This is a genomic window from Kitasatospora sp. RG8 (assembly GCF_017813315.1).
Taxonomy (GTDB): domain Bacteria; phylum Actinomycetota; class Actinomycetes; order Streptomycetales; family Streptomycetaceae; genus Kitasatospora.
Genome location: NZ_JAGIYX010000018.1, coordinates 55,701 through 166,277, shown reverse-complemented (window position 1 = coordinate 166,277; position 110,577 = coordinate 55,701). Strand labels below are relative to the sequence as shown.

Below are 110,577 nucleotides of genomic sequence, written 5' to 3'. Positions count from 1 at the left end.
TGAATCCGAGTTCGCCCACCTGCTCGGCGCACTGCGGGCAGTCGGCGAGGTGCTCCTCGAAGGCGGCGCGCTCGGCCGGTTCGAGCAGGCCGAGGACGTAGGCGCCGACATCCAGATGCCCGCCATCCGGGCCGTGGTCGTGCTCGGAACCGGTGGGACTGGAGGGGCCGGACGGGACGGAGGGACCGGGCGGACCAAAGGAGCCGGACGGACCAAAGGGGCTGGACGGACCGACGGGGCCGGTGGGCCCGGGAGGACCGGGCTTGGACGATGTCACGATGTCACTCCCCGTTCCTCCAGCGCGAGCTTGAGCGAGCGCAGCGCGTAGAACACCCGCGACCGTACGGTACCGGCCGGGACGCCGAGTTCGGCGGCCGCCTCGTTGACCGTGCGGCCCATGAAGTAGGTCGCGACGATCACCTGGCGGTGCGCCTCCGAGAGGTCGCCGAGCGCCTCCGAGATCGTCATCAGCCGCAGCGCGCGGTCGAGTTCGTCCTCGGCGGGCAGCAACTCCAGTGCCGCCGCGTCCACCTCGCGCGGGCGGGCCCGGCTGCTGCGGTGGCCGTCGATGACGATCCGCCGCGCCACCGTCACCAGCCAGGGCCGCAGCGAGCCAGCCTCCGGGTCGAGCCGGTGGATGTTGCGCCAGGCCCGGACCAGCGTCTCCTGGACGACGTCCTCGGCGCGCTGGCGGTCCCCCGCGACCAGGTGGAGCACGAAGCCGAACAGCGGGCCCGCGTGCTCCTGGTACAGGGCGCGCATGAGGTCCTCGTCCGGCGCGCCGACGACGCGGCCGGACGCACCTCCGCCCGGGTGTTCCTCGGTCACGACGCCATCTTCGCGCACCCGTACCTCCGGGTCGAGGGTTCCACGTCCGGTCCGGACCGTCATCGTCGTTCTACCCAGTGACTCTCAGTAGCCGCCGTAGCCGCTGCCGGGGCTGCTCGGGGCCTTGGGGCTGCTGGGGCTGCTCGGGGTGCTGGGCGTCGTCCCGCCGGAGGGGGCGCCCGCCTTGCCGCCGGTCGGGGTCAGCGCGAACCAGATGCCGCCGACGCCCTGGCCCTTGGTGTCGCCGGGCTTGGTGTCGGGCGCGTAGCGGTAGGCCGGCCAGCCGTTCAGGGTGAGCTGCTTGCTGCCGTCGGCGCGGGTGACGGTGCCGACCAGCTTGCTGTCGATGCCCTTGACGGTGGCCGCGCCGTTCGCCGGGGCGGGCGGCCAGGTCGAGGCGCAGTTTCCGTTGCAGTTGGACATCGGCGGCATGGCCGTGTCCTTGTCGAAGCGGTAGAGGGTGAAGCCGGCGCCGTCGGTGACGATGGTGCCGAGCTTGGGGTCGGTGGCGGTCTGCAGGGTGACGGCGCCGGCGGGTGCGCTCGGGCTGCCCGGACTGGCCGGGCTGCTCGGCGTCGCGGGTGCGGTGGAGGTCGAGGTGGAGGTCGAGCCCGACGACGTCGAGCCGCCGCCGGACGACCCGCAGCCGGCGACCAGGGCGGCCGCGGCGATCCCGGACGCGGCGAGCACGGCGATCCGGCTGGTACGGCTCTTGCTGTGCATGGTGTTCTCCCCCGTGGACACGCGCGGGCGCCTCTTCCGGCACACCGCACTGAAGCGGACACCCACCAGTACGGACGGGAGCGGCCGAGTACTCAACGGGCGGCCGGGATTCTTCGGAATAGCGCGCGGGCGGGCGCGGTTGTCGCGGGCACATGGCCTGAGCCGCCGCCTCCCGAAGGGCAGGAATCGCGACATGAGCAGCACGGTCGAGCTGACCAAGGAGAACTTCGACGAGATCGTCCCCGGTGACGAGGGGAAGGACTTCGTCTTCATCGACTTCTGGGCATCCTGGTGCGGCCCGTGCCGGCAGTTCGCGCCGGTGTACGAGAAGGCGGCCGAGCGCCACTCGGACCTCGTCTTCGCCAAGGTGGACACCGAGGCCCAGCAGGAGCTGGCCGCCGCCTTCGGCATCCAGTCCATCCCGACGCTGGCGATCATCCGCGAGGGCGTGCTGGTCTTCTCGCAGGCGGGTGCGCTGCCGGAGGCCGTGTTCGAGGACCTGATCGGCCAGGCCCGGAAGCTGGACATGGCCGAGGTCAAGCGCAAGGTGGCGGCGGAGCAGGCAGGTGCCGCCGAGGCCTGACGACCCCCGTCCGGTGATCTGACGGACCGACGGCTTCCACTGCGGTAGGCCCGGGGTGACAACGCCCCGGGCCCGTCGGCGTGTGCGGGGCCGGATAGCGCTCGGCCGGATCACACCGGGCCGGATCGCACGGGCCAGATGGCGCTCGGCCGGATCACGCCGGGCCGGGCGGGGCGGCCCCGGTTCGGCGCCTCAGGAGGGGGACGCCAGACGGGCCGCGAGGCCGTCGAGGAGCAGGCGCAGGGCGAGCTCGAAGCCTCGCTCGTCCAGCCCGGCCGCACCCGTACCCGGCCCGCCGCGTTCGGCGGAGGCCTCCAGGGCGTCGGCGAGGGCGGGGTAGCGGGGGCGGTACTCGGCCGGGGGTCGGGTGAAGCCCGCCGTGAAGGTCTCCAGCGCGGAGCCGAGCACCAGGTAGTCGAGTGCGGCCGCGGTCTCGGCGGCGTCGGCCGGCGCGAGGCCGGCCCGGCCGAGGGCGGCCAGCAGGGTGTCGTAGCCGAGCAGCTGACGCTCGGCCCCGACCCTGCGACGGGCGAGCAGCGCGATGGTGTTGGGGTGGCACAGGAAGACGGCGCGGTAGCCGCGCGCGTAGGCGGTGATGCCGGCCCGCCACCCGGCGGCCTCGGTGCCCGCGAGCGGGCCGAGGTCGATCTCGGCGTTGACCAGTTCGGCCAGCCCGTCGATCAACTCGTCCTTGCCGCTCACGTGGTTGTAGAGCGAGGCCGCCTTCACGCCCAGGCGGTCGGCGACGGCGCGCATGGTGAGGCCGTCCGGCCCCTGCTCGTCGACCGTGTCGAGGGCGGCCCTGGCGATGATCTCCCTGCTCAGCAGTGCCCTGCTCGGTCGTCCCACGCTCGTCGCCCCTCAATGCCGGCCGTGTCGCCCACGGTTTCCGGCTCACGTTATTACAGGCAGGTCTCGGCCCTTCCGCTGCCCCGGGGTGGCGGGCTACCGTCCCTGACTAACAAAGTTAGTTTTCTGTGGCGGCCCCTCTCCGGGGCGGGCCACGGACGACGGCAAGGTGGACGCCCATGACCGAGAACCCCGCAAGATCCCGGATCTCCCGGACCCCCGGCACGGACCCAGGTACGGCTGGAGGTACGGCTGGAGGTCCGGGCACGGGTACGGGCACGGCTGCGGCTGGGGGTGCGGGCGCCGGCACAGGTACAGGCACAGGTACGGGCGCAGGCACGGGTGCGGGTGCAGGCAGGGCTGCGGGTACCGACGCCGAGCGGCTCGCCGCGCTCGGCTACCGGCAGGAGCTGAAGCGCAGCCTCGGCGTCCTCGGCAACATCTCGATGGGCTTCGCCGTGGTCTCCCCCGTGGTCGGCCTCTACGCGGTCAGCCAGGTCGGCATCGGCGTGGCCGGCGGCGCCTGGGTCTGGGCGCTCCCGGTCTGCCTGATCGGCCAGATGCTGGTGGTGTCGGTCTACTCCGAGCTCGCCTCCCAGTGGCCGCTGGCCGGCGGCGCCTACCAGTGGAGCCGTCGCCTCGCCGGGCCGACCTTCGCCTGGCTGACCGGCTGGATGTGGCAGTTCGCGGTGATGTTCGCCAACACCACCGTCGCCTACCTGGCCTCGCCGTGGTTCTTCGCCCTGTTCGGACTCACTCCGACACCCGCGCAGCTGGTGTTCGTCTCGCTGGCGTTCATGCTGGCCTGCACGCTGGTCAACGCCTACGGCATCAACCTGCTGCGCCGGTTCGTCTCGCTGGGCATCGCCGCCGAGGCGATCGCCTCCGTGGTCGTGGGCTTCGCGCTGCTGCTCTTCTTCCGGCAGCACGGCTTCGGCCTGCTCACCGACCTGCTGGACGCGCCCGCCACCGCCGGGGTCTCCACCGGCGCGGCCTTCCTCGCCGTGGTCGCCGTCGGCGGCTGGGCGTTCATCGGCTTCGACGCCTGCGTCTCCACCGCCGAGGAGACCAAGGACGCCGGCCGGCAGGTGCCGCGGGCGATGTGGTGGGCCCTGCTGAGCGTCGGCGTGGTGGTCGTCCTGAACGCCGTCGCCGTCGAACTGGCCCACCCGGACCCGGCCGCGGTGGTGCACGGCGAGGACCTCGACCCGGTCACCACCGCCGTCACCTCCGGGTTCGGCGACTGGTCGGCCAAGCCGTTCGTGGTGGTCGTCCTGGTCTCGTTCACCGCCTGTCTGATGGCCTCGCAGGGCGGCGCCGCCCGCGGCCTCTACTCGCTGGCCCGCGACGGCGTCTTCCCGTTCTCGGCTCAGGTCCGCCGGGTCAACCGGCACAGGGCGCCGATCGGCGGCCTCGTCGCGGCCACCCTGGTCAGCTCGGCCGCACTGCCGCTCGGGCTGGAGTCCACGGCGATGGGCAGCCTGATCACCTTCGGCACCGCCGCCACCTTCCTGCCGTTCTTCCTGCTCTGCCTGGCCGCCGTGCTGGCCCGGCTGCGCGACGGCTGGCGGCCGTCCGGCGCGGTCTCGTACGGACGCGCCGGGACGGTGATCAACGTCCTCGCGGTGCTCTGGACCGGCCTGGAGGTGGTCAACATCTGCTGGCCCCGCACCATCCTCGCGCCGCCCGGCGCGCCCTGGTACCAGGTGTGGGCCGCGGTCCTCGGCGTCGGTCTGGTCACCCTCGCGGGCGTCGGCTACCTGCTGGTCCGCCGCCCGCAGCGACTGATGCGCGAACCCGGAACCGGGGCGGCGTCCGGTGAACGGCCGGGCGATGCGGACGAGTTGGCGCCGGCGGTGCACTGACGGGGAGCCCGCCGCCCGACCGGCCCGCCCTGCTGGGCCTGCAACGGGCCGGGGCGCACCGGGAAGGGGTGTCCCCTGGGCAGGGGCGTCCCTTGGGCAGGAGGGTCCCTTGGGCAGGGGCCTCCCGCTCAGGGCCTCCCGCTCAGGGGGCGTCCCCGGTCCACTCCGTGAGCCGGGCGGCGAGGGCGCGCACCTCCGTGCGCAGGGCGTCCGGGCGGCGGACGGTGAACGGCCAGCCGAGGCCGGCCAGCATCACCGCGCACCCGGCGAGGTCCTGGGCGCGGGCCCGCAGCAGGACGCGGCCGTCCGCGGTCTCGGCGAGGCTCCCGGCTGCGGGCGGGATGCGGTGCCGGGCCTCGGCGAGGGTGGTCGTGAGCACCACCTCCACCTCGTGCGTCCACGGCACCGAGCCCAGCGACTCCACCACCCGCTGGACGGCGTCAAAGCCCTCCGGCGGCTCGAAGCCGGCCTCGCCCTGCTCGGCGGACCGGATCCGGTCCAGCCGGAAGGTGCGCAGCTCACCGCTCCGGTGGTCCAGCCCGGTGGTGTACCAGCGGCCCGAGTGGAAGACCAGCCCGTACGGGTCGAACTCGCGGTCGCTCGCCGCCCCCTCGCGGTCCCGGTAGGACAGCCGGACGCGGCGCCGGCGGCGGGCCGCCTCGGCGAGCGTGAAGAGCGCGGCCGCGTCCGGGTTCGGGCCGGACGCGGGCGCCGAGGTCAGCCCGAGCGTCTGCTCCACCGCCGCGACCCGCTCGCGCAGCCGCGGAGGCAGCACCCGCTGGATCTTGGCGAGCGCCGACTCGGCGGCCTCCTCCCCCACCGACAGCCCCGACCGGCGACCGGCGAGCAGCCCGAGCACGACGGAGGCCGCCTCGTCCCCGGTGAGCATCAGCGGCGGCAGCCGGTAGCCCGGCAGCAGGCGGTAGCCGCCGTACCGGCCGCGCTCGGCCTGCACCGGGATGCCGAGGTCCACCAGCCGTGCCGTGTAGCGGCGGACTGTGCGCTCGTCCACGTCCAGCCGTTCGGCCAGCTCGGGGCCGGTGAGTCCGGGCCGGGCCTGGAGCAGTTCCAGCAGGGCGAGGACCCGGCTGACCGGGTGGTCCATGCGCACTCCTCCGATCCGGCCGGTAATCCGGTCGCGTCCTGTCCGGATTCGATCCTAGGGTCGAACCAGCGGCGGGCGCCTGCGGGTGTCATCGGCTCGCCGATCGCCGCGCCCGGCAGGGAAGTCAAGGAACGCAACAACCACGGCTGGACCAGCCTGCACCGCGAGGAATGCAAGCACGGCACGGCCGGCCCGGAGAGGACCTATCCACCATGAGCACCTTCGTACTCGTCCCCGGTTTCTGGCTCGGCGGTTGGGCCTGGGACTCGGTCGCCGACACCCTCCGCGCGGCCGGGCACACCGTCCACGCGGTGACCCTGACCGGCCTCGCCGAGCGGGCCGGCGAGGCCTCGCCCGAGGTCAGCGCCGAGACCCACATCGCCGACCTGACCGACCTGTTGACCCGCGAGGATCTCCAGGACGTGGTCCTGGTCGCCCACAGCGGTGGCACGATCGCCGTCTCCGGCGCGGCCGACCGCGTGCCGGAGCGCATCCGACGGGTCGTCTTCGTCGACTCCGGCCCGCTCGCCGACGGCATCGCCCTGCACGATCTCTGGGACCCGGCCTACCGCGCGGCGCTGGAGGCGTCGCTGGTCGACGGCTGGCGGCTGCCACTGCCCGCCTGGGACGTCCTGGCCTCCGGCGGGGCCAGTGTGGACGGCATCGACGAGGCCGGACTCGCCCGGTTCCGCCAACTGGCCACCGACCAGCCGGCCGGGACGGTCAGTGAACCGGTACGGCTGACCGGCCGGGCGGACAAGCTGCCGAAGGGCCTGATCTCGTGCTCCCTCCCGCTGGAGCAGGTCCGGGCGATGATCGCCGCCGGCCACCCGTACTTCGCGGCGCTCGGCGGCCCGGAGTGGGAGCTGCGCGAGGTGCCGACCGGGCACTGGCCGATGTTCTCCCGGCCGGCCGAGACGGCGGCGGTGCTCGCGGAGCTGGCGGCGGTCCCGACGGCCTGAGGCGGACCGGGTCCCGGGAGACGATCACGGGACCCGGGACCCGGAGCCGTGATCGTCTCCTGGGGTGCCTGCCGAGATGCCTGCCGGACCGGCCCGCCGGGGGCGCGCGCAGGATTGTCTCCCGGACTCTCCCCCGCGCTCTCCCCCGGCTTGTCCCCCGGAGGTCCCGGGCCTGTGCGGAGAGCGCACCGTCCGCGTGTTCGGCTGCGCCGGGCGGGCGAATCGTCGCAGGATGGGCACGGCGCCGGCACCCGGCCCGGCGTCGACCCCACCGACAGCTAGGGCGAGCCCGCGATGAGCCAGACTCCCACCAGTCCCACCAGTCCGACCGTCAGTGCAACCGTGAACGGGAGCGCCGCGCCGGGCTCCACGCAGGACGCCGCGAAGGACGCCGCGCCGGAGTTCCGGCGGGTCACCACCGCCGTGGTGACCGGCAGCTCCGCCGACGTCCCGTTCCACGTCGACGTGAAGGCGGGCACGCACCCACTGACCGCCGACGAGCCGGTGCGGCGCGGCGGTTCGGACAGCGGGCCGGAGCCGTTCGCCCTGCTGCTCGCCTCGCTCGGCTCCTGCACCGCGATCACCCTGCGGATGTACGCGGAGCGCAAGGAGTGGCCGCTGGAAACCGTCCGGGTCAGGCTCGGCTACGAGACGGACGGACGCAACGGCCGGATCGCACGCCGGGTCGCGCTCGCCGGCGCGCTCGACGAGGATCAGCGCGCCCGGCTGCTCGACATCTGCGAGCGCACGCCCGTCACCCTCGCGCTGCGCGCCGGGGTGGCCATCGAGACCACGGAGGACCGCGCATGACGACCACTCCTTCCGCCTCGGCCGCACCCGAGGAGTACGACGTCATCGTGGTGGGCGCCGGCCCCACCGGCGAGAACGTGGCCGACCGGACCGCCGCCGCCGGCCTGCGCACCGTGATCGTGGAGGCCGAACTGGTCGGCGGCGAGTGCTCGTACTGGGCCTGCATGCCGAGCAAGGCGCTGCTGCGCCCGGTGGCTGCGCTGGCCGGCGCCCGCGCGGTGGCCGGCTCCCGTGAGGCCGTCGGCGGCGGTGCGCTGGACCCGGCCGCGGTGCTAGCCCGGCGCGACTCGTTCACCTCGCACTGGCAGGACGACGGCCAGGTGCAGTGGCTGCGTGACACCGGCATCGACCTGGTCCGCGGCCACGGCCGGCTGGCCGGGGTCCGGGCGGTCACCGTCGAGGCCGAGGACGGCACCGAGCGGCTGCTCACCGCCCGGCAGGCCGTGGCCGTCTGCACCGGCAGCCGCCCGGTACTGCCGGAGGGCGTGCCCGGGCTGGCCGAGGCCCGGCCCTGGACCAACCGCGAGGCCACCGGTTCGCCCACCGTTCCCGGGCGGCTGGCGGTGATCGGCGGCGGCGTGGTCGGTGTCGAGATGGCCACCGCCTGGCGGGCGCTCGGCTCCGAGGTGGTGCTGCTCGTGCGCGGCGACGCCCTGCTGCCGCGGATGGAGCCGTTCGCGGGCGAGCTGGTCGCGGAGGGCCTGCGAGCGGCCGGGGTGGACGTACGGTTCGGGGTCTCGGTCGCCTCACTGGAGCGTGCGGGCGCGTCGGACGGATCGGGCGGCTCCGGCGGGTCGGAGGGCTCCCGGGTCACGCTGGTGCTGGCGGACGGTGAGCGCCTCACCGCCGACGAGGTCCTGTACGCCACCGGCCGGGCGCCGCGCACCGCGGACATCGGGCTGGAACAGGTCGGCCTCAAGCCCGGCACCTGGCTGGACGTGGACGACAGCTGCACGGTGCTCGGCGTGGACGGCCCGGGTGACGCGGGTGACGTTGGTGGCGCGGGTGGCGCGGGTGGCGCGGGTGGCGCCTGGCTGTACGCGGCGGGAGACGTCAACCACCGTGCGCTGCTCACCCACCAGGGCAAGTACCAGGCGCGGATCGCGGGCGCGACGATCGTGGCACGCGCCCAGGGGCGGACGCTGGACACCTCCCGCTGGGGCGCACACGCCGCGTCCGCCGACAGCGCCGGTGCGCCGCAGGTCGTCTTCACCGAACCGGAGGTGGCGGCCATCGGCCTCACCCTGGACGCCGCCGAACGGCAGGGCCTGCGGGTCAAGGCGGTCGACCACGACCTCGGCGCCGTCGCCGGTGCCTCGCTGTACGGCGACGACTACCGGGGGAAGGCCCGGGTCGTCTTCGACCTGGACCGGGAGGTGCTGGTGGGTGCCTGCTTCGTCGGCCCCGGGGTCGCGGAGCTGCTGCACTCGGCCACCGTGGCGGTGGTCGGCGAGGTGCCGATCGACCGGCTCTGGCACGCCGTTCCCGCGTACCCCACGATCAGCGAGGTCTGGCTGCGGCTGCTGGAGGGCTGCCGGGGCTGAGCAGGCGGAGCCCGGGGACCCGAGCCGCCGGCCCCGGGCTTCAGCCTCGGGAGCTCGGGGTCGGCGGCTCGGGGCCTCTCGCCGCCTCGGGCGGGGTCGGCGCGGCGAGGAACGTGCAGGCGTGTGCAGGCGTGTGCAGGCGCACAACCGCGCGCACACGCCCGCATCCGCGCGTACCGGCGCGTACCGGCGCGGCGAGATGTGGCCCCGGGTGGACGGCGGGACACTGGCCGGTGGAGGGATGTCCCGGGGGGCCGTTTCACCGACCAGGTGGTGTGTGGCATGACCGAGATGCTGTTGGCCGTCGGAACCGAGAAGGGCCTCCTTCTCGGCCGCAGTCGCGACCGGCTGAACTGGGAGTTCAGCGGGCCGCACTTCCCGATGAACGCGATCTACTCCGTCTCGATCGACCGCCGGGCGGGCCGGGTCCGGTTGCTGGCCGGTGCCGACAGCAGCCACTGGGGCCCGTCGGTCTGGCGCTCGGACGACCTCGGCGCGAGCTGGTTCGAACCGCCCAAGCCCGCCATCCGCTTCCCCGAGCACACCGGCGCCTCGCTCACCCGGGTCTGGCAGCTCCAGCCCGCCGGTGACGAGGCACCCGGAGTCGTCTACGCCGGAACCGAACCGGCCGCGCTGTTCCGCTCCGAGGACGGCGGCGAGACCTTCGCCCTGGTCGAGTCGCTCTGGGCCCATCCGCAGCGCACCGAGTGGGGCGCCGGCTACGGCGGCCAGGGCCTGCACACCGTCCTCACCGACCCGCGCGACGCCGAACGGCTGCTGGTCGCCGTCTCCAGCGGGGGCGTCTACCGCAGCAAGGACGGCGGCGGCACCTGGGAACCGTCCAACACCGGCCTGCGCGCCGAGTTCCTCCCCGAGGAGAACCAGTACCCCGAGTTCGGCCAGTGCGTGCACAAGATCGCCCGGGACGCCGTCAACCCCGACCGCCTCTACCTGCAGAACCACGGCGGCGTCTACCGCAGTGACGACACGGGCCTCAGCTGGCAGTTCGTCACCGACGGCCTGCCCGCCGACTTCGGTTTCGCCGTCGCCGCCCACCCGCGCCGGGCCGACACCGCCTACCTCTTCCCCCTCGGCGGCGCCGGCGACCGCATCCCGCCGGACCGCCGCTGCCGTGTCTTCCGGACCGACGACGGCGGCGACAGCTGGCACCCGCTCAGCAAGGGCCTCCCCGGCGAGGACCACTACGGTGTCGTGCTCCGCGACGCGCTCCGCACCGATGACGCCGACCCGGCCGGCATCTACTTCGGCAACCGCAACGGCGACGTCTACGGCAGCCCCGACGAGGGCGAGAGCTGGTCCCTGTTGATCTCCCACCTGCCGGACGTGCTCTGTGTCCGGGCGGCGGTGGTCGGCTGAGGCCGGGCGCTCCCCGGATCGGCTCTGCCGCCGGACTCGGCCGGCCGTGCCCTGCGCAGCCCTGCTCGACTCTGCTCGGCCCGGCCTGGCCCTGCTCGGTCCGGCTCTGCCTTGCCCCGCCCGGCCCTGCCCTGCCCTGCCCTGCCGTGATCAGCGGAGGGGGCGGAAGAAGGCCCGGATGTCGGTGACGAGGAGGTCGGGGGCCTGGAGGGAGGCGAAGTGGCCGCCGGTGTCGAACTCGGACCAGTGGGTGATGGTGTTGGACAACTCGGCCAGGCCCCGGATCGCCCGGTCACCGAGGAAGCAGGCCACGCCGGTGGGGACGCCGGACGGTGCCGGGCGGCCCCAGCCGTCGGCGGCGATCTCGCGGTAGAGGCGGGCGGCGGAGGCGGCGGTTCCGGTGAGCCAGAAGGCCGTGACGTTGGTCAGCACCGCATCCCGGGAGGGCGGCGACTGGCGGGTCGCGGTCGGGTCGTGGTCGACGAACCATTCGAGGTTCCAGGCGAGTTGGCCCACCGGGGAGTCGTTGAGGGCGTAGCCGACGGTCTGCGGACGGGTCGCCATCTGGGTGGCGTATCCGGAGTGGGCGTACCACCAGCGCCGGTTCTGCGCCGCCCGCTCGCGCTCGGCCGCCGTGAGCAGGTCGAGTTCGGCCGGGTCGACCGGGGACGACGCGTTCGGCGGCGCGTTGAGGTGCACGCCGAGCACCTCGTCCGGGGCGACACGGCCCAGTTCGGGCGAGACGATGGCGCCGAAGTCACCTCCCTGGGCCCCGTAGTGCCGGTAGCCGAGGCGGCTCATCAGCTCGGCCCAGGCCCGGGCGATCCGCCGGGTGCCCCAGCCGGTCTCCCGGGTCGGCCCCGAGTACGCGAAGCCGGGCAGCGAGGGCGCCACGACGTGGAACGCGTCCGCCGGATCGCCCCCGTGGGCCCGGGGGTCGGTGAGCGGACCGATGATCCGGTCGAAGTCGTGCACGGTGCTCGGCCAGCCGTGGGTGAGGATCAGCGGGATCGCGCCCGGCTCCGGGGACCGGACGTGCAGGAAGTGCAGGTGCTGCCCGTCGACGACGGTGGTGAACTGCGGCAGCTCGTTCAGCCGCGCCTCGTGCACACGCCAGTCGTAGCCCTCCGCCCAGTACGCGGCAAGCTCCCGCAGGTACGGCAGAGCGACCCCGTATTCCCAGCCCACACCCGGCAGTTCGTCGGGCCAGCGGGTGCGGGCAAGACGGAGCCGGAGGTCGTCCAGCTCGACCTGCGGGAAGTCGATGCGGAAAGGGGTGATCTTCTCCATGCGGCCGAGGCTAGGGAGCATGTAGGTCAGCGGGTGGCCGACATCGCGCCACACGGTTCGGCGGACGCAGGACGGCAGGACACCGGTCGGCGGGGCACGGTTCGGCGAGGCGCAGCCGGTGGGGTGCAGGGCGGTGGGGCGCAGGGCGGTGGGGCGCAGGGCGGCAACGCGCCGTTTACTGGGGCGCAGGACGGCGAGAAGGCAGGTCGGCGAGGGGGCGGGCCGCGTGCTGAGGGACCGGCATCCACCGCGGCGGCGGCGCCGACGCGCCGGGCGTCCGGTGGGGCGAGAGTCCGCCCGACACGCTGGACGCCGCCCCGGAGGCGACCCGGCGCGCACCAGCCTCACCGTGCTGCTGCCCGAAGCCTTCGCCTCCGAGGTCCGCCGGAAGCCCGGGTGCGCCACCGCGGCTCCCGTTCGCGGCTTCGGCTTCCTCGACCTGCCCGGTGACGGCCCGGGCGGGTCATCCTGTTGATTCCGGTGATTCCGGGACGGCCGCCCGTCGAGCATGGCGGGCGGACCTTGACCCTCGACGATCGGACGGACGGCGTGACGGAGAAGGAATCCGACTGGGAGTTCGGACGGGACATCGACGGCCTTCCTGTGGTGCGGTTCGTACGGGGTGAACGGGAGGGGCGGCCCTGGGCCGACCTGCTGACGGTGCCGACCCCGGGTGAGATCGGGGCCGAGATCCGGGGCTGGGTCGGGGCCGAGATCGGGGGCGGCGTCGTCAGCGCCGCCGATCCGGTGGAGTTCGTGCTGTCGTCCATGTCCGGCTGGGTGGTCTCCGGTTCCGTCGAGTTCGGCGAGCAGTTGCTCCGCCGTGGCGCGACCGTGCTCCGGCACGGCCACACCATGTACCGGGACCTCGCCGGCGATCCCCCTTCCACCGGCTGGGCCGCGTGGGCGCGGACCCCGCTGCGGGACGGGCTCCGCGCGGTACCGTGCGACCGTGACGCCGAGGAGGTGCTGCCCGCCTGCCTCGCCGCCTACGGCCCGGCGCATCCCGACCACCGGCCGGGCCGCGAGCAGGAGCTGCGACTCCTCCTCTCCGGCCGCCTCATCGGGCCGGTGCTGCCGGCCGCGACCCTGGCGGTCGACACCGACGACCGGGTCGTCGCCGGTGTCGTCCTGAACCACTTCGAGGGCGTGCCCTGGGTCGCGAACGTCTTCCGGCACCCCGGGCACAGCTACCCCGGCCTCGGTCGCGACCTGCTGCGCCGCTCGCTGGCCGGCCTCGCCCTGGCCGGATCCGACCGGGTCGGCCTCGCGGTGTCCGAGGGCAACCCCGCCCGTCGCGTGTACGAGGCGCTCGGCTTCCGGCTGGACCACTCCTCGCTGTCGGTGATCGTCCCCTGAGCAGCGTCACCCGGAGAGGTGGCCCGGCGTCACGGGCGGGCGAGCTCCAGGACGACGATCCCGGCGAGGACGGTGGCACTGGCGGTCATCCGCAGCCGGCCGAGGCGCTCGCGGAAGACGACCGTGGCTATCACCGCCGCGATGACGATGCTCGTCTCCCGCAGGGCGGCGATGGTGGCGAGGTTCCCCCGGGACTGCGCCCAGACCACCAGTCCGTACGCGGTCAGCGAGAGCACCCCGCCGACGATCCCGACCGGCACCACCGAGCCGCGGCACCCGGCCAGGAGACTCCGACCGCGCCGCATCCAGGCGATCAGGGCCAGGACCGGCCCCTGCAGAAGGAAGAGCCAGGCGACGTAGCCGCCGACCGTCCCGGCGTGCCGCACACCGCTGCCGTCCGACACCGTGTACGCGGCGATCATCACGCCGGTGCCGGCGGCCGCACCGAGGGCGGGCAGCTGCGCCCGCCCGGGTATCCCCTTGGCGAAGGCGAGCCCGATCAGGCCGCAGGAGATCACCAGGACGCCGAGCAGCTCCCCGCCGCCGAGCCCCTGCCCGAGCACCGTCACCGAGAGCAGCGCCACCAGCAGCGGCGCCGAGCCGCGGGCGATCGGGTACATCTGCCCGAAGTCCCCGAGCTGGTAGGCGCGGAGGAGCAGGACCTGGGACGTCACCTGCATCGTCACCGAGGCCAGGAGGAACGGCCAGGACTCCGCGGCCGGCAACGGGTTGAGCGCGACCAGGACCAGCGCACAGGCCGTGTAGGCGAGGTTGATCAGGGCGAAGCCGACCAGCTTGTCCTGGATCCGGTGGGCCAGCCCGTTCCAGACGGCGTGCAGGACCGCCGCGGCGAGTACGGCGACGGGCACGGACGCCGCCGCCCCGCCGCCCGGCAGCGCGAGCGCGGTTTCAGGCATGGCAAAGCTCCCCTCCAGCAGGTCTGGAACCGAATTCCAAGCTACACTAGATCCATGGAAGACCGTTCCGACTTTTCTCCCCTGGAATCCCAGCTGGCCGCCCACATCCGCGCGCACCTCGGCGAGCTGCGCGGCACCGAGGCCCGTGTCGCCCAGGTCGTCCTCGACCGGGGCGCCGATCTGGTCCACCTGAGCGTGAGCGACGTCGCCGAGCTGGCCGGCACCGCGTCCTCGTCCGTGGTCCGCGCCTGCCAGCGGCTCGGGTTCCGCGGCTACCAGGAGCTGAAGATCGCGGCCGTCCGCCAGGCCCCGGCCCCCGCGCCCTCCCCCGCCGACGAGCGGGACCCGGCCGCCCGGGCACTCGCCGACACCGTCCGGGCCGCCCGCGAGGCGCTCGACGGGATGGCCACCACCCTCACGGCGGACGATCTGCGCGCGGCGGCCGAGGCGCTGGACGAGGCCCGCCACGTCCTGCTCGTCGGCGCCGGCCTCTCCGGCGCGGTCGCCCTGGACGCCGCCTACCGGCTGCGCGCCCTCGGCCTCCCGGTCGACGCCCCCGCCGACCTGCTCACCGCCCAGCTCGCCGCCGCCCAGCTTCCGCCCACCGCGGTCTGCCTGGCCGTCAGCCACACCGGCGCGACGCAGGCGGTGGTCGACATCGCCCGCCGCGCCGGCGACTCCGGCGCGACCGTGATCGCCCTCACCAGCTACGCCCGCTCCCCCCTCACCGAGGTGGCCACCCACACCCTCGTGGCCGGCGGCCAGGACCTCGTCTTCGGACTGGAGACCACTGCCAGCCGCATCACCCATCTGACGGCGGTCGACGCACTGACGCTCACCCTGCTGGCGAGGAGGGGGGAGACGGCGAAGCGGGCGCTCGACCGCTCGGCGGACGTCACGGCGGACCAGCTGTACTGACCGTGGTCGGGACGGCCGCCGGGTGTCGCGGATCTCCGGCCGGACCTGTCACCGGTGGTGTGTAGGCTCGCGGGCATGGCGAGGGTGACGCGGGACGATGTGGCGAGGGCGGCGGGCACGTCTACCGCGGTTGTCAGTTATGTGATCAACGACGGCCCGCGCCCGGTGGCGGCGGCGACCCGGGCGCGCGTCCTGGCGGCGGTCGAGGAGCTCGGCTACCGGCCGAACCGGGTCGCGCAGGCGATGGCCCGCCGGCGGACCAACCTGATCGGCATGGTCGTGCCGGACGCCCGGCAGCCCTTCTTCGCGGGGCTCGCCCACATGGTGGAGCAGGCGGCGGCGGAGCGCGGCCGGCTGCTGCTCATCGGGAACTCGGACTACGCGGACGAGCGCGAGGCCCACTACATCCGGGCGTTCCTCGGGATGCAGGTGGACGGCCTGATCCTGGTGACGCAGGACCCGTCCGTCCCCGGGGCCGCCGGGATCGAGGCCGCCGACGGCACGCCCGTCGTACTGCTGCACCACCGGGCGGAGACCGCGAGCGGGGTCGCCGTCGTCGCGGACGACGAGGGCGGGGCGCAGGAGGCGGTGCGGCACCTGCTGGCGCACGGCCACACCGAGGTGCACTGCTTCGGCGGCACGTTCGCGCTCAGCCCGAACGACCCGGTGACCGCCCGGACCGCCGGATGGGCCGCCGCCCTCGCCGAGGCCGGCCTCACGGCCGAGGGGCGCCTCACCGCCGCACCGTTCGACCGGGTCCGGGCGCACGCCGAAGCCCGCGCGCTGCTGAGCCGCCCCGGCCGCCCGTCCGCCGTCTTCTGCGCGACGGACGACCAGGCGATCGGCCTGCTCAGGGCCGCCGACGACCTGGGCATCCGGGTCCCGGAGGACCTCGCGGTCGCCGCGTTCGACGACATCGCCGAGGCCGTCATCGCCGGACCACCGCTCACCACCGTGGCCGCCGCACAGGACGAGATGGCGCGCGCCGCCGTCGACCTGGTCCTGAAGGCCCAGGCGGACGACCAGCCCGCCCCGGCGGGCGCGCGGACGTTCCCCGCGCGCCTGGTGGTCCGCCGCTCCTGCGGCTGCCGGCCGGAGGGCGACTGACCCGGGGCAGCCTCCCCCGGGCCGGTGACCCGAGGGGGGCACCGCAAAGGCGCTTTCCGCAAGGGCGGTTGCCGCATAGTCAGTTGCCGCAGAGTCAGTTGCCGCAGAGTCAGTTGCCACGATGCCAGGTGGCATGAATGCGGTTGCACCCATGGGCAAGGTCCCCGACGATCCCGTCCATGACCGCCGCCGACCAGCCCCGCACCGCCGACCACCCGCGCGCCGCAGAGCGGAGCCTGCCCGCCGACCCCGCCGACCCCGCTGACCCCACCGACCCCGCTGACCCCACCGACGCCGCGCGCCCGGTGGCGCTGGTGACCGGGGTCGGCCGCACGGTCGGCATCGGCGCGGGCATCGCGACCCGCCTCGCGGCGGCCGGCTGGGACATCGCCTTCACTTACTGGACGCCCTACGACCGGCGGATGGCCTGGGGTGCCGAGCCGGGTGCGGCCGAGGCCGTCGCCGCGTCCGTCGCCCGGCACGGGGGCACCAGCAGCGCCCACGAGGCCGACCTTGCCGACCCGGACGTCCCGGCCCGGCTCTTCGACGAGGTCGAACACCGGCACGGCACGGTCACCGCACTGGTGATGTGCCACTGCGAGTCGGTCGACTCCGGGCTGCTCGACACCACCGTCGAGAGCTTCGACCGGCACTTCGCGGTCAACGCGCGCGCCACCTGGCTCCTGGTCCGCGAGTTCGGCCTGCGCTTCGCCGGCGCGCCCGGGGCCGGCCGGATCGTCGCCCTGACCAGCGACCACACCGTCGGCAACCTCCCGTACGGCGCGAGCAAGGGCGCGCTGGACCGGATCACGCTCGCCGCTGCGCACGAGCTCGCCGCCCTCGGAGTCACCGCCAACGTCGTCAACCCCGGCCCGGTGGACACCGGTTGGATGGACGACGAGGCCCGCGGGAAGGTGCTCCGCCGAACGCCGCTCGGCCGCCTCGGCACCCCGCAGGACACGGCGCACCTGGTCGAGTTCCTCTGTTCCCCGCAGGGCCAGTGGATCAACGGCCAACTGCTGGCCAGCAACGGCGGGCTCACCTGAGCGGCCGCAGCCGCCCATCGGCCCGCCGACCCACCGCAGCCACCGACCCACCGCGACCCGCGACCCGCGACCCGCGACCCGCGACCGGACCGTCACGAGCCCCCCGGGCTCCCGGGCTCGCGCCCCACAGCTCTCCCCTACAGCTCTCCCCTACAGCTCGCCCGACGGCACGGCCGCCACCGCCGCGTACAGGATGTCGCGCAGGCCGGGGAGCGCCTCCTGGTCCTCCCGCCAGACCAGCCGGAGGCTGAGGTCCGGGAGCGGGAGGTCGAGGGCGACGAGGGCGCCGGAGTGGAGGCCGTCGGCGACGGCGAACCGGGGCAGCAGGGTGATGCCGAGACCGTGCTCGGCCCAGGCCCGCATGACCGGGACGCCGCCGGCCCGGACGCGCTTGGGGCCGGGGCCGAGGATCCGGTCACCGGCCATCCAGAAGGAGCACTCGGGGACGTTGACCAGGAGCCGTTCGCCGTGGAGGTCCGCGGAGGTCAGCTCCGTACGGGCGGCGAGGCGGTGGCCGGGCGCGGCGACCAGGGTGAGCGGGACGGGGTCGAGGTCGAGGAAGGCGAGCGGCCCGGCCGGGGCGGGGAAGCCGAGTCCGCCGAGGTCGCTGCCGGAGTCCAGCAGCAGGGCCGCTTCGAGCCGGCCCTCCGTCACGTCGGAGAGCAGGCCGTCGCGGGCGCGGTCTGAGTGCACCTCGACGTCGATGTCGGGCCGGCGTTCGGCGAGCCGGGCGAGGACCTGCGGCACGTGGGAGCCGGCGATGGTCTCCAGCGCGCCGAGCCGCAACAGCCGCCGCTCGCCGCGGACTTCGCGGACCGCCCGCTCGGCCTGGGCCAGCAGCGAACGCGCCCAGGGCCGGAGACGCCGCCCGGCGGCGGTGAGGCCCATCCCCTTGGGCCCGCGGACGAACAGGGCCTCTCCGAGCGCGACTTCGAGGGTCCGGATCTGCTGGGAGACGGACGAGGGGGCGAGGTCGAGTGCGACGGCGGCGTCGGTGACGGTGCGGTGACGGGCGACGGCCTCGAAGGTCCTGAGTTGGCGTAGCTCCACGCCGTAGGGAGACAACGCCGGGCGTTCGGAAATTCCGAACGGAGCGTGCGCCCCGGACGGTGGAGCCCCCGGCCCGCCGGAGCGCAGAGTCACCGGCATGACCCTTCTGACCTCACCGGCCGACCCCGCGTCGGCCACCACCCCGCCCGGGCGGCGGCGCGCGCTGGCGGGCATCGCGCTCGGCTACTTCATGGTGCTGCTGGACATGACCGTGCTCTCGGTGGCCGAGCCCGATCTCGCCGCCTCGCTCGGTACCTCGGTGGCCGGGCTCCAGTGGGCGACCACCGGCTACACCGTGGTGTTCGCCGCGTTGCTGCTGTCGGCGGGCGCGGCGGCGGACCGCTACGGCGCCGAGCGGCTGTTCCGGGGCGGGATCGCCGTGTTCGCGCTCGCCTCCCTGCTCAGCGCGTTCGCGCCCGCGCTCTGGGCGCTCGTCCTGCTGCGCGCCGTGCTGGGGGCCGCCGCGGCCGCGAGCGTGCCGGCCATGATGGTGATGATCGCCCGGCTCTACCCGGAGCCGGCGGCACGGGCGCGCGCGGTCTCGGCCTGGGCGGCGACCAGCGGCGCGGCCGTGGCGACCGGCCCGCTCGCGGGCGGCGCACTGGTCGAGTGGGCCGGCTGGCGGGCGGTCTTCCTGGTCAACGTGCCCGTCGGCACGGCCGTTCTGGCGCTGACCGCCGGCCGCGCGGTGGCCTGCCCGCGCGGCCGGCGCCGGATCGACTGGCCCGCCCAGCTGGCCGCCGCCGCGGCGCTGGCCCTGCTCACGGACGCGCTGATCGCCGCCGGCGCGCAGGCGTGGGCCCACGCGGCCTGCTCGGCGGCCGGGTTCGGGGTGTCGGCGATGGCACTCGGACGGCTGGAAGGGCGCAGCCAGGCACCGGTGCTGAACCGGGCCCTGCTCCGTTCCGCCCGGGTACGGGCGGGGCTGCTGGCCGGCGCGGCGGTGAACTTCGCACTGACCGGCGGCCTGTTCGTGCTGCCGCTGCTGCTCCAGGAGAGGTGGCGCCTCGGCCCGTTGCAGACCGGCCTCGCCTTCCTGCCGCTGACCGTCCCGTTCGCCGTCAACCCGCCGTTCACGGGCCGGATCGTGGCGCGGGTCGGTACCCGGCCGCCGATTCTGGCGGGTCTCGCCCTGCTGACCGGCGGCGCCGCGGTGCTCGCCGGGACGGTCTTCGCCGGGGGCGGCTACGCCTGGCTGGCGGTGGGCCTGTTGATGACCGGCTTCGGGGTCTCGTACGTGCTGCCGGCCCTGGTCGCGGCCGTCATCGGTGTCGCCCCGGAGGGCACGGCCGGCGCGGTGGGCGGGCTGCTGAACGCCGTCCGGCAGGTCGGCGCGACGCTGGGAGTGGTGGTGATGGGCGCCGCCGTGTCCGTGGACACGGGGTGGGCGCTGGCGGCGTCGGCGGTGGTGTGTGCGGTCGCCTGGCGCGCGTTCGCGCAGGCGGGTCGCGGTGGGGGCGCGAGGCCCTGACGGTGCGCCGACGCGCGCGGGCCGCCCGCAGAGGCACCGGCCCGCGGACGGACGGGGGCCGGCCGGGAGGAGTCGGTCCTTCCGGCCGGGTCAGTCCTTCCGGCCGGGTCAGTCCTTCCGGCCCGTCACGGCGACGGTGACGCCGAGGCCGATCATGGTGAGCCCGCCGGCCCCGCCGACCAGGGCCAGCCGCTGCGGTGAACGGGCGAACCAGTCGCGTGTGGTGGCCGCGACCAGGCCCCACACGCTGTCGGAGACGACCGCGATCGCATTGAAGATCAGGCCGAGCAGCAGCATCTGGACCGCGACGTGCCCCCGCTCGCGGTCCACGAACTGCGGCAGGACGGCAGCGAAGAAGATCATGGTCTTGGGGTTGGCCACACCGACCGCGAACCCCTCCCACAGTGTGCGCAGGCCGCCGTGCGCAGGGCCCTCACCGGCGAACACGGCCTGGAACGAACCGCGTTGCCGCACCGCCTTGACGCCGAGGTACACCAGGTACGCGGCGCCGGCGAGCTTCAGTCCCGTGTAGACGAGCACCGAGCGCTCCACGACCGCCCCGACTCCGAAGGCCACGGCCACGACGAGTGCGTACGCTCCGAGCGTGTTCCCCACCACGGTGGTCAGGGCGGCCCGGCGACCCTGCGCGAGGGCCCGCCCGATCACGAACAGCACACTGGGACCGGGGATCACGATCAGCAGGAAGGACATGGCCGCGAATGCCAGAAGTCGGTCGGTCGACACCATGCGGCCCATGTAAGCACGGCGGCCGCCGCCGCCCCCAGTGCTTTACGGAGCGGGGACCAGGTCCCGCACATCACGATCCCCCGGTCGGCGTGCAACTCTTCGATTGCACCACCCTCCCCAACGTGCAACCCTAGAGTTGCACCCGTTGGCAGCAACCAAGGAGCACAACATGAGCGACGACCGGATCGAGCGCGAGATCCTGATCGAGGCACCCGTGGAGCGGGTGTGGCCGCTGGTGGCCCAGCCCGGATTCTGGGTCGCCGAGGAGGCGAGCCTGGCCGGCACCACGGCCGAGGAGGGCGAGTCGACCGTCGTGACCAACCCCGAGTACGGCGAGTTCCCCGTGTGGGTGGAGAAGGTCGAACCGCCGACCTACCTGGCCTACCGCTGGGCCAGCGCCTTCCCCGGCGAGGAGCTGCGCGCGGACAACAGCACCCTCGTCGAGTTCACGCTCTCCCAGGAGGGCGACAACACGCGCCTGCGCGTCGTGGAGAGCGGGTTCGCGGCGCTGGCCGGCTCCGAGGAGCTGCGCAGCCAGGCCCTGAAGGACAACACCGGCGGCTGGCCGCAGGTGCTGGACGCCTTCAAGAAGCGCGTCGAAGAGTCGTCGGTGTGACCGGCACGCACCCGGAGGGTCCAGAACAGGGGCAGCCGGGCGTTCGGGGCGAACCGGGCGTTCCGGGTGAACCGGTGGACAGCGTGCTCGCCGCGCTGGCCGACCCGACCCGGCGCCTGCTGCTCGACCTGCTCGCCGCCCACGGCGAGGCCAGTGCGACCACCCTCGCCGGGCAACTCCCCGTCTCGCGGCAGGCCGTGGTCAAGCACCTCGCCGTCCTGGACGCGGCCGGCCTGGTCACCGGCGGCCGGGTCGGCCGGGAGGTCCGGTACGCGGTACGGCCGGCCGCCCTTGACGCCACGGCGCGCTGGATGGCGGCACTGGCCACCAACTGGGACCGCCGACTGGCCGCCGTCAAACGCCTCGCGGAAGCGGCGGAGCACGGGCCACGGGAGACACGGGAAGTACGGGAAGTACGGGAAGTACGGGAGGCAGGGGAGCCGAACCGGGAGGGAGGCACCGGGACCGGCACCGCTACCTGAGCAGGGTCCGCCGTCAGCGTGCGTGCCTCGCGCGGTGGCGGCGGACCGCGTCACGGTTGGCGCACCGCTGGGAGCAGTAACGCTGCCGCCCGGTGCGCGTGGCGTCGGCGAAGATCGTGGTGCACTCGGCGACCGCGCACCGGCCGAGGCGGTGCATGCCCCGCCCGACCAGGTGCAGTGCGGTGCCGACGGCGATCAGCGAGCAGAGCAGCCGACCGAGCGGCTGCCGGTCGTCCCGGTAGTGCAGGTGCCAGCCGTCGCCGGAGTGGTCGGTCAGCCGCGGATGGTCCGCGGCGGCGGCCAGCATCCGGTTGAGCAGCGCGGCGCGCTCGCGCTCGTCGACGGCGTCGACCACCTTCTCCCAGGCGTCCAGCACGGCCGCCGCGCGCTCCAGGTCCTGCGGCGTGGCCGGGCCGTCCACCACGAGCCCGGCCGCGCGGCAGCGGTCGGCGAGCTCCTCGGCGGTGGTGGGGCGCCGGTTGGCGAGGTCGGCGGCCAGCTTCACGGCGTCCTCGCCGTAAGGGTTGAGGTGCACAAGACCATGACAGCACGCTGGTGGGCATGAGTCACCCCGTCGCACACCGAACCCCTGTAAGGCCGGCCGTCGAGAGCGATGTCGCCGAACTCGTACGCCTGCGGGCGTTGTTGTTCGAACACCTCGGCGGCGAGTACTTCAACCCCGCTTCGGCGGACGACAGTTGGCGGGCGGCACTGGCCGACGTCCTGAAGCGGCAGCTCGCAGCAGGCGCCATGCGGATCCTCGTCGTGGACGGCGAGGACGGTGACGGCCTCGCCGCCTGCGGCATCGGCTCGGTCGAACAGCGGCTCCCCGGTCCGCACCTGCGCAACGGCCGGGTCGGCCTGGTGATCGGCGTCGTCACCGCCCCCGCGTACCGGCGGCGCGGCCACAGCCGCGCGATCATGCACGGCCTGCTCGACTGGTTCCGCGAGCGCGACGTCGCCCGCGTCGACCTGTACGCCTCCCACGAGGGCGAACCGCTTTACCGCGCGCTCGGCTTCACGGACCATCCCGATCCGGCCCTGTACTGGCGCCCGTGACCGGCCGCAACCTGCCGGCGGCCGGCACTCCCGCCACCGCTCCCACTGCTCCCCCCGGTCCGGCCGCCGTTCCAGCCACCGCTCCGGCCCCGGCCCCCGCCGATGCCTCGCCGCCTGCCGGCCGGTACCGGTGGGCCGTCCTCGGCATCGCCACCTTCACCCAGGCCGCGTCCTGCTTCTTCGTCCAGGGCATCGGAGCCATGGGCGTCCCGCTCCAGCGTGACCTGGACCTGAGCACCGCCCAGCTCGGACTCCTGCTCTCGGCGGCCCAGTTCGTCCCGTTGGCCGGCCTTCTGGTGGCCGGGGAGCTGCTGGACCGCTACAACGAGCGCTGGGTCGTCGGGATCGGCGCCTGCGTGGTCGCCGCCGCCCTCGCCGCGGGCAGCCTGGCGCAGGGCTTCGGCTCGCTGCTCCTCCTCCTGCTGGTCGTCGGCGCGGGTTACAGCACCGCGCAGCCCGGCGGGAGCAAGTCGGTGGCGTCCTGGTTCGCCCCGTCCCGGCGGGGCTTCGCGATGGGCGTCCGCCAGGCGGGCCTACCGCTGGGCGGGGCGCTCGCCGCCGCCGTCCTGCCCCGCCTCGCCGACACCTACGGCCTGTGGGCGGCGTTCGCGGCCGGTGGGCTCGTAGCACTGCTGGGAGCCGGGGTCTTCATGGGCTGCTACCGGCAACCGCCCGCCACTGACGCCCCGGGTACTCCCGGCGGTCGGGGCACTCCGGGCACTCCGGGCACTCCGGGCACTCCGGCCGGGAAGGGTCCGCACGTCCCGCTCGCGGAGCAACTCGGCGACCGGGTACGGATGCTGCGGGAACCGGCCATGGTGAACGTCGTGCTCTCCGGCATGAGCCTGATCTCGGTCCAGTGCGGCATCGGCGTTCTGACGGCGCTGTACCTCCACGGCACGACGGCGCTCGGGCCCGGTCCGACAGCCGCCGTCCTCGTCGCGGTGCAGGGCGCGGGAGTGGCCGGGCGCATCTGCCTGGCCACCTGGAGCGACCGCAGTCGCTCCGGTCGCTACACCCCCGTACTGGCGTGCATGGCCGCGGTGGTCGTGGGGCTCGTGGCACTGCTGACGCCCCTCGGCCAGGCGCCGCTCGCGGCCTGCGTGTTGTTCACCTGGCTGGGGTTCTTCGGCATCGGCTGGTACGGCCCGTGGGTCGCCCACGTGGCCGAGTCGGCCCCACCGGGCAGAACGGGCTCCGCGCTCGGCCTGGTCATGGCGGTCACCCAGCTCGCCGTCATCCTCGCTCCGCCCGCCATCGGCCTGCTCAAGGACTCCGCCGACGGGTTCGCACCGGTCTGGGGAGTCCTGGCAGCGGCGACCGCACTGGCTCTGACGGTCGGCGTCCGCGGCGAACGCCGACGGCGGCGGACGGTCACGACGACCTGAGGACGCGCCGACGGCCCGGAGGCGTGAACCTCCGGGCCGTCGGCCGGGCGTGCCCACACCCGCGTCCCCTGCCCCCGTACACCCGCACTCGGGGCACGGGGGTACGGGCGGCCGCGCGCGGCGGTCCCCCTGCCTACCGGGCCGGGATGATCCCGGTCAGCCACTTGAAGGTCGGGACGACCAGCGGCTTCCAGGTCGACGTGAGGTGGGCGCCGGTGGTCTCGACGGGGGTGATGCTGGTGGGGCTCTTGGCGGCCTGCTGGAGGGCGGTCGCGTCCTCCAGGCCGTCGCCGCGCTTGCCCGTCACGTAGAGCGCGACGTTCGGCGGGGTGGGGGCGTGGGTGAGGATGTAGAGCGGGTTGGAGGTCTCGCGCAGCTTCGGGTCCTTGGCGGTCAGCGAGACGGGCTCGCCGGCCGGGTCGTTGTAGCCCGACATGCTGACCGCCGCACGGTAGCGGTTGGGGTGGGACAGGGCGAGGCGGGTGGCGCAGTGGGCGCCGGCCGAGTAGCCGGACAGGGCCCAGCGGTCGGCGGTGGTGTCGGCCCGGAAGTTGTCCATGACCATCTGCGGCACGTCACGCGAGAGCCAGGTGTCGGCGTTGACCTTGCCCGGGACGTCGGCGCAGCCCGTGTCGGTCTTGCCGAGGAGGGTGACGCGTGGCGAGACCAGGATGAAGGGCGTCACCTGCCCTGACTTCATGAGTGGTTCGAGTTGCTTGGTCGCGTCCATGGTCTCGCCGAACCAGGCGCTGGAGGATCCCGGGTAGCCGACGAGCAGCTCGACCACCGGGAAGGTCTTGTCCTTGTACGCGGGGTCGTCGTACTGCGGGGGCGTCCAGACCAGGACCTCGCCGTCGACGCCGGAGAGTTTGCCCTTGAGGTCGGCCTGCTTCACGCTCCTGGGCACGGCGTCGGAGTCGGGCGCGTGGAAGGCCTGCGGGACCTTGGGCGCGGACGTGGCGGAGGCCCCGGCGGAGGCCCCCGCGGACGCGGCGGCCCGGTCCCCGGCGAGGCCCTCGTCCTTCGGGGGCACGGGGACGGCGCGGACGTGGTTCGAGGTGCCCAGCAGGTCGCCCCAGCTGTCGTAGAGCTGGTTCTCGTTGTTGACCACCACGAACACCAGGGTCACGGCGGTGAACTGACAGAGCAGGATGGTCCCGAAGTAGGAGAGCGCCCGCAGCGGGCCGCGCCACGGCCTGGCGGCCGGCACCGGCCGGCCCGCACCCGGTGCGCCCTGCTGCGTGGCGGGCTCCCCCTGGTCCGGGTTCGGCGCGCCCTGCTCCGCCGCCTGCGTGCCCGAATCGGCGGTGGGCGTGCCCGATTCGGCTGTGGGCTGCGGGTGCTGAGTGCCCGGCACCCGCCTGAAGACCCCTCTGCCCCGCCACTGCGCCATGGCCAGCGCGAGGGAACCCACGAACAGCACGATCGTGAGGACGAAGAAGGGAGTGCCAGTCAGGTTCATCGCGTTCCGGTGCCCAGTTCCTGTGCCGCCCGGGCCCGTGTGCCCGGTGACAGGAGAGACAGCAAGGAACGGCCGTTCGGTTGCCCGTTCCTGGGAGCAACCTGGGAGCCCGGGACGCAGCGGCGGGACGCGGGCCACGAGGCCGGATCAGCAGGTGGTCCCCCGGCGTCGGAGTCGGAGCGGCCGGGCTCAGAGCGGCCGGGCGTCCTCCCGCTGCCCCCGCAGCCCGCGCGGCGCGCCCGGACCGCCCGGACCGCGGAACGGCAGTGTCCGGCTGAGGACGAGATTGGTGGTCGTGCTCCCGAACTGGGCCAGTGCGTCCACGACCTCCTCCAGGTGGCCCATCGACGTGGTCGCCACCTTCAGGACGTAACAGTCGTCGCCCGTGGTCCGCAGGCACTCCAGGATCTCCGGGCGTTCATTCACCAGCCGGCGCAGCGGCTCGTGCCGCGTCCCCGGCCCCGGGTACTTCAGGCGGACCACCGCCAGCACCGCGTGCCCGGTCCGTTCCAGGTCCACCTCCGCGCGGTAGCCGGTGATCACCCCGGCCGCCTCCAGCCGCCGCACCCGTTCCGTCGTCGCCGACGCGCTCAGGTTCACCCGCCGTGCCAGCTCCGTGAACGGGAGCCGGCCGTCCTGCTGGAGCTCGGCGAGGATCGCCCAGTCCGTCTCGTCAAGACTCTCGGTCATCCGCCCAGATTACCGGTGAATCCACGGCCGAACCGCGTCCGAACAGGCCGGAATCCCTTCTGGAGACCCGGACCGCCTGACTAGCCTTGGCGTCGTGAAGATCGGAGTCAACGTCCTCAACTTCGGCCCCGGCGCGGACCCGGGAGTCCTGCGCAGCTGGGCTCTCACCGTGGAAGGCCTGGGCTTCGACCTGCTGATGGTCTCGGACCACGTCGCCATCACGTCCGACGTCGCCGAGCGCTACCCGGCCCCCTTCTACGAACCGTTCACCACCCTCTCCTGGCTGGCCGGCATCACCACCCGGATCCGCCTCGGCACGACCGTCCTCATCGCCCCCTACCGGCACCCGCTGCTCACCGCCCGGATGGCCGCCAACCTGAACGAGCTGAGCGACGGCCGGCTGGTCCTCGGGGTGGGGGTGGGCTGGGCCCGGCAGGAGTTCGCCGCCCTCGGCATCCCCTTCGAGCGCCGCGGACGGCTGACCGACGACCACCTCCGGGCCGTCCGGGCCGCCTGGGCGGACACCGCCGCCTACGGAAGCCGTCGGATTCCCGTCTGGGTCGGCGGCAACAGCGAGGCGGGCCTGCGCCGGGCCGTGCGGCTCGGGGACGCCTGGCACCCGTTGCGCTGCACCATGCCGGTGCTGCGCGAGTCCGTGGCCAGGCTCAAGGAGCTCGCGGACGAACAGCAGCTCCCCGTACCCGCCTTCGCGCCCCGGATCGCGCTCAAGCCCACCGCGACGCCCCTCGACGGGCCGCAACGGCTCGCCGGGGAGGGCACGATCGACCAGATCATGGCCGACCTCGACCAGCTGCGGCTGCTGGGCGCCGACACCGTCGTCCTCGACCCCTACGGCGGCGACCCCCGCGAAACCCTCCACCCCGAGACGGCCTGGCGGTCACTCGCCACGGTGGCCGCCCAGTTCCGCCCACCCCGCACCCGTACGGAGCACTCATGACCACCCCCGACGACCACCCCCTCCTCCGGCGAGCCATCGCGCTCGCGGCCGAGGCACGCGCGAGCGGCAACCCGCCGTACGGATCGCTGCTGGCCGGGCCGGACGGCACCGTACTGGCCGAGGAGCGCAACACGACCCTCACCGACCGGGACATCACCGCGCACCCGGAGCTGAAGCTGGCGCGCTGGGCCGCACGTGAGCTGGACGCCGTCACGGCGGCGCGGACCACGATGTACACCAGCTGCCAGCCGTGCGGGATGTGCGAGGCCGTCATCCAGCAGGCGGGCCTGCAGCGGGTGGTGTTCGCGCTGTCCGGCGAACAGCTCCTGGCCATCCGTCCGGGCAGCGGCCGCCGGCCCGTCCCGCAGGACGGCCCGGCACTGCACGACGAGGTGCGGGCGGTGGTGGAGGGGTACTACCGCTGACCCCGCGGCAGGGCGGGGGCGGCGGCAGGACGGACGGGCACGACGGCGGCACGACGGCGGCGCAACGGGCCGTCACGACGGCGGCACGACGGACGGGCACGACGGCGGCACAACGGATCGGCACCGGCCGCAACGACGGACCGGACCGGCCGGTCGCCTCACGGACACGCCGGCCGTTCACCGGGCGCGGGGGGCTCGGTGAACGGCCGGCGCCGCTTGTCCCACGCGGGCGCGCCCGCCTGGTGCACTGGTCCCGGGACGCACTCGGGACCACGGCCTCATGCCCCCCGTCCTGGCGAATTCCTAACGTGAGAGCACGCGTTGGGCAGTCACCCCGGGTAACCGGACGCCACCTCACGCGGACCGGGCCGGACTTCCGGCCCGGGAGTTCCGACAGCGAAGCACTGGAGGATCCCAGATGAGTTGGAACCAATTCACGCTCTCCTCGGCCGGCAGCTCGGACCTGTCGAGCCGGGTGGCCGCGGTCTCCCGGATCGACGGCAGCATGGAGGTCTGGTGGGTCGCGCCGAACGGCTCGGTCCAGGGGGCCTACTGGTACGACGGTTCGCCGTGGAAGCGCTACGAGCTGGCGCCCGCCGGCAGCGCCTCCGTCAACGGCGGCATCGCCGCCGTCTCGCGCATCCCCGGCAGCATGGAGGTCTTCTTCATCGGGGCCAACGGCTCGGTGCAGGACCGCTACTGGTACGAGGGCTCCACCTGGCAGGCCTTCGAACTCGCACCCCCCGGCAGCGCCGCCACCACCGGCGGAATCGCCGCCGTCTCGCGCATCCCCGGCAGCATGGAGGTCTTCTTCATCGGCGGGAACGGCTCGGTGCAGGACCACTACTGGTACGAGGGCTCCACCTGGCAGGCCTTCGAACTCTCCTCCGCCGGCACCGCGTCGACCATCGGCGGAATCGCCGCCGTCTCGCGCATCCCCGGCAGCATGGAGGTCTTCTTCGTCGGCGGGAACGGCTCGGTGCAGGACCGCTACTGGTACGAGGGCGCCACCTGGCAGGCCTTCGAGCTCTCGCCGCCCAACAGTGCGTCCAGCACCAGCGGCGTCGCGGCGGTCTCGCGCATCCCGGGCAGCATGGAGGTGTGGTTCGTCGGGCCCAACGGCTCGGTGCAGGACCGCTACTGGTACGAGGGCTCCACCTGGCAGGCCTTCGAACTCGCGCCCGCCGGCAGCGCCTCCACCCACACCGGAATCGCCGCCGTCTCCCGTATCCCCGGCAGCATGGAGATGTGGTTCGTCGGGCCCAACGGCTCGGTGCAGGACCGCTACTGGTACGAGGGCTCCACCTGGCAGGCCTTCGAACTCGCGCCCGCCGGCAGCGCCTCCATCACCAGCGGAATCGCCGCCGTCTCCCGCATCCCCGGCAGCATGGAGATGTGGTTCGTCGGCGGCGACGCCTCCGTCCAGGACCACTACTGGTACGACACGTCGAGCAAGAACTTCGACCAGGACCTCACGACCGACATCGCCATCGGGGGCTCGGCGCACGTCGTGATGAGGCAGGACGGCTTCTTCTCGTTCAACACGCACGCCCACGACAGCGGTTTCGACAACATCGACTACACGATCTCCGCCGCCGTGCTGACGCCGGACGGAACCGTCTTCACCTTCCAGCACTCCGGTCACACCGAAGGAACCGTGGCCGGCCTGCCCTTCGGCACCCCCGACCGGAACGACGACTTCACGTTCACCGGCAACAACCCGCAGATCACCGCTAAGTGGGACGGCATCCTCAACGGCACCTTCAAGGCCGACATGCAGGCGACCGACACCCTCGCGGCCGGCATCACGGGAGCCCTCGGCGACCTCGTGAAGGCGGTCCTGGCCGCGGCGGGCAAGGCCGCGGCCGACGCGGTCGTCAAGCTCGTCTCCTGACCGGACCCCACCCGACCTGATCCGATCCGGCCCGACTCGACCCGGCCTGATCCGAATCGACCTGACCCGACCTGACCTGAAAGCCCCGACGCACGGGCCCGGTTCCTCCCCAGGAGCCGGGCCCGTGCCCACGTCAGGTCAGTGCGACGCCCCCGGCGCCCGGAGCGGGCCGCGGACGTCGCGCCTGCGGCGTCCGCGGACGTCGCCGCACCGCGGTGGCGGCCCGGCCAGGGCGGCCGGTACCTTGTGCCGCGTGATCGACGAGACGGCGGCCCTCCCACCCACCGTGTACGCGTCCTCCCGGCCCCGGGCGGCCCTGCACCTGGCCGGCGCGGCGGCGTTCGTGGCGGTGGGCGCCGCCATGATGATGTCCCCCTCGGTCCTGTTCATGCTCGTCGGCGCACTCAGCGTGACGTTCTTCGGGGCCTGCGCCGTGGGGCTGACGGGCCGTCTCGTCCGGCGTCGGCCCGAGCTCGTACTGGACGCGGCCGGGCTGGAGCACGTCCAGGTGGGGCGGATCGCCTGGAACGAGATCGCCGAGGTCCGGGTCCGGGCGGTCAACACCGGCTCCGCCTTCACTCCGTACATGGTCGAGCTGGTCCTGCACGACCCCGCCGGGTACCTGGTCCGCGCGCCGTGGATCGCCCGGGCGAACGCCCGCATGGGCTACCGCCCGTCGTTCTCGACCAACACCCTTCCGGTCGATCACCACACGATCGCCGACGCCATGCTCCGTCACCGGCCGGACCTGACCGTCCGCATCTGGGGCAGGCGACCGTAGGAGCGAGGCGGAGGACGCCTGCGCGGCGCAGCCCCGCCCCGTCATCCTCACTTGTCACCCCGTCACTCGTCACCCCGTGCCGACCGGCGCACGGCCATACGGTGGCGGTCGACCACGGGGAGCGGTCCCGAACCGTCAGATCGGGTTGAGGCGCGCCTTGAGCAGGCAGAACTCATTGCCCTCGGGGTCGGCGAGTACGTGCCACTGCTCGTTGCCGGTCTGGCCGATGTCGGCCCGGCGCGCCCCGAGCGCCAGGAGGCGTTCGAGCTCGGCGTCCTGATCGCGGTCGGTGGGGTTGACGTCTATGTGCAGCCGGGACTTGCCCTGCTCCGGCTCGTCCCTGCGGCTGAAGAAGATCGTGGGCTGCGGACCGCCGAACCCTTCCGGCGTCCCGATCTCCACGCAGCCCTCCTCCCGGCCGACCACGACGTAGCCCAGGACCTCGCACCAGAACTGCGCCAACAGTTCGGGGTCGCGGCAACCGAGCACGAGCTCACCGATACGACATGCCATGGACGAAACCTGCTCTCAGCGTGGGAACTTCCGGGGCGGCCGGACGCGGAGCCCGTGGGCTCCCCGCAGTGGGAACGCGGTCGAGACCGTACCGAATGGGGCGAGCAGGCGCGAGGGGTTTTGGGGCGCGGTAGGGCGGTAAAGGCGTTTCCGCCAGTCCGCTAGACGAGTTCGTCGGCGAGCAGGTCCATCAGCAGATTGTCGTGCCAGGTGCCGTCCGGTCCGCGTTCGTACTGGCGCATCGTCCCGACCGGGCGGAATCCGACCTTCTCGTAGCAGCGGATCGCCGCCGTGTTGTCCGCCGCCGGGTCGATGATCAGGCGATGGTAGTGGTGGTCGGCGACGAGGTGGCGGGCGAGGGTGCGGACGGCGTCCGTGCCGAGGCCGTGGCCGTGGTGGGCCGGGTCGAGGTAGATGTCGATGCCGGCGTGCCGGTACTCGTCGTCGTTCTCGGCGTACCACTGGATCGCGCCGGCCACCTGGCCCCCCACCACGACCACCAGGGTCTCGGTGTCCGGCTCCTTGAGGTCGGTGGCGACGGCGTCGGCGAGGTCGTCGCCACCCCGCCAGCGGGCGTACACCTCGGGCGTGGAGCGAATGGCCACGAGGGCCGGGACGTCGTCGTCGGTGGCCGGGCGGAGCGTGACGTGGGTGCCGTGCAGAATCGTCCCCATATGGGGCATGTTTCCACGGAAGAGGGTGTTCGGCGAGCCTATTTCCGCGTTGCGCGCGCGGCCTCCCGGCAGGGAGGATTCGCCGCTGTGGATCTTATTTTCGGCCTGGTCTTGATCACGCTCACCTGCGTCGCGCTGCACGACCAGCCCTTCCGCCGGCTCGCCCAGAGGTGGGCGCGGACCAGCTTCGACCCCACGGCGTACGGCCTGGCTCCGCGCGCTCAGCTGGACCCGGAGCGCGCCGGCCCGCCGATGTCCGCCGAGCTGCGCAGGGAGGCCCAGGCGATCGCCGACGCCGCCTGGGACGGGGACTGGCGGCCCGCCGCCGCGTACGTGGCCGGGGCCGGGCGGTCCTGGGACGAGCGCTGGTCGCGACTCGAACTGCTGACGGAGATCGCGGACTCGGGCGACGCCTGGCTGACGGCCTGGCGGATCGCCGATCCGAACTGCTGCGACGCGGCCACGCTGGAGGCCAAGCTGCTGGTGCGCCGCGCGTGGGCGATCCGCGGTTCCGGGTTCGCCCACGAGGTGCCGCCCGAGAACATGGCGAGGTTCCGGGAACTGCTGCCGGCCGCGATCGAGGCCGCACGGCGGGCCGCGCTGCTCTCCTCGGAGGACCCGGGGCCGTGGGTGGTCATGGTGACGGCGGCACGCGGGGCGCAGTACACGCCCGAGCAGTTCGCGCCGCTCTGGGCCGGGTTGGCCGAGCGGGCGCCGCACCACTACGAGGGGCACTGGCAGGGCATGCAGTACTGGTGCGCCAAGTGGTACGGCTCGGACCGGGAGATGCTGGCGTTCGCCGAGCGGGCCATGGACGCCGCGCCGGCGGGCAGCCCGCTGCCCGGGATCTACCTGCACGCGGTCCACGAACTGGCGAAGCGCAACGCGGCCGGGAAGCTGCTGGCCTCGGCGCAGGCGAAGCGCCGGCTGAGGGCGGTCGCGGCGGCTCTGGCGACCGTGCCGCCGGACGATCCGCACCTGCCCGCACTGCGGCACCTGCTCGCCTCCTTCTTCTACACCTCGGGCCTGTACGCGCCCGCACTGGAACAGTTCCGGCTGCTCGGACCCTGGTGCGGCGCCGCCCCGTGGACCGCGGCCGAGGATCCGGCGGCGGAGTTCGACCTAGCGCGCGGGGTGTCGGTGAAGCGGGCCAGGGCCCGTCCGCTGCCGCGGGAGACGGGCCCGGTCAAGAGCGCAACCCATCGCCACGGCGGGTGATCGTTCCGGTCCCGGGACGCACGCGGGACGCCCCGTCCCCTCCAGGCCCGGCCATCGGCCCGGCTCCCCCAGGAGCCGGGCCGGCCGCCGGTCCGGGGCACGAACTCCGGTGCGGCCCACGCCTGGCGGCCAGGAAGCCCCAAGGCCCGCCACCCCGCCCGGCCGCATCCGTGGCGACGTCCACGACGCGTTCCTGAACTCGGCCGCGCGCCGCCGTGCAGGAGAACGCCTCCTCCGTCGCTTCCACCGCCCGCCCTCCGGAGGCCCGTTCGCCGTCGTTCGCGCCGGTCATGCTTCCGCGTGTTCGAACCTCTCACGCAGCTGGTCGAGCTTGCCCGGCCAGTTCCGACCGTTGGCACGGTGACGGTCCGCCACCTCGTCGGCCGAAAGGCCGAGTCGGGCGAAGCCGCTCTCGACCATCGTGAGCCTGGTGCCTCCCGTGGCCTGGTCCACGGCCAGCGTGAACTCGACGAGCGTGGCGTTGGAGGGGGTCGGCTCCTCACCGGCGGCGCCCTGGGACCAGCGCCAGGAGAAGACGCTCGGCGGCTCGACCGTCTCGACGCGGGCCGGGATCGTGCCGTGAACACCGTGGTCGAAGATCAGTACGCCACCGGGGCGCAGTTCGACCTTGACGGGATCTCCGTTGCCGAACCAGCCTCCCAGGAAGGCGGGTTCGGTCAGCACCGACCAGACCCGCTCCGGGGTGGCATTGATGACGACGGTGCGTTCGATCGTGTCGGGGATCATTGAGACCTCATCTCGTCCGGATGTGCCACCCAACGGTTGCACATCCGAATCCCCATGCGCAACCAGAGAGTTGCGCATGGGGTCGAGCAAGGCGGCCGCCGGACGCCGAATGCCGGGTGCCGCACGCCGCACGCCGCACGCCGCACGCCGCACGCCGGGAGCCGACCTCGATTCAGGCGGACTCGGTGGGAAGGCCGGCGTCGGCCCAATCCTCGATGCCCTCGCGGTACTTGCGGACGTTGGCGTAGCCGAGGGCGGTAAGGCGGTCGGCGACCTGGCCGCTGTTGGGGCAGGCCGGGTTGGAGCAGTAGGTGACGATCGCGGCGTCGCGGTCGGGGAGCAGGGTGGGCGCCAGTTCGTCCACATCGGCTCGGACCAGCGCGACGGCGCCGGGCAGGTGCTGCTTGGCGTAGTACTCGCCGCCGAGGGCGTCGACCACGGTCACGGAGCCCGTCTCGATCGCCGCGGCCAGTTCGTCCCGGGTGATGAGTGCAGTCATTGCCGCTACCTCCTAGAGATTCGGACTATAGTCCGGTTATGGCTCACGACAATAACGGACCGCAGTCCGCTTCTGCAATCCCCGGGACCGGCGGGGAGCCCGTAGCACTGGAGCTGCTGCGCACCCCGCCACCCGCCGAACGGGCCGACGCCGCCCGGAACCGGGCCGCCGTCCTGGAGGCCGCCGCCCGGCTGTTCGCGGAGCACGGGGTCGAGGCGGTCTCGATGGACCAGGTGGCGGCGGCGGCCGGGGTCGGCAAGGGCACGCTGTTCCGGCGCTTCGGCGACAAGGCCGGGCTCGGGGTGGCCCTGCTGGACGCGCGCGAACGGGCACTCCAGGAGGCGGTCCTGCGCGGACCCGCACCACTGGGGCCGGGCGAAGCGGACGAAGCGGGCGGGCCGGGAACGGCACCCGGCACGGCACCCGGCGAGCGACTGGCGGCGTTCGTGGACGCGTACCTGGACTACCTGCTGGAACACCTCGACCTGGTGCGGATGTCCGAGACGGCCTCGCGCGGGGCCCGCTACCGCATCGGGGCGTACCGGTTCTGGCACCGGCACGTGGCGATCCTGCTCACCCGGGCCGGCGCGGCGGATCCGGAGCACGACGCACACGCCCTGCTCGCGGCACTGGCGGCCGAGCATGTGGCCGCGCTGCTACCGGAGTTGGGGGAGGAGCGGATCCGGGCGGGGGCACTCGGCCTGGCCGCCCGGATCGCACCGCAGGCGACAGCGGCAGGCGACAGCAGCAGGTGACAGCAGCAGACGACGCGGGCGTCAGGCGGCGTACGCCCCGAAGCCCCGGCAGACCAGGCCGTCCCGGAAGGTCAGCGCCTCCGAGACGGCGGTCCCGCGCTCGTTGCGGTAGTTGATGACGACCGTGTCCACCGACACCCGGACGTCCTCCAGCGCGAAGTGCAGGTCCGGCAACTGCGCCAACGCCTTGGCCCAGTAGGCGCGCAGGGCCTCCTTGCCGCGCACCTCCCCCGAGGGCTCGCCGATGAACGTGACGATCCTGGGCGAGGCGAAGACGACGTCGTCGGTGTAGTGGGCGAGGACGGCCTCCAGGTCACGGGCGTTCCAGACCGCGACCCACTCCTCGGCGAAACGCTGCGCGAAGGCGTGATCGATACTCATGCGTCCCATCCTCCCCAATCGGTCGCGGCACGGCAGCAGGACCGCCGACTTCCGGCCGGGTTGGCGAGGTGGCCGGACCGGACGGACACCGCTCCCCGCCGGTCGTCCGGCGGGGAGCGGCGGCGTGGTCAGGCGTGGACCGGGGGCGTGCACAACGGGGTTGTGGCGGGCTCGGGCTGGAGGGCGGAGTTGGCGAGGGCGGCGAGGATCTCCAGCCGGTAGTGGCCGAAGGTGCGGCGGAGGGTGGGCGAGCGCTGGGCGACCTGCACGGCGACCAGGGCCAGGGTGACTCCGGAGAGGTCGGTGAGCATGTGGCCGGAGTCGGCGAGCAGGGCGAGGCTGCCGGAGAGCAGGCCGCCGACGACCTGGAGGACGAGGACGGTGCCGGTGACGGCGATGGCCAGCAGCATCCGGCGGCGGTACGCGCCGCCGACCGTGGCCGGGGGCCCGGCGGCGTGGCCGACGGTGTGGCCGGCTCCCATGTCAGTGCTCCTCTCCGAGGGGCAGGACCGCGGCGAGCAGGTCCCGCAGGGCGTGGGCGAGGCGGTCGTCGGCCAGGTGGTAGCGGGTGCGGCGGCCTTCGGGGACGGTCCGCACCAGGCCGCAGTCGCGCAGGCAGGCGAGGTGGTTGGAGACGTTGGCCCTGGTCAGATTCAGCTCCTCGGCGAGGTCGGCCGGGTAGTGCGGGGCGGCGAGCAGGGCGAGCAGGATGCGGCGCCGACTGGTGTCGGCCAGGGCCCTGCCGACACGCTCCATGGCCGCCTCCTGCGCTTCGGCGGGGAGGTGCGGGCTGCGGGTGCTCTCGGCGGTCGGTTCCATGTCCCAACGGTACAGCCTATGCTGAATTCAGCATGAACTGAACCCACAGAGTAGGCAGATGCGAGCCTGTCCACCACTCGGCCCCGGCAGCTGCGAGAGGCCCCCTCAACGCGTGTGACCATGGGTTTTCCGGCCACTAGGGTTGATCACGGCACGATCGGGAACCCCTTGAACCGCGATCGAAAGTACGAGGCACCACCCATGAGCCTGAGCATTCGCAACCAGCTCCCCGGCACCGTCACCGCCGTCACGACCGGCGAGGTCATGGCCACCGTGAAGGTCCGGCTCACCTCCGGGCAGGAGCTCACCGCGGCGGTCACCGTGGACGCCGTGAAGGACCTCGGCCTCGGCGCCGGCAGTGCGGTGCAGGCGCTGGTGAAGTCCACCGAGGTCTCGCTGGCCACCGGCCCGGTCGCCGGACTGAGCATCCGCAACCAGATCCCGGGCACGGTCGCCGAGGTGGCCACCGGCGCCGCGATGGCCGGGGTGAAGGTCGACGTGGCGGACGGCGCGCTGACCGCCGCGATCACCGCCGACGCGGCGGCCGAGCTGGGCCTGGCGGCCGGCTCGCCGGTGGTCGCGCTGATCAAGTCGACGGAGGTCTCGCTCTCGGCCGCGTGATCCTCGGCGGCACCGCCGGCGGCGCGCCACTGACGACACACCACCGACGGCACGCCACTGACAGCACGCCACCGACAGCACAGCGCCGTCGGCAGCCCGCGACGGGAGTCCTCAGGGAGCGGGCTGCTCCAGCGGACCGAGCCAGACGGCCGTGACCGCGCTGACGTAGCGGGCGCCGCAGCGGTCGTCGGGGACGACCAGCTGCGGGCCCGCGGCGTCCAGCGGCGCGCCGTCCATGCTGGTGGCGAGCAGGATGCGCCGGTCCGCGAACTCGGGGTCGATCTCGGCCCAGGAGACGACGGCACGGTGACCGTCGGCGCCGCTGACGGAGAGCAGGAAGCGCAGCCGCTGCTTGCGGCCGGTGAAGTCGATCCGCGGGCCGGCGGCGCGCAGCACGTCCCAGAGGGTCGGGCCCTCGTAGCCGTGGCGCTGCTCGCCCTCGGTCAGGCAGTCGAAGCCGACCTCGACCCGGTGGGCGGGCAGCGCGCGCAGCTGTTCGACGGTCAGCTCGGCCGGCCGGTCCAGGTGACCGTGCAGCCGGACTCTGGCGGACGCTCCCATGTGCCACGCTCCTCCCGGACCGCGCCGGTGCGGTCGCCGCGGTCCGGGAGAAGTGCTACCCGAGCCGGAGCCGGGCCATTCGCACATGCAGGCCTGAAAGGGACAATTCAGCCGCAGTTGCGATGGATGAACGCCCCCTGGGGAGGCACCTGCCGGAGGCGGGAGGCCGGGGGCGGGGCGCGGACCCGGGGACTGAGAGGGCAGGACGCAGACCCGGGGCCGCGAGGGCCGGGCCGCACCCCGAAGGATGCGTGGAGCGGGATACGGGGCGCACCGGAGGAGACACTGCGGTGCGCCCCACACCGATTCAAGCAAGGCGGCAACGGTGCGGACGACTGGTTCCGGACACCATCCGCAGGGGCTCGAACTGGATGATCCACCAAGGGGGATTACAGGTCATCAGCTTGCATTTACGATGCTCGTGCGCCGGTCGGCCTCGCAGGTGCGATGGCCATGGTCCGGCGCGGAGCACAAGGAGCGAGAGAGATGATCGTCGGAGACCTGCTCGACCTGGACGACCTGCACATCCGGCTGGCCTGGGGCACGCCGGAGCTGCTCGCCCGCCCGGCCACCGGCATCAGCTCCACCGACCTCCAGGACCCGGCCCGCTACCTCCGGCCCGGCGAGCTCGTCCTCACCGGCCTGGTCTGGTGGCAGCCGGCCGACGGCTCCGGCGCGCTCCGCTTCGCCACCGCCCTGCGCAGCGCCGGCGTCGCCGCCCTGCTCGCCGGGGAGGGCACCCACGGCAGCATCCCCGAGAGCCTGGTCGACGCCTGCCGCACCCACGGCATCCCGCTGCTCGCCGTGCCCGCCGGCGTCAGCTTCCGGTCCGTCACCGACCGCGTCTACCTGCGCCTCTGGGGCGACCTCCGGGCCGGCGCCCAGGACACCGCCGCGATACCCGGCACCGTCCGACGCGAGCTCGCCGAGCTGATCCACGCGGGCACCGCCCCCGCCGAGGTGCTCGCGCACGCGGTGGGGCGGCTCGGGGTACCGGACTGCTCGCTCGCCACGGCCGGCGGGCGGCTCGTCGCCGGGCCGGCGGCACCGGGCGGGCGTGGCGACCTCGGGCTGCCGGTCGGCCCGCAGGACGGCTCGCCGTTCACCGGGTGGCGGCTGCGGCCGCACGCCCGCGACGCCGCGGCCGAGCCGGTGCTCCAGGGGCTGGCCGAACTGCTCGCCCCGCTCGCCGTCCGCGCCCACGCCGAGGCGGGCGGCCGGCGCCGGACGGCCGCGCACCTGCTGGACGCACTGGCCGGTACGACCGGCGCGGCCGGGGACGGGGGCACCGGCCTCGCCGAAGCGCTGGCCGCCTGCGGGCTACCCACGGGCACGCCGGGTGGCGCACCGCTGGTCGCGGTGGCCGCCCGGATCGACGACGCCCCGCCCGCGTGGGCCGCGCACGCACTCGCCGAGGCACTGCACCCGCTGGACGCCCCGTACGCCGCCGGGACGGACGGCGCCGGACGGGCCGCCGCCCTGGTCGCCGCGCCCGCCGCACAGGTCGCCGACCGGCTGCGCCGCGCCCGGCCCGCCCTCCAGGCCCGCCTCAGCGGGCGGCGGACCCTGCGCCTCGGCGTCGGCCCGGCCGCCCCGGCCGCGGCGGGCCCGCTGCGGGCGGCCCTGGTCCAGGCCCGGTACCTGCTGGACGGCCCGTCGGGAGCGATCGGCACCGCCGCCGAGCTGGACTCGCTGGCCGGGCTGCTGCGCGGCATCCCGCCCGAGGTCACCGCCGCCTTCCACACCCGCCTGCTGGCCCCGCTCGCCGCCCACGACCGCGACAACGGCGTCTCGCTGCTCGGCACCCTCGCGGCCTTCCTCGACCACGACGGCTCGTGGGCCCGCACCGCCGAGACCCTGCACATCCACGTCAACACCGTCCACTACCGGATCCGCCGCATCGAGGACCTCACCGGCCGCAACCTGGCCCGTCTCCAGGACCGCCTCGACCTCCGCGCGGCCCTGCTCTGCGCCCCGGCGGCCTGAGCCGGGCGCCCGACCCGGCACCCCTCGCGGAGAGGAGCGGCTCCGACCCTCTGAGCCACGCGGCCCAGCCCGATACCCCGGGCGGGGAGGAACGGCTCCGGCCCGCTGAGCCACGCGGCGCGGCCCGGTACCCCGGGCGGGCAGGGACGGCTCCGGTGGCCGCGGCGGAAATCCCCCGGAAGAATTTCCGGGCGGCTGTCGATCCGGCCGTTCCCCGTTCGACGCAGGGGTGAGAGACGGGGAACGGCCCCGTCTCCTGACCGAGGAGTCACCATGCCGCGCTTCATGAGCCTCATTCGCATCAACGAGCAGGACGCCCCGAACATGCAGCTCGACACGGACTTCGAGAAGCGGATGGGGGCGCTGTTCGAGGAGATCACCAAGGCCGGGGTGATGCTCGACACCGCCGGGCTGCTGCCGACCGCCGACGGCACCCGGATCACCTGGCAGAGCGGGAAGCTCAGCTTCACCGACGGGCCGTTCACCGAGACCAAGGAGGTCATCGGCGGCTACGCCATCATGCAGTGCAAGGACAAGGCCGAGGCCCTGGAGTGGACCAAGCGCTTCCTGGAGATCCACCCGGTGAGCTGGACCGTCGGCGCCGAGCTGCGCCAGATCGACGGGGACACCACCCCGCCGGAGGCCTGAGCCCCGCCCTGAACGCCCCGACTCTCCGCGGCCGTGTTTGCCCTGGTCCCCGGCTGCTGCTCTGATGGGTGGCCGTGAGCGGGAGCAACGCGGCCGTGGCGGTCGAGACGGTGTTCAGGATCGAGTCCGCGCGGATCATCGCCGGTGTCACCCGCATCGTGCGGGACGTGGGCATCGCCGAGGAGCTGGCGCAGGACGCGCTGGTCGCCGCGCTGGAGCAGTGGCCGGAGCAGGGTGTCCCGGACCGCCCGGGCGCCTGGCTGATGACCACCGCCAAGCACCGCGCGATCGACCTGGTCCGCCGCAGGGAGACGTACGCGCGCAAGCTCGCCGAGGTCGGTCGGTCGCTGGAGGACGTGCCGCCTCCGGAGCCGGCCGGGCCGGACGACATCGACGACGACCTGTTGCGGCTGATCTTCACCGCCTGCCACCCGGTGCTTTCGGCGCAGGCGCGGATCGCGCTGACGCTGCGGCTGCTGGGCGGGCTGACCACCCAGGAGATCGCCCGCGCGTTCCTGGTGCCCGAGCCGACGGTGGCGCAGCGGATCGTCCGGGCCAAGCGGACGCTGGCCACGGCCCGGGTGCCGTTCGAGGTGCCGTACGGGGAGGACCGGGCGGCCCGGCTCTCCTCGGTGCTGGAGGTCGTCTATCTGATCTTCAACGAGGGGTACTCGGCCACCGCCGGCGACGACCTGCTCCGGCCCGCCCTCTGCGAGGACGCGCTGCGGCTGGCCCGGGTACTGGCCGGACTCGCCCCGGACGAGCCCGAGGTGCACGGCCTGGCCGCACTGCTGGAGTTCCAGGCGTCCCGGACGGCGGCCCGCACCGGCCCCGACGGGCAGCCGGTACTGCTGGCCGACCAGAACCGGACCCGCTGGGACCGGCTGCTGATCCGGCGCGGGTTCGCGGCGCTTCAGCGGGCCGGCACCGGCCCGTACTCGGTGCAGGCCGCGATCGCCGCCTGCCACGCGCGGGCGGTGCGTTACGAGGACACCGACTGGGCGACGATCGCCGCGCTGTACGGGCGGCTGATGGCCCTGACGCCGTCACCGGTGGTGGAGCTGAACCGTGCGGTGGCCGTCTCGATGGCCGACGGCCCGGCGGCCGCCCTGGAGCTGGTGGACGCGCTGGCGGCGGAACCGGCCCTGCACGAGTACCACCTGCTGCCGAGCGTCCGCGGCGACCTGCTGGCACGACTCGGGCGGGCGGCGGAGGCGCGGGCGGAGTTCGAGCGGGCGGCGGCGCTGACCCGCAACGCGCGGGAACGCGCGCTGTTGCTGGACCGGGCGGGAGACACGGACGCGGCCGCGGGCGGGCCTGCCGCGGGCACGGGCGCGGGCACCAGCCCTGGCGCCGGCACGGGCACCGACGCCGGCGCCCGTGGGAGGCACGCTACGCCCGGTCCTCCAGCCGTAGACGGGCACTGACCTCGCCGAGGCCCTCGGCGAGGACGGCGAGCTGCTCGCGGCTGAGCACGTCGATCAGCAGCTCGCGCACCAGGGCGACGTGCCCGGGGGCGGCCTGGCGCAGCATCTCCCGCCCCTCGTCGGTGAGTTCGGCGAACACGCCGCGCACGTCACTCGGGCAGGAGCGGCGGCCGACCAGGCCCATCCGCTCCAGCTGGGTCACCTGGTAGGTGAGGCCGCTCTTGGAGGTGATCAGCTTCTCCGCCAGTTCGGTCATCCGCAGTGAGCCGGCCGGGGCGGCGGAGAGGTGCACCAGGATCTCGTACTGGGTGTGGGAGAGGCCGGAGTCCTCCTTGAGCTGGCGCTCCAGCCGGCGGTTGAGCAGGTTGCTCGCGGCGACGAAGCCCCGCCAGGCGGCCATCTCCTCCTGGTCGAGCCAGCGCGGGTCGCTCGCGGAACGGGGTTCGCCCACGGAACGGGGACCGCTCGCAGGAGGCGTGCCGTCCGCGGAACGGGGGCCGTTCGCGGGGGGTGTGGAAGGCATGGAGGGCATGGGGGAAGCGTACTCCTGTTGTTCAAATTCGAACCAAGGTGTACCTTCGAGGCGTCGAGGTTTAAATTTGAACTAGTAACCGAGGAGCCGCCATGAGCACCGCCGCCCCCGAGCGCATGCCCGCCCTCTACCTCTCGCACGGCGCGCCGCCGCTCGCCGACGACCCGGTCTGGCCCGGCCAGCTGGCCGCCTGGTCGGCCGACCTGCCGCGCCCGAAGGCGGTCCTGATGGTCTCCGCGCACTGGGAGGAGGCGCCGCTCGCCCTCGGTGCCGTCACCACCGTGCCGCTGGTCTACGACTTCTGGGGCTTCCCCGAGCACTACTACCGGGTCCAGTACGCCGCGCCCGGCGCACCGGAGCTCGCCGAACGCGTGCGCAAGCTGCTGCGCGCCCCCGGTACGCCGGTCCAGGACATCCCCGACCGCGGGCTCGACCACGGCGCGTACGTCCCCCTGGTGGAGATGTTCCCGGAGGCGGACGTCCCCGTCCTCCAGGTCTCCATGCCCACCCTCGACCCGCAGCGGCTGCTGGAGATCGGCCGCCGGCTCGCCCCGCTGCGCGACGAGGGGGTGCTGATCGTCGGCAGCGGGTTCTTCACCCACAACCTGCGGGCGCTCAGCGCCGACGGCCGGATCAGCTCGGTGATGGCCGAGTTCGACGACTGGGGCCGGCGCGCCCTGGAGGCCGAGGACCTCGACGCGTTGCTCGACTTCGAGCGGAAGGCCCCCGCCGGGCGGCTCGCCCACCCGCGCACCGAGCACTTCGCCCCGCTGTTCGTCACGCTCGGCGCCGGCGAGGCCGACCTCGGCAGCCAGCGCAGCGTGATCGACGGGTTCTGGATGGGGCTCGCGAAGCGCTCGATCCAGCTCGGCTGACGCCCCGCCCGGCCGGCCACCGCGCCGCGCGGACGAGCCCGGAGGGGCGCCCCCCGGCACGCCCCGTGCGGCCCCGACGAGCCCGGACGGCCGGGCCGTCACACGGCGCCGCAGGTGAACCGCTCGCCGATGTGCTCCGGCTGCTCGACCTCGTCGACCAGGGCGACGGCGTAGTCCGGCACCGAGATCCAGCTCCGGCCCGACGCGTCGGTGAGCGCCTGGTCCAGTCCGGTGCGGTAGCGGCCGGTGCGCTCGCCCGGCACGAGCTCGGCGGCCGGGCTGAGCGCGGTCCAGCGGACGTCCTCGACGGTGCGCAGGTACTCCAGGGCCGCGCCGTGGGCGTGCATCACCCGGAGCAGCCGCTCGGGCACGCCGGGCGCGTCCCAGACCCGGACGCCCGGCGCCGTCTCCAGGCTGCCCGCGCCGCTGACCACGAGCAGCCGGGGCGCCGCGCCGCCGAGCGTCCGCAGGCCCTCGACCAGCGAGCGGGCGGCCGGCTCGATCAGCCCCTGGCGGCCCGGCCCGTCGCCGCCGACGGCGCTCACCAGCACGTCCTGCCCGGCCGCGACACGGGCCACGTCCGCGGGGACGAGCACGTCACCAGGTGCGACCGCGACCTCCCCGGCCCGGTAGCGCGCCGGGTCGCGGACGACGGCCGTGACGTGGTGGCCGCGCGCGACGGCCTCCGCGACGACGGCGGCGCCGACGGTGCCGTTGGCACCGATCACGGCGATTCTGGCCATGGGGGACCTGCCTCTCGGGGCGGGGGGACGTGCGTCCACCAGTAGCACCCGTCGCCCGGGCCCGCCGTGCGGACACGCGGCACGGCCACGCGGACGGCGGCCGCGCGAACGGCGTGCGGCGGGCCGCTGTAACAAACGGGCGGGGGTGGCGCATCCATTTCAAGCCAAGACTTGTCGCCCGGCCCGTCCGGCGGTTGCGGCGGAGCCGCACGTTCCGCCCGGCCGGCGGCACGGGCGGGCGTTCGGTAAAGACCAGGGATGGCCGCAGGCCGTGGGCACCGGGGGTCCCGCCAAAAGCCGACCGAACGACCGGACGGGGATCCGCGCACGACCGGCGGGTGCGGGCACAAAAGCCGTATGTCGCACAACAGTTCGATTCAAGCCAACCGTTCCCGACCCCTTCCCGGACCGCACCGATCGGCGCAGGATTCCGTGCGGCAGGAGAGGCACGGGGCTCCTCCTGCGATCTGTGTGACTGAGGAGTGCTCAACCATGAAGCAGAAGTGGGCCCTCAGGGCCGTCACCCTCACCCTCGGTGCGGGCGCCGTCCTCGGCCTGAGCGTCGGTTCCGCCAATGCCGCGTCCACCCTCCGGGTGGGCAGCAGTGGTTCGGCGGTCACCTGCCTCCAGCAGGGACTCAACTACGTCGACGGGGCCAACCTGGACGCCGACGGCCAGTTCGGCCAGCTCACCAAGGGCGCCGTCGTCAACTACCAGTACGGCCACAGCCTCGACCCGGACGGCGTCGTCGGCCCGGCCACCGGCGGCTCGCTCAAGACCAGCGTCCGCCAGGCGTACGACAACGCGCACCACGCCGGCGACTGGGCCACCCAGAGCGCCCTGGGCGCCTGGATGAACAACTGCAACTGGCAGCTCCCGGGCTGATCACCGACCAGGTGACCCGAGGGGCGGGTTCGCGTCGTGCGCACGACGCGAACCCGCCCCTCGGGCGTTCACGGATGGAAGGCTGGACGCCATGAACGGAGACGACGTCCGGGCCGCGCTCGGCGAACTGCTGCACGCCCTCGGCCCGCTCACCGACGCCCCCCACGACTGGGCGGCGCCCGCCGGACCGCTGGACTGGAGCTGCCGGGAGACCGCCGCCCACATCGCGCACGACCTGCTCGGTTACGCCGGCCAGCTCGCCGCCCGCCCCACCGGCCGGTACCTGCCGTTCGACCTCACCGTGCACCCGGAGGCCGGGCCCGCCGAGGTGCTGACGGTGGTGACGGCCGCCGGGCAGCTGCTGGCCACCGCCCTGGACGCCGCACCGCCCGGACTCCGCGCCTGGCACCACGGGCCGTGCGACCCGCCCGGCTTCGCCGCGATGGGCGTGGCCGAGACCCTGCTGCACACCCACGACATCGCCCTGGGCCTCGGTCTGCCCTGGCAGCCGCCCGCCGGACTCTGCGCGGGGGTGCTCGGACGGCTCTTCCCCGAGGCGCCGGACGACGGGGACCCGGCCGGGGCACTGCTCTGGTGCACCGGGCGCGGAGAGCTGAACGGCCGCCCGCGCAGGGCCTCGTGGACCTGGCGGGCGGCCGTCGGCGACCGGTGACGACGGGTCAGGAGGTGGCCGCCCGCTCGGCGGCGCCGCGCTCGACGCAGAACTCGTTGCCCTCGATGTCGAGCATGGTCACCCAGCCCTTGCCTTCCGGGGTGCGCCGGTCGTCGTGGACGGTGGCGCCTAGCGCCAGCAGGCGCTCCACCTCCTCGTCGCGGGTGCGGTCCTGCGGCTGGAGGTCGAGGTGGACGCGGTTCTTCACCGTCTTGCCCTCGGGCACCTGGATGAACAGCAACGCGGCACCCGGCGACTCCACCAGCGCCTCCGGGTCCCCCGGGTTGTCGTCCTCACTGACCTTGCTGTCCAGGACCTCCGCCCAGAACCCGGCGAGGCGGAAGGCGTCGGAACAGTCGATCGTCACATGTCGTACGAGAGAAGCCATGAGGGCCACTCTGACCCCGCCCCCTCACCCCCGTCCAGCGGTTAACCCGGCCGGCCCGGCGGCGTCGCCCCGGTGACGGGTGTGGAGGTGGCCGTCCAGCGGGAACTCCGGCGGCAGGGCCGGCAGGACCGCGTCGAAGCCGTACCCGGCCTTCTCGGCCACCCGGCAGGAGGCCTGGTTGTCCACCTGGTGCAGCAGGTCGAGGCGGAGCAGGCCCTCCCCCGCGAAGGCCGCGAACGCCCAGCCGGTGACCGCCTCCAGCGCGCGGGGCGCCACGCCCCGGCCCCGTGCGGCGGCCGCCGTCCAGTACCCGACCTCGGCGGACGGCCCTCCGGGATCGGCGCGCTTGAGCACCACGTTGGCGACCAGCTCGGCGGGGCCGTCCTGCCCGCCCCGCGGTTCGAGGACGGCGAAGCTGTACCGGTCGCCGTCCGCCCAGCCGCGGTACTGCACGTCGAGCCAGCGGGCCGCCTCCTCCGCGTCGGTCACCGAGATCCGGGTGAAGCGGCGCAGCGTCTCGTCGCGGTAGATCTCGATCAGCGCGGGCGCGTCCTCGTCCCGGAACGGCCTCAGCAGCAGGCCCCCGGCGGCGGGGAGTTCGGCGGTGGCCGTCACTTCACCAGTCCGTCCCAGCCCCAGCGCGGCGTCGGCCCCGGGTCCCCGAGGTCCGTGCCGGCCGGCGCCGCCGAGACGTCCTTGGCGATCCTGGTGCCCCAGTCGAAGTACTCCAGCACCCGGCGGCGCAGCAGCTCGTCGTCGGGCAGCTCCTTCTGGACGGCGGCACCCATCAGCTCCATCCAACGGCCGCGCTGCTCCTCGGTGATGGCGAGGCCCAGGTGCGAGCGGAGCAGCGACTGGTGGCCGCCCAGCTCGCCGGTGAAACGGGCCGGGCCGCCGAAGATCTCGCCCAGCCAGACGGCGACGTGCTCGATGTGGGTGGTGGTGAAGTTCGCGAAGACGGGCGCCAGGACCGGGTCGGCGAGGACGCCCTCGTAGAAGGTGTTGCTCAGCCGCCGGAGCGTGTCGATGCCCCCGATGGCGTCGTACAGGTTCTCGGACCGTTCGTCACTCATGCTTGTTCTCCCCGTGCGTGGGTGCGTTGGCACCTACCTAACAGCCTCCGGCGCCCGCCGCCTCCCCCCGTTGGCCCCTGTTCGCGTCCGGCTCAGCAAACGGAGCCCCGGCCCCCGGTTTGACCTTGACGCTGGCGGCAGGGTTGGAGGCTCGCGGACATGAACGGGAACACGCAACAGGAGAACGCGCAGCAGAGCCCGGTGTCCCGGGTCGTGCTGGTCACCGGCGCGGGGACGGGGATCGGGCGGGCCACCGCGCAGGCCTTCGCCGGGCAGGGGCCGGAGGTCACGGTGGTGGCGGTCGGGCGGCGGGCCGAGCCGCTGGCGGAGACGGCCGGCGGCCACCCCGGGCGGATCCGCCCGCTGGTCGCGGACATCACGGATCCGGGCGCGCCGGAGCGGATCGTGGCCGAGGTGCTGGACCGGTACGGCCGCCTGGACGTGCTGGTCAACAACGCGGGGATCGTCCGCAGCGGCGCCGTCGGCGACCTCACCCGGGACGGGGTCGAGGCACAGCTCGCCACCAACCTGACCGCCGCCGTCCTGCTCGGCCAGGCGGCCCTGCCGCCGCTGGAGGCGGGTCGCGGCGTGATCGTCAACGTCACGACGTCCGTCGGACAGCGCGGCTGGCCGGGCAACTCGGTGTACGCGGCGGGCAAGGCGGCGCTGGAGTCGGTCACCCGCAGCTGGGCGGTGGAGCTGGCGCCGCGCGGCGTCCGGGTGGTGGCGGTCGCACCGGGGGCGGTCGACACGCCGATCGGCGAGCACTCCGGGCTCAGCGCCGGGCAGCGGGAGGCCGTCCGGCGGTGGCAGATCGCCCACACCCCGCTCGGGCGGATCGGCCGGCCCGCCGAGGTGGCCTGGGCGATCACGCAACTCGCCTCCCCGCAGGCCTCGTTCGTCACCGGAGTAGTGTTGCCGGTGGACGGCGGCGCCGTCGTCGGATGAGACCGCCGGGCCCGGCCCGGTCGGTGGGACCGGTCCGGCCGGTGGACCGTTGAGTCCGGCGGGGCTGCTGAGGCCGGCGGGACCGGCGAGGGGGCGGGGAGCCGTGCTGATCGGAGAGCTGGCCCGGGCGACGGGCAGCACGGCCCGGGCGTTGCGCCACTACGAGCAGGCCGGGCTGATCGGCTCCTCACGCGCCGCCAACGGCTACCGGGAGTACGACGAGGCGGCGGCCGTCCGGGTGCGCAACATCCGCGGCCTGCTGGCCGCCGGGTTCACCCTGGAGGACGTCCGGCTCTTCCTGCCCTGCCTGGACGGGGACGTGCTCGCCGGGCCGCCGTCGGCGGCGGCGGTGCGGCTCGCCCGGGAACGCCTGGCCGTGCTGGAGCGCAGGATCGCCGCGCAGACCGCGGCCCGGGACCGGCTGGTCACCGCCCTGGCGGCGGCGGAGGCGGGGGCGGGGGCGACGGAGCAGGGGACGGCGGGAGCTGCGGAGCGGGAGGCCGCGGGGGCGGCGGAGCGGGAGACGGCGGGGGCCGCCGGCGGCGCGTACGGGTGACGCCCCCGACACCCCCGATCGGGGGTGTGCAGGGAGCGGCGGGCGGAGGACAGTGGGCGCATGCAGATTCCACTCTCCGTGATGGACTTCCTCGACCGGGCCGAGCTGGTCTACGGCGACCGGGTCGGCATCGTCGACGAGCCGGTGCAACCGGCCGAATCCTGGGGCGAGCTCAGCTACCGGCGGGTCGCCGAGCTCGCGCGGGCCCAGGCGGCCGGGCTGGACCGGCTCGGCGTCGGGCCGGGCGAACGGGTCGCGATCGTGTCGCACAACTCGGCCCGCCTGATGACCTCGCTGTACGGCGTGAGCGGGCACGGCCGGGTGCTGGTGCCGGTGAACTTCCGGCTGAGGGCCGAGGAGGTCTCGTACATCGTCGAGCAGAGCGGCGCGTCCGTGCTGCTGGTCGACCCCGAGGTCGCCGAACCGCTGGCCGGGGTGGCCGCCAAGCACAAGTTCGTGATCGGCCCGGAAAGCGACGCCCTGCTGTACGACTTCGACCACGCGCCGCGCCGGTACGAGATCGGCGAGAACGACACCGCGACGATCAACTACACCAGCGGAACCACCGCGCGCCCCAAGGGCGTTCAGCTCACCCACCGGAACATCTGGCTGAACGCCGTACTGATGGGCCTGCACTTCGGGGCCGGTGACCGGGACGTCTACCTGCACACCCTGCCGATGTTCCACGCCAACGGCTGGGGCCTGCCGTTCGCGCTCACCGGGCTGGGCGCGCAGCACATCGTGCTGCGGAAGGTGGACGGCGCCGAGATCCTGCGCCGGGTCGAGCGGCACGGCGTGACCTTCCTGTGCGGCGCGCCGGCGGTGATCCAGATGGTGCTGGACGCCGCCGCCGACTGGGACGGGCCCGTCCCCGGCCGGGACAAGGTGCGGATCATCGTGGCCGGGGCCCCGCCGCCGACCTCGGTGGTGCAGCGGATCGAGGCCGAACTCGGCTGGGAGTTCATGCAGATCTACGGCCTCACCGAGACCTCGCCGGTGGTGACGGTCAACCGCACCCGCCACGAGTGGGACGGACTGCCCGCCGCCGAACGGGCGGAGAAGCTGGTGCAGGCGGGTGCGCCGGCGATCGGCAACCAGGTCCGGGTGGACGACCAGGGCGAGGTGCTGGTCCGCTCCAACGTGGTGCTGGACGGCTACTGGCAGCAGCCGCAGGAGACTTCGGACGCGATCCGGGACGGCTGGTTCCACACCGGCGACGGCGGCACCCTCACCGACGGCTACCTGACCATCTCGGACCGGAAGAAGGACGTCATCATCAGCGGTGGGGAGAACGTCTCCTCGATCGAGGTGGAGGACTGCCTGTACGACCACCCCGCGGTGGGCGAGGTCGCGGTGATCGGCGTGCCGGACGAGAAGTGGGGCGAGACGGTCAAGGCGCTGGTGGTGCTCAAGCCCGGCGCCGAAGCCGGCGAGGCGGAGCTCATCGCGCACTGCAAGCAGCGGCTGGCCGGCTACAAGTCGCCCACCTCGGTGGAGTTCCGGGACGCGCTGCCGCGGACCACCACCGGCAAGCTGCAGAAGTTCCGGCTCCGCGAGCCGTACTGGGCGAACCGGGACCGGATGGTCAACTAGCGGCTTCCAGGAGGCCGGACTCGCGCGCCGCCAGCGCGAGTTCGGTCCGGTTGCGGACGCCGAGCTTGTGCATGGCCGCCTTCAGGTAGCCGGTGACGGTGTTGCAGGTGAGGCCCAGCTGGGCGGCGATCTCCGGATTGGTCCGGCCGGTCGCCGCCCAGCGGAGCACCTCGTGCTCGCGCGGGGTGAGCGGGGTGGCGGGGAGCGCCCTCCGGGTCGGGGACCCGGCCCAGGCGGCGGCTCCCGCCAGCGCCCGGGTGGCCGCCGCGGCGAGCCTGCCCACGGCGGCGATCCGGACGTCCCCGAACGGGACGACCGCGCGCAGCGACGCGTACACCACGCCGTACACCGTGCCGCCGTGCAGCAGCGGGACGGTGAGCATCGCGTACAGGTCCTCGGCGGTGACGGCGGCGTCGTAGTGGTGCGAGATGGTCGTCGCGGCCCGGTAGTCGGGCACCCAGCTGGGGGCGCGTTCGGCCAGCGCCAGACCGCCGAGGCCGGTCCCGGCGGGGACGGCGAGGTCGTGCAGCAGGTCGGCCCGGGTGCCGTCCCAGTGGCGCAGCACCATGCCGTCGGGGCCGCCGGTCCGCCGGTCCCGGGCGGGGCCGGACGGCTCGGGCACGCCGACCAGCCCCACGTCGACGCCGCAGTCGGCGACCACCCGGCGGGCGAGATCGCCGAGCACGGCGTCCCGGACCAGCGCGGCGGCCCGCGCGGCGAGGTCGTCGGCCTCCCTGGTGGGGGTGTCCGCTGCCCTTGTCACCGCGCGATTCTCACACGCGGTGCGGCCGGTGGCGAGGGTTGCGACATGCGTGTTCGGTGGAGTGGCCGGTGGCGGCGGCGGGTGCGGCGTAGGGTGCGGGCCTGGGTTACCGGCGAGTCACCACGGATGCGATCACTACGGATGCGAGAGGTTTGCCCATGACGACGGAACCGAAGGAGCCGCGCCCCGCGGACGTGCTGACCGGCCTCCTCGACGACCTGCGGGCCGAGAGCGCGGAACTGGACGGTCTGGTGGCCGGTTTGGAGCCGGAGGCCTGGGCCCGCGACACCCCGGCCCAGGGGTGGACGATCGCGCACCAGATCGCCCACCTCGCCTGGACGGACGAGTGGAGCGGGCTCTCCGCGCGCGACCCGGAGGGCTTCGCCGCGGAGGCCGGCCGGGTCTTCGGCGAACTGCGGTCGGAGGGCCTGGACCCGGTGGACGAGGGCGCGGCGCGGGGTGCGGCCGAGGATCCGGCGGCGCTGCTGGCCCGCTGGCGGGCGGGACGGGAGGGGCTGCTGGCCGCCCTGGCCGCGGTGCCCGGCGACGTCCGGCTGCCGTGGTTCGGGCCGCCGATGAAGGCTCCGTCGATGGCCACCGCGCGGCTGATGGAGACCTGGGCGCACGGGCAGGACGTCGCGGACGCGCTCGGCGCGGTCCGCGAGCCGACCGCGCGGTTGCGGCACATCGCGCACCTGGGGGTGCGGACCATGGGGTTCGCCTTCTCGCTGCACGGCCTCCCGGCCCCGCAGACCCCGGTCCGGGTGGAACTGACCGCCCCGAAGGGCGAGTTGTGGTCGTGGGGACCGGCGGACGCGGCGGACCGGGTGACCGGGCCCGCACTGGACTTCTGCCTGCTGGTCACCCAGCGCCGGCACCGGGACGACCTGGCCCTGGCCGCCACCGGCGCGACGGCGGCGGCCTGGCTGCCGATCGCCCAGGTCTTCGCGGGCGCACCCGGGAAGGGGCGGGAGGCCGGGTCCGCGGGGTAGGGCCCGTCGCCGCCGGGCACACGGCCGCAGCCCCTGGCCCGCCGGGTCGTCCGGGGGACATCCAGGGGGCGGCCGGGGGACATCCAGGGGGCGGCCGGCGGTCGCCCCGGGGGCTGCCACGACGTACTCGGACGCGGGCTCGTCGTGGCAGCCCCCGGTCAGCTCCGCGCCTCCCGCCCGCAGGAGGCGATGAACTGCAGCAGGTGTTCGTTGACCAGCTCGGGGCGTTCCAGGTTGAGGCCGTGGCCGGCTCGTTGCACGATCTCGGCCCGGACTCCCGGAACCAGCGCGGTCACCCTCCTCAGCGCCTGGCGCGGCCGGAGCAGGGCGCTGCGGCTGCCCAGCAGGGCGAGGACGGGCAGCCGGATGGAGCCCAGCTCCTCGTCGGTGAACGGCCGGGCCGCGGGGCGGGTGTTCGGCTTGTAGGTCCGCATGGCCAGCATCAGGGGCGCGATCATCTCGGGCGGCGAGCCGAGCGCGGGGTTGGCGAGCAGCCGTCCCAGCGCGGGGCGCAGGCGCCGCGGGGCGAGCATGCCGAACAGGCCGCCGATCATGTGCGCGTAGAACCGCGCGGGGACCTTCTCGATCCCGCCGGGGTCCAGCGACGCGACCGACGCGAGGCGCCCGGGTGCGTGGACGGCCTGGTTCAGGGCCAGCCAGCCGCCGTAGGAGACACCGATCAGGTGGATCCGTTCCAGCCCGAGGCCGGAGAAGACCTCGCCGAGCCAGGCCGCGTTCTCCCGGGAGCCGGCCGCGGCGACGCGCTGGACGCTGCGGCCGGGGTCGTCCAGCGTGTCGATCGCGTAGACCGGGTGGTGCTCGCCCAGGGCGGCGATCTGCGGGTACCAGTTGGACGCGTGTCCGGCATGACCGTGCAGCAGCACGACCGGTTCGCCGGTCCGGGGTCCGTAGTGGTGGACGTGGACGGTGCCGTAGGTGGTTTCGACGTCGAGTTCCCGGCGGGGGCCCGGCCACAGCCCCATCGCACGGTCGTACGCCTTGAGGAACTTCGCCCGGGCCTCCTCGCTGACGAAGTGCCCGACGCTCGTCCTGGTCATGTCCCCTCCCGGTGCACGAAGCAGCAGCACTTGATGGTATGTTTGTACCATAAAAATGTTCGAAGGGAACCCGATGCCGAAGCTGGTGGACCACGAGGAACGGCGAGCCCACATCATCGACGCACTGCTCCGCGCGGCGGCGAGCGGAGGCCTGCACGCCGTCACCATGCGGTCCGTCGCGATCGAGGCGGGCGTCTCGGTGCGGCTCGTGCAGTACTACTTCGACACCAAGGAGCAGCTGCTGCTCGCGGCGCTCGCCCGCCTGGCGGTCCGCATGGGCGAGCGGGTCCGCGACCGCACGAGGCTGACCGGCCCCTCTGCGGCCCCGCGGGACGTCATCGAGGCGATCCTGCTCGAAGCCGTGCCGACCGACGAGGAGAGCCGGACCTTCCACCTCGTCTACACCGAGTACGCGGTGCTCTCCGTCACCGACCCCGCACTCGCCGACCAGTCGTTCCTCGCGGCACCCAACGAGATGGAGGGCTTCCTGGTCGGCCTGCTGACCGCCGCCCAGCAGGCCGGGGACGCCGATCCGCGCATGGACGCCCGCCAGGAGGCCGTCGTCCTCCTGGCGGTCTCCGCCGGCCTCGGCCTGAGCGTCCTGCTCGGCCAGCGGACGGCGGACGACGCGACCGCGGTCCTGCACTACCACCTCGGCCGGCTCTTCCCCGGCCCCCGGGCGGCCGACGCGCCCCGGCCGGCCGATTCGGTGCGAACAGCTGATTAATCGTCAAAGCTCAACGCCGAAAGGCCAAACCACTCTTTCCGGCGATAGGCGGAGTTCGTTGGCGAATGATGGAATTCCCCCACGATCCGCCTCGTCGGCCGGCGGATCGTCGAGTCGGACGACGCCTGCCTTCCGATCCCGGCACCCCGTCCCGTCAGAAGCCCCGGCGCGGCGCAGGCACCCCCCACGACTGCGTCGCGCCGGTCACCCGGCCTGAGGGGCGGCGGGCCGCGGAGGGACGGCGGGCCGCGGAGGCGTGGTGGCCGGGCGCTCGGGATCCGACTTCGTCCAGGCGGAGAGGCCCAGCTTGCCGGTGGTGCCCAGGTCGAGCTCGGCGGGGACGGTGAGGCGGGGGCGGCCGGGAAGCGGGGCGACGTCGAGGAAGCGGCCGTTGTCGGCCGGCCGGGTGCCGGAGGTGACGGTGTTGCGCCAGGCCAGGGCGAAACTCGCGGACTCCCCCGGCTGGAGCGTCACCGGCTTCGGCGCGGCGTCGAAGGAGTCCAGGGTGGCGATGCCCGCCGAACCGCGCCGGACCGCGATGTCCAGGGGCGCCCGCTCCGCGTCGAGCACGCGCACGTCCGGGTGGCCGTTCAGGGTGTACGGCCCGGTCCCGCAGTTGGTCAGGCGGATCCCCATCACCCGCAGGCCCATCGCGGCGTTCGCCTCCTCCGCGGCCAGCGACACGCCCTCGGGCGAACAGACCGCGGCGGGAGTGGGGGTGGGTGTGACCGTCTCGGTGACCAGCGGATCGGGCGTCACCAGCCCCGGCGTCCCTCCGCCCGCCCCGGTCACGCCGCCCGCCCCGGTCACGCCGCCCGCCCCGGTCACGCTCGTGCTGCCGCACCCGGCCACCAGGGCGGCCCCTGCACAGAGCAGGCCGACGCGCAGGCCCGCCCGCAGGCCCGTCCTGGCGAGCAGCGGCGTCCGGCGGATTCCGGTCGGCGTCGTCGAGTCCATGGGGACGATCATTGCACGAACGGGCGCGGTGGCCCGGGCTCTACGGCTGCCCGAGCAGGCCGAGGGCGTCGACCGCCGCCGAGGAGAGCATCGGCTCCGTCAGGCCGGAGAGCGGCATCCACCGGGCGCCCGAGGTCGATCCGCCGACCTCGGTGACGACCGGCCGGCCGGGCTTGAGCTCGACGCGGTAGAACAGCCCCACCAGGTGCCAGTGCACGCCGAGCCGGTGGGCCGAGTAGCTCCGCGCGTCCACCAGCCGGGCGCTGCGGAGTTCGAGGCCGGTCTCCTCGTGCAGCTCGCGCGCGAGCGTCTCCTGCGGCTGCTCCCCCGGGTCGATCCCGCCACCGGGCAGGTGCCAGAGCCCGGGCAGGAACACCGGCGAGGCGTCGGAGAGTCGCGTCAGCAGGAGCCGCCGCTCCGACGTGGCGATCGCGTACGCCGAAACCCGTGAACGTATCTGCTCGCCCAAGGCGTGCCCCCGCGTTGACGTCCTGCTTCCATGAACTTCCCGCTGCGGAAGCCCCCTTGATCACGAGCCTACCCCCATCCGCGCGGCGGCCTCAGACCCCCAGCCGCAGCGGGCTCAGCCGGGTGGCGACCAGGTTGGTGGCGCCACGGTCCCGCTCGACGTGGCCGTGGACCAGCAGGCCGGCCCGGTCGAGGGCGGTGCGGCGCTGGGACTCCCAGACGGGGCGGCTGCAGATCACGTTGATCAGGCCGGTCTCGTCCTCCAGGCTGAGGAACAGCACCCCGCCGGCCGTCGGCGGGCGCTGACGGTGCGTCACCAGGCCGCCCACCACCACGGCGGCGCCCGGCTCGACGTCCGGGAGTTGGGCGGCGGACAGTGCGCCACCGCGTTCCAGGTGGGCGCGCAGGTGCTGCACGGGGTGGCTGGTGGCGGAGGTGCCGGTGGCCCAGAGGTCGGCGATGGTCTCCTCGACCGGGGTCATCTCCGGCAGCGGCGGCGCCTCGGTGCCGGGCGTGGTGCCGGGGATCAGCGCCGCCGAGACGCCCGCGTACGCCCCGGCCGCCCAGAGCGCCTGACGCCGGCCCAGCCCGAAGCAGCCGAACGCGCCCGCCGTCGCCAGCGCCTCCAGCACCGGCGCCGGCAGTCCCGTCCGGCGGGCGAAGTCCTCCAGGTCCGCGTACGGCTGCCCGGCCGCGATCGCCTCGGCCTGCGGGGCGCCGATGCCGCGGACGGTGTCCAGGCCGAGCCGGACGGCGGGCTGCGGCTTGCCCGCGGTGAGCGGCGGCGTGGGCGTCGGCCCCCGGTACGACTCCAGGGTGGGCCGGGGACCGCTGGCGTTGACGTCGACGCCGCGGACCCGGACGCCGTGCCGCCGGGCGTCCGCGATCAGGCTGAGCGGCGAGTAGAAGCCCATCGGCTGGTTGGCCAGCAGAGCGCAGGTGAAGGCCGCCGGGTAGTGGTACTTGAGCCAGGCGCTCGCGTACACCAGGTAGGCGAAGCTGATCGCGTGGCTCTCCGGGAAGCCGTAGTTGGAGAAGGCCTCGATCTTGGTGTAGACGTCCTCGGCGGTCTCCTCGGGGATGCCGCGCGCGGCCATGCCGCCCAGCAGCCGCTCGCGCAGGCGGGCGACGCGTTCGTGGGAGCGCTTGGAGCCCATCGCCTGGCGCAGCCGGTCGGCCTCGGCGGGGGTGAACCCGGCGCAGTCGATGGCCAGTTGCATCATCTGCTCCTGGAACAGCGGCACCCCGAGGGTCTTGCCGAGCGCGTTCTCCATCAACGGGTGCGGGCAGCCCGCCGCTTCGAGCCCGGCCCGGCGCCGCAGGTACGGGTGGACGGACCCGCCCTGGATCGGCCCCGGGCGGATCAGTGCCACCTCCACCACCAGGTCGTAGAAGTGGTCCGGCTTGAGGCGCGGCAGGGTGGCCATCTGGGCGCGCGACTCGACCTGGAAGACGCCGACCGTGTCGGCCCGGCGCAGCATCGCGTAGACGCCCGGGTCGTCGTCCGGGATGGTGGCCAGGGTGTGGCGCACGCCGTGGTGCTCGGCGATCAGGTCGCAGGTGTCGTGCAGTGCGGCGAGCATGCCGAGGCCGAGGAGGTCGATCTTGACCAGCCCGGCGCCGGCCGTGGAGTCCTTGTCCCACTGCAGCACGGACCGGCCCGGCATCCGGGCCCACTCGGTCGGGCAGATCTCGCCGATCGGCTCCTTGGTGAGCACCATGCCGCCCGAGTGGATGCCCAGGTGGCGGGGCAGGCCGTGGAGTTGTCCGGCCAGGGCGAGCACGTCGGCGGGGATGACGGCGTCCGCGCCGGGTGGTGAACGGAAGTCGCTCTGCCGGCTGAACGCGTCCACCTGCCCCTGCGGGTAGCCGAGGACCCGGGCGGCGTCGCGCAGCGCCAGCCGGGGCCGGTAGGTGATCACGTTGGCGACCTGGGCGGCGTGCTCGCGCCCGTAGCGGCGGTAGACGTACTGGATGACCTCCTCGCGGCGGCGGTTCTCGATGTCCAGGTCGATGTCGGGCGGCCCGTCGCGGGCGGTGGAGAGGAAGCGTTCGAAGAGCAGCTTGTAGTGGATCGGGTCGACGGCGGTGATCCCGAGCGCGTAGCAGACCGCCGAGTTGGCCGCCGAACCCCGGCCCTGGCACCAGATGTCCTCGCGGCGGCAGAACTCGACGATGTCGTGGACGATCAGGAAGTAGCCGGCCAGCCGCAGGTCCTCGATGACGTCCAGCTCCTTGGCGAGCTGACGGCGGGCGGGCCCGTTGCCGGGGCCGAAGCGGACCGGGCCGCCCTCGGCGACCAGCGCGCGCAGATGGCCGATCTCGGTCTGCCCCGGAGGGACGGGGAAGCCGGGCAGCTCGGGGTCGAGCCGGGTGAAGTCGAAGACGCAGGACCGGGCCAGGTCGACGGTGGCCTCCCGGACCCCCGGGAAGCGGGCCAGCCGGGCGGCCATCTCCCGGCCCGATCGCAGGTGCGCCGTGCCGGCCGCCTGCGTCCAGCCCGCCGCGTCCTGGAGGGTCCGGCGCTCGTGCAGGGCGGCGAGGCTCTGCGCCAGCCGGCCCTGCGCCGGGCCGGCGTGGTGGGCGTTGGTGGAGGCGACGACGGGCAGGCCGAGCCGGGCGGCGAGGGCGGCCAGGGCGTCGTTGCGCAGGTCGTCGCCGGGCAGCCACTGGTCGATCAGCTCGACGTACACGTTGTCGCGGCCGAACGCTTCGGTGAGGGTGAGGAGTTGCTCCTCGGCACGGAGCCGGCCACCAGCGGGGGGTCGGCCTTCGGCGAGGAGTTTGCCACCGGCGGGGAGTTTGCCGGCGGGGGGTCGGCCGTCGGTGCGGGGTGGGCCACCGGCGAGGAGCCGGTCACCGGCACCACGGGCTGCGCCGTTCGTGGGTGCGACCGGTGGCCGGCCCGTGCCGAGGGCGGCGGGCACCCGGCCGAGGCGGCAGCCGGTGAGCACCGCCCAGTGGCCGTCGTGCGCGTCCGCCAGCGCGGCGAAGTCGTACGCCGGCCTGCCCTTGGCCCCGCCCGCCAGCTGGGCGGCGCTGATCGCCGCGGAGAGACGGCGGTAACCGGCCGGGTCGCGGGCCAGGACGAGCAGGTGCTCGGTCCGTTCGTCCCGGCGCAGGGTCAGCTCGGCGCCGAACACCGTGCCGACCCCCGCCTCCCGGGCCGCCTCGGCGAAACGCACCGCGCCGTAGAGGCCGTCGTGATCGGTGAGCGCGAGCGCCTCGACACCCAGCCTGGCGGCCTCCGCGACCAGTTCCTCGGGGTCGCTGGCGCCGTCGAGGAAGCTGAAGGCGGAGTGCACGTGCAGCTCGGCCCAGGCCGGGGCAGTGGGGCCGGACGGGTCGGCCTGACCGGCTTGGTCGGCCGGGTCTGCGGGATGTGCGGGATGTGCGGGGAGGTGGGCCTCGGTGCGGCGGCGCAGCGGGACGACCGCGCCACCCTCCGGGCCCGGGCCGTCGCCGGCCAGGCGTCGGTGCAGTTCGCTCCAGGGGAGCGTGGGGTGGCTGGTGAATCCCATCGGGGGTGTTGCCTTCGGTCGTGCCTGTGTCGTGCGCGTGGTGCCCGTGTCGTGCCGGTGACGCCGTGTCGTGCCTGCGGCGCCTGTTTCGTCGCTGCGGTGCCTGTTTCGTGCCTGTGGTTCCTGTTTCGTGGCTGCTTTCGTGACGTGCCCGTTCTGGTGCCTGCCCCCCTTTCCTGCCCCCTGGCGCGGATGGCCGGGTCAGTCGTAACCGGCCTCCAGGTACCACTCACCGCCTTCCACCGTGAGCAGCAGCGCCCGGCCGTCCGCCACCGTGACCTGGAAACGCGCCCGGCGGCGGGCCAGCGACCGGTCCCACCAGTACTCGACCGCCGGCCAGGGCCCGGTCCAGCCGTCCACCACCAGCTCCCGCCCCCGCACCGCCACCCGGGCCGGCCTGGCCGACACGCCCGCCCGCCCGTCGACCACCACCGGCCGACCGTCCGCGTCCAGCACCACGACCGGCACCGGGGTGCGGTGCACCACCGCCGGCCAGACGTCGCGCAGCCGGCCGGGCCACGGCGCGTCGGCCGGCGCCGCCGGGTCGTACGGCTCGCCCCACGGCACCCGGACCGCCTGCTCGCCCGGCCCCCGCCCGCCGGCCGGCTCGATCCGGCGCAGCCCGGCATGCCCGAGCACCGCCTGCACCCGGGCCACCGCACGCTCCACCCGGTCGTCCGCAACCGCCTGCCCCCAGAGCGCCAACTGCCGGCCCTGGTCGGGGGAGAGGTCGTCGGGGACGAGGCGCAGGGCGGTGAAGCCCGCGTCGTGTTCCGCCTCGCCCGGTACGGCGAAGGTGCCTGCGCCCTGCCAGGCCTGGAGCTGCCAGCGGACCCGCTCGGCCAGCGCCGTCGCCGACAGCCGGCCCTCGTGCCGCCAGAGCCGCGAAACGGTCCGCCCGTCCGCGCAGGACACCTCGACCGCGACCCGCTGACAGGTCAGCCCCGCCCCGGCGAGCCTCTGGTGCAACCGCTCGGCGAGCGTGCGGGCGACGAACACCAACGGCTCGGCGAGCGGCTCCGGCGGGTCGAAGCGCTGCTCGACGGAGAGGTCCGGGCCCTCCGTACGCGGTACCAGCGGGCGCGGTTGCAGGCCTCGGGCCAGCCGGTGCGCGGCCGTCCCGGGCGGGCCGAACCGGTCCGCGACCGACTCGGCGGGCAGCGCGGCGAACGACCCGACGGTGGGCAGGCCGAGGCGGTCCAGCAGCTCCGCCAACACCTCGTCGCCGAGCGCGGCCACCGGGTAGGGGGCGAGGAACTCGGCCGTCCGTCCGGCCGGCACCAGCACCCCGGCGCGGGCGGCCAGCACGGCGGCGAACAGGCCGTCTGCGACGCCGACCTGGCCGTGGGGGGCGGTTCCGGCGAGGGCCGCCTCCGCGGGGGTGGTTCCGGCGGGGGTGGTTCCGGCGGGGCGGGCCGGCGGCGGGTACGCGGCCGGGTGGGCGAAGCCGCCCCGTGCACCGTCCCGGGCCGCCGGTGCGGCGGCGAACAGCTCGTCCACGGCCGCGGCCCGGCGGCGGGCTCCGGCCCGGTCGGCGTCGGCGGGGTGCACCTCCGGACGGTCGGCACCGGCGTCGGCGGGGTGCACCTCCGGACGGTCGGCACCGGCGTCGGAGGGGTGCACCTCCGTACGGTCGGCACCGGCGTCGGCGGGGTGCACCTCCGTACGGTCGGCAGCGGCGTCGGCGGGGTGCACCTCCGTACGGTCGGCAGCGGCGTCGGCGGGGTGGTCCTGCGGCCCCGGCCCGGCGTCGCCCGACACGTTCCCGCCCCGGAACCCGTTCCCGCCCCGGTGCCCGTTCCCGCTCCCGTCCCCGACCTGGTCCCCGGCCCCGTCCATCGGCCGGGCCAGGGCGGCCGTCACCGCGCCCTGCACCTTGGCCGCCAGCGCCTCCTCGCCGCCGAAGTACCGGCTCGGCCCCTTCACCGGGATCGCGCACAGGCCCGGGCGCAGCACCTCCACCCGGGACGTGAACGCCTCCACCGCCGCGACGACCGGTTCGAACCGCCGGGTCTCCGCCTCCGGGTCACGGTCGCGCAGTTCCAGCGCCGGGCAGAGCCGCTGGGCCAGCTTGAGGCGCTGTCCCTGCCGCACCCCGGCTGCCCGGGCCGCCTCCGAGCACGCCAGGATCCGCCCACCGGTGACCACCGCCACCGGGGCGTCGTCACCGGCCTCGCCGTGCGCCGCGGACCCCATGACGGCCGTCACCGGCCAGTCCGGACACCAGACCACCAGCACCCGCGGCGTTCCCGCCGTACCGACCGCGCCGGCCTCCTCGGCCGCCCCGGCCGCTCCGCTTCCGGTCACCTCACACCACCGCCATACGTTCGAGAGCCGCCCCGGCCCCCGACGTCACGTCCTCCCCCGTCCCGATCACCTCGGCGGCCTCCGCCACCGCCCGCACCTCGCCGTGCTCGTCCGGCAGCCAGAGCCGGGCGGTACGCCCGCGCACCGCCGGACCACGGCCCTCGGCCGCCACCTCCACCTGCCGCCCGGTGAGCTGCCCGTGCCCGTCCCCCAGCCCGAACCACCGCCCGGACCGCACACCCAGCCGCAGCCCCGCACCGGGCCACGGCCCGGCCACCAGCAGCACGCACCCGCTGCGCCGCAGCACGGCCGCCAGCCGGGCGGCCGGCTTCGGTGCCACCGGCCCGTCCGGGCGCAGCATGATCAGCTCGACCGCCCCGGCCAGCACCGAGACCACCTCGGCCCAGTGCGGCCCGGGGTCGTCCGCCACCAGCAGCCGCCGCAGGTCCAGCCCGTACCCGGCGGCCGCGGCCAGCCCCAGGTCCGGCAGCCCCACCGCCGCCGCCCACCCGCCGTCCGACTCCCCCACTCCGGCCGCCAGCGCCAGCAGCAGCCCGAGGTCCCCGCCCCCGACCGACACCACCGTCCCCCGCCGCAGCCCGCCCTCCGGCAGCACCTCTCCCAACGCCGGCAGCACCGGCAGCAGCCCCCGCCGCCCGGCCCCCTCCCCGGCGACGCCCACGAGCGCAGCCGCAGGCACCACCGGGCGGAGCGGCTGCCGCTCGGCGGTGGATTCGAAAACAGGTTCGAAAACGGGCACACCCCCAGGATCGAACATTCGTTCGCAAAGATTCAAGTCCGATTCGCCCACCCGGCCGGTCACGCTCCGTGCTGCCGCATGGTGTCGAAGGTCGATCGATCCCATCGAGGGCCGACGACCGGCCGGATCGTCTCGTCGAAGCTTGACCTCCCCTGTTGGCAGGGGCACGGCAAGGCGCAGAGCGGCCCCTTCCATGCATCCCACCCCCGTGCAGCCGGCAGATCCCCACCCGGCCTCATCCGTACTGTCGGATTCCCGCCTACGCCGCGCCGGCGCGGCAGGCTTTGTCCCGGGGGGGCAATCTCGCTTCGTCCTGAGCATTGCCGTGCGGGGCGCGGACCGGGCCGCTGCAGGTCGTGATTCTCTGCGGAAATCGGCTATGACAGACCGTCAGCACATGTCAGGAGTGACGACCTACTGACGGTCCGTCATGGGATGATCCAGGCGCTTCGGCAGCAAGCCGACCAGTGAGGAGACAGCCATGTCCGAGACCACGCCCAACTCGAAGGGCCCCGCCAAGACCCAGATGTCACCCGAGCAGATGGCACGCCTCGGGCTGACTCCCACCCCCGAGGCAACGGCGCCCCTGCAACCGACGCCTGTCCCGGCGTCCGAGGTCAAGCCCGAGGAGGTCGGCACGTTGACACTGGAGTACAAGGACGGACAGCCCGTGCTGACCGTCCGCGGCGGGAGGTTCATCCCCAACGGGATCCCCGTGCTGGACGCGTCCGGGACGCAGCTCGCCAGCTACAGCGACTTGAGCGTCCTTGACCAGCACCTGGGCATCATGGACATCACCTACGCATCCGCGTGGCAACTGGGCAAGTAAGCCCGGCGCCCTGACGACTCTCGCCACTCTCGCAGGTGATTGCCACCTGAAGGGTGGTCCCGTTCGGGGATCCCGCCCCGGGCGGAATCCCCGAACGGTGTCGCTCTCGCACGAGTACGCGGACCGGCCCCCGGGTTCGTTCGGATGTGTGCGACCTGGCGGCGCCCTGCCTGCTGCCCAAGTCGGGGGCGGAGGCGAACTCACCAGCAGTCAGACTTCGGTGAGATCACTCATCCTTCACCGAGACAGGACATCCGTGCTGCCGCATCTGACCGAGGTCCGACCGGTCGCGCCGAGGTTGTTCGGTTGTTCGGTGAGCGAGGTGACGGCAGGGATGCGTTCCCCAGGCCGAGGATCACCGGATCACGAACGCTGGAAGCCGCCGCCCTTCCACGTCGTGGGGCAGAGCGAGGCCGAACCGGGACTCGAACATCGCCAGTGCGGCACGGCCCTCGTCCTCGACGCGCTCCTCGTCCGGGCGGGCGGACTCGCCATCCGGGAGGAGCACACCAGCCCGCACCAGATCGGCCAGCAGGAAGTCCGGCTGCCGACCCCACCGCCAGACCTCTTCACCGAGGCCGAAGGAACAGATGTCCTCCCCGTCCCTGGCGTAGGCGAACTGCTTCGGCGGATGGTCGGGTTGAGGATCCAGATGGACGACTTCCACCCCGCCCCGCGAGATGTCCGCCAACCGCTCCGCCGCTGTGGAAACGCCGGCGGCTTCACCACGGGCCGCAGGACGCGGCCGGTCACGCGGTCGCGCAGTCCAGGACCCGGCCGTCGGCCGTGCCGACGAGCAGGCGGCCGGGGCCGGTGACGGTGAGCGCCGTCGGGACGGCGGGGACACCGGCGACGGTCAGCCGGTGGCGCCAGCGCAGCGTGCCGTCGTGGAGGTCGAGGGCCAGGAGCTCGCCGTTGCGGTAGGCGAGGTAGGCGGTGTCCGGCCCGGTGTCCGGCCCGGTGTCCGGCCCGGTGTCCGGCCCGGTGTCGAGGTCGGTGGCGACGTGGTCGGTCCGGAAGACCCAGCGGGGCGCGCCGTCGGTGGCCGCGCGGCGGACGACGAAGGACCCGCCGGGCTGCAGCCCGCGGCCGTCGTAGACGGTGCCGGCGTGCACCAGGTCGCCGTCGTCGGTTTCCACGCCCGGGCCGGGGAAGTGCGTCTCCCCGGGCTCCCAGGAGAACGGGAACAGGGGCTGGACGCCCTTCCCCTCGGGGGACCGCACCGAGAGCCAGCGCGGCTTCGGCTTCCGGCCGGCCCCGGGGGCCCGGTTGACGTAGTCCCGGCTGCCGTAACGGATCCGCAGGCGCTCGTGCCGGTCGACGTAGACCGTGGTCCGGTGCTGGATCAGCAGGCCGTCGGCGAGGGCGGTGCACACGGGCGGCTCCGGGCCGTCCTCCTCCTCCCGGTCGAGGGTGGCCAGGACCGCGCCGTCCAGCAGCTCCTCGACGGCGAGGACGTGCCGCCGGGGCTCCCAGTCCGGGCCCAGCGCGGAGAGCACCCGGCGGGCCGCGTCCTCGCCGTCGGTGCGCGGGGCGGGCATCCGGGGGCCGGCCAGGTCGGCGCCGGTGAGGGAACGGGGTGCGACGGCGCGCCAGTCGGGCCGCCGCACGACGGCTGCGTGGCCCTCGACGTGCGCCTTCCGGTCCTTCCAGTCGTCGGGCGGTGCCATCAGCACGCGCAGGGCCTGCCCGTCGAGCCAGGTCAGTCCGAGGACCTGGCGGCCGAGGTCGTGCTCGATGAGGGAGGTGGTGGCGCCCGTTTCCCAGTCGAGCAGGAACAGCTCGCCCTCGAAGAAGTAGCCGCCGTCGTACTCCCCGGTGCCGACGGCGAGCAGGGGCTCCGTGGGGTGGAAGGCCAGCGCGTGGACCGGGAAGCGCGTCCGGAGCACGGCCCGGCAGCCGAGGTCCCCCGTGCCGTACACCCCCGCCGTCGCCGCCCCGGCGAACCCGGGCTCGCCCGCGACGGCGAGCAGGCCGCGCCCCTCGTCGGCCACGGCGAGGACGGGCTGACCGACCTCGGCGAACGGGCGGTCGCCGAGGACGTGGAGGACGCGGAACGGGGAGGTCAGGCCTGAGGTCATGCCGGAGATCCTCCCAGCCGGCGGCGTCGGCCCCTGCGCGGGCCCGGCCGGGGCACGGCCCGGCTCCGACCGGCAGTACCCCGGTCACCGCCCTCACCGCGCCGAACCGGCTGAACCGTCCTGCGCCGTCCTGAGGCCGCATTGAACCGCGCCGAACCGCGCCGAACCGCCCTGTGGCCTCAGGAGGTGAGGGAACGGGCGATGCGGAAGCCGACGTCGTCGACGCGGTAGGTGGGGTGGCTGCGGCGGCGGGCGGAGGCGCGGCAGCTCCAGTGCTCGTCGAACCAGCCGCCGCCGCGCAGGACCCGGTAGCTGCCGTAGACCTCGGCGTCGTAGACGTCCCAGCACCAGTTCCAGACATTGCCGAGCATGTCGTGGAATCCCCAGGGGTTGGGCTGCTTGCCGCCCACCTCGTGGATCCGCTCGTCCGAGTTGCCGCGGTACCAGGCGATCTCGTCCAGCGGGCCGTAGTGCGGCCCGGTGGTGCCGGCGCGGCAGGCGTGCTCCCACTCGGCCTCGGTGGGCAGCCGGTACCCGTCGGCGTCCTGGTCCCACGTGACGGTCTCGGCCTCGGGGTCGGGGTGGTAGGCGGGGGTGAGGCCGTCGCGGTGGGAGAGGGTGTTGCAGAAGCGGACCGCGTCCCACCAGGAGACGCTCTCGACGGGCAGGCGGTCCCCCTCGACGGTGCCCGGCCGGTCGCCGGTCACCTCCGCGTACAACGCCTGGGTGACCGGGAACGCCGCGAGCCGGTAGGGCGCGAGATCCACCGGCCAACTGCGCTGGGTCCGCCGGTCGGACAGTGTCACCCGGCCCGACGGAACAGTGATCATCAGGTTTTCCGCATTGGCGTCCATGGGCTGTCGATCCTAGGGCAACCCGCGGCTTTGATCACACGTCAGCACTTCTCACGGCGCCTCGGGCGTCACGGCGTCTCGGCCGTCACGGCACCTCAGACGTCACGGCACCTCAGACGTCACGGCGCCGCACGACGACCAGCGAGAGGACGACGGCGGCCAGCGGCCAGACCGCCAGCACGGCCCAGGAGCCGGAGACGGTGGGGTAGTCGAAGCCGCTGCCGGGCGGCGGCGACCAGTGCTGGACCAGACGCTTCCAGGCGGAGGACACCATCAGGTGGTTGACGTCGGCGGACCAGCGCACCGAGGTCGAGAAGAACACCGGCAGCATCAGCAGCACGAAGCCGGTGGTGACCGTGGCCGCCGCGCCGTGCCGGACCAGGACGCCGAAGCACAGTCCGACCAGCGCGCAGACCGGGGCCACCAGCGCGGACACCACCACGGCGCGCAGGACACCGGGGTGACTGATCGGCACGCCCGCCTGATGCCCGTTCAGGATCGCCTGGGAGACGGTGAACGAGCCGATCGAGGTCACCGTGCCGGCCACAGTCCAGACCGCGGTGACGACCGCCGCCTTCGCCAGCACCACCTCGCGGCGCGCGGGCACCGCCACCATGGTGGTGCGGATCAGCCCGCTGCCGTACTCGTTGACGACGCTGAACGTGCCGAGGCTGCCGGCGACGAGCATCAACGTCAGGTAGCCGGGCACCGGATAGGCGTCGAACACCAGGAAGCCCTCGTTGGGGCGGGCCGCCATCTCGACCCCCGCGAGGTTGGCGGACTCCGCCAGCGCCGCCGCCGCGGAGGAGCCGACGACGAAGAGGACGGTGAAGGCGAGGATCCACGGGGTGGAGCGCAGCGAGCGCAGCTTGATCCACTCGGCGGCGAACACGTCACCGAAGCGCGCGGGCGGCTCGGCCGTCCGGCCGGCGGCGGCGGAGGAGGAGAAGGAAGGGGAGGAGGGGAACGAGGAGGCCGGGGAGACGCCGGCGGGCTCGGGGGCGAGTGCGGTCATCGGGTCCGTCCTGCCTGGTAGTCGACGCGGTCTGCGGTCAGTTCCATGAACGCCTCCTCCAACGAGGCGCTGCGGGTGGTGAGTTCGGTGAGCACGATGCGGTGTTCGGCGGCGAGTGCGCCGATCCGGTCGGCCGCCGCCCCGGTCACGACGAGCCGCTCGGCCCCGGCCGAGCCCTCCGGTTCGACCGAGGCGCCGGCCGCGGTCAGCAGCACGGTCAGTTCGGCGGCCTGCGGGGTGCCGACCACGACTTCGAGCCGGGTGCCGCGGGCCGCGAAGGCCCGGACCGGCTCGGCGGCGACCAGCCGGCCCTGCCCGATGACGACGAGCTGGTCGGCGGTCTGCTCCATCTCCGCCATCAGGTGGCTGGAGAGGAACACCGTCCGGCCCTCCGCGACCAGCCGGCGGAACAGCCGGCGGACCCAGAGCACGCCCTCCGGGTCCATGCCGTTGACGGGCTCGTCGAACAGCAGCACCGGCGGGTCCCCGAGCAGGGCGGTGGCAATGCCGAGCCGCTGCTTCATGCCGAGTGAGAACCCGCCGATCCGGCGACGCGCCGCCTCGGCCAGGCCCACCTCCGCCAGCACCTCGGCCACCCGGCTCCGCGCGATGCCGTTGCTGCGGGCCAGCGCCGCCAGATGGGCTTCGGCGGTCCGCCCGCCGTGGACGTGCCCCGCGTCCAGCAGGGCCCCGACGTGCCGCAGTCCGCGCCGGTGGCTGCGGAACGGGACGCCGCCGACGGTGGCCGTGCCGGCGGTGGGCGCGTCCAGGCCGAGGATCAGTCGCAGGGTGGTGGTCTTGCCGGCGCCGTTGGGCCCGAGGAACCCGGTGACCTGACCGGGCCGGACGGTGAACGACAGGTCGTCCACGGCGGTCCTGCCGCCGTACGTCTTGGTGAGTTCGTTGACTTCGATCACGGCACCGACTCTTCCGGCCGGACCCCGCACCGGGCATCAGGCCGGGGACGACAGTTGCACGGGCCGCTTCGCCCGGGGGCGTACGCCCTGGGGCCAATGTCCGGCGGGCGGCGGACGGCTAGTCTCGCGGCATGACGAGCGGGGCGGGCGGAGCAGGCGGAGCAAGTGGAACGACCAGGCCGAACGGGGCGAGCGAAGCGGGCGGAGGGACCGATGCAGGTGCGGCCACCGGGGCCGGCACGCCCTCCGAGGTGGCACGGGGCCACCGGCTCGCCGCCTGGGCCGGCGGGGCGTGCTATCCCGTCGTGGTGCTGCTGCTGATGACCGGCGCACCGAGGGCCAACGGCGACCTGCACGCCCTCGGGGGGCTGCTCGCCGGGAGCCTGCTCCTCGGTCTGCTGCGCCGCCGTCCGCTGACGGCCCTGGCACTGACCCTGTTCGGCGCGCTGAGCGTGGTGGTGCTGAGCCCGGGCCAGAGCGCGATGACGTTCCTGCCGTTCCTGACGGTGGACCTCGTGCTGGGCCTGGTGGTCGCCACCCGGTCGCGGCGCACCTCGATCGCCGCCGTCGCGGTGGCGCTCCTGCTGCAGTTCCTCGCCGTCGGCCTGTTCACCCGCCCCGACAACATGGTGGGCGTCGCCCTGGTCGCCCTCCTGGCGCTGGTCACCTGCTGCGTGGTCGGCCTGCTGCTCCGCGAGCGCCGCGAGCACGCGGTGGCCCTGCGCTCGCAGGAGATCGCCGAGGCGGTGACCGCGGAACGGCTGCGGATCGCCCGCGAGTTGCACGACATGGTCGCGCACAGCATCGGGATCATCGCCATCCAGGCCGGGGTGGGCAGCCGGGTCATCGAGACGCAGCCGGCCGAGGCGCGCGAGGCGCTGCGGGCGATCGAGTCCACCAGCCGGGAGACCCTGGCGGGCCTGCGGCGGACACTGGTGGCGCTCCGTCAGGCCGATGCGGACACCGGCACGGGGTCGGGATCGGGGGCCGGGTCGGGGTCGGCTCCGCTCGCTCCGACGCCGGGGCTCGCGGACGTCGAGCGGCTGGTGGCGGCGACCGCGGACGCAGGGGTCCGGGTCGAGGTGCAGTGGGCCGGCGAGCGGCGCCGGCTGCCGGCCGACATCGACCTGTCCGCCTACCGTATCGTGCAGGAGGCGGTGACCAACGTGGTCCGCCATGCGGGCACCGGGAGCTGCCGGGTGGCCATCGACTACGGGGTGGAGGAGCTGTCGGTGGAGGTGCTCGACGACGGGCGCGGGACGCCGAGTCCGGCGGGGTCCGGTTTCGGCATCACCGGCATGCGCGAGCGCGTCAGCCTGCTGCACGGCCGGTTCAGCGCCGGGCCGCGCCCGGAGGGCGGGTTCCGGGTGGCGGCGCGGCTGCCACTCCCCCGGACGGTGTCGCGGGCGGTGCCGCAGCCGGCTCCGCAGGCGGGTTCGCGACCGGTCCCCCCGGCGGTGTCGCAGCCGGAACCCCGGGCGGGTTCGCGGCCGGCTCCGCTGGCGCCCGGGACCGGGCGGGCGGGCGTCCGATGAGCATCCGCGTCGTCCTGGTCGACGACCAGCCGCTGGTCCGCTCCGGCCTGCGCGTGATCATGGCCGACCACCCCGACCTGGAGGTCGTCGGCGAGGCCGGGTCGGGCGCCGAGGCGGTCCGGCTGGCCCAGGAGGTCCGCCCGGACGTGGTGGTGATGGACATCCGGATGCCCGGCATGGACGGCATCGAGGCCACCCGCCTGATCACCGCCGCCTCCGGCTCCACCCGCGTCCTGGTCCTGACCACCTTCGACGAGGACGAGTACGTCTACGGCGCGCTGCGGGCGGGCGCCAGCGGCTTCGCGGTCAAGGACATGGCGGTGGACGACATCCTGGCGGCGGTCCGCGTGGTCGCCGCCGGGGACGCCCTGATCGCACCGGGCGTCACCCGGCGCCTGATCGCCGACTTCCTCGACCGCCCCGCACCCGGCGGCGCCCCCGCGCCGTCCCGGACGATCGCGGGCATCACCGAACGCGAGCGGGAGGTCCTCACCCTGGTCGGCCGGGGCCGCTCGAACACCGAGATCGCCGACGAGCTGTTCATCTCCGTCGCCACCGCCAAGTCCCATGTGGCACGACTGCTCAGCAAGTTGGACGCGCGCGACCGCGTCCAACTGGTGATCATCGCCTACGAGGCGGGGCTGGCCACCACGACACGGTGACCGGGCCACAGCCACAGCCGAGCATCACCCCAGGTCAGAGCGGTGCATCATCGGTCGTTAAGCTCCCGCCCATGGCTGACGTCCCCGGTTTCACCTGTTCCTGCTGTGGCGAGTACCACGCGGAGCCGCCCACGGGCTTCTCCGCCGCGGCGCCCCACGTCTGGAAGGAGAAGTACGGGAAGCGGCGCGACAGCATGCTGTCCGAGGACCAGTGCGTGGTCAAGGGAAAGCACTTCTTCGTCAAGGGCCTGATCGAGATACCGGTGCTCGGCACCACCGACGTCTTCTCGTGGGGCGTCTGGGTCTCCCTCAGCGAGCCCAACTTCGCCCGCGCGACCGAGCTGTGGACCACCCCCGGCCGGGAGGGCGAGCCACCCTACTTCGGCTGGCTGACCACCGACCTCCTCGTCTACTCCCCCGGCACGCTGAACCTCAAGACCCACGTCCACACCCGTCCGGTCGGCGAGCGCCCCACCATCGAGCTGGAGCCCACCGACCACCCGCTCGCCGTCGAACAGCGCACCGGCATCACCCCGGAGCGGGTCCGCGAGATCGTCGAGGCCGTCCTCCACCCGTCGGCCTGAGCGGCACGGCCCCGCGGGGGCGTGAGCGGCACGGCTCACGGGCCCGGCCCTCCGGCCGGGCCGGCTGTCCGACCGCTCCTGCCAGGATCACTGCCGTGAACCCCCGCACGGCAGCGTTTAGGGTCGGGTTCCGGACGTGATCGATGTGAGTCGGCGTAGGTCGGTGTGAGTCGGCGTAGGTCGATGTGAGTCGGGGTGGGGAGTGACGTGATGCTGGAAGCTGAGCTGCCGGCGGGGCTGACGCATGCGGGGAGCCGGGAGTTCCTGGTGACGGAGGGGCTGCCGGAGCGGGCGGCGCTGCTGGACTTCCGGCGGCTGGCCGCGGGCCCGCCGAAGCTGCTCACCGCCCGGCAGGGTGGTGAGGTCCTGGGCGACGGGCGGCTGTTCGTCCTCGGGGAGACGGACTACTGCGGCAGCCTGGTGGTGCTCGACGGGGTGGGCGGAGAGGTCCGGCTCGTCGAGCAGGAGGGCGGGACGCTCCGCCACGACCTGCTCGCGACCGACCTGCCCGCGCTCGCCGGGCTGATTCGGGAGACCGAGGCCGTGTCCCTGGCCGCCGCGGACCGGGAGGCGGCCGACGGACGGCGGGGTGCGCGGATCGCGTCCGCCGTCGCCGCGACGACCGGGCAGCGGATGCGGGAGATCGATCCACGGCTGTTCGCCGGAGGCGGGGAGCGGCCTCCGGCGCACTGGGGCACCGCGGTGCTGGTCGCCTCGCTGGCCTGGGGCGCCCGCCCGGGCGCCGACACGGACGGCCTCGCCTACGAGTTCGGTCCGGACCTGGTCGAGGACCTCGCAGCGCTGACCGACGACGACGGGCAGGTGCGTCGTTACCGGCCCGAGGAGCTGCCGGCGGGCCTGGTCCACGAGCCGACCAGACGACTGCTCACCCAGGTGGGGCTGCCGCTCGGCGGGGAGATGTTCGGGGTGTCGGAGGACGGGCCGCTGGTCACCGTCGAGCAGGCGCACCCCGCGGCCTACGAGGACGCGGAGACCGGGGTCGACCGCGACTACCAGCGGGGCTTCCTCGCGATCGGCTGGTGGCCGCACGACCTGCTGATCGCGCTCGACGGCGTCACCGGCCGGCTGGAGCTGCCGGACTGGTACGAGGACGGCGAGCCCGCGGCCTACCTCAACCGGGACCTCTCGGCGCTGCTGTACGCGCTCTGGACGTACGAGAGGCTGCGCGCCGAGTGGCAGCGCTGGGAGGACAGGGACGGGCAGGCCGAGTGGGAGGTGTTCGACCCGCACGCGCTGCTGCTCAGCGTGGTCGACGCGCGGGTGATGGCGGTCGACCCCGAGGCGTTCGCGACGCCCGCGCACTCCTGGCGGATGCTCGCCGAGGACCCGTACACGGGTGGGCTGCTGGCCTGAGCCACCGGCCCCGCCCCCGGCTCGCCACCAGGCTCGCCCCCCGGGGAAGGTCGGCTGATGAGCGGACGGGTCGGGCAGGGTGCGTCGCCACCGGCCCCCGGATGCCGAGCGGGAGGTGCTGCCCGGACAGTCTTCGTCCTGCGCCCAGAGCGGGGTGCCGTGGGCGATCACCGCGACGCCGCCGCCCGGGCGGGTGAGCGGGTGCAGGGTGACTTCACCATCCTCTTCCACGGGGGTGGCGGGAGCCACCGACGGCGGCCCGGCAGCGGTGCCCGGCACGGCGCCCGACCTGGGCACCTCCCCTGCCCCGTCGCCCCCGCTCGTCGCCCCCGCCCCGTCGGCCGGAGCGCGTTGACCCGCCCCTGACCGGCCCCTAAGGTCGGCCTGTGCAGCGATACGACTGGCTGAAGAAAATTCAGCGCATGGACCCGGAGACCGAGTTCACCGAGATCTACCGGATCAGCAGCTGGTACGAGTTCCCCTGGGACACCACCCAGTCGCTCAGCTTCGCGCTCTACCGCACCTACGCCGTGCCCAGCATCGGCCGGCTGCTCGCGCAGACCGGCGAGTTCACCCGGCGCGCGCAGAAGCGCTACGACGACACCGTGCTGATCCTGGAGGCCGTCGTCGAGCACGGTTTCGCCTCCGAGCAGGGGCGGGAGGCGATCCGGCGGATGAACCAGATGCACCGCCGGTACGACATCTCCAACGAGGACTTCGTGTACGTCCTCGCCACGTTCGTCGTGGTCCCCAAGCGCTGGCTGGACGACTACGGCTGGCGGCCGTACTCGCCGCACGAGGTCCGGGCCACCACCAACTACTACCGGGAACTGGGCCGCCACATGGGCCTGAGCGGCATCCCGGAGACGTACGAGGAGTTCGAGCGGCTGCTGGACGACTACGAGCGCGTCCACTTCGGCTACGACCAGGGCGGCCGCGACGTCTCGGACGCCACCCTCGGGCTGATGGCCTCCTGGTACCCGGCCCCGGCACGCCCGTCCATGCGCACCTCCTCCCTCTGCCTCCTCGACGACCCGCTGCGCGAGGCCTTCGGCTACCCGGCGCCGCCGGCCGCCCTGCGGCGCGCCGTCCGGACCGGCATGTGGCTGCGCGGCCGCCTGGTCCGTCTCCTCCCGCCCCGCCGCAAGCCGCACCTGGCCCGGGACGGCCGCCAGGTCCGCGGCTACCCCGGCGGCTACCGGGTCAGCGAGCTGGGCACCTTCGAGGACGGGCCCGGGCCCTCCGGCGGCTGCCCGTTCCCGCACGCCGGGGGCCCGGCGGCCGAGAGCCGGCCGGCCGCGGGAAGCTGAACGCCCCGGAGGACCGGAACGGGTCCCGGGCCGAACGCCCTCAGGCCTGCTCCCGCCCGGCGGTGGAGCGCGGCCGGGCGGGAGCGGGCGGGCTCCAACCGCTTCACCGTCGCCGAGCTCCTCGCCCCCTTCGACGCCACCGCCTACCTCACCCGCATGCCCTACCGCCCCCCGTTCGTCGTCCACGACACGCGCAGGCTCACCGACCGGGACCTCACCGGGCACGCCGACCGCTACCGGGCCCTCCTCGCGGCGGGCAGACTCCCCCTCCCCCGCAGCCCGGATGCTCCCGCTACTCCTCGACCACCAGGGTGTTCTGATTGGCCGTCAGCAGCCAGCGGCCGTCCTCCTTGGCCATGACGTAGAGCGGGCTGCCCTCGGCGCCGATCTGCACGCCGTCCGCGCCCAGGTAGCGCTGACGGACCTTCACCGCGGCGACGTCCGGGCGGATGAAGAGGACGTGCACCACCTCGTAGGAGGCGGTGTTGCCGCTGCCCGCGAAGGTGCCGGGGAGCACCTTCCGGGTGAACTCGGCGATCTCCTCGCGGCCGGTGAGGCGCTTGCCGTGGCCGGTGGTCCAGATCGCATCCTCACGGAAGAGCCCGATGAACTCCTCGGTGAGTTCGTTCACCTGGGCGTGCTCGACGGTGGCGACGACCTGCTTGATGGCTTCGATCTCGGCGGTGTTTCCCTGGTTCGTGTTCATGGTGTCCATGATTGATCTTCAAGTGCGCTTGAGGTCAAGGGCTTTCAGCGGGTGGGCGGATCATGGACACCCGGGCCCGCCTCCGGCGCCCCGACCTGCCCGGCGCTCGGGTCGAGCGCCGTGACGGCGATGAGCGGGAGGGCGACGTAGCCGATGCCGGTGCCGAGCCGGGCGAGTGCGGTGGCGGTGAAGAGGGTGCGGAAGTCGCCTATCCGCCAAGGTGTTTCGGGGCCCATGGTCCGTTCGTTCGGTCGCGGGCCGTGGGGGTCGGGGTGGAGGTGGGCGTGAGGGTGGAGGTGCGGGTGCGGGTCGTGGTCGGGGTCGGGGTCGGGGTCGGGGTGGGAGTCGTCACGGCGGCGGGAACGGCAACCGTGGGGACCGGCCCGGGTGGCGGGTTGGCGGGACCGGCAGGTGGTTCGCGGTGCTGCCGGGTCAGGAAGACCCCGGCCAGCACCACGATCATTCCCGCTACGGTCCGCACACTCAACGCCTCGTCGAGGAACAGCGCGCCGAGCGCCGTCGAGACGACCGGCAGCAGGTAGCCGACGGTGGCCGCGCCGGTGGCGCCCTCGACGGCGATCAGCCGGTAGTTGAGGTGGAAGGTGAGCCCCGTGCAGAACACCCCGAGAACGGCCACGGCCAGCAGTGCCCGGACGTTGAGCCCGGACGTCGTACCCTCGGCGGCGGGCAGCGCCAGCGTGCTGAGACCGGCCGCGGCGCTGAGCTGCGCGGCGGAGAGGGCGAGTGGTCCGGTGCCGGTGCCGGTGAGCACGCGCCCCATGTACGTGAAGGCGACGGCATACCCGGCCGCAGCGCCGAGCAGGGCCAGGACGCCCCAGCCGAACGCGCCGCCGTCCCCCGCCGGGTTCTCCTGCCAGGGCGAGAAGATCAGCAGCACGCCCGCGAAGCCGAGCAGCAGGCCCCCCAGGCGCAGCGGGTTCCGGCGGCGCTCGGTGCCGGTGGCGAGGCCGATCAACAGGGACCAGAGCGGGGTCGTCGCGTTGAGCACCCCGGCCAGCCCCGAGCCGACCGCCTGCACGCCCTGCGCGGCCAGGAAGAACGGCAGCGTGTTGCAGAGGAAGGCCGCGACGACGAGGTGGCGCCAGATCACGGCGCCGCGCGGCAGGCGCTGGCCGGCGGAACGGGCGAGGACCAGCAGGACCGCGGCTCCGAGGGCGGAGCGCAGCACGGTGATCTGCACGGGGGACAGCCCGTGGCGCAGCGCGAGCTTGGTCCACAGGAAGCCCGAGCCCCACAGCAGGGCAAGAACGGCCATCCGTACCACGGGACACCTGTCTCTCATCCGGTCCTCGGCCGGTTCCGAGGCGGTGCTACGAACGCTGCCCGCCCGGATGCGACAGGACAAGTGAAATGTTCTGCACTACCTTTAAGCTGGCCTACATGCTCGACGTGCGACGTCTCCAGGTGCTCCGTGCCGTGGTCAGCGGCGGTTCGGTGAGCGCGGCCGCCACCGCCCTCGGCTACACCCCGTCCGCCATCAGCCAGCAGGTCGCGGTGCTGGAGAAGGAGACCGGGACGGCACTGCTCGAACGCGTCGGCCGCGGCGTCCGGCCGACCGCCGCCGGGCGGCTGCTGGCCGAGCACGCCGCCGTCATCGAACGGCAGGTGGCCGAGGCGGGGGCCGCGCTCGCCGACCTGCTGGCCGGGCGAAGCGGCTCGCTGACGGTCCGCTACTTCGCCACCGCGGGCGCCGCCCTGGTCGCCCCCGCGGTCGCCGCATTCCGCGCCGACCACCCGGGCGTCCGCCTCGACCTCGGCATGACCGACCCCGAGGACCCGCTGGACGAAGTCCTCCAGGGCCGGGCCGACCTCGCCGTGGTGGTCCGCCCCAGGGAGCACGACCATCCCGGTCTGCACCTCGTCCACCTGCTCGACGACCCGTACCGCGCGGTCCTCAGGAAGGGACACCCGCTCGCCGCGAAGCGCGTCCTCGACCTGGCCGAACTCGCCGGCGAACCCTGGGTCGGCAGCGAACGCCCCGGCGCCTGCCAGGACACCGTCCTGGACGCCTGCGCCGCCGCCGGCTTCCGCCCCGGCTTCGCGGTGGACAGCGAGGACTACCCGACCGCCCAGGGATTCGTCGCGGCCGGCCTCGGCGTCGCCCTGGTCCCCTTGCTGGGGCTCGCCGCCCGGCGCCACCCCGGCGTGACCGTACGGAGGCTGCGCACCCCCGAGCCGGTCCGCTCCATCCACGCCGCCGTCCGGAAGACCGCCTGGGGCCGGCCGGCACTCACCCGCCTCGTGGCCGCACTCCAGGCGACGGCACGGGCCTGAGGGGCGTTCCGGGGACGGTGGACGACGGGGACGGCGGGGACGGTGGGGACGGCGGGCACGACGGGGGCGGCGGATGACCGGACACTCGCGCGCGTCGTGCAGACCTGTGGGGGCTGCCCGTCCCGGTGGGACGCACGGACCACCACCGGTCCGGTACGGGTCCCTGCGGTACCGACACGGTGAGGGACAGCGTCAGTCCCGGAGCGGTCCAGTCGGCCCCACCCGTTCCGATGGCCCCGCCCGCTCTGCCGCCGGCGGGCACAGGCCGTCGGCCGGCCCTGGCGTTCGGCGGAGAGGTGGCCCGGGCGTGGGGCGGGCGACTTCACAGCTGACGGCCAGTGGGTCTGCCGGCCGGCTTTGCGGCGTGGGGTGGCGGCGTGGGGTGGCGGTGTGAGGAGGGCCGGGACGGGTCAATAGGGTTCGGGTCGTGCGTGTATTGCTGGTGGAGGACGATGAGCCGGTCGCGGAGTCACTGCAGCGCGGGCTGGTGCGGTACGGGTTCGAGGTCGAGTGGGTGACCACCGGGACGGCCGCGCTGGCCGCCGCCGCACCCTACGACCTGGTGCTGCTGGATCTCGGGCTGCCGGACACCGACGGGCTGGACGTCTGCCGGGCACTGCGCCGGCGCGGGGACGTGCCGATCATCGTGATCAGCGCGCGCAGCGACGAGACGGACCGGGTCGTCGGGCTGGAGATCGGCGCGGACGACTACGTCTCCAAGCCGTTCGGGGTGCGCGAGGTGATCGCCCGGATCAGGGCGGTGATGCGGCGGGTGCAGCCGAAGGCCCAGCCGACCGGTCCTGAGCGGTACGGCGCACGGCTCACCGTCGACCGGAAGGCCGCACGGGTGTGGCTGGACGCGGCTGAGGTGGCGCTCACGCCGAAGGAGTACGACCTGCTGGCCTTCCTGACGGAGGAGCCGGGCGCGCTGATGTCGCGCGAGCAGATCATGGAGGCGGTCTGGGACGCCAACTGGTTCGGGCCGACCAAGACGCTGGACGTGCACGTGGCCGCGCTGCGGCGCAAGCTCGCCGGGGCCGTGGCGATCGAGGCGGTGCGCGGCGTCGGCTTCCGGCTGGTGATCGCCGGCTCGGGGGACGGGGGCCCGGGGGACGGGAGCCTGGGGAACGGCGGCCCGGCACATGGGGATCCAGCACTTGGGAGCCCGGCGCTTGGGGGCCCGGCGGCAGACGGTGGGCGCGTTTCGTGATCCGCCGGCTGATCGTCAGCTACGTCCTGCTGGTCGGCGTGGCGCTGGCGGCGTTCACCGTCCCGGTGGCGTTCACGCTCACCGCCCAGTTGCGCGGCGACACCGAGGAGTCGGTGCGCCGCGAGGCGACCACCATGGCGCTGCTGCTCGGCGACGGCGACGAGCCCGCCCGGCAGGCGCTGGCCCGGGTCGCGGGGGCGTACGCGGACGAGACCCCGGGGACGGTGGAGGCGGTGGCCGCCGACGGGACGGCCGTTCCGCCGCTGCCCCTGCCCGCCCACCCCGCGGACCGGGCCTTCACCGACGCGCTGCGGAGCGGGCGGAGCACGGCGGACTGGGGTTCGAGCCTCGTCTGGGGACCGGAGTTGGTGGTCACCGTCCCCGCACACGCCCGGTCGGATGCGGCGGGCGCCGGGGCAGGCGCGGCAACAGGCACGACAGCAAGCGCGGCGACAGGCACAACGGGCGCGGGCGTCAGTGCCGCGGGTGCAGTCGGTGCGCCCGGCACTGCCGTTCCTGCCAGTACTGGTGGTCCTGCCAGTACTGGTGCTGCCGGGAGCACTGCCGGTGCCACCAGTACCACCGGTGCCACCGGCGGGGGGCGGATCGTCGGCGCGGTGCGCATCCGGTACGCGACCGCCGACCTCAGCGACCGGCTCTGGCGGATCTGGGGCTTCCGCGCGATCCTCGCCGTCGGCGTGATCGCGGTGGCCGCCGGGCTCGGCGCGATCGTGGCCCGGCTGCTCACCAAGCCGCTGCGGCAGCTCAACGACATGGCCAGCCGGTTCAGCGACGGGGATCTCACCGCCCGCTCCCCCGTCACCGGCCCACAGGAGACCCGGACGCTGGCCCGGACCCTGAACCAGGGCGCCGAGCGGCTCGACACCCTGGTCGCCTCCCAGCGGATCTTCGTCGCGGACGCCTCGCACCAGCTGCGCACCCCGCTCACCGCGCTGCGACTCTCCCTCGACAACATCGCCGACGGCGTCGACGACGAGTTCGTGCGCGAGGACGTGGACCAGGCCACCGCCGAGGTCGTCCGGATGAGCCGGCTGGTCAGCGGCCTGCTGGTGCTGGCCCGGGCCGAGGCCAAGGTCTCGGCCCCGGAGCCGCTGGCGCTGCGCGAGCTGGTCGAGGAGCGGCTCAGTGTCTGGCGGCCCGCCGCCGACGAGCGCGGCGTGACCATCGCGCTCACCGGGGACCCCGACGAGCGCCTGCACGTCCTGGCCGGCCCCGGCAACCTGGACCAGGTACTGGACAACGTGCTCTCCAACGCCCTGGAGGTCTCCCCCGACGGCGCCACCATCACCGTCCGGCTTGAGGCGGCGGCCGGGGACGAGGTGGTGCTGGAGGTGCTCGACCAGGGCCCGGGCATGTCCGCCGCCGAGCAGTCCCGGGCGTTCGACCGGTTCTGGCGGGGTCAGGGCCTCACCGGGCGCTCGGGTTCGGGGCTCGGGCTCGCCATCCTCAAACAGTTGGTGACCGACGACGGCGGCACGGTGGCCCTGCGGGACGCATCCGGCGGCGGGCTGGCGGTCCGGATCGGCCTGCGGGCGACCGGCCTGCGGACCGACGCCCGCACCGGCCCGCGGCCCCGGGTTTAGCCCGCGGCCCCGGATTTAGAGGGCGCGCGGACAGGCGCGGTGGCGGTCGCCCGGCCGCGGGACAGACGCGGCGCCCGCTCGGCCACATCGCGCGCAGGGGCGGGAAGGCGCGGATCCGGGCACATCGGGGTGGCACGTCGGGGTGGCACGTCGGGGTGGCACGTCGAACGCACCCACGCCTGGCAGAACGCCTCCCACTCTCCCACCCACCCGCCTCGCCCGCCGCTGCGAGCGCCACGCCTCCGTCATCCATGCCCTTGTTTCGACCTCGAATCCTCGCCAGGACCGCTCACCGGTTCAGGAGTTCGGCGAAGCGGTCCAGCGCACGATCGGCGCGGTGGCGGTCGCCGGTGGCCGTGAGATCGAACAGCAGACCCCGGACAACGGCCATGACCAACGTGGGCGTGACGGTGTCGTCAGGACCGGTGGAGACGTCGCGGAAGGTGGCGCCGAGCGTGTCGAACCAGTCCGTGATGGCCTCGCCCTGGTCGGGGTAGTTCTCGGGGTGCACCAGTCCGTCGGCGTGCACCTCGAAGAACAGCCGGACGAACGGCGCACGTTCGTCCGCACTGATCCACGCCCAGATGCCACGCAGCCGCTCCTGTACGGAGCCCGTATTTCGCGGAAGGCGCCCGGCCAGGCGCACAGCACCTCGGCGACGGGCCTCGGCGAGGACCGCCGCGACCAACTCCTGCTTGCTGCCGAAGTCGTAGAGCAGCATCCGTGGGCTGGTGTCGAGGGCTGCGGCCAACGGCCGCAGGCTCAGCCCGGCCAAGCCGTGCGCCAGCACGTAGTCGGTCGCCTGCTCCAGCGTGCGCTCGCGCCGGGTGGGATCAGCGGGTCGCCCCACGGTGGACCCCCTCTCGGCAACTCGGACTTGACCCTGCATCAGCGAGTATATGGTACGACTGTTTCATTAACGAGGGGAGATCGCCGTGCACACCTTCGACCGAGCAGTCGTCCTGGGTCCCGGAGCTCACGCCGGCACCGCCTGGATGGCAGGGCTGGCACACGGATTGCGCCGCGCCGGGGTGGAACTGGGCGAAGCCGACCTGATCGTCGGGACGTCGGCCGGCGCGATCGTCGGAGCACTGCTCGCCACCGGCCAGGACCCGGGGCGGCTCGCGACGTCGGCCCGCCAGCCGGCTCACCGGCTCAAGACCGACCCCGGCCGGAGGGGCGAGGTGTTCGCCGTACTCGGCGACCGCAGCCTGGAACCCGGCGAGGCCAGGCGTCGCGTCGGCCGGCTCGCGCTCGATGGCGCCGATCCCCAGGCCGAGGAGGCGCTGATCGCGGGGCGCGCCGCCTTGATCGGTGCGGACGCGTGGCCCGAGCGGCGGCTGCTGATCCCCGCCGTGGACGCAACCACCGGCGAGCCCGTGGTGTGGGACCGCGACAGCGGCGTGCCGTTGGTGCACGCGGTCGCAGCGAGTAGCGCCTTCCCCGGGGCCGCGCCGCCCGTTGCCATCGACGGCCGGCACTACATGGACGGTGCGCTGCGTGCGGGCCCCAACGCCGATCTCGCCGTTGGAGCCCGCACGCTGGTCGTGATCGAGCCGATGGCCCACCTGTTCCCGCGCGAGCCACTCGACCAGCAGCTGGCGGCCGTAGGGGCAGGCACCGTGGCGACCATCGGGCCCGATCCGGCCTCGGTGCGCGCCTTCGGCTCGGACATGGGCGACCTCGCAGCCTGGGAACCTGCCTACCAGGCGGGTCTTCGCCAGGCGGGCGACGTCGACGCGCAACTCCGCTCCACGTGGAGGGCGGAAGCCGACGCGGGCTGACCACTGGTCCGCTCGTTGATGCGTGGCCACCGACGCTCAGGCGCCGGCGTACAGCGCGGGCGCCGGCGTACAGCGCGGGCGCTGGCGTAGGACCCGGGCGTCGGCGTACGGCGCGGGCTCAGCCCTCGGCCGGGAGGACCGAGGAGTGGTGGTTGACGATCAGCCACTTGCCGCCGCGCTTCTCGTACTCGTAGGTGTAGCGGGCCTCGACAGCCTTGGTCGCACCGGTCGCCGGGTCGGTGAGGTGGAAGCGGTAGAGACCGGCGTCGACGGCCGAGTTGGCGTCCAGGATGTTGATCACCGAACGGATCTTCTCGCCGCGCGGCTTCTTCTGCAGGAAGTGCTCGAAGTAGTCCGCGATCTCCGCGTGGTTGGTGCGGATCTTCGGTGAGGCTGTCGGCAGGAGCACCGCGTCCGGGGCGTAGCGGTCGGCGACCTTCTCCGGGTCGCCGGTCTGCAGGGCCGCGTTCCACTGGTCGAAGAGGCCGGCTATCTCGCGCTCGGTGACCTTGCCGCGCCGGCTCTGCTCGTCGCCGGCCTGGGCCACGCCGACGCCGGCGGTGAAGGTGCCGACGGCGGCGACGGCCGCGGCCGTGGCGATCACGGTGCGGGTGCGGATCTTGGGGTTCATCGGGGCTCCTGCTCCGGGGAGTTGGCTGTGTCGGACGTGGATTCACTCTCGCGGCGAGCGGGTTAGCACCCGTACAGCGGACGGCAAAGGCGCGGACAAGGCTCTGCCAAAATCACGGGGACCACCGGAATCGGGAGCGCCGGAAACGCGAGGGACGTGAGGGACGTGAGGGGCGTGAGGGACGTGAGGGGCGTGAGGGGCGTGAGGGGCGCAGCGTCCGTAGCCGGACAACCGCGCCCGGAGTACGCGAGGCGGCGCCCCGAGGACCGTACGGAGGAGAAGACCATGACGCGGAGCGCGGAAGCACCGGACGTGGGCGAGCTGTACCGGGCGTTTGCGGCGCGTGAGGCCCGCGGGCACTCGCCGAGCTACCGGGAACTCGCCGAACAGGCGGCCGAGGACGTGGCGTTGATGGAGCTGGTCGGCGAACTGCCCGCCGGCAAACGACAGCCCAACCTGCTGCTCGGCACCGTCCGCCTCCTCGGCGGGCCGACCGGCCTGGGCTACCCGGCGTTCCGGGCCTGGACGTCCGCGCACTGGGGCGACGTCCGGGCGGCGATGCTGCGCCGCCCGGACGCAGACCAACGAACCGGGCCGCTGCGCCACCCTGCTGCCGGTGCTGGCCGGTCTGCCGCAGCCGCTCGCCCTGATCGAGGTGGGCGCCTCGGCCGGGCTCTGCCTCTACCCGGACCGGTACCGCTACCGGTACGACGGGCGGCCGGAGTTCGGCGACGCGCAGAGCCCGGTGACACTGGACTGCGCGACGTCCGGGCCGGTGCCCTTCCCGGCGCGGCTGCCCGAGGTGGTCCGGCGGGCCGGGATCGACCTCAACCCGCTCGACGTCCACGACGAGGACGACGTGCGCTGGCTGGAGGCCCTGGTCTGGCCGGAGCAGACCCACCGGCTGGAACGGCTGCGCGGCGCCGTGCAGGTCGCCCGGGCGGAGCCGCCGGCTCTGGTGCGCGGTGATCTCAACGAAGCAGTCCGCGAGCTGGTGGCGCTGGTCCCGGAAGGGGTGACGCCGGTGGTGTTCCACAGTGCCGTGCTCAGCTATCTGCCACCGGAGGCGGTGGAACGGTTCACGGAGACGATGCGGACACTGCCCGGGCACTGGATCTCCAACGAGGCTCCGGCCGTCCTGCCCGCCGTGGGCCGACGGCTCCCGCCCGCGCGGGTGCCGGACGACCGCACGCTGTTCGCACTCGCCCTCGACGAGCAGCCGCTGGCGCTCACCGGGCCGCACGGGCAGTCCCTGGACTGGCTCGGCGACCAGTACTGAGATCAGGCCGGCGCGACTGGTGCGGGCCGGGGACTCGACCGCGGGACTTGAAGTTGCCGCAACGGCAGCTTCTACCGTCCTGTTCAGGGCCGGACGGACCGGCCCGGTGACACACGTGGGAACGGTGATGGCCGGAGGCCGGGGCTCGCCCGGTGGCCGCCGGTCGCCCGCAGTGGGAGGAGGCGGCGGTGGCCTGGTCGATCGCTGAGGTGGCCCGGATGTCCGGTGTGACCGCCAGGACGCTCCGGCACTACGACGAGATCGAGCTGCTGCCACCGGCGTGGATCGGCTCCAACGGTCACCGCTACTACGAGGAGCGTGAATTGCTGAGGCTGCAGCAGGTCCTCGTTCTGCGGGCGCTCGGGGTGAGTCTGTCCGAGGTCGGCCGGATCCTGGCCTCGCAGGTGGACGAACTGGAGGCCCTGCGGGGCCACCACCGTCAGCTGCTCGCCGAGCGCGACCGGCTCACCGCCCTGGCCGCCACCGTGTCCCGCACGATCACCGAACTGGAACAGTCCAGGAAGGACGGTAGGCCCATGACCGGCATCAACCGACCGGAGAACCTCTTCGAGGGCATCCAGCCCGCCCAGTACGAGGACAGCCTGCGCGACTACCCCGAGCTGGCCGAGTCGATCGGGCGGGCGACCGCGACGATGACCGACGCCGAGATCGAGGCCGGGCAGCGCGAGCGCACCGCGCTGATGATCAGGCTGGCCGAGCTGATGGCCGCCGGCACCCCCGCCGACGCCGACGCCGTACAGGCCGAGGTCGACGGGCAGTACCGGGCGGTCGCCGCGCTCCGCCCGCTCTCCGCCGAGGAGTACCGCGCGATCGGCCGCTCGTGCGTGGAGAACGAGCAGTGGCGCGCCGCGTACGAGGCCATCGCCCCGGGCCTCGCCGCCTACCAGCGGGACGCCATCGAGGCGTACGCCACCACCCGGCTGACCTGAGGCGGGCTGCGCGAGGCGGGCGGCTCGCCCGGCTCGCGCCAGCTCGGGCCGGGCCAGCTCGGGCCGGGCGAGCCGTCGCCCTGGAAGGACGGGTTCCGGGGCGACGGCCCGGCACCGGGCGGCCTGCTGCGCCGCCGCACGGTGCGCAACTGCTCAAGCCTCCGTCAGGCGGTGTGCCGTCGTCGGGGCGCCATCACTCGGTGCGCAGCGCCGTCACCGTCCGTGTGCGGGCCGCCCAGGTGGCCGGCGGCAGGGCGCCGAGCAGCGCCATCACCAACCCGCCGAGTATCAGCGGCAGGACAACGCGCGGTTCGAAGACCGCGAGGTCCGCCTCGGGTACGCCAGTCCCGGCGGCGCGGGCCATCGCCGGGACTATCCAGTGGTGCAGGGCGACCCCGAACGGGACGCCCACGAGGCCTGCGAGAAGACCGCTGCCGCAGACCGAGGTGAGCACCATCCCGACGGTCTGCCGGGGCGACATCCCGAGCGCCTTCAGCACCCCGAGGTCGTGGACCCGCTCCCGGGTGTCCAGCAGGACGGTGTTGAGCACCCCGAGACCGGCCACCGCGACCAACAGCAAGGTGAGTACGGCGGCCAGCGAGTTCATCGCGAGAACGGTGATGTTCAGCTGTGTCCCGCCCAGCTCCGCCTCAAGGCCGAGCGGCCGCAGCGCGTCGCCGAGCGCGTCCGCGTAGGCCTGCCGGTCGACGCCGGGCACGAGGTCGATGTGGAACCGTACGGACGACGGCAGGACGGAGGTACCGAGGGGGGTCAAGGTCGATCGATCGGTCAGGAGCACGTCGGTCGTGGAGAGCGCCTCGCCGACGATCCGCACCGGGGCACTGCGGCGGCCGTTGCCTATGAGGGTGATCGTGTCGCCGACCCGTACCTGGTTGGTGGCCAGGAACCCGGATCCCACCACCGCTTCTCCCGCGCTGTGGAACCACCGGCCGGAGATCATCCGGTACCCGCTCCGCGAGGAATCTCCCCCGTAGGCGACCACGTCGGCCCGCCCGGTGTGGTCGGCCACGGTGACCGGGGCGAGACCGGTGCTGAACCAGGCCCCCGTGCCCGGGCGGGCGGTGATCGCGGCCGCGACGGCAGCCTCGTCCAGGCGGTCGACGGCTTCGGCCGGACCGTCCATCGGAGGAGCCGCGACGACCGCGCCCGCATGGTCGGCGTTGAGCCCGTCCTGGATCCCGTTCAGGGAGACTGCCAGGCCTACTCCGAGCGTCACCCCGACCGTTCCGAGCAGCACCGCCGCCGCGGTGGTGGCCGTGCGCACCGGCCGGGTGAGCGGACCGGCCAGGCCCAGGCTCAGCGCGCGCGGCACCGGTATCCGTGCCAGCAGCCGCTGGGCTGCCGCGACGGTCCGGGAGGCCCCGGGTCGGGTGCCCGGCGCCGTCCGCCCCACGGCGAGCGCCTCGACGGTGCGCAACCGGCCGGCCCGAAGTGCCGGCACCAGTGCCGTCACGGCGACCGCCGCGAGCGCCAGTGCCGGGACGGCCAGGTCGACCCAGAGCGGAATGCCGAGCAAGCCGCTGCGCAGCGCCTTGTCCGCGAGGCCGAGGACGGGAACCGCCAGCGCGTTCCCCCCGAGGACGCCGAGGGCCGTCCCGACCGATGCCGGGACGAGCGCCTGCCCCACATAGGCGCGGGCGACCTGCGCAGGGGTGAATCCCAGCGACTTCAGGATGCCGATCCGCCGGGTGGCGGCGGTGACCGCACCGCTGACCACCACCCCGATGGTCAGCAGGGACATCGCGAGGCCGAGCAGGCCGAAGGCGACGACGAACGGGACGAACGTCTCGGCCGTCCGGTCGGCGCTCCGCTTGGCCGGGAGGTAGGAGGTGGCTCCGGTCAGCGCGCCCGGCGGCAGGGCGGCGGCGAGCGCCGCACGGTCGGCGTCCACCTCGGTGTCGGTGCGGGCGTGGGCGAAGCGGTAGAGCAGCTGGAGCTGTGCCGTACTGCCGGGTGCGGTGAGCGCGGCGGCCTGCTCGGGGGCGACCCAGCCGTCCGCGCTCCAGGAGACCGAGGCGGCCAGCCCGACCACGGTCAGCGTCGGGCTGCCGGGCAGGTCGGGGAAGGTCATCCGGTCACCGAGGGCCAGCGGGGAGCGGCCGTCCGGGAGGACGACCTCACCCGGCCCTGCGAGCCATCGGCCGAGAGTCACCCGCAGGCCGTCCAGCGGCTCGTCGAGGGTACGGGCGACGAGGGTCATCGGGGGCAGTGCGCCGCCCACCGGGAGCACGCTGGTGTTCTCGCCCACGCGCGGCCGCAGCGGCAGCGCCGGATACGGGCCTGCCAGCGCCGTCACCCCCGGGGCGTGGGCGGTGGCGGCGAGCTGCGTCGGGGTGGCCTTCGCCTGGTCCACGAGGACGTTGAGGTGAGCGCCGCGCTGCTGGGCGAAGGCCTGGTCGAACGGCCCCTGGGCCGCGGCCAGCAGCCCGGCGGCGAGGACGCAGGCCGTGACGGCCGTCATCGTGGTGAGCACCATGACCAGCGTCTGCACCCGCTTGCGGCCGACGCCGGCCCGGACCACCTTGCCGAGCGCGCTCATCGGGCGGCCCCCGCACGGAGTGTGTCGCGGTGCAGGACGCCGTCGAGGAGCTCGATCGTCCGGGTGGCACAGGCCCCGGCGAGGGCCGTGTCGTGGGTGACCAGCAGGATCGTCTGGCCCTCCGCGTTCAACTCGCTGAGCAGTGACCGGACATCGGCGGCGGAGGCGGTGTCCAGGGCACCGGTCGGCTCGTCGGCGAGCAACAGCGGAGGCCGGTTCATCAGGGCCCGGGCCACCGCGACGCGCTGGCGTTCGCCGCCGGAGAGCAGGGCGGGAAACGTCCGGGCGTGCCGGGCCACTCCGAGCCGGTCCAGCAGCTCGGCGGCCCGGGCCCGGGCCCGGGCGCGGCTGACCCCGGAGAGCTGGGCGGGGAGCAGCACGTTGTCCTCGACGGTGAGGTCGTCCAGCAGGTTGAAGAACTGGAACACCATGCCGATCCGGGCTCGCCGGTACCCCGCCAGCGCGGCCTCGCCCAGTTTGTGGACGGCGACCCCGTCCACCGTCACGCTGCCCGTGCTGGGGCGGTCGAGGCCGGCGATCAGGTTGAGCAGGGTGGACTTGCCGCTGCCGGAGCGGCCGAGCACGGCCAGCGCCTCGCCGGCCCGGACCTCCAAGTCCAGCCCTGCGAGCGCCGGGCGGGCGCTACCGGACGTGTCGTAGGTCTTGTTGACATCGCGAAGCCGGATGATCGGCGCGGTCACGGGCCCTCCAGAGGACGGGAACAGGGGCGGTTCGGAAACGGGGATACGGGGCGTGTTCGAGGACGGGGCGGGAGCGGACAGGGCACGAATGACGGAGTGGGGACGGGTTCCGGGCTCCGGCCGGATCAGGGCGGCCCGGACTGCGGGCGGAAGCGGATCCGACCTCGGAAGACCCCGGGCCGGCTGGCGGGAACGACGCTACGAACCGCTGGCCAGGCCTCGACAGACGGCTGGACGGCCTCCTTGAGGTGTACTCAGGTACACCTCGGATTCGGGGTTCAGACACCGTGCGCCGCCCGTGGACCGCCCGGCAGACTGGCCACCGCATTGATCGACGGGCCCGGTCCGGGCTCAGCCGGGAACGATGCAGAACGACACGCCAACAGGCGGGAGGTGCGTGATGAGCACGGTGGTGGTGGCGAGGGCGGCCGCACGGGTGGGTCAAGCGCTCAGGGACGGCGTGCGCGCGCTGTACGCGGTCACCCTGGCAGTGGCAGGAGCGGCTGCCGTGCTGGCAGCTCCCGTCCTGGTGCTCGCCGCCCTGCTGGGCCCTGACGACTCGTCCGCGCCCAACCGGTTCCGTGCGTTGACCGCGATGTTCCTGGCGACGCTGCCGGTCGCCGTCTGGGCGCTGAGCTGGGCCACCGGGGCGGCCGGCCGGGCCGCGGGAGCCGCACTGCTCGCACCGGGACTGCTGGCGGTGACGGCCACGGTGATCTACGGAGGCGCGGCGCCGAGCGGCCGCTCCGGGGCGCTGCTGCTGGCGCTTCCGATGCTCGTGATCGGGATGCTCGCCGCACGCTGGGTGGCGGCGGAGACGAGGCGGCTGGTCGGCCTCTGGAGCGGCACGGCGATAGCGCCGCCGTACAGGCCGACGGCCACCAGGGGACCGCGCTGGCGGAGGCTGTGGCGCCAGGCCGGGAGCTGGCCGGGTGATCCGGCGACGTGGCGCGACACGGCTTGGGCGGTGCTGTCCGGCTGCGCCGTCGTGCTCACTGCCGTGGCACTGCTCATGGTCCCGGCGCTGGTCCAGGTGTTCGGCCGGGGCAGCCGGTTCATCTCGCTGCTGATGCTCTACACGATGGCGCTCTGGCTGGCGCCGCCTGTCGCGCTGTGGGCCGCCCGGCCCGTGCTGACGCTGCACGAGCGGGCCGCCCGTGCCCTGTTGGGGTCCTCCCGCCGGACCGAGCTGGCACTCCAGGTCAGCCATCTGACCCGAACGCGAGCCGACACCATCGACGCCGGAGCGGCCGAACTGCGCCGGATCGAGCGGGACCTGCACGACGGAGCACAGGCCCGGCTGGTGGCGCTGGGGATGTTGCTGAGCGTGGCCGAGCAGCTGCTCGACCACGACCCCCAGGCTCTGCGCCCGCTGCTCGCCGAGGCCCGGACGTCCTCGACCAAGGCGCTGGGCGAGCTGCGCGACCTGGTCCGGGGCATCCACCCACCGGTACTCGCCGACCGCGGTCTGGCCGACGCAGTCCACGCCATGGCACTCGACCTGCCGCTGCCGGTCCGGGTCACCGGCGGGCTGCCGGGCCGGCCCCCCGCACCGGTCGAGTCCGCAGCCTACTTCGCGGTGAGCGAGCTGCTGGCCAACGTGGTCAAGCACGCCGGGGCCGGCCGGGTCTGGATCGAGATCGGCCACGACGCCGACGGGCTGCTGCGGATATCGGTGACCGACGACGGGCACGGCGGCGTCGACCCGTCCAAGGGAACCGGCCTGCGCGGAACAGAGCGCCGGCTGGCCGCGTTCGACGGGGTGCTCGCCGTCAGCAGCCCGCCGGGCGGCCCGACCATCGCACAGCTGGAGATTCCGTGCGCGTTGTCATCGCCGAAGACCTTTTCCTCCTCCGGGACGGCCTGACCCGGCTGCTGGAGGCGAACGGCATGACGGTCACCGCGGCCGTCGAGACCGGTGCCGAGCTGCTCGCGGCAGTGTCCGCGGACCGGCCGGACATCGCCGTCGTGGACGTCCGGCTGCCGCCCTCGTTCACCGACGAGGGCCTGAGGGCCGCCCTCGCCGCCCGCCAGCAACTGCCCGGGCTGCCGGTCCTGGTGCTCTCGCAGTACGTCGAGCAGCTCTACGCCCGCGAGCTGCTCGCGGACGGCAGCGGCGGGATCGGCTACCTGCTCAAGGACCGTGTCATGGACGGCACCCAGTTCCTCGACGCGGTACGGCGGGTCGCACAGGGCGGCACGGCCATGGACCCGGAGGTGATCAGCCGGCTGCTCACCCACAACTCCTCGTCGGGGCCGGTCGCGTCGCTCAGCCCGCGCGAACGGCAGGTGCTCGCGCTGATGGCGGAGGGCCGGTCGAACGCGGCCATCGCCCAGCAGTTGGTGATCACCGAACGGGCGGTCGCCAAGCACACCGCGTCGATCTTCGTCCGGCTGGACCTCCTGCCCTCGGACGACGACAACCGGAGGGTTCTCGCCGTACTGGCCTACCTCAACGACCACAACGACCACGGGGACCAGAACGGTCGCGGTGATCACGGTGACCGCAACGACCGCAGTGACCGCAGGGGGATCGGCAGCCTCCATGTCTGACCAACTTCCGTCACTCGACACGTACACGACAACAGATTTCGACCGGGGTCTCCCCGCCGCTACCACCGTCATTTACGCTGGTGACGTGCTCATCCTTGTTCGCCGCCGCCACGTGGACCTGCTCCGCGTGACGACCATGTCCTGTCGACGCTCCGGCTGAACCTCGCGCCTCCCACCCTCATACGCGGTCGTCAACAGACCGCGTCCCCCTTCCCGGCCCCCGGGCACCCGCCGCACCAGGCGTGGCCCCGGCGCCCCCGGTCGATCACCGGGAACGGTCGGGACGAGACCCAGCGGATGTCACCCATGACGCAGCAGCACTCCTCCACCACCCCGTCCGCCTCCGCGGACGCCCGCTCGACCACCCCCGCGGGCACGCCCACGGATGCCCCCGCCGGCCCCTCCGCCGACGCCTCCGCAGGCGCCCTCCCGGTGATCGACCTCTCGCTCGCCGATGGCAGCCCCGAGGACCGCCTCCGGCTGCACGACGAGCTGCGGGCCGCGGCCACCGGCGTCGGCTTCTTCCAGCTCGTCGGCCACGGAGTGACCCCGGCCGAGACGGCCGCCCTCACGGCGGCGATGCGGGCCTTCTTCACCCTGCCCGAGGCCGACCGGCTCGGCGTGAGCAACCTCAACTCCCCGCACTACCGCGGCTACACCCGCACTGGCGACGAGCGCACCGGCGGCAGCCAGGACTGGCGCGACCAACTGGACATCGGCGCCGAGCTGCCCCCGCACGTCCCGGGCAGCAGCGAGCCGCCGTACTGGTGGCTGGAGGGTCCGAACCAGTGGCCTGCGGCGCTCCCGGAGCTGCGCACCGCCGCGCTCGGCTGGATCGACCGCCTCGGCGACGTCGCCAAGCGGCTGCTGCACGAGCTGCTCACCGCGATCGGCGCCCGGCCCGACTTCTACGACTACGCCTTCGACGGCCACCCGCACCTGCGGCTGAAGCTGGTCCGCTACCCGGGGACGGCCCCTGACGGCGCCGGCCAGGGAGTCGGTGCGCACAAGGACTACGGCTTCATCACCCTCCTCCTCCAGGACACCGTGGGCGGCCTCCAGGTGGAGCGTCCGGACGGCGGCTTCCTGGAGGTCCCGCCGATGGAGGGCGCCTTCGTGGTCAACCTGGGCGAGCTGTTGGAGGTCGCCACCGACGGCTACCTCAAGGCGACCAGTCACCGCGTGGTCAGCCCGCCCGGCGCGCGGGAGCGCTTCTCCGTCCCGTTCTTCTACAACCCGCGCCTCGACGCCCACATAGAGCCGCTCGACTTCCCCCTGGCGCACCACGCCCCCGGCGCCACCCAGGACCCGGCGAACCCGCTCTTCGCCGAGTTCGGCCTCAACGAGTGGAAGGGCTACACCCGGGCCCACCCCGAGGTCACCCGCCGCCACCACCCCGAGCTGGCCGAGTCCGCCCCGGCAGGACCGGCCCGCTCCTGAACGGGCCCGCACCCGCCCGCCCCTGAACCGGTCCGACACCGACCCGCCGCCGGCCTGTGCCCCCTCCGCCCCAGCCCGAGGGGGCACAGGCCGTCCCGCGCCGACGGGGTTCGCGCCGCAGGCCCCGCCGAAGGGCCCCACCGAGCCCACCTCAGGCCCCGCAGAAGGCCCCGGGAGGCCCTGGCAGGCCAGCCCTGGCGGGCCCCCGCAAGCCCGGCCGCAGGCCCGGCCAACGGGCCCGGCTGCGCCGGGGGCAATGGTGGACCCGGGTGGGCCAGCACTGTCACACTGCTGCTGTCACAGCACTGGTGCTACAGAGGTGGAGACGGCGGATGGGGGCGCGGGAGGGCGTGGAGGCGCGGCTGACGGTCGACGAGCTCGCGGCGCGGGCGGGGGTGACGGTGCGGACCGTGCGGTTCTACGGGACGAAGGGTCTGCTGCCGCCGCCGGAGCTGGGGCCCCGGCGGGTGGGCCTCTACGGACCGGAGCACCTGGACCGGCTGGAGCTGATCGAGGAGTTGCAGCGGCAGGGGCTGACGCTGGCGGCGATCGAGCGGTACCTGGCGCGGCTGCCGCAGGACAGCACCTCCCTGGACCTGGCGATCCACCGGGCCCTGGTGGCGTCGTGGACGCCGGAGGCGGCGGAGGAGGTCAGCCGGGCACAGCTGGAGCGGCGGGCCGGGCAGGCGCTGTCGGAGGCGCAGCTGGACCGGCTGGGCGCGATGGGGGCGCTGGAGCGGACGGCGGACGCCGAGGTGTTCCGGGTGGACCCGGGGCTGCTGCCGCTCGGCGTGCGGATCCTGGACGTGCCGATCCCGTTGGAGACGCTGCTGGCCGCGCGCGCCGTCGTGCTGGAGCACAGCCGGGCGACGGCGCACGAGCTGCAGCGGCTGTTCCGCGAGACCGTGTGGAAGCCGTACCGGGAGAGCGAGCCCGGGCCGGCGGAGCTGGAACGGATGAAGGCGCTGACCGACCACATCCAGCCGATGGTCGCGCAGGCACTGGTGACGGCGTTCCAGCGCTCCCTCAAGGAGGAGCTGGGCGAGGCCGCGAGGAACACCGCGGACTCGCCCAGCTGACCGGGCGCCGGACCCGCCGGGCGCCGGACCCACCGGCCCCGGAACCCGGCCCCAGCTCCCGGCCCCAGGCACCGACCTCAGGCACCGACCTCAGCCCCCGACCTCAGGCGCCCGAACCTCAGGCGCCCGAACCTCAGGTGCCCGAACCTCAGGTGCCCGAACCTCAGTCGGTGAACGCCAGTCGGTGACCACCGGTCGGTGCACGTCAGTCCGTGAACGTCCGCCCCTCCGCCGCGATCCGCTCCAGGAGGGCGGGCGGCGCGAACCGCTCGCCGTACGCGGCGGCCAGTTCGCGGGCGCGGGCCGCGAAGCCGGCCGGGCCGCCCTCGTACCCGTTGATGTACTGGAAGACGCCGCCGGTCCAGGCCGGGAAGCCGATGCCGAGGATCGAGCCCACGTTGCCGTCGGCGACCGAGGTCAGCACGCCCTCCTCCAGGCAGCGGACCGAGTCCAGCGCCTCGCTGAAGAGCATCCGCTCCTTGAGGTCCTCGAACGGCACCGCGACGTCGGCACGCGTGAAGTGCTCGCGCAGCCCGGGCCAGAGCCGCCCGCGCCTGCCGTCCTCGCCGTACTCGTAGAAGCCGGCGCCGCCGCTGCGGCCGGGGCGGCCGAACTCGTCGACCATCCGGTCCACCACGGCGTCGGCCGGGTGGGCGGTCCAGCTGCCGCCGGCCGCCTCGGCCGCGCGCCGGTACTCGTTGCGGATCTTGCGGGGCAGGGTGAGCGTGAGCTCGTCGAGCAGCGAGAGCACCTTGGCGGGGTAGCCGGCCTGGGCGGCGGCCTGCTCGACGGAGGAGGGGTCGACGCCCTCGCCGACCATCGCGACGCCCTCGTTGATGAACTGGCCGATCACCCGGGAGGTGAAGAAGCCGCGCGAGTCGTTGACCACGATCGGCGTCCGGTCGATCTGCCGGACCAGGTCGAAGGCGCGGGCCAGCGCCGCGTCACCGGTCTGCGGGCCGCGGATGATCTCCACCAGCCGCATCTTGTCGACCGGCGAGAAGAAGTGCAGGCCGATGAAGTCGGTGGTGCGCTGGACGCCCTCGGCGAGCAGTCCGATCGGCAGGGTGGAGGTGTTGGAGCAGAGCAGCGCGTCCGGCGCCACCACGCCCTCGATCTCCTGGAAGACCTTGTGCTTCAGCTCGGGGTTCTCGAAGACGGCCTCGATCACCGCGTCGCAGCCGGCGAGGTCGGCGGCATCGGCGGTGGGGGTGATCCGGGCGAGCAGTTCCTCGCGCTGCGCCTCGGTGGAGCGGCCGCGCGCGACGGCCTTCTCCAGCAGGCCGGCGGAGTAGGCCTTGCCGCGCTCGGCGGCCTCGACGGTGACGTCCTTCAGCAGCACCTCGATGCCGGCCCTGGCGCAGGTGTAGGCGATGCCCGCGCCCATCATGCCGGCGCCGAGCACGGCGACCTTGCGGACCGTCCGCTTCTCGAAGGCGCTGGGGCGGCCGGCCCCGGAGTTGACCGCCTGCATGTCGAAGAAGAGCGCCTGGATCATGTTCTTGCTGGTCTGCCCGCAGGCCAGCTCGGTGAAGTACCGGGCCTCGATCACCATCGCGGTGTCGACGTCCACCTGGGCGCTCTCCACCGCCGCCGCCAGCACGTTGCGCGGGGCGGGGTAGGGGGCGCCGGCCAGCTGCTTGCGCAGGTTGGACGGGAAGGCGGGCAGGTTGGCGGCGAGCGCGGGGGTGCTGGGGGTGCCGCCGGGGATCTTGTAGCCCTTGACGTCCCAGGGCTGGACGGCGGTCGGGTTGGCATCGATCCAGGCGCGCGCCCGGGCGGCCAGCTCCTCCGGGGTGTCGACCAGTTCGTGGACCAGTCCGTGCTGGAGCGCCTGCGCCGGGCGGTACTGGCGGCCCTGGAGGAGCACCTTCAGCAGGGCGTCGGCGATGCCGAACAGCCGGACCGTGCGGACGATCCCGCCGCCGCCCGGGAGCAGGCCGAGGGTGACCTCGGGCAGGCCGATCCGGCTGGCGGGGGTGTTCAGGGCGATCCGGTGGTGGCAGGCCAGGGCGAGCTCCAGGCCGCCGCCGAGGGCGCTGCCGTTGACGGCGGCGACCACCGGCTTGCCGAGCGTCTCCAGCCGGCGCAGGGCGCGCTTGATCCGCATCGACTTCTCGAAGACGGCGGCGGCGTCCTCGGGGCGGGCGGCGGAGAGGATCTTGAGGTCGCCCCCGGCGAAGAACGTCTTCTTCGCGGAGGTGATGACGACGCCGCGCAGTTCGTCGCCGAGGCCGGCCAGGCGCTCGACGGTGGTACCGAGGTCGGCCGTGAAGGCCTCGTTCATGGTGTTGACGGACTGGGCGGGGTCGTCGAGGACGAGGGTGACCACGCCGTCCTGGTCCTGCTCCCAGCGGATGGTGGTGGTGTCACTCATGTTCGGGTCTCCGGGGAAATGAGGAGGTCGGATGCGACGGGGTCAGATGCGCTCGACGATGGTGGCGATGCCCATGCCGCCGCCGACGCAGAGGGTGACCAGGCCGTAGCGCAGGTCGCGCCGCTCCAGTTCGTCGATCACGGTGCCGAGGAGCATCGCGCCGGTGGCGCCGAGCGGGTGGCCGAGGGCGATCGCACCGCCGTTGACGTTCACCTGGTCGTGCCGGAAGCCCAGTTCGCGGATGAAGCGCAGGGCGACGGCCGCGAAGGCCTCGTTGATCTCGACCAGGTCGATGTCGGCGGCGGTCAGCCCGGCCTTGGCGAGCGCCTTGCGGGTGGCGGGGGCCGGACCGGTGAGCATGATGGTGGGCTCGGAGCCGGAGACGGCGGCGGAGACGATCCGGGCGCGCGGGCGCAGCCCGTACCGCTCGCCGACCTCGCGGTTGCCGATGGCGACCAGGGCGGCGCCGTCCACGATGCCGGAGGAGTTGCCGGCGTGGTGGACGTGGTCGATCGCCTCCACCCAGTGGTACTTCTGCAGGGCGACGGCGTCGAAGCCGCCGGCGTCGCCGATGGCGGCGAAGGAGGGCTTGAGGCCGGCCAGGGTCTCCACGGTGGTGCCGGGGCGGATGAACTCGTCGCGTTCCAGGACGACCAGGCCGTTGCGGTCGAGGACAGGGACGACCGAGCGGTCGAACAGCCCGTCGGCCTGGGCCTTGGCGGCGCGGGCCTGGGACTCGGCGGCGAAGGCGTCCACGTCGGTCCGGGAGAGGCCCTCGATGGTGGCGATCAGGTCGGCACCGATGCCCTGGGGCACGAAGTTGGTCTCGTAGCTGGTCATCGGGTCCATCGCCCAGGCGCCGCCGTCGGAGCCCATCTTCACCCGGGACATCGACTCGACCCCGCCGGCCAGGATGAGGTCCTCCCAGCCCGAACGGACCTTGGCCGCAGCCAGGTTGACGGCCTCCAGGCCGGAGGCGCAGAACCGGTTCTCCTGGACGCCGGCCACCGTGTCGGGCAGGCCTGCCGCGATGGCGGCGATCCGGGCGATGTCGGATCCCTGGTCGCCGATCGGGCTGACCACGCCGAGCACGATGTCGTCGACGGCGGCCGGGTCCAGGTCGGGGAAGCGGCGGCGCAGCTCGTGGATCAGGCCGACGACCAGGTCGATCGGCTTGGTGCCGTGCAGTGAGCCGGCGGCCTTGCCCCGGCCGCGCGGGGTGCGGATCGCGTCGTAGACGTACGCTTCGGTGGTCACGGTGGAAACGCCTTTCGGGGGCAGGGGGTTGAAGAGGGACCTCAGCCGAGGATGGAGCGGCCGACGATCTCTTTCATGATCTCGGTGGTGCCGCCGTAGATGGTCTGGATGCGCCCGTCGGTGAAGGCGCGCGCGACCGGGAACTCGCTCATGTACCCGTATCCGCCGTGCAGTTGGAGGCAGCGGTCGGCGGTGCGCTTCTGCAGTTCGGTGGCCCACCACTTGGCCATCGAGGCGTCCGCCGGGGTGAGCGCGTAGCGGTTGTGCTCGATGATGCAGCGGTCCACGAAGGCGCGGGTCACGGCGCACTCGGTGGCGAGCTCGGCGATCTCGAAGCGGACGTGCTGGAGCTTGGCGAGCGGCCGGCCGAAGGCCTCGCGCTGCTTCACGTACGCGGTGGTGATCTCGACCAGGTGCTCGGCGCCGGCGATCGCGGCGGCGGCGATGGTGAGCCGCTCCTGGGCGAGGTTCTGCATCAGGTAGACGAAGCCGCGGTTCTCCTCGCCGAGCAGGTTCTCCTTCGGGACGCGCACGTCCTCGAAGAACAACTCGGCGGTGTCCTGGGACTTCTGGCCGATCTTGTCGAGGTTGCGACCGCGCTCGAAGCCGGGCGTGCCGCGCTCGACCACCAGCAGGCTGAGACCGTGCGCCCCGCCCTCGGGGGTGGTGCGGGCGACCACGACCACCAGGTCGGCGAGGATGCCGTTGGAGATGAAGGTCTTGGCGCCGTTGAGCAGGTAGTGGTCGCCCTGGTCGACGGCGTGGGTGCGGATGCCCTGGAGGTCGGAGCCGGTGCCGGGTTCGGTCATCGCGATGGCGGTGATCAGCTCGCCGGTGCAGAACCCGGGCAGCCAGCGGCGCTTCTGCTCGTCGGTGGCGAGCGAGGTGAGGTACGGGCCGATGATGTCGTTGTGCAGGCCGAGCGCCAGGCCGGAGGCGCCGGCCCGGGCGAACTCCTCGGCCAGCACCGCCGCATAGCGGAAGTCGGTGCTGCCCCCGCCGCCGTACTCCTCGGGGACGGCGAGGCCGAGCAGGCCCTGCCGGCCGGCGGCCAGCCAGGCGGAGCGGTCCACGATGCCGGCCTGCTCCCACCGGTCGTAGTGCGGCAGCACCTCCTTGGCGAGGAAGGACCTGACGGTCGTCCGGAAGTCCTCGTGCTCCTCGGTGTAGATGTCGCGTTCCACGGCAAGCTCCTTATCGGGCCTGGGAGTCGGAGGAGTTCTCGGAGGAGAGGAGTCCGGGCACGCCCCAGTCCCGGGCGACCTCGACGGTGTCCGCGCCCGGCCTGGCGGGCGGGCGGCGCAGCGCGCCGGGGGTGGCGGAGAACCGGGGTGCGGGGGCGGGCTGGGTGAAGCCGTCCGCCTCGACGTACGTCCGGCGGGCCGTCAGGTGCTCGGACGCGGCGGCCTGGTGCAGCGTCAGCACCGGTTCGACACAGGCGTCGGAGCCGGCGAAGACGCTCTCCCACTCGGCCCTGGTCCGGGTGGCGAAGCGGGCGGCGATCAGGGCCCGCAGTTCGGGCCAGCGGGCCGTCTCCCACTGGCCGGGTGCGTCGGGGCCGAGCCCCAGCAGCCGGGCGAACTCGGCGTAGAACTGCGGCTCCAGCGCGCCGACGGCGAGGTGGCCGCCGTCCTTGGCCTGGTAGACGGAGTAGCAGGGGGCGCCGCCGTCGAGCAGGTTGACGCCCCTGCGGTCCTGCCACTGGCCGGAGGCGAGCAGGCCCCAGAACACGGAGGTGAGATGGGCCGCGCCGTCCACGATGGCGGCGTCGACGACCTGGCCGGTACCGGTCTCGCGGGCGTGGTGGAGTGCGGCGAGCAGGCCCACGACCAGGTAGAGCGAGCCGCCGGCGAAGTCGCCGAGCAGGTTGACGGGGATGGCGGGCGGGCCGCCGGCCGGTCCGATCATGCCGAGGACGCCGGCCACCGCCGAGTAGCCGATGTCGTGACCGGCCCGGGCGGCGAGCGGGCCGTGCTGGCCCCAGCCGGTCATCCGGCCGTAGACCAGAGCCGGGTTGCGGGCGAGGCAGGCTTCCGGGCCGACGCCGAGGCGCTCGGCGACGCCGGGGCGGTAGCCCTCGATCAGCAGGTGGGCGCGCCCGACCAGGTCGAGCACCTGGCCGGGCCCCTCGGGGGACTTGAGGTCGACCAGCACCGAGCGCTTGTTGCGGTTGGTGACGTCGAACGCGGGGTCGGGGGCGACCGGTGAGGGGTCGGGCCGGTCCACCCGGACCACGTCGGCACCGAGGTCGGCCAGCAGCATGGCGGCGAAGGGGCCGGGCCCGATCCCCGCGAGCTCGACCACCCGGACGCCGGCCAGCGGGCCGGGACTGCTGGAGTCATGCACTGGCTACAGCCCTTTCGGGGTTTGACAGTAAAGCTGTCACACTCGCGATGATAGGGAAGCGACTCGCCGGTAACAAGACCTTCGGCCCCCGACACCCGGCCCTTCCGGCGCCCTCGGCACCAGGCCCCGCCGCCACCCCCGTGCCCGGCTCTTCCGCCGCCCCGCCACCAGGCCTGGCCCCCGCCCCCGCACCCGGCTCTTCCGCTGCCCCGGCACCAGGCCTGGCCGCCGACCCCGCGCCCGGCCCCGTCCCCCGCCCCCGACGCCCGGCCCCGCCGCTACGCCCGAACCCGGCCCTTCCCCTCCTTCGCGGATCCTTGACGCGCTCCGTGCAACCGCGACCACGAAGGGTGCGTCGGTACACCGACGGAGGGACCAACAGGGCCGTCCTGCTTGCTCGGAGGGGTTCCGGCCCCCAGCCGGAGGAAAGAGAGCAGACGCACATGGGTAACCCAGGATTCACCACCGGACCGGTCGCACCGGCGTCCCCGCCGGGCGCGCCGCTCAACCCGGCACCGGGCACCGTCGTCCCGATCTCCGCGCCGGGCACCTCCCCCTTCGCGGCCCCCACGCCGAGCCCCTCCCCCGGCCCGGCCCCGACCGCACCCACCACCCGGCTCGACAACCCGCACGAGCTCAACGCCTCGGCCGGGATCGCCCGGCAGATCGCCACCGATCTCGACAACGCCAACGGCAAGGGCGGCAACAACCTCGCCGAGCACGCGAGCACGGCGGCCACCAGGATCCGCGGCTTCTCCTTCGGCGGCGCGCTCACCGCCTCCACCGAGCGCTGGCTGCAGCAGTGCAGGACGCTGCACGACAAGCTGACCGGCACCGCCGAGAAGCTCGACAACACCCAGCGCAACTACCACGCCAACGAGCACGCCACCACCGCCGGTTTCGGCGCCTGAGACCCGCGAGAAGAGAGAGGAGCCCAGGGATCATGGTGTCCTTCAAGGAACTGCGCGAGGCCGACTTCTCCGGCGTCACGGAGACCGCCGAGGCCTGGACCAACATGGCCAAGGCACTGGAGTCACTGGACGGCCGGGTGGGCCGGGAGCTCGTCAACACCCCGCAGCGGGCCGGCTGGCAGGGCGGGGCCGCCGACGACGCGAGCCGGGCCCTCCAGGGCATCGACACCGACTTCAGCCAGGCCACCGGTGTCGCCAACGCCCTCGCCGCGATCATCCGGGACGCGGGCGAGGACTTCACCGCGGCCCGCAAGGACCTCGACACCGCGCTGCAGGAAGCGAACGGGCAGAAGCTCGTCGTCGCCGACGACGGGACGGTCAGCTGGCCGCCGCTGTCCAGCGAGGGCCACAACGACCCCGACTTCCAGGACACCGTACGCGCGTACCAGGCCGACATGAAGGCCAAGGGCGAGGCGATGACCACCCGGATCGCCCAGGCCGTCGCGAAGGCCACCGCCGCCGACCAGCGCGCCTCGTCCGCCCTGCAGAGCGACGTCGGCACCAGCGCCACCGCCTTCAACGCCCACCCGTACGGCGGCGGCGACGTGGCCGACGCCCGGCGGGCCGCCGACCTGATGGGCAAGGGCGGCACCCTCTCCGACGAGGAGCGCAAGCGGCTGCAGAACCTGATGGCCGCCGACTCCGGTTCGAGGGACTTCTCCACCACGCTGCTCAACAGCCTCAACCTGGGCGGCAAGACCGGCCCCGAGGCGCTGTTGGAGTACTCGAAGGCCTACAACGGCTACGCCCACGGCGACCACGACGCCAAGGACTACCAGGACATCTACGGCAGCCTCTCCCAGGTGTTGGCCACCGCCACCAAGGACGGCGGCATGGGCAAGGACTGGGAGGACAACCTGCTCAAGGCCGCCCGCAAGCAGGGTGGTTCGGCGGCCGGCTTCAACGAGAACTACCCGGTGCTCACCCAGCTGATGGGCGCCGGCGGGAACTACGACAAGGGGTTCCTGGAGAAGGTCGGCAACGACCTCGTCGACTACGAGAGGCACAGCAAGCGCAAGGGCGAGGAACTCTGGGGGCCCTTCTACTCCGTGGCGGGCGACAGGTCGACCGACCCGATGGGCGGCCTGATGCGGGCGATGAGCCACAACCCGCAGGCGTCCAAGGAGTTCCTCGACCCGGCCGCCGGCGGCAACCTGGACTACCTGCTCAAGGACCGCAAGTGGCCCAACCAGGACAACGAGGGCAAGCTGTTCCCCGCCGACCTCAAGGCGAGCTCGCACGCGGCTTTCGCCGACGCCCTGGAGGCCGCCACCACCGGCCGTGACCCGCACGGCAACCAGCCGCCCGTACGCCCCCACGACGGGGCGATGGTGCGCATCATGGACAGGACGCTCATCACCCTCGGCGGGGACCAGGCCGGCCACGAGAACGACCTCTCCCCCGTCCTGCGCCGCCCGCTGGCGAACATGATCTCCGAGTTCCCGGCGGACACGCACGACATCCTCAGCAAGGACCTCTCCGGCCCCTCCCATCCGGAGGGGCTCACGGCCGGCCGGGAACAGCTGCTGCGCGTCATCCGCGGCGTGACCGAGGACCCGGAGGCGTTCGCCGTCATCCACCTGTCCGAGAGCCGGGAAGTCGGGCGCAGGATGGACGAGTTCGGTCCGGAGAACTTCAAGCCCGACGTGACCGGCCGTCCGAACCCGCAGTTCGCCGGTTTCCTCGACGAGTCCGGCAAGGCGCTCGGAGCGCTCGACGCCGTGCGCGCCGACGCGTTCATCGACCACAAGTCGGACGAGCAGTTCAAGAACAACTGGAAGGCCAAGATGGACTACCACGTCTACGGCACCGCGGCGAACATGCTGAAGGTCCCGGGCGCCTCCTGGTTCCCGCTGGGCGACGTCGCCCAGCGGCTGGTCGACATCGGCACCTCCGACTGGGCGAACAAGGCCAACGCCGAACTCGACGTCAGGACCCAGGGCGACGTGAGCAAGAACTACACGGCCGGCGAGTCCCAGCTGATGACCATGATCCAGGAGAAGGCCCGCCGGTCGGGCGTCTCGGACCAGGACATCGACGCGACCGGCAGCGTGACGAAGCAGCTGGCCGACAGCGCCGGGGTGCACTACCGCTCGTCCATCGACCGGGCGTACCACAACGCGCTCGGCAACCCGTGACCCGCATGACGACGGGGAAACTCGACCAGGCCCTCACCCGGCGCGGCCTCACCACCCGGCGGCTGCGCCTGCGGGCGGCGGCCGTGATCGGTGCGATCACGGCGGGCGTCTCGGGGGTGCTGCTGTACAGCCTGACCAACGTGCTCGGTCCGGACACCGTGTGCAACGGCGTGGTGAGCGCCGACGCCCTGCACGACGCCCTGGGACCCGGGCGGATCAGCGAGCAGGACAACGACGAGCCGGCGCCGCTGCACGACAGCGGGTCCTCGTGCACCGCGGTGGTGAGCACCGGGGCGTTCGGCGGGCACCGGTCGGTCCTGGTGGGGGTCCGCTCGGACCGGGACACCGCGGTGTCCGAGGCCGAGGCCGGCGCACGGCTGTTCGCCGCCTCGGCCAACGGCGGTTCGGCCGGCGGCGTCACGGGCCCCGTGGCGTGGGCCCTGCTGCCGGAAGGCTGCGGCACCGGAGGAGTGCGGGCGAGGGTGGACGCGACCAAGGGGGGTTCCGTCGGCGACGGCGACCTCGCACGGTTCGCGGTGGCGGCCGCCAACGGACTCGCGACGCAACGGAACTGCACGACACCGAAGCTCCCGGCGCCCGGGCACCTGTCGACCCCCGGCGTGAAGCAGGATCTGGACAGCGGCAACGTCTGCGGCCTGCCCGGTCTGACGGTCCCCGGCGGCGCGTCCGCTGCCCGCGGGTACCGGCAGCGGGCCACCACCGCGTCGGACCCGATCTGGTCCTGCGAGGTCGGGATGGGCAGTACGGCCGTGACCTTCGCCATCGGGACCGAACCCCGGCTCAGGGCGCCGGACGCCGACAAGGACACTCCGGAGGCGTTCGGCCGGGCGCACTGGACCATGGGCCTCTCGTTCCCGAACAACGACGAGGTCGTCGTGACCTGCCGGGGCAGGCCCACCTATTTCAAGCTGCGACTGCTCGGCGACCGGACCCTCTTCCCCGACGACGGGGAGCTGTGGAGGCAGTTCCTCACCGCCGGCGGCAAGGCCGTCGGCTGCGAGCCGATCCTCCCGTAGCACCACGCGCCCCGGGCCCGTCCGAGCACACCGCCCGGGCGGGCCCGCGGGTTCCCGGTGGCCCGCGGGTTCCCGGTGGCCCGCGGGTTCCCGGTAGCCCGCGGGTTCCCGGTGGCCCGCGGGTTCCGCCGACCCGCAGGTCTCCGGCAGGAGCCCCGGAGCGGTGGATCCCCCCGGCGGGGGAGGCGGATCGTGTGCCGGGAGGAGGTCCCGCACGGGGCCGGGCCGGGAGGGTGGGGGCATGACCACGAAGACCCCGGCCGACCGGGTGCGCGGCGCGGCCGCCTGGACCGCCGTCGCCGCCACGGTGCCGTACCTGACGCTCAAGCTGCTCTGGCTGACCGGCCACCAGGTCGGCGTCGACGACCCCGCCGAGATGGACAAGCTCTGGCTGGTGAACCTGCTGACCTTCGGCATGGACGCGATCGCGGTGCTGCTGGCGCTCTCGTTCGTCCGCCCGTGGGGGCGGCGGGCACCGGCCGGACTGCTCGCCTTCCCGATGTGGGTGGCGACCGGGCTGCTCGGCACCATCCTGGTGGCGCTGCCGCTGAGCGCGCTGGCCACCCTGCTGTTCGGCGCCGAGAAGGCCCCGGGCGGCGGCTCGGGCAACCAGGGCCCGGGCGGGCTCGACGACTGGGTGTTCGTCGTCGTCTACGGCGGCTTCTCCGTCCAGGGCCTCGCGCTGATCACCGCCTTCCTGCTGTACGCGGGGCGTCGCTGGGCGGGCCTGCTGCGCAGCCGGATCGGCGATCTGCCCGACTCCCCCACGCTCACCCTCCAGCGCGCCCTCTCCGGCGTCGCGGCGGTGCTCGCACTCGGCGTGGCGGCGGCCCGGGGGTACTGGGCGGCGGGCGGCGCGACGGGGCTGCCGGTGCTGTTCGCCGAGGAGCGCAGCCGGTCCGCGGCCGTGCTGGACGGCGTGATCGCGGTCATGGCGGTGGCCGCGGTGACCGCGCTGCTGGCCCTGGTGTTCCGCGCCCGGCCGGAGCGACGGCTGCGGGTGCCGCTGGTGGTGGCGTGGACGGCGGCCGGCTCCCTGTTCGGCTGGGGCTCCTGGCAGCTGGTGGTGTTCGGAACGGTCACCGACGTGACCGATCCCCGGAAGGCCGTACCGGGGCTGATGCCCCTGGTGGAGACCGCACAGCTGCTGACCGGCCTGCTGGTGCTGGTGGTCGGCGCGATCGCACTCGTCGAACGGGCGGCCGCGCACGCGACCACCGACGGAACGGCCACCGACGGAACCACCATCGATGGGACGGCCGCCGCGGCCCGCGCTGGCACCCGCGGGGCGCAGACGCCTGCCGCGCGGACGCCCACCCCCCGGAGCACCGTCGCTCGGACGACCGCTGCCGTAGAGTCGGCCGGGTGAACACGGGGGCGGGCACGGAACGGTGGGGGCCGCGGCGTGCCGCGAGCGCGCTCTTCGGACGGCGGGCCCGGCTGCGCTGGGTGTACCTGGTCCTGGGCGGCGCGCTGCTGATGCCGTACTGGATGCTGTCGACCGTGGCGATCGGGGCGCTCAACCCGGATCACGGTCCGGTGGTCCAGCTGCTCCTCTACTTCGCCGCGCTCGGGACGTCCCTGCCGATGGCCGCCGTCACCGCGCTGGTGCCGACCGTCCGTGGCCTGGAGGGGGCGGCCGCGCGGGCCCTCTGCGCACCGAGCCGGCCGGAGGAGATCGCCACCGGCCCGGGCCGGTCCTGGGCGGCCCGGCGGCAGACCGCCGCCTGGTACGTGCTGCACCTGCTGTTCGGCGGCGTGGTCAGCGGGATGACGCTGGCCGGGACGCCGTTCGCGGTCATGCTGGTGATCTCGCCGCTGGGCGGGCCCTCGCTGGGCGATCTGGTGCGGTTCTGGCAGGACCGCGGGTTCCCGTCCTGGCTGCCCGGGCCGGTCACGGGCCTCGCCCTGATGCTGCTGATCCTCTCCACCAGTGCCGGCCTGGGAGCCCTGCTGGCCCGCTGGGCGCCCGTCCTGCTCGGTCCCACCCCGGAGGAGCGGGTGGCCGCGGCGGAACGGCGGGCCACCGTGCTCGCCCAGCGCAACCGGCTGGCGCGCGAGCTGCACGACTCGGTCGGCCACGCGCTCAGCGCGGTCGGTATCCAGGCCTCGGCGGCCGCCCGGGTACTGCGGACCGACCCGGACTTCGCCGCAGAGGCGCTCCAGGCGATCGGCGAGACGGCGCGGGCCGCCGTCGCCGAGCTGGACGCCGTACTCGGCCTGCTGCGCGAGGAGGACCGGGCCGACGCCGAACCCGCCGGGCCGACCCTGGCCGGGCTGGACGACCTGCTGCGCCAGCTGGCCCGGACCGGGCTGAAGGTCGACGCCGGGCTGCCGCCCGGCCTGGAACGGCTCCCGGGCGCCCTCTCGCGCGAGGCCTACCGGATCGTCCAGGAGGGCCTGACCAACGTGCTGCGGCACGCCGGGCCGACCGCGCCCGCCGGGCTCCGGGTGGCGCTGTCCGCGGGCCGGCTGGAGATCGAGCTGACCAACCCGCTGGGCCCGGCCCGCCCCAGCCGCCCCGGTGGCGGCCGCGGGCTGCGCGGGATCGGCGAGCGGGCCGCGGTACTGAACGGCGGCTGCGAGGCCGGGCCGGCGGAGGACGGGACGACGTGGCGGCTGGCGGTCTGGCTGCCGGTGGGAGGGACACGATGACGGGGATGCGGGGTGCCGTGAACGGGACGGCGGGGACGACGGACGGGGACGACGGGCCGGTCCGGGTGGTGATCGCGGACGACGAGCGCCTGGTCCGGATGGGCCTGCGGGTGGTGATCGACGCCGAACCGGACCTCACCGTGGTCGGCGAGGCCGCCGACGGGGCCGAGGTGGTGCCGCTGGTCCGCGAACTGCGCCCGGACGTGGTGCTGATGGACGTGCGGATGCCCGGCATCGACGGCATCCGGGCCACCGAACAGCTGGTCGGCGGGATGGCCGACCCGCCCAGGATCATGGTGGTCACCACCTTCGAGCATGACGACCACGTGTACGACGCGCTGCGGGCCGGGGCCGCCGGGTTCCTGCTGAAGCGGGCCAGTGCGGAGGAGATGGTCCAGGCGGTGCGGCTGGTCGCGCGCGGGGACTCGCTGCTCTTCCCGGCCGCGGTGCGCGACCTGGCCCTGCGCCACGCCCCCGCCGGACGGCGCGCGCCCGCCCAGGGGCCGATCGGGCGGCTCACCGAGCGGGAGGGCCAGGTGCTGCGGCTGATGGCGGCCGGGCTGAACAACGGTGAGATCGCCGGACGGCTGGTGGTCAGCCAGGAGACGGTCAAGACGCACGTTGGCAGCGTGCTCGCCAAGCTGGGCGCCCGCGACCGCACCCAGGCGGTGATCGCCGCGTACGAGTCGGGCTTCGTGCTGCCGGGGTAGCGCAGGACCGGCGAGCGACGGGCCGGGGCGGCAGACGGCGGACCGCCGAGCGACGGGCCGAGGCGGCAGACGAGGGGCCGGGGAACGGTGGCCAGGGGCGGTGACCGGCGGACTGCGGGTCGGCGAGCGCCCGCCGCAACGTTTCTTCCGTCCCGGCCCTACCAGCGAGTAGAGTGCGGCCTTCCCTCCCTCTACCGCCCGATACCTCCCGTATCGCCTGAAACGAACTGGTGGCCGCATGTCAGTCCGGACCCGTCCCGCGCTCTGGTGGCGCATGGGCATCGTGCTCTCGGCGGGCCTCGGCCTGACCCTCCAGACCGCGCCCCTGGTCTACTTCACCATCCAGAGCAACGTGATCGTGCTCGGCTACTTCATCGGCGCCGTGTACTGGATGCTCAAGCGCGGCACGGTGGACGCGCCCGCGCCCCGGCTGCGCGGTGCCGCGACGCTCTACATCCTGATCACCGGGCTGGTCTCGCACATCCTGCTGGAGCACGGCGCCAACCCGCTGCCCGGGCTCTTCGACGGGCCGGACAAGCTCCAGCACTGGTCGTCGTTCTTCCTGCACTACGTCACCCCGGTGATGGTGATCATCGACTGGCTGACGCTGAAGCCGCGCAACGCCTCCGCCTGGCGGGACGTCCCGCTCTGGCTGGCGTTCCCGCTCGGCTACGCGGCGATCGTGCTGACCCGCAACGCGCTGTTCTCCAACTACCCGATGCCCTACCCGTACTTCTTCTTCGACCCGACGACCAAGGGCTACGGCTACGTGTGGGGCCAGATCGCCCTGCTGACGGTGGAGTTCGTCGTCCTCGCGGCCACCGTGATCGGCCTGGACCGGCTGGGCACCCTGGTCGCGGGCAAGCTCCGGCCGGGAGCCGGCACCGCGGCGGAGCCCGCCTCCGAAGCCGCCTCCGAGGCCGCCGAGGTCTGATCCGGACGGGCGCGGCGGCCGTTCAGATCCGCCAGGAGCGGATCCGGTCGGCCGCCGCGAACACGTCGGAGCGGCCCGCGGCGACGTCCCGGGCCAGCTCGACCAGGGCGCCGTAGGGCGGGTCGATGCCCTCCTTCGCGGCGTGCATGTACGCGGCCGTGGTCATGCAGGCGTACAGGTTGTTGCGCACCGGCAGCGGCCGCAGCAGCACGATGGTGTGCATCAGGGTGGCCGCGCACCAGGCCGGGTCGGCGTCGTGACCGAGCTGCGCGGTGTTGACCCGGTGGCGGGCGACGGCCGCCTGCAACGCCGAGTAGTCACGGACGCTCAGGTCCTCCGGCGACGCCTGCTCCTGGACGTCGAGCAGCCAGCGCAGGTCGACGTGGAGCAGCCTCACCGCCGCCCCTCTCCGCTGCTCCGGACCGCCGTGCTCACGCCGCGGGCGCGTCCTCCGGGAAGGCCGCGTCGAACTCCTCGCGGTGCTCCTTCCAGAACGCCACCGCGTGGTCGACGAAGACCCGCCGCTGCTGCTCCCGCACGCTGAGATCGTGGACGTACGCCCTGACGCTCTTGCCGTCGGCTGCGGCGGCCTCGCGGATGGCGGCGAGTTCGTGCTCCGTGTACTCGATGTTGAGCGCTGGCATGGCGCCGATGGTACTGGAGGGCAAGGGAGTTGGGTACCGGACCGGCACTGCTCCGGTCCGCCGCACACCGCCTCCGGCGCGCGCCCGCTACGACGCGCCGATTCGCCCGAGCACCAGGCCTTCGGCCACCAGGACGTTCACCGCCACCAGCCCCTGGCCGGGCGTGTGTGCGGCCGTCCACCCGCTCGCCAGGTACGGCCCGCCCGCATCCCCGGACCGGACCGCCGACCAGCCGCGCTCCGCCGCCAGCGCCTGCCGGACGACGGCCATCGCCGCCTCGGGCGCCACCGTGACCGGCCCGAGGAGGGCCTGGCAGCCCACCGCCCCCGGGTCCGCCGGCGGCAGGCCGTCCGTCGACTCGGCCACCGCCTCCGGGCCCAGGTCCGCCAGTCGGACGCGACCGAGCAGTTCCTCGAAGAGCTCGCCGGCACGCCGCTCGTCGACCCCGGCGAACTCGCCGCCCAACCGGACCCAAATGGCGAAGGAACGCCGGTGCCACTGCGCGAGCTCCCCCTCGTCCTCGTCCGTCCACGGCAGCACCGGCCCCTCGGGCAGCAGCTCCGTCGGCCCCTCGGTCCCCGGCTCCGCCGGCCCGGACACGCCGGACCCGCACTCCCCCGGCGGGCCGTCCCCGGCCGGGTCGCCGCCGAGCCGGACGTCCAGCTGGTACGCGCCGAACCGGCCGGCGGACCGGAGGTCCCTGACCCGCCCGGCCGGCGTCCGCCCGCCGGTGAACTCGAAGCGCTCCGGGTCCAGGCCGAGCCGCTCGGCGAGCGGGGTGACGGCGGCCCGGAGGTCCCGGCGGGCGTCCTGCGCCGGCACCGGCAGCACCACGAGCAGCTCGACGCCGATGCCGTCGTCGTCGTGGCGCAGCTCGACCGCCGCCGGGGAGAGTTCGGCGACGAGCGGCAGGCAGGCCCGGAGGGCGGCGGCCGGGCTGCGGGTCTCACCGAGTTCGAGAAGGATCCGGACCACGACGTCGGACGGTGCGTATTCCACCCGGGCATCCTCGCCGAGCTCCCACGGGGCATCAAAGGGGTTTCCGTGGATACCTCCCAGGTCGTAGCCGGGTGCGCCGCGGCGTCGTCCTCAAGGCCGGTGGTGGACCGGTCCCGCGGGTGACGCCGCCGTCGGGCCGGGGTCCGTACCGTCGGCGGGGAGGGCGGCGGAGGGTTCCGCGGGGGAGGCCCGAGGGGTGGTGGGGTTCCGGCGGGCCGGGTGTTCACCCGGCCGGGGGGCCGCCGCCGTGCCGGTGCGGTGTCGTGCCGGTCCGGCCCGGGCGGCCCGGCAGGATCCACGGGACAGTCCCGACGAGACGGCGGAGGCCGGCATGAGGTTCGGACGGATGGCAACGGGCGGCGGGGGCCACCGCGGTGGCGCTCGCGGTGACGGTGGGGGCGGCGGCACCCGTGTTCGCCGCACCCGGCGGGCCCGGGCAGGAGGGGCGGCCGGGTGCGAACCGGCTGGAAGGGGTGTGGCGCACGGACGGCTACGGCGCGGTCATGGCGATCTCCGGCGACCGGCTCACCTCGTACGACGTGACGCGGTCCAGCTGCACGCCGGGCCTGCTCAGCGAGCGGCAGGTGGGCGCCCCCGAGCCCGGCGGGGCGACCCGGTACGGACCCCCGGACAAGACCTTCGCCGAGCTGACGGTGACCCCGCGCGGTCACGGGCGGGCGGTGCTCAAGGCCGACGCGTCGGTCGGCACCGTGACCCTGGAACGGCTGCCCGGGCTGCCGGCGCTCTGCCGGCAGCCGGCCGCCGACGACCCGCTCGCGGTCTTCGACCGGTTCTGGGAGAACTTCGAGGAGAACTACCCGTTCTTCGCCGCCAAGGGCATCGACTGGCACGCCGTCCGGGACCACTACCGGCCGCAGGTCGGCCCGCAGACCACCGACGACCGGCTCCAGCAGATCTTCGTCGAGATGATCGAGCCGCTGCACGACGCGCACACCGGGCTGGCCCGTGCCCGTGCCGGCGGGGGCCTCACCCCGGTCTTCGGGGGCTTGCGGCCCGGGACGGCCCAGCCGACCGAGGAGCTGAGGAAACGGTCGGCGGAGGCCGTCGCGGCCCAGCTCCTGGCACCCGAGGTGCTCTTCGGCGGCGGCAGGCTGGGGGTGGGCGAACTCCCCGGCGGGATCGGCTACCTGCGGGTCAGCGGCTTCGACGACTACGTCGACGACGGCGGCTACCAGGACCAGGCCGCCGAGCTCGACCGGGCCCTGGACGCCCTGCTGGCCGGACCGGCCCGGCCGCACGGGCTGGTGATCGACGTCCGGCTGAACGGCGGCGGGTCGGACGAGCTCGGGCTGCGGATCGCCGCCCGGCTCACCGACCGGCCCTACCTCGCCTACCGCAAGGTGGCCCGGAACGACCCGGACGACCCCACCCGCTTCACCACCCCGCAGCCGATCCCCGTCCGGCCGGCGGCCGGCGCGCGCCACACCGGGCCGGTCGCCCTGCTCACCGCCGGCTCGACGGTGAGCGCGGGCGAGACCTTCACCCAGGCGCTGATCGCGCGCAGCCCGCACGTCACCCGGATCGGGGAGAACACCCAGGGCGTCTTCTCCGACATCATGATCCGGCTGCTGTCGCCGACGTTCGCCGTCATCCTGCCGAACGAGAAGTTCCTGACCCCCGACGGCTCCTCCTTCGACGGGCCGGGCATCCCTCCGGACGTGCGCACACCGGTGTTCACCCCCGAGGAGCTGGAGGGGCTCAAGGACTCGGCGCTGAGCCGGGCCCGCCAGGCCCTCGGCGGTTCCTCCGGCACGTAGCCGAACCCCCGGTGCGCGCCGCCAGCCGGTGACGCACCACCGGCCGGCACGCGCTGCGGGCCGGTGGGGGCCGGTGGCGCGCACCGGTACGCGCTACATCGGCTCCACCGCCCGCAGTTCGCCGTCCAGCTCCAGCCAGCGGGTGAGCCCCAGGCCGCGCAGGAACGGCAGGTCGTGGCTGACCACGATCAGCGCGCCCTGATAGGCGGCGAGGGCCTCGGTGAGCTGGCGGACGCTGGCCAGGTCGAGGTTGTTGGTCGGCTCGTCGAGCAGCAGGAGCTGCGGCGGCGGGTCGGCCAGCAGCAGGGCGGCCAGGGTGGCGCGGAACCGCTCGCCGCCGGAGAGGGTCGCGGCGGGCTGGTCGGCCCGGCCGCCGCGGAACAGGAACCGGGCCAGCCGGGCCCGGATCGCGTTGTCCCCCGCGTTCGGCGCGAACCGCTTGACGTTCCCGGCGATGGTGAGGCCGTCGTCCAGCAGGTCGAGCCGCTGGGGCAGGTGGCGCACCGGCACCGGGGTGGTGATCTCGCCCTCCAGCGGGGCGAGTTCACCGGCGATGGCACGCAGCAGGGTGGTCTTGCCGGAGCCGTTGCGGCCGACCAGCGCGATCCGCTCGGGGCCGCGGAGGTCGAGGTCGGCGGTGGCGCCGTACGGCAGCCGGACCTTCTGCAGGGTGAGCACGGTGCGGCCGGCCGGGACGGCCGTGCGGGGCAGGTCGATCCGGATCTCGGCGTCGTCCCGCACCGCCTCCTCGGCGGCGGTGAGCCGCTGCCTGGCCTCCTCCAGCCGCTCGGTGTGCATGCCCTGGAGCCGGCCCGCCGTCTCCTGGCCCTGGCGCTTCAGCATGCCGCGGAAGATGTGCGGGTCGTTGCGGGTGACCGAGCGCTTCTTGCCGTAGCTGGCGCTGCGCTCCAGCCGGATGCGCGCCTCGGCGAGGTCCCGCTTCTGGCGCTGGACGTCGGCCTCGGCGTTGCGCAGCATCCGCTCGGCCGTCTCCTGCTGGGCGGCGAGGGTGCGCTCGTACTCGGCGAAGTTCCCGCCGTACCAGGTGACCTGGCCGTCCCGGAGGTCGGCGATCTGGTCGACGTGCTGGAGCAGCTCGCGGTCGTGGCTGACGATCAGCATCACCCCGCTCCAGCCGGCCACCGTCTCGTAGAGCCGCTCGCGGGCGGCCCGGTCGAGGTTGTTGGTGGGTTCGTCGAGCAGCAGGACGTCGGGGCGGCGCAGCAGCAGGGCGGCGAGCCTGAGCAGCACCGCCTCGCCGCCGGAGAGCTCGCCGGTGGTGCGGTCGAGCCCGAGCCGGTGCAGGCCGAGCCGGTCGAGCGTGGCGCGGGCGCGCTCCTCGACGTCCCAGTCCTCGCCGACGGCGTCGAAGTGGCGCTGGTCGGTGTCGCCGGCCTCGATGGCGTGCAGGGCCTCGCGGGTGGCCCGGACGCCGAGCGCCTCGTCGACCCGCAGGCCGGTGTCGAGGGTGAGGCCCTGCGGCAGGTAGCCGAGCTCGCCGCCGACCTTGACGGTGCCCGCGGTGGGGGTGAGTTCGCCGGCGACGAGGCGCAGCAGGGTGGACTTCCCGGCGCCGTTGAGCCCGATCAGGCCCGTCCGGCCGGGGCCGACGGCGAGGTGGAAGCCGTCCAGGACCGTTTTCCCGTCGGGCCATTCGAAGCCGAGGTCGGTGCAGAGGACGGAGGTGATGGGTTGTGCCATGGGTGGCCTCCCGGGTGGTTGCCTGCGGTCTGGGGAGCAACACGGGAAACACCGCAGGAGTGCACGCAGGGAGGTGGCGGGGGCCGGGGGCCGTCAAGGGCCG

At 74.0% G+C, this 110,577-nt stretch carries 106 protein-coding genes and 4 pseudogenes (1 of these 110 cut by a window edge); 58 read left to right on the top strand and 52 right to left on the bottom strand.

Going from position 1 to position 110,577, the window contains the following annotated elements:
* The 3 genes in view from J5Y04_RS25465 to J5Y04_RS44005 are tightly spaced (at most 21 nt apart) and all read right to left on the bottom strand, a layout consistent with a single transcriptional unit that may run on beyond the window.
* Positions 1-277, bottom strand: the 5' end (the start) of a protein-coding gene (locus tag J5Y04_RS25465) for an anti-sigma factor (RefSeq protein ID WP_209414559.1). 581 nt of this gene lie to the left of the window's left edge; only the first 277 of its 858 coding nucleotides appear in the window; its start codon is at positions 275-277; its stop codon lies beyond the left edge, outside the window.
* The gene (locus J5Y04_RS25460; RefSeq protein ID WP_209414557.1) at positions 274-891 is read right to left on the bottom strand and encodes a sigma-70 family RNA polymerase sigma factor; all 618 of its coding nucleotides are present in this window, start codon (positions 889-891) and stop codon (positions 274-276) included. Before J5Y04_RS25460 ends, J5Y04_RS25465 begins: the two co-directional genes overlap by 4 nt.
* 21 nt (positions 892-912) lie before the next feature.
* Positions 913-1,551 (bottom strand): hypothetical protein, encoded by a 639-nt coding sequence (locus J5Y04_RS44005; RefSeq protein WP_209414555.1) that lies wholly within the window; start codon positions 1,549-1,551, stop codon positions 913-915.
* A gap of 193 nt (positions 1,552-1,744) precedes the next feature.
* Here J5Y04_RS44005 and trxA point away from each other — a divergent pair, with 193 nt between their 5' ends.
* Positions 1,745-2,134: a thioredoxin gene (gene trxA, locus J5Y04_RS25450; RefSeq protein ID WP_209414553.1), complete on the top strand. Its 390-nt coding sequence runs from the start codon at positions 1,745-1,747 to the stop codon at positions 2,132-2,134.
* 192 nt (positions 2,135-2,326) lie between these two features.
* Here the strand turns inward: trxA and J5Y04_RS25445 are convergent, their stop codons facing one another.
* Positions 2,327-2,983: a TetR/AcrR family transcriptional regulator gene (locus tag J5Y04_RS25445; RefSeq protein WP_209414551.1), complete on the bottom strand. Its 657-nt coding sequence runs from the start codon at positions 2,981-2,983 to the stop codon at positions 2,327-2,329.
* Positions 2,984-3,162: 179 nt separating this feature from the next.
* Between J5Y04_RS25445 and J5Y04_RS25440 the strand changes: the two genes are divergently transcribed.
* The gene (locus J5Y04_RS25440; protein WP_209414549.1) at positions 3,163-4,848 is read left to right on the top strand and encodes an APC family permease; all 1,686 of its coding nucleotides are present in this window, start codon (positions 3,163-3,165) and stop codon (positions 4,846-4,848) included.
* 142 nt (positions 4,849-4,990) lie between these two features.
* On the opposite strand, the gene J5Y04_RS25435 is transcribed toward J5Y04_RS25440, so the two are convergent.
* A complete protein-coding gene (locus J5Y04_RS25435) occupies positions 4,991-5,953 on the bottom strand; it encodes a YafY family protein (RefSeq protein ID WP_209414547.1) in 963 nt (320 codons plus the stop codon).
* A gap of 212 nt (positions 5,954-6,165) precedes the next feature.
* Between J5Y04_RS25435 and J5Y04_RS25430 the strand changes: the two genes are divergently transcribed.
* The 4 genes from J5Y04_RS25430 (at position 6,166) to J5Y04_RS25415 (ending at position 10,646) form a co-directional block, all read left to right on the top strand.
* Entirely contained in the window at positions 6,166-6,915 is a 750-nt protein-coding gene (locus J5Y04_RS25430) for an alpha/beta fold hydrolase (protein ID WP_209414545.1), read from the top strand.
* 342 nt (positions 6,916-7,257) lie between these two features.
* Positions 7,258-7,725, top strand: coding sequence for an OsmC family protein (locus J5Y04_RS25425; protein ID WP_209414543.1), 468 nt, complete (start codon positions 7,258-7,260; stop codon positions 7,723-7,725).
* Positions 7,722-9,269 carry an NAD(P)/FAD-dependent oxidoreductase gene (locus J5Y04_RS25420; protein ID WP_209414541.1) on the top strand — a complete coding sequence of 516 codons (1,548 nt, stop codon included), beginning with the start codon at positions 7,722-7,724 and terminating at the stop codon, positions 9,267-9,269. Before J5Y04_RS25425 ends, J5Y04_RS25420 begins: the two co-directional genes overlap by 4 nt.
* A gap of 282 nt (positions 9,270-9,551) precedes the next feature.
* The gene (locus J5Y04_RS25415) at positions 9,552-10,646 is read left to right on the top strand and encodes a sialidase family protein (protein WP_209414539.1); all 1,095 of its coding nucleotides are present in this window, start codon (positions 9,552-9,554) and stop codon (positions 10,644-10,646) included.
* Positions 10,647-10,796: 150 nt separating this feature from the next.
* On the opposite strand, the gene J5Y04_RS25410 is transcribed toward J5Y04_RS25415, so the two are convergent.
* Positions 10,797-11,936, bottom strand: coding sequence for an epoxide hydrolase family protein (locus tag J5Y04_RS25410; RefSeq protein WP_245205387.1), 1,140 nt, complete (start codon positions 11,934-11,936; stop codon positions 10,797-10,799).
* A gap of 549 nt (positions 11,937-12,485) precedes the next feature.
* On the opposite strand from J5Y04_RS25410, the gene J5Y04_RS25405 reads away from it, so the two are divergent.
* Positions 12,486-13,295 carry an N-acetyltransferase gene (locus tag J5Y04_RS25405; RefSeq protein ID WP_209414536.1) on the top strand — a complete coding sequence of 270 codons (810 nt, stop codon included), beginning with the start codon at positions 12,486-12,488 and terminating at the stop codon, positions 13,293-13,295.
* Positions 13,296-13,324: 29 nt separating this feature from the next.
* On the opposite strand, the gene J5Y04_RS25400 is transcribed toward J5Y04_RS25405, so the two are convergent.
* On the bottom strand, positions 13,325-14,212 hold the full coding sequence (locus J5Y04_RS25400) for an EamA family transporter (protein WP_209414534.1): 888 nt from the start codon (positions 14,210-14,212) through the stop codon (positions 13,325-13,327).
* A gap of 54 nt (positions 14,213-14,266) precedes the next feature.
* Here J5Y04_RS25400 and J5Y04_RS25395 point away from each other — a divergent pair, with 54 nt between their 5' ends.
* From J5Y04_RS25395 to J5Y04_RS25385, 3 genes are all read left to right on the top strand, one after another.
* Positions 14,267-15,130 carry a MurR/RpiR family transcriptional regulator gene (locus J5Y04_RS25395; protein ID WP_209414532.1) on the top strand — a complete coding sequence of 288 codons (864 nt, stop codon included), beginning with the start codon at positions 14,267-14,269 and terminating at the stop codon, positions 15,128-15,130.
* 75 nt (positions 15,131-15,205) lie between these two features.
* Positions 15,206-16,237: a LacI family DNA-binding transcriptional regulator gene (locus J5Y04_RS25390; protein ID WP_209414530.1), complete on the top strand. Its 1,032-nt coding sequence runs from the start codon at positions 15,206-15,208 to the stop codon at positions 16,235-16,237.
* Between the two features lie 179 nt (positions 16,238-16,416).
* Positions 16,417-17,283: an SDR family oxidoreductase gene (locus J5Y04_RS25385; protein ID WP_209414528.1), complete on the top strand. Its 867-nt coding sequence runs from the start codon at positions 16,417-16,419 to the stop codon at positions 17,281-17,283.
* A 150-nt stretch (positions 17,284-17,433) separates the two neighbouring features.
* Here the strand turns inward: J5Y04_RS25385 and J5Y04_RS25380 are convergent, their stop codons facing one another.
* Positions 17,434-18,333 (bottom strand): LysR family transcriptional regulator, encoded by a 900-nt coding sequence (locus tag J5Y04_RS25380; RefSeq protein WP_209414526.1) that lies wholly within the window; start codon positions 18,331-18,333, stop codon positions 17,434-17,436.
* A 97-nt stretch (positions 18,334-18,430) separates the two neighbouring features.
* Here J5Y04_RS25380 and J5Y04_RS25375 point away from each other — a divergent pair, with 97 nt between their 5' ends.
* Positions 18,431-19,804, top strand: a complete 1,374-nt coding sequence (locus J5Y04_RS25375) for an MFS transporter (protein ID WP_209414524.1) — start codon at positions 18,431-18,433, stop codon at positions 19,802-19,804.
* Between the two features lie 108 nt (positions 19,805-19,912).
* Here the strand turns inward: J5Y04_RS25375 and J5Y04_RS25370 are convergent, their stop codons facing one another.
* The gene (locus tag J5Y04_RS25370; RefSeq protein ID WP_374106103.1) at positions 19,913-20,560 is read right to left on the bottom strand and encodes a LysE family translocator; all 648 of its coding nucleotides are present in this window, start codon (positions 20,558-20,560) and stop codon (positions 19,913-19,915) included.
* A gap of 160 nt (positions 20,561-20,720) precedes the next feature.
* On the opposite strand from J5Y04_RS25370, the gene J5Y04_RS25365 reads away from it, so the two are divergent.
* Positions 20,721-21,167: an SRPBCC domain-containing protein gene (locus J5Y04_RS25365; protein ID WP_209414651.1), complete on the top strand. Its 447-nt coding sequence runs from the start codon at positions 20,721-20,723 to the stop codon at positions 21,165-21,167.
* Between the two features lie 74 nt (positions 21,168-21,241).
* Positions 21,242-21,547 (top strand): annotated as a pseudogene (locus J5Y04_RS25360) (ArsR/SmtB family transcription factor); the annotation flags it as partial.
* Between the two features lie 115 nt (positions 21,548-21,662).
* Here the strand turns inward: J5Y04_RS25360 and J5Y04_RS25355 are convergent.
* Positions 21,663-22,184 carry a CGNR zinc finger domain-containing protein gene (locus tag J5Y04_RS25355; RefSeq protein WP_209414519.1) on the bottom strand — a complete coding sequence of 174 codons (522 nt, stop codon included), beginning with the start codon at positions 22,182-22,184 and terminating at the stop codon, positions 21,663-21,665.
* Positions 22,185-22,210: 26 nt separating this feature from the next.
* Here J5Y04_RS25355 and J5Y04_RS25350 point away from each other — a divergent pair, with 26 nt between their 5' ends.
* Together J5Y04_RS25350 and J5Y04_RS25345 are read left to right on the top strand one after the other, a co-directional pair.
* Positions 22,211-22,708, top strand: a complete 498-nt coding sequence (locus J5Y04_RS25350) for a GNAT family N-acetyltransferase (protein WP_209414517.1) — start codon at positions 22,211-22,213, stop codon at positions 22,706-22,708.
* Positions 22,705-24,096, top strand: a complete 1,392-nt coding sequence (locus J5Y04_RS25345; RefSeq protein ID WP_307853281.1) for an MFS transporter — start codon at positions 22,705-22,707, stop codon at positions 24,094-24,096. The genes J5Y04_RS25350 and J5Y04_RS25345 overlap by 4 nt, the downstream gene beginning before the upstream one ends.
* 133 nt (positions 24,097-24,229) lie before the next feature.
* Here J5Y04_RS25345 and J5Y04_RS25340 read toward each other — a convergent pair whose 3' ends face one another.
* Together J5Y04_RS25340 and J5Y04_RS25335 are read right to left on the bottom strand one after the other, a co-directional pair.
* The gene (locus J5Y04_RS25340; RefSeq protein WP_245205385.1) at positions 24,230-25,558 is read right to left on the bottom strand and encodes an esterase family protein; all 1,329 of its coding nucleotides are present in this window, start codon (positions 25,556-25,558) and stop codon (positions 24,230-24,232) included.
* Between the two features lie 189 nt (positions 25,559-25,747).
* Complete coding sequence (locus J5Y04_RS25335; RefSeq protein ID WP_209414515.1) at positions 25,748-26,248, bottom strand: Lrp/AsnC family transcriptional regulator; 501 nt, start codon at positions 26,246-26,248, stop codon at positions 25,748-25,750.
* A 94-nt stretch (positions 26,249-26,342) separates the two neighbouring features.
* On the opposite strand from J5Y04_RS25335, the gene J5Y04_RS25330 reads away from it, so the two are divergent.
* From J5Y04_RS25330 to J5Y04_RS25315, 4 genes are all read left to right on the top strand, one after another.
* On the top strand, positions 26,343-27,206 hold the full coding sequence (locus J5Y04_RS25330) for a TIGR03619 family F420-dependent LLM class oxidoreductase (RefSeq protein ID WP_209414513.1): 864 nt from the start codon (positions 26,343-26,345) through the stop codon (positions 27,204-27,206).
* Positions 27,203-27,631 carry a nucleoside deaminase gene (locus J5Y04_RS25325; protein WP_209414511.1) on the top strand — a complete coding sequence of 143 codons (429 nt, stop codon included), beginning with the start codon at positions 27,203-27,205 and terminating at the stop codon, positions 27,629-27,631. Before J5Y04_RS25330 ends, J5Y04_RS25325 begins: the two co-directional genes overlap by 4 nt.
* A 418-nt stretch (positions 27,632-28,049) precedes the next feature.
* Positions 28,050-29,525: a hypothetical protein gene (locus J5Y04_RS25320; protein ID WP_209414509.1), complete on the top strand. Its 1,476-nt coding sequence runs from the start codon at positions 28,050-28,052 to the stop codon at positions 29,523-29,525.
* A gap of 253 nt (positions 29,526-29,778) precedes the next feature.
* Complete coding sequence (locus J5Y04_RS25315; RefSeq protein ID WP_307853280.1) at positions 29,779-30,306, top strand: STM3941 family protein; 528 nt, start codon at positions 29,779-29,781, stop codon at positions 30,304-30,306.
* Positions 30,307-30,441: 135 nt separating this feature from the next.
* Here the strand turns inward: J5Y04_RS25315 and J5Y04_RS25310 are convergent, their stop codons facing one another.
* Both J5Y04_RS25310 and J5Y04_RS25305 read right to left on the bottom strand, forming a co-directional pair.
* Positions 30,442-30,819, bottom strand: a complete 378-nt coding sequence (locus J5Y04_RS25310) for a VOC family protein (RefSeq protein ID WP_209414507.1) — start codon at positions 30,817-30,819, stop codon at positions 30,442-30,444.
* A gap of 161 nt (positions 30,820-30,980) precedes the next feature.
* A complete protein-coding gene (locus J5Y04_RS25305) occupies positions 30,981-31,493 on the bottom strand; it encodes a GNAT family N-acetyltransferase (RefSeq protein WP_209414505.1) in 513 nt (170 codons plus the stop codon).
* A gap of 87 nt (positions 31,494-31,580) precedes the next feature.
* Between J5Y04_RS25305 and J5Y04_RS25300 the strand changes: the two genes are divergently transcribed.
* A complete protein-coding gene (locus tag J5Y04_RS25300) occupies positions 31,581-32,711 on the top strand; it encodes a hypothetical protein (RefSeq protein WP_209414497.1) in 1,131 nt (376 codons plus the stop codon).
* A gap of 288 nt (positions 32,712-32,999) precedes the next feature.
* On the opposite strand, the gene J5Y04_RS25295 is transcribed toward J5Y04_RS25300, so the two are convergent.
* Positions 33,000-33,458 (bottom strand): SRPBCC domain-containing protein, encoded by a 459-nt coding sequence (locus tag J5Y04_RS25295; RefSeq protein ID WP_209414495.1) that lies wholly within the window; start codon positions 33,456-33,458, stop codon positions 33,000-33,002.
* Between the two features lie 172 nt (positions 33,459-33,630).
* Positions 33,631-33,957: a rhodanese-like domain-containing protein gene (locus tag J5Y04_RS25290; RefSeq protein WP_209414485.1), complete on the bottom strand. Its 327-nt coding sequence runs from the start codon at positions 33,955-33,957 to the stop codon at positions 33,631-33,633.
* Between the two features lie 38 nt (positions 33,958-33,995).
* Here J5Y04_RS25290 and J5Y04_RS25285 point away from each other — a divergent pair, with 38 nt between their 5' ends.
* Positions 33,996-34,712 carry a TetR/AcrR family transcriptional regulator gene (locus tag J5Y04_RS25285; RefSeq protein ID WP_209414482.1) on the top strand — a complete coding sequence of 239 codons (717 nt, stop codon included), beginning with the start codon at positions 33,996-33,998 and terminating at the stop codon, positions 34,710-34,712.
* Positions 34,713-34,733: 21 nt separating this feature from the next.
* Here the strand turns inward: J5Y04_RS25285 and J5Y04_RS25280 are convergent, their stop codons facing one another.
* The 3 genes from J5Y04_RS25280 to J5Y04_RS25270 all read right to left on the bottom strand — a co-directional run bounded on the left by J5Y04_RS25280 (position 34,734) and on the right by J5Y04_RS25270 (position 35,849).
* Positions 34,734-35,093 carry a nuclear transport factor 2 family protein gene (locus tag J5Y04_RS25280; protein WP_245205384.1) on the bottom strand — a complete coding sequence of 120 codons (360 nt, stop codon included), beginning with the start codon at positions 35,091-35,093 and terminating at the stop codon, positions 34,734-34,736.
* A 128-nt stretch (positions 35,094-35,221) separates the two neighbouring features.
* Positions 35,222-35,575, bottom strand: a complete 354-nt coding sequence (locus tag J5Y04_RS25275) for a cation diffusion facilitator family transporter (RefSeq protein WP_209414481.1) — start codon at positions 35,573-35,575, stop codon at positions 35,222-35,224.
* Between the two features lies 1 nt (position 35,576).
* Positions 35,577-35,849, bottom strand: a complete 273-nt coding sequence (locus J5Y04_RS25270) for a helix-turn-helix transcriptional regulator (protein ID WP_209414641.1) — start codon at positions 35,847-35,849, stop codon at positions 35,577-35,579.
* 264 nt (positions 35,850-36,113) lie between these two features.
* On the opposite strand from J5Y04_RS25270, the gene J5Y04_RS25265 reads away from it, so the two are divergent.
* Complete coding sequence (locus J5Y04_RS25265) at positions 36,114-36,533, top strand: molybdopterin-binding protein (protein WP_209414480.1); 420 nt, start codon at positions 36,114-36,116, stop codon at positions 36,531-36,533.
* Between the two features lie 111 nt (positions 36,534-36,644).
* Here the strand turns inward: J5Y04_RS25265 and J5Y04_RS25260 are convergent, their stop codons facing one another.
* Positions 36,645-37,094, bottom strand: a complete 450-nt coding sequence (locus tag J5Y04_RS25260) for a molybdopterin-dependent oxidoreductase (RefSeq protein ID WP_209414471.1) — start codon at positions 37,092-37,094, stop codon at positions 36,645-36,647.
* 486 nt (positions 37,095-37,580) lie between these two features.
* Between J5Y04_RS25260 and J5Y04_RS25255 the strand changes: the two genes are divergently transcribed.
* From J5Y04_RS25255 to J5Y04_RS25245, 3 genes are all read left to right on the top strand, one after another.
* Positions 37,581-39,080: a PucR family transcriptional regulator gene (locus J5Y04_RS25255; RefSeq protein WP_209414469.1), complete on the top strand. Its 1,500-nt coding sequence runs from the start codon at positions 37,581-37,583 to the stop codon at positions 39,078-39,080.
* A 273-nt stretch (positions 39,081-39,353) separates the two neighbouring features.
* Positions 39,354-39,728, top strand: a complete 375-nt coding sequence (locus tag J5Y04_RS25250) for a YciI family protein (RefSeq protein WP_209414467.1) — start codon at positions 39,354-39,356, stop codon at positions 39,726-39,728.
* Between the two features lie 68 nt (positions 39,729-39,796).
* Positions 39,797-41,155, top strand: coding sequence for an RNA polymerase sigma factor (locus tag J5Y04_RS25245; RefSeq protein ID WP_209414460.1), 1,359 nt, complete (start codon positions 39,797-39,799; stop codon positions 41,153-41,155).
* Here the strand turns inward: J5Y04_RS25245 and J5Y04_RS25240 are convergent.
* Positions 41,121-41,555 carry a MarR family winged helix-turn-helix transcriptional regulator gene (locus J5Y04_RS25240; protein WP_245205418.1) on the bottom strand — a complete coding sequence of 145 codons (435 nt, stop codon included), beginning with the start codon at positions 41,553-41,555 and terminating at the stop codon, positions 41,121-41,123. The two genes, J5Y04_RS25245 and J5Y04_RS25240, sit on opposite strands and share 35 nt — an antisense overlap.
* A gap of 224 nt (positions 41,556-41,779) precedes the next feature.
* Between J5Y04_RS25240 and J5Y04_RS25235 the strand changes: the two genes are divergently transcribed.
* Positions 41,780-42,562, top strand: a complete 783-nt coding sequence (locus tag J5Y04_RS25235; protein WP_209414458.1) for a dioxygenase — start codon at positions 41,780-41,782, stop codon at positions 42,560-42,562.
* 98 nt (positions 42,563-42,660) lie between these two features.
* On the opposite strand, the gene J5Y04_RS25230 is transcribed toward J5Y04_RS25235, so the two are convergent.
* On the bottom strand, positions 42,661-43,305 hold the full coding sequence (locus J5Y04_RS25230; RefSeq protein WP_209414456.1) for an NAD(P)-dependent oxidoreductase: 645 nt from the start codon (positions 43,303-43,305) through the stop codon (positions 42,661-42,663).
* Positions 43,306-43,797: 492 nt separating this feature from the next.
* Here J5Y04_RS25230 and J5Y04_RS25225 point away from each other — a divergent pair, with 492 nt between their 5' ends.
* Together J5Y04_RS25225 and J5Y04_RS25220 are read left to right on the top strand one after the other, a co-directional pair.
* Entirely contained in the window at positions 43,798-44,190 is a 393-nt protein-coding gene (locus J5Y04_RS25225; protein WP_209414453.1) for a peptidoglycan-binding protein, read from the top strand.
* A 91-nt stretch (positions 44,191-44,281) separates the two neighbouring features.
* A complete protein-coding gene (locus tag J5Y04_RS25220) occupies positions 44,282-44,863 on the top strand; it encodes a maleylpyruvate isomerase N-terminal domain-containing protein (RefSeq protein ID WP_209414451.1) in 582 nt (193 codons plus the stop codon).
* Positions 44,864-44,879: 16 nt separating this feature from the next.
* On the opposite strand, the pseudogene J5Y04_RS25215 reads toward J5Y04_RS25220, so the two are convergent.
* From J5Y04_RS25215 to J5Y04_RS25205, 3 genes and pseudogenes are all read right to left on the bottom strand, one after another.
* Positions 44,880-45,251, bottom strand: a pseudogene (locus tag J5Y04_RS25215) (VOC family protein); the annotation flags it as partial.
* Positions 45,252-45,275: 24 nt separating this feature from the next.
* Positions 45,276-45,866, bottom strand: a complete 591-nt coding sequence (locus J5Y04_RS25210) for a GNAT family N-acetyltransferase (RefSeq protein WP_307853279.1) — start codon at positions 45,864-45,866, stop codon at positions 45,276-45,278.
* Complete coding sequence (locus J5Y04_RS25205; protein WP_209414447.1) at positions 45,863-46,324, bottom strand: group II truncated hemoglobin; 462 nt, start codon at positions 46,322-46,324, stop codon at positions 45,863-45,865. The genes J5Y04_RS25210 and J5Y04_RS25205 overlap by 4 nt, the downstream gene beginning before the upstream one ends.
* Positions 46,325-46,483: 159 nt before the next feature.
* On the opposite strand from J5Y04_RS25205, the gene J5Y04_RS25200 reads away from it, so the two are divergent.
* The 3 genes from J5Y04_RS25200 to J5Y04_RS25190 all read left to right on the top strand — a co-directional run bounded on the left by J5Y04_RS25200 (position 46,484) and on the right by J5Y04_RS25190 (position 49,421).
* On the top strand, positions 46,484-47,272 hold the full coding sequence (locus J5Y04_RS25200; RefSeq protein WP_209414445.1) for an SDR family NAD(P)-dependent oxidoreductase: 789 nt from the start codon (positions 46,484-46,486) through the stop codon (positions 47,270-47,272).
* A 103-nt stretch (positions 47,273-47,375) separates the two neighbouring features.
* Entirely contained in the window at positions 47,376-47,828 is a 453-nt protein-coding gene (locus J5Y04_RS25195; protein ID WP_209414444.1) for a MerR family transcriptional regulator, read from the top strand.
* Between the two features lie 60 nt (positions 47,829-47,888).
* The gene (locus tag J5Y04_RS25190) at positions 47,889-49,421 is read left to right on the top strand and encodes an AMP-binding protein (protein WP_209414442.1); all 1,533 of its coding nucleotides are present in this window, start codon (positions 47,889-47,891) and stop codon (positions 49,419-49,421) included.
* On the opposite strand, the gene J5Y04_RS25185 is transcribed toward J5Y04_RS25190, so the two are convergent.
* Entirely contained in the window at positions 49,414-50,184 is a 771-nt protein-coding gene (locus tag J5Y04_RS25185) for a LuxR C-terminal-related transcriptional regulator (protein ID WP_209414435.1), read from the bottom strand. The two genes, J5Y04_RS25190 and J5Y04_RS25185, sit on opposite strands and share 8 nt — an antisense overlap.
* Positions 50,185-50,342: 158 nt before the next feature.
* Here J5Y04_RS25185 and J5Y04_RS25180 point away from each other — a divergent pair, with 158 nt between their 5' ends.
* Positions 50,343-51,176: a TIGR03084 family metal-binding protein gene (locus tag J5Y04_RS25180; protein WP_209414434.1), complete on the top strand. Its 834-nt coding sequence runs from the start codon at positions 50,343-50,345 to the stop codon at positions 51,174-51,176.
* Positions 51,177-51,334: 158 nt separating this feature from the next.
* On the opposite strand, the gene J5Y04_RS25175 is transcribed toward J5Y04_RS25180, so the two are convergent.
* Positions 51,335-52,234, bottom strand: a complete 900-nt coding sequence (locus J5Y04_RS25175; protein ID WP_245205383.1) for an alpha/beta fold hydrolase — start codon at positions 52,232-52,234, stop codon at positions 51,335-51,337.
* Between the two features lie 73 nt (positions 52,235-52,307).
* On the opposite strand from J5Y04_RS25175, the gene J5Y04_RS25170 reads away from it, so the two are divergent.
* Positions 52,308-52,961: a TetR/AcrR family transcriptional regulator gene (locus J5Y04_RS25170; protein ID WP_209414432.1), complete on the top strand. Its 654-nt coding sequence runs from the start codon at positions 52,308-52,310 to the stop codon at positions 52,959-52,961.
* A gap of 204 nt (positions 52,962-53,165) precedes the next feature.
* Here the strand turns inward: J5Y04_RS25170 and J5Y04_RS25165 are convergent, their stop codons facing one another.
* The 5 genes from J5Y04_RS25165 to J5Y04_RS25145 form a co-directional block, all read right to left on the bottom strand.
* Positions 53,166-53,918, bottom strand: a complete 753-nt coding sequence (locus tag J5Y04_RS25165) for a DUF4232 domain-containing protein (RefSeq protein WP_209414430.1) — start codon at positions 53,916-53,918, stop codon at positions 53,166-53,168.
* Between the two features lie 40 nt (positions 53,919-53,958).
* Positions 53,959-54,387, bottom strand: a complete 429-nt coding sequence (locus J5Y04_RS25160) for an NUDIX hydrolase (RefSeq protein ID WP_209414428.1) — start codon at positions 54,385-54,387, stop codon at positions 53,959-53,961.
* Positions 54,388-54,478: 91 nt separating this feature from the next.
* Positions 54,479-57,907 carry an error-prone DNA polymerase gene (locus J5Y04_RS25155; protein ID WP_209414426.1) on the bottom strand — a complete coding sequence of 1,143 codons (3,429 nt, stop codon included), beginning with the start codon at positions 57,905-57,907 and terminating at the stop codon, positions 54,479-54,481.
* 201 nt (positions 57,908-58,108) lie between these two features.
* The gene (locus J5Y04_RS25150; protein WP_209414424.1) at positions 58,109-60,214 is read right to left on the bottom strand and encodes a DNA polymerase Y family protein; all 2,106 of its coding nucleotides are present in this window, start codon (positions 60,212-60,214) and stop codon (positions 58,109-58,111) included.
* 1 nt (position 60,215) lies between these two features.
* Complete coding sequence (locus J5Y04_RS25145) at positions 60,216-60,974, bottom strand: hypothetical protein (protein WP_209414423.1); 759 nt, start codon at positions 60,972-60,974, stop codon at positions 60,216-60,218.
* 481 nt (positions 60,975-61,455) lie between these two features.
* Between J5Y04_RS25145 and J5Y04_RS25140 the strand changes: the two genes are divergently transcribed.
* Complete coding sequence (locus J5Y04_RS25140) at positions 61,456-61,803, top strand: hypothetical protein (RefSeq protein ID WP_209414421.1); 348 nt, start codon at positions 61,456-61,458, stop codon at positions 61,801-61,803.
* A 355-nt stretch (positions 61,804-62,158) separates the two neighbouring features.
* Here the strand turns inward: J5Y04_RS25140 and J5Y04_RS25135 are convergent, their stop codons facing one another.
* The 5 genes from J5Y04_RS25135 to J5Y04_RS25115 all read right to left on the bottom strand — a co-directional run bounded on the left by J5Y04_RS25135 (position 62,159) and on the right by J5Y04_RS25115 (position 66,670).
* A complete protein-coding gene (locus J5Y04_RS25135) occupies positions 62,159-62,650 on the bottom strand; it encodes a DUF6461 domain-containing protein (protein WP_307853278.1) in 492 nt (163 codons plus the stop codon).
* Positions 62,553-63,884, bottom strand: a complete 1,332-nt coding sequence (locus J5Y04_RS25130) for a hypothetical protein (RefSeq protein ID WP_209414417.1) — start codon at positions 63,882-63,884, stop codon at positions 62,553-62,555. Before J5Y04_RS25130 ends, J5Y04_RS25135 begins: the two co-directional genes overlap by 98 nt.
* Before the next feature lie 179 nt (positions 63,885-64,063).
* Positions 64,064-64,714: a formylglycine-generating enzyme family protein gene (locus J5Y04_RS25125; RefSeq protein WP_374106102.1), complete on the bottom strand. Its 651-nt coding sequence runs from the start codon at positions 64,712-64,714 to the stop codon at positions 64,064-64,066.
* A gap of 136 nt (positions 64,715-64,850) precedes the next feature.
* On the bottom strand, positions 64,851-65,753 hold the full coding sequence (locus tag J5Y04_RS25120; protein ID WP_209414415.1) for an ABC transporter permease: 903 nt from the start codon (positions 65,751-65,753) through the stop codon (positions 64,851-64,853).
* Positions 65,750-66,670: an ABC transporter ATP-binding protein gene (locus J5Y04_RS25115; protein ID WP_209414413.1), complete on the bottom strand. Its 921-nt coding sequence runs from the start codon at positions 66,668-66,670 to the stop codon at positions 65,750-65,752. The genes J5Y04_RS25120 and J5Y04_RS25115 overlap by 4 nt, the downstream gene beginning before the upstream one ends.
* A gap of 251 nt (positions 66,671-66,921) precedes the next feature.
* On the opposite strand from J5Y04_RS25115, the gene J5Y04_RS25110 reads away from it, so the two are divergent.
* The 5 genes from J5Y04_RS25110 to J5Y04_RS25090 all read left to right on the top strand — a co-directional run bounded on the left by J5Y04_RS25110 (position 66,922) and on the right by J5Y04_RS25090 (position 72,135).
* Positions 66,922-68,205 (top strand): sensor histidine kinase, encoded by a 1,284-nt coding sequence (locus J5Y04_RS25110; RefSeq protein ID WP_307853277.1) that lies wholly within the window; start codon positions 66,922-66,924, stop codon positions 68,203-68,205.
* Positions 68,202-68,867, top strand: a complete 666-nt coding sequence (locus J5Y04_RS25105) for a response regulator transcription factor (protein ID WP_209414411.1) — start codon at positions 68,202-68,204, stop codon at positions 68,865-68,867. Before J5Y04_RS25110 ends, J5Y04_RS25105 begins: the two co-directional genes overlap by 4 nt.
* A 71-nt stretch (positions 68,868-68,938) precedes the next feature.
* The gene (locus tag J5Y04_RS25100) at positions 68,939-69,451 is read left to right on the top strand and encodes a DUF2199 domain-containing protein (RefSeq protein WP_209414410.1); all 513 of its coding nucleotides are present in this window, start codon (positions 68,939-68,941) and stop codon (positions 69,449-69,451) included.
* A 210-nt stretch (positions 69,452-69,661) separates the two neighbouring features.
* Positions 69,662-70,825 carry an SUKH-4 family immunity protein gene (locus J5Y04_RS25095; RefSeq protein WP_209414408.1) on the top strand — a complete coding sequence of 388 codons (1,164 nt, stop codon included), beginning with the start codon at positions 69,662-69,664 and terminating at the stop codon, positions 70,823-70,825.
* A gap of 386 nt (positions 70,826-71,211) precedes the next feature.
* The gene (locus J5Y04_RS25090) at positions 71,212-72,135 is read left to right on the top strand and encodes an oxygenase MpaB family protein (RefSeq protein ID WP_209414406.1); all 924 of its coding nucleotides are present in this window, start codon (positions 71,212-71,214) and stop codon (positions 72,133-72,135) included.
* Between the two features lie 292 nt (positions 72,136-72,427).
* Here J5Y04_RS25090 and J5Y04_RS25085 read toward each other — a convergent pair whose 3' ends face one another.
* The 3 genes from J5Y04_RS25085 to J5Y04_RS25075 are packed head-to-tail and all read right to left on the bottom strand — an operon-like array spanning position 72,428 to position 74,117.
* A complete protein-coding gene (locus tag J5Y04_RS25085) occupies positions 72,428-72,841 on the bottom strand; it encodes an SgcJ/EcaC family oxidoreductase (protein ID WP_307853276.1) in 414 nt (137 codons plus the stop codon).
* A 44-nt stretch (positions 72,842-72,885) separates the two neighbouring features.
* Positions 72,886-73,077: a hypothetical protein gene (locus tag J5Y04_RS25080; RefSeq protein ID WP_209414398.1), complete on the bottom strand. Its 192-nt coding sequence runs from the start codon at positions 73,075-73,077 to the stop codon at positions 72,886-72,888.
* Positions 73,050-74,117 carry a DMT family transporter gene (locus J5Y04_RS25075; RefSeq protein ID WP_209414396.1) on the bottom strand — a complete coding sequence of 356 codons (1,068 nt, stop codon included), beginning with the start codon at positions 74,115-74,117 and terminating at the stop codon, positions 73,050-73,052. The genes J5Y04_RS25080 and J5Y04_RS25075 overlap by 28 nt, the downstream gene beginning before the upstream one ends.
* Before the next feature lie 125 nt (positions 74,118-74,242).
* On the opposite strand from J5Y04_RS25075, the gene J5Y04_RS25070 reads away from it, so the two are divergent.
* From J5Y04_RS25070 to J5Y04_RS42125, 3 genes are all read left to right on the top strand, one after another.
* Complete coding sequence (locus J5Y04_RS25070) at positions 74,243-75,136, top strand: LysR family transcriptional regulator (protein ID WP_209414394.1); 894 nt, start codon at positions 74,243-74,245, stop codon at positions 75,134-75,136.
* 427 nt (positions 75,137-75,563) lie between these two features.
* Complete coding sequence (locus J5Y04_RS25065; protein WP_307853275.1) at positions 75,564-76,346, top strand: response regulator transcription factor; 783 nt, start codon at positions 75,564-75,566, stop codon at positions 76,344-76,346.
* Positions 76,343-77,950: a HAMP domain-containing sensor histidine kinase gene (locus tag J5Y04_RS42125; RefSeq protein ID WP_307853274.1), complete on the top strand. Its 1,608-nt coding sequence runs from the start codon at positions 76,343-76,345 to the stop codon at positions 77,948-77,950. The genes J5Y04_RS25065 and J5Y04_RS42125 overlap by 4 nt, the downstream gene beginning before the upstream one ends.
* 289 nt (positions 77,951-78,239) lie before the next feature.
* Here J5Y04_RS42125 and J5Y04_RS25050 read toward each other — a convergent pair whose 3' ends face one another.
* Positions 78,240-78,800, bottom strand: a complete 561-nt coding sequence (locus J5Y04_RS25050) for a TetR/AcrR family transcriptional regulator (protein WP_209414392.1) — start codon at positions 78,798-78,800, stop codon at positions 78,240-78,242.
* An 85-nt stretch (positions 78,801-78,885) separates the two neighbouring features.
* On the opposite strand from J5Y04_RS25050, the gene J5Y04_RS25045 reads away from it, so the two are divergent.
* Positions 78,886-79,734: a patatin-like phospholipase family protein gene (locus tag J5Y04_RS25045; protein ID WP_209414390.1), complete on the top strand. Its 849-nt coding sequence runs from the start codon at positions 78,886-78,888 to the stop codon at positions 79,732-79,734.
* A 118-nt stretch (positions 79,735-79,852) separates the two neighbouring features.
* Here J5Y04_RS25045 and J5Y04_RS25040 read toward each other — a convergent pair whose 3' ends face one another.
* Positions 79,853-80,365: an SgcJ/EcaC family oxidoreductase gene (locus J5Y04_RS25040; RefSeq protein ID WP_209414388.1), complete on the bottom strand. Its 513-nt coding sequence runs from the start codon at positions 80,363-80,365 to the stop codon at positions 79,853-79,855.
* A gap of 285 nt (positions 80,366-80,650) precedes the next feature.
* Between J5Y04_RS25040 and J5Y04_RS44000 the strand changes: the two are divergent.
* The 3 genes and pseudogenes from J5Y04_RS44000 to J5Y04_RS25030 form a co-directional block, all read left to right on the top strand.
* Positions 80,651-80,791: pseudogene (locus J5Y04_RS44000) on the top strand (hypothetical protein); the annotation flags it as partial.
* Between the two features lie 190 nt (positions 80,792-80,981).
* Positions 80,982-81,644, top strand: coding sequence for a DUF2332 domain-containing protein (locus J5Y04_RS25035; protein ID WP_374106101.1), 663 nt, complete (start codon positions 80,982-80,984; stop codon positions 81,642-81,644).
* 188 nt (positions 81,645-81,832) lie between these two features.
* On the top strand, positions 81,833-82,594 hold the full coding sequence (locus J5Y04_RS25030) for a MerR family transcriptional regulator (protein WP_209414385.1): 762 nt from the start codon (positions 81,833-81,835) through the stop codon (positions 82,592-82,594).
* A 193-nt stretch (positions 82,595-82,787) separates the two neighbouring features.
* Here J5Y04_RS25030 and J5Y04_RS25025 read toward each other — a convergent pair whose 3' ends face one another.
* Both J5Y04_RS25025 and J5Y04_RS25020 read right to left on the bottom strand, forming a co-directional pair.
* A complete protein-coding gene (locus J5Y04_RS25025) occupies positions 82,788-85,154 on the bottom strand; it encodes an ABC transporter permease (protein WP_209414383.1) in 2,367 nt (788 codons plus the stop codon).
* The gene (locus J5Y04_RS25020; RefSeq protein ID WP_209414381.1) at positions 85,151-85,855 is read right to left on the bottom strand and encodes an ABC transporter ATP-binding protein; all 705 of its coding nucleotides are present in this window, start codon (positions 85,853-85,855) and stop codon (positions 85,151-85,153) included. Before J5Y04_RS25020 ends, J5Y04_RS25025 begins: the two co-directional genes overlap by 4 nt.
* Before the next feature lie 400 nt (positions 85,856-86,255).
* On the opposite strand from J5Y04_RS25020, the gene J5Y04_RS25015 reads away from it, so the two are divergent.
* From J5Y04_RS25015 to J5Y04_RS25000, 4 genes and pseudogenes are all read left to right on the top strand, one after another.
* Positions 86,256-87,722 carry a histidine kinase gene (locus J5Y04_RS25015; RefSeq protein ID WP_245205380.1) on the top strand — a complete coding sequence of 489 codons (1,467 nt, stop codon included), beginning with the start codon at positions 86,256-86,258 and terminating at the stop codon, positions 87,720-87,722.
* Positions 87,674-88,330, top strand: a pseudogene (locus tag J5Y04_RS25010) (response regulator); the annotation flags it as partial. The gene J5Y04_RS25015 and the pseudogene J5Y04_RS25010, both read left to right, overlap by 49 nt.
* A gap of 384 nt (positions 88,331-88,714) precedes the next feature.
* Positions 88,715-89,848: an isopenicillin N synthase family oxygenase gene (locus tag J5Y04_RS25005; protein WP_209414374.1), complete on the top strand. Its 1,134-nt coding sequence runs from the start codon at positions 88,715-88,717 to the stop codon at positions 89,846-89,848.
* A 332-nt stretch (positions 89,849-90,180) separates the two neighbouring features.
* Positions 90,181-90,927: a MerR family transcriptional regulator gene (locus J5Y04_RS25000; RefSeq protein WP_209414372.1), complete on the top strand. Its 747-nt coding sequence runs from the start codon at positions 90,181-90,183 to the stop codon at positions 90,925-90,927.
* Between the two features lie 205 nt (positions 90,928-91,132).
* On the opposite strand, the gene J5Y04_RS24995 is transcribed toward J5Y04_RS25000, so the two are convergent.
* The 4 genes from J5Y04_RS24995 to J5Y04_RS24980 are packed head-to-tail and all read right to left on the bottom strand — an operon-like array spanning position 91,133 to position 96,907.
* Positions 91,133-93,304, bottom strand: coding sequence for a 3-hydroxyacyl-CoA dehydrogenase NAD-binding domain-containing protein (locus J5Y04_RS24995; RefSeq protein ID WP_209414370.1), 2,172 nt, complete (start codon positions 93,302-93,304; stop codon positions 91,133-91,135).
* Between the two features lie 42 nt (positions 93,305-93,346).
* Complete coding sequence (locus tag J5Y04_RS24990) at positions 93,347-94,561, bottom strand: acetyl-CoA C-acetyltransferase (RefSeq protein ID WP_209414368.1); 1,215 nt, start codon at positions 94,559-94,561, stop codon at positions 93,347-93,349.
* A 41-nt stretch (positions 94,562-94,602) separates the two neighbouring features.
* The gene (locus tag J5Y04_RS24985) at positions 94,603-95,745 is read right to left on the bottom strand and encodes an acyl-CoA dehydrogenase family protein (protein WP_209414361.1); all 1,143 of its coding nucleotides are present in this window, start codon (positions 95,743-95,745) and stop codon (positions 94,603-94,605) included.
* A gap of 10 nt (positions 95,746-95,755) precedes the next feature.
* Positions 95,756-96,907: a CaiB/BaiF CoA-transferase family protein gene (locus tag J5Y04_RS24980; protein ID WP_209414359.1), complete on the bottom strand. Its 1,152-nt coding sequence runs from the start codon at positions 96,905-96,907 to the stop codon at positions 95,756-95,758.
* A gap of 443 nt (positions 96,908-97,350) precedes the next feature.
* On the opposite strand from J5Y04_RS24980, the gene J5Y04_RS24975 reads away from it, so the two are divergent.
* From J5Y04_RS24975 to J5Y04_RS24945, 7 genes are all read left to right on the top strand, one after another.
* The gene (locus tag J5Y04_RS24975; RefSeq protein WP_209414357.1) at positions 97,351-97,818 is read left to right on the top strand and encodes a hypothetical protein; all 468 of its coding nucleotides are present in this window, start codon (positions 97,351-97,353) and stop codon (positions 97,816-97,818) included.
* Positions 97,819-97,850: 32 nt separating this feature from the next.
* On the top strand, positions 97,851-100,016 hold the full coding sequence (locus J5Y04_RS24970) for a DUF6571 family protein (protein WP_209414355.1): 2,166 nt from the start codon (positions 97,851-97,853) through the stop codon (positions 100,014-100,016).
* 5 nt (positions 100,017-100,021) lie between these two features.
* Positions 100,022-101,053, top strand: coding sequence for a hypothetical protein (locus J5Y04_RS24965; RefSeq protein ID WP_209414353.1), 1,032 nt, complete (start codon positions 100,022-100,024; stop codon positions 101,051-101,053).
* A 241-nt stretch (positions 101,054-101,294) separates the two neighbouring features.
* The gene (locus J5Y04_RS24960) at positions 101,295-102,422 is read left to right on the top strand and encodes a hypothetical protein (RefSeq protein WP_209414351.1); all 1,128 of its coding nucleotides are present in this window, start codon (positions 101,295-101,297) and stop codon (positions 102,420-102,422) included.
* Entirely contained in the window at positions 102,419-103,708 is a 1,290-nt protein-coding gene (locus J5Y04_RS24955; protein WP_307853273.1) for a histidine kinase, read from the top strand. The genes J5Y04_RS24960 and J5Y04_RS24955 overlap by 4 nt, the downstream gene beginning before the upstream one ends.
* A gap of 5 nt (positions 103,709-103,713) precedes the next feature.
* Entirely contained in the window at positions 103,714-104,418 is a 705-nt protein-coding gene (locus tag J5Y04_RS24950; protein WP_245205378.1) for a response regulator transcription factor, read from the top strand.
* A gap of 238 nt (positions 104,419-104,656) precedes the next feature.
* Positions 104,657-105,352 carry a Pr6Pr family membrane protein gene (locus J5Y04_RS24945; protein WP_209414347.1) on the top strand — a complete coding sequence of 232 codons (696 nt, stop codon included), beginning with the start codon at positions 104,657-104,659 and terminating at the stop codon, positions 105,350-105,352.
* Positions 105,353-105,374: 22 nt separating this feature from the next.
* Here the strand turns inward: J5Y04_RS24945 and J5Y04_RS24940 are convergent, their stop codons facing one another.
* The 3 genes from J5Y04_RS24940 to J5Y04_RS24930 all read right to left on the bottom strand — a co-directional run bounded on the left by J5Y04_RS24940 (position 105,375) and on the right by J5Y04_RS24930 (position 106,995).
* Complete coding sequence (locus J5Y04_RS24940; protein ID WP_209414345.1) at positions 105,375-105,749, bottom strand: toxin Doc; 375 nt, start codon at positions 105,747-105,749, stop codon at positions 105,375-105,377.
* Between the two features lie 34 nt (positions 105,750-105,783).
* Positions 105,784-105,996 carry a hypothetical protein gene (locus J5Y04_RS24935; RefSeq protein WP_209414343.1) on the bottom strand — a complete coding sequence of 71 codons (213 nt, stop codon included), beginning with the start codon at positions 105,994-105,996 and terminating at the stop codon, positions 105,784-105,786.
* A gap of 87 nt (positions 105,997-106,083) precedes the next feature.
* Positions 106,084-106,995, bottom strand: a complete 912-nt coding sequence (locus tag J5Y04_RS24930) for a hypothetical protein (RefSeq protein WP_209414342.1) — start codon at positions 106,993-106,995, stop codon at positions 106,084-106,086.
* Positions 106,996-107,369: 374 nt separating this feature from the next.
* On the opposite strand from J5Y04_RS24930, the gene J5Y04_RS24925 reads away from it, so the two are divergent.
* Positions 107,370-108,773, top strand: coding sequence for a S41 family peptidase (locus J5Y04_RS24925; RefSeq protein WP_209414340.1), 1,404 nt, complete (start codon positions 107,370-107,372; stop codon positions 108,771-108,773).
* 93 nt (positions 108,774-108,866) lie between these two features.
* Here the strand turns inward: J5Y04_RS24925 and J5Y04_RS24920 are convergent, their stop codons facing one another.
* Positions 108,867-110,474, bottom strand: coding sequence for an ABC-F family ATP-binding cassette domain-containing protein (locus J5Y04_RS24920; RefSeq protein WP_209414339.1), 1,608 nt, complete (start codon positions 110,472-110,474; stop codon positions 108,867-108,869).
* Between the last annotated feature and the right edge of the window lie 103 nt (positions 110,475-110,577).

What these genes read in the sequence shown, in the direction of transcription:
- J5Y04_RS25420 (WP_209414541.1), top strand. Translation starts at nt 7,722, where the DNA reads ATGACGACCACTCCTTCCGCCTCGGCCGCACCCGAGGAGTACGACGTC.
- J5Y04_RS25410 (WP_245205387.1), bottom strand. Translation starts at nt 11,936, where the DNA reads ATGGAGAAGATCACCCCTTTCCGCATCGACTTCCCGCAGGTCGAGCTG.
- J5Y04_RS24950 (WP_245205378.1), top strand. Translation starts at nt 103,714, where the DNA reads ATGCGGGGTGCCGTGAACGGGACGGCGGGGACGACGGACGGGGACGAC.
- J5Y04_RS25180 (WP_209414434.1), top strand. Translation starts at nt 50,343, where the DNA reads ATGACGACGGAACCGAAGGAGCCGCGCCCCGCGGACGTGCTGACCGGC.
- J5Y04_RS25165 (WP_209414430.1), bottom strand. Translation starts at nt 53,918, where the DNA reads ATGGACTCGACGACGCCGACCGGAATCCGCCGGACGCCGCTGCTCGCC.
- J5Y04_RS25265 (WP_209414480.1), top strand. Translation starts at nt 36,114, where the DNA reads ATGAGCCTGAGCATTCGCAACCAGCTCCCCGGCACCGTCACCGCCGTC.
- J5Y04_RS25175 (WP_245205383.1), bottom strand. Translation starts at nt 52,234, where the DNA reads ATGACCAGGACGAGCGTCGGGCACTTCGTCAGCGAGGAGGCCCGGGCG.
- J5Y04_RS25310 (WP_209414507.1), bottom strand. Translation starts at nt 30,819, where the DNA reads ATGGCATGTCGTATCGGTGAGCTCGTGCTCGGTTGCCGCGACCCCGAA.
- J5Y04_RS25130 (WP_209414417.1), bottom strand. Translation starts at nt 63,884, where the DNA reads ATGACCTCAGGCCTGACCTCCCCGTTCCGCGTCCTCCACGTCCTCGGC.
- J5Y04_RS25340 (WP_245205385.1), bottom strand. Translation starts at nt 25,558, where the DNA reads ATGAACCTGACTGGCACTCCCTTCTTCGTCCTCACGATCGTGCTGTTC.
- J5Y04_RS25430 (WP_209414545.1), top strand. Translation starts at nt 6,166, where the DNA reads ATGAGCACCTTCGTACTCGTCCCCGGTTTCTGGCTCGGCGGTTGGGCC.
- J5Y04_RS25040 (WP_209414388.1), bottom strand. Translation starts at nt 80,365, where the DNA reads ATGAACCCCAAGATCCGCACCCGCACCGTGATCGCCACGGCCGCGGCC.
- J5Y04_RS24945 (WP_209414347.1), top strand. Translation starts at nt 104,657, where the DNA reads ATGTCAGTCCGGACCCGTCCCGCGCTCTGGTGGCGCATGGGCATCGTG.
- J5Y04_RS25320 (WP_209414509.1), top strand. Translation starts at nt 28,050, where the DNA reads ATGAGTTGGAACCAATTCACGCTCTCCTCGGCCGGCAGCTCGGACCTG.
- J5Y04_RS25100 (WP_209414410.1), top strand. Translation starts at nt 68,939, where the DNA reads ATGGCTGACGTCCCCGGTTTCACCTGTTCCTGCTGTGGCGAGTACCAC.
- J5Y04_RS25365 (WP_209414651.1), top strand. Translation starts at nt 20,721, where the DNA reads ATGAGCGACGACCGGATCGAGCGCGAGATCCTGATCGAGGCACCCGTG.
- J5Y04_RS25125 (WP_374106102.1), bottom strand. Translation starts at nt 64,714, where the DNA reads ATGATCACTGTTCCGTCGGGCCGGGTGACACTGTCCGACCGGCGGACC.
- J5Y04_RS25230 (WP_209414456.1), bottom strand. Translation starts at nt 43,305, where the DNA reads ATGGCCAGAATCGCCGTGATCGGTGCCAACGGCACCGTCGGCGCCGCC.
- J5Y04_RS25220 (WP_209414451.1), top strand. Translation starts at nt 44,282, where the DNA reads ATGAACGGAGACGACGTCCGGGCCGCGCTCGGCGAACTGCTGCACGCC.
- J5Y04_RS25235 (WP_209414458.1), top strand. Translation starts at nt 41,780, where the DNA reads ATGAGCACCGCCGCCCCCGAGCGCATGCCCGCCCTCTACCTCTCGCAC.
- J5Y04_RS25290 (WP_209414485.1), bottom strand. Translation starts at nt 33,957, where the DNA reads ATGACTGCACTCATCACCCGGGACGAACTGGCCGCGGCGATCGAGACG.
- J5Y04_RS25260 (WP_209414471.1), bottom strand. Translation starts at nt 37,094, where the DNA reads ATGGGAGCGTCCGCCAGAGTCCGGCTGCACGGTCACCTGGACCGGCCG.
- J5Y04_RS25295 (WP_209414495.1), bottom strand. Translation starts at nt 33,458, where the DNA reads ATGATCCCCGACACGATCGAACGCACCGTCGTCATCAATGCCACCCCG.
- J5Y04_RS24920 (WP_209414339.1), bottom strand. Translation starts at nt 110,474, where the DNA reads ATGGCACAACCCATCACCTCCGTCCTCTGCACCGACCTCGGCTTCGAA.
- J5Y04_RS25435 (WP_209414547.1), bottom strand. Translation starts at nt 5,953, where the DNA reads ATGGACCACCCGGTCAGCCGGGTCCTCGCCCTGCTGGAACTGCTCCAG.
- J5Y04_RS24995 (WP_209414370.1), bottom strand. Translation starts at nt 93,304, where the DNA reads ATGAGTGACACCACCACCATCCGCTGGGAGCAGGACCAGGACGGCGTG.
- J5Y04_RS25250 (WP_209414467.1), top strand. Translation starts at nt 39,354, where the DNA reads ATGCCGCGCTTCATGAGCCTCATTCGCATCAACGAGCAGGACGCCCCG.
- J5Y04_RS25280 (WP_245205384.1), bottom strand. Translation starts at nt 35,093, where the DNA reads ATGAGTATCGATCACGCCTTCGCGCAGCGTTTCGCCGAGGAGTGGGTC.
- J5Y04_RS25190 (WP_209414442.1), top strand. Translation starts at nt 47,889, where the DNA reads ATGCAGATTCCACTCTCCGTGATGGACTTCCTCGACCGGGCCGAGCTG.
- J5Y04_RS24965 (WP_209414353.1), top strand. Translation starts at nt 100,022, where the DNA reads ATGACGACGGGGAAACTCGACCAGGCCCTCACCCGGCGCGGCCTCACC.
- J5Y04_RS25385 (WP_209414528.1), top strand. Translation starts at nt 16,417, where the DNA reads ATGACCGCCGCCGACCAGCCCCGCACCGCCGACCACCCGCGCGCCGCA.
- J5Y04_RS25085 (WP_307853276.1), bottom strand. Translation starts at nt 72,841, where the DNA reads ATGAACACGAACCAGGGAAACACCGCCGAGATCGAAGCCATCAAGCAG.
- J5Y04_RS25440 (WP_209414549.1), top strand. Translation starts at nt 3,163, where the DNA reads ATGACCGAGAACCCCGCAAGATCCCGGATCTCCCGGACCCCCGGCACG.
- J5Y04_RS25200 (WP_209414445.1), top strand. Translation starts at nt 46,484, where the DNA reads ATGAACGGGAACACGCAACAGGAGAACGCGCAGCAGAGCCCGGTGTCC.
- J5Y04_RS25400 (WP_209414534.1), bottom strand. Translation starts at nt 14,212, where the DNA reads ATGCCTGAAACCGCGCTCGCGCTGCCGGGCGGCGGGGCGGCGGCGTCC.
- J5Y04_RS24935 (WP_209414343.1), bottom strand. Translation starts at nt 105,996, where the DNA reads ATGCCAGCGCTCAACATCGAGTACACGGAGCACGAACTCGCCGCCATC.
- J5Y04_RS25095 (WP_209414408.1), top strand. Translation starts at nt 69,662, where the DNA reads ATGCTGGAAGCTGAGCTGCCGGCGGGGCTGACGCATGCGGGGAGCCGG.
- J5Y04_RS25285 (WP_209414482.1), top strand. Translation starts at nt 33,996, where the DNA reads ATGGCTCACGACAATAACGGACCGCAGTCCGCTTCTGCAATCCCCGGG.
- J5Y04_RS24970 (WP_209414355.1), top strand. Translation starts at nt 97,851, where the DNA reads ATGGTGTCCTTCAAGGAACTGCGCGAGGCCGACTTCTCCGGCGTCACG.
- J5Y04_RS25015 (WP_245205380.1), top strand. Translation starts at nt 86,256, where the DNA reads ATGAGCACGGTGGTGGTGGCGAGGGCGGCCGCACGGGTGGGTCAAGCG.
- J5Y04_RS25155 (WP_209414426.1), bottom strand. Translation starts at nt 57,907, where the DNA reads ATGGGATTCACCAGCCACCCCACGCTCCCCTGGAGCGAACTGCACCGA.
- J5Y04_RS25080 (WP_209414398.1), bottom strand. Translation starts at nt 73,077, where the DNA reads ATGGGCCCCGAAACACCTTGGCGGATAGGCGACTTCCGCACCCTCTTC.
- J5Y04_RS25415 (WP_209414539.1), top strand. Translation starts at nt 9,552, where the DNA reads ATGACCGAGATGCTGTTGGCCGTCGGAACCGAGAAGGGCCTCCTTCTC.
- J5Y04_RS25105 (WP_209414411.1), top strand. Translation starts at nt 68,202, where the DNA reads ATGAGCATCCGCGTCGTCCTGGTCGACGACCAGCCGCTGGTCCGCTCC.
- J5Y04_RS25390 (WP_209414530.1), top strand. Translation starts at nt 15,206, where the DNA reads ATGGCGAGGGTGACGCGGGACGATGTGGCGAGGGCGGCGGGCACGTCT.
- J5Y04_RS25000 (WP_209414372.1), top strand. Translation starts at nt 90,181, where the DNA reads ATGGGGGCGCGGGAGGGCGTGGAGGCGCGGCTGACGGTCGACGAGCTC.
- J5Y04_RS25140 (WP_209414421.1), top strand. Translation starts at nt 61,456, where the DNA reads ATGTCCGAGACCACGCCCAACTCGAAGGGCCCCGCCAAGACCCAGATG.
- J5Y04_RS25275 (WP_209414481.1), bottom strand. Translation starts at nt 35,575, where the DNA reads ATGGGAGCCGGCCACACCGTCGGCCACGCCGCCGGGCCCCCGGCCACG.
- J5Y04_RS25460 (WP_209414557.1), bottom strand. Translation starts at nt 891, where the DNA reads ATGACGGTCCGGACCGGACGTGGAACCCTCGACCCGGAGGTACGGGTG.
- J5Y04_RS24975 (WP_209414357.1), top strand. Translation starts at nt 97,351, where the DNA reads ATGGGTAACCCAGGATTCACCACCGGACCGGTCGCACCGGCGTCCCCG.
- J5Y04_RS25075 (WP_209414396.1), bottom strand. Translation starts at nt 74,117, where the DNA reads ATGGCCGTTCTTGCCCTGCTGTGGGGCTCGGGCTTCCTGTGGACCAAG.
- trxA (WP_209414553.1), top strand. Translation starts at nt 1,745, where the DNA reads ATGAGCAGCACGGTCGAGCTGACCAAGGAGAACTTCGACGAGATCGTC.
- J5Y04_RS25070 (WP_209414394.1), top strand. Translation starts at nt 74,243, where the DNA reads ATGCTCGACGTGCGACGTCTCCAGGTGCTCCGTGCCGTGGTCAGCGGC.
- J5Y04_RS25350 (WP_209414517.1), top strand. Translation starts at nt 22,211, where the DNA reads ATGAGTCACCCCGTCGCACACCGAACCCCTGTAAGGCCGGCCGTCGAG.
- J5Y04_RS25325 (WP_209414511.1), top strand. Translation starts at nt 27,203, where the DNA reads ATGACCACCCCCGACGACCACCCCCTCCTCCGGCGAGCCATCGCGCTC.
- J5Y04_RS25240 (WP_245205418.1), bottom strand. Translation starts at nt 41,555, where the DNA reads ATGGCCGCCTGGCGGGGCTTCGTCGCCGCGAGCAACCTGCTCAACCGC.
- J5Y04_RS25120 (WP_209414415.1), bottom strand. Translation starts at nt 65,753, where the DNA reads ATGACCGCACTCGCCCCCGAGCCCGCCGGCGTCTCCCCGGCCTCCTCG.
- J5Y04_RS25335 (WP_209414515.1), bottom strand. Translation starts at nt 26,248, where the DNA reads ATGACCGAGAGTCTTGACGAGACGGACTGGGCGATCCTCGCCGAGCTC.
- J5Y04_RS44005 (WP_209414555.1), bottom strand. Translation starts at nt 1,551, where the DNA reads ATGCACAGCAAGAGCCGTACCAGCCGGATCGCCGTGCTCGCCGCGTCC.
- J5Y04_RS25270 (WP_209414641.1), bottom strand. Translation starts at nt 35,849, where the DNA reads ATGGAGCGTGTCGGCAGGGCCCTGGCCGACACCAGTCGGCGCCGCATC.
- J5Y04_RS25375 (WP_209414524.1), top strand. Translation starts at nt 18,431, where the DNA reads ATGACCCTTCTGACCTCACCGGCCGACCCCGCGTCGGCCACCACCCCG.
- J5Y04_RS25370 (WP_374106103.1), bottom strand. Translation starts at nt 20,560, where the DNA reads ATGGGCCGCATGGTGTCGACCGACCGACTTCTGGCATTCGCGGCCATG.
- J5Y04_RS25025 (WP_209414383.1), bottom strand. Translation starts at nt 85,154, where the DNA reads ATGAGCGCGCTCGGCAAGGTGGTCCGGGCCGGCGTCGGCCGCAAGCGG.
- J5Y04_RS25225 (WP_209414453.1), top strand. Translation starts at nt 43,798, where the DNA reads ATGAAGCAGAAGTGGGCCCTCAGGGCCGTCACCCTCACCCTCGGTGCG.
- J5Y04_RS25395 (WP_209414532.1), top strand. Translation starts at nt 14,267, where the DNA reads ATGGAAGACCGTTCCGACTTTTCTCCCCTGGAATCCCAGCTGGCCGCC.
- J5Y04_RS25170 (WP_209414432.1), top strand. Translation starts at nt 52,308, where the DNA reads ATGCCGAAGCTGGTGGACCACGAGGAACGGCGAGCCCACATCATCGAC.
- J5Y04_RS25005 (WP_209414374.1), top strand. Translation starts at nt 88,715, where the DNA reads ATGACGCAGCAGCACTCCTCCACCACCCCGTCCGCCTCCGCGGACGCC.
- J5Y04_RS25255 (WP_209414469.1), top strand. Translation starts at nt 37,581, where the DNA reads ATGATCGTCGGAGACCTGCTCGACCTGGACGACCTGCACATCCGGCTG.
- J5Y04_RS25205 (WP_209414447.1), bottom strand. Translation starts at nt 46,324, where the DNA reads ATGAGTGACGAACGGTCCGAGAACCTGTACGACGCCATCGGGGGCATC.
- J5Y04_RS24960 (WP_209414351.1), top strand. Translation starts at nt 101,295, where the DNA reads ATGACCACGAAGACCCCGGCCGACCGGGTGCGCGGCGCGGCCGCCTGG.
- J5Y04_RS25305 (WP_209414505.1), bottom strand. Translation starts at nt 31,493, where the DNA reads ATGGGGACGATTCTGCACGGCACCCACGTCACGCTCCGCCCGGCCACC.